110 protein-coding genes and 4 tRNA genes (1 of these 114 cut by a window edge) are annotated in these 114572 nt (G+C 62.8%); 36 read left to right on the forward strand and 78 right to left on the reverse strand.

The genetic code is table 11. The features are described from left to right. The 5 genes from H6955_20555 to H6955_20575 all read right to left on the reverse strand — a co-directional run. Positions 1–323: the 5' portion of a VOC family protein gene (locus H6955_20555; protein MCP5315961.1), read on the reverse strand. Its footprint begins 46 nt before the window's first position; the window shows 323 of its 369 coding nt (coding positions 1–323); it begins with the start codon at positions 321–323; the stop codon falls past the left edge of the window. 140 nt (positions 324–463) lie between these two features. Next, entirely contained in the window at positions 464–631 is a 168-nt protein-coding gene (locus H6955_20560) for a hypothetical protein (GenBank protein ID MCP5315962.1), read from the reverse strand. A 133-nt stretch (positions 632–764) separates the two neighbouring features. Continuing rightward, positions 765–1289 (reverse strand): GDYXXLXY domain-containing protein, encoded by a 525-nt coding sequence (locus H6955_20565; GenBank protein ID MCP5315963.1) that lies wholly within the window; start codon positions 1287–1289, stop codon positions 765–767. Further along, on the reverse strand, positions 1282–2373 hold the full coding sequence (locus H6955_20570) for a DUF4401 domain-containing protein (protein ID MCP5315964.1): 1092 nt from the start codon (positions 2371–2373) through the stop codon (positions 1282–1284). Before H6955_20570 ends, H6955_20565 begins: the two co-directional genes overlap by 8 nt. After that, complete coding sequence (locus tag H6955_20575) at positions 2370–3341, reverse strand: DUF2157 domain-containing protein (protein MCP5315965.1); 972 nt, start codon at positions 3339–3341, stop codon at positions 2370–2372. Before H6955_20575 ends, H6955_20570 begins: the two co-directional genes overlap by 4 nt. A 367-nt stretch (positions 3342–3708) precedes the next feature. Between H6955_20575 and H6955_20580 the strand changes: the two genes are divergently transcribed. Together H6955_20580 and H6955_20585 are read left to right on the forward strand one after the other, a co-directional pair. Beyond that, positions 3709–4350 (forward strand): CBS domain-containing protein, encoded by a 642-nt coding sequence (locus H6955_20580; protein ID MCP5315966.1) that lies wholly within the window; start codon positions 3709–3711, stop codon positions 4348–4350. Beyond that, positions 4347–4553, forward strand: coding sequence for a hypothetical protein (locus H6955_20585; protein MCP5315967.1), 207 nt, complete (start codon positions 4347–4349; stop codon positions 4551–4553). Before H6955_20580 ends, H6955_20585 begins: the two co-directional genes overlap by 4 nt. Before the next feature lie 7 nt (positions 4554–4560). On the opposite strand, the gene H6955_20590 is transcribed toward H6955_20585, so the two are convergent. Beyond that, the gene (locus H6955_20590; GenBank protein MCP5315968.1) at positions 4561–4839 is read right to left on the reverse strand and encodes a carbon storage regulator; all 279 of its coding nucleotides are present in this window, start codon (positions 4837–4839) and stop codon (positions 4561–4563) included. A gap of 444 nt (positions 4840–5283) precedes the next feature. Beyond that, positions 5284–6342 carry a hypothetical protein gene (locus H6955_20595; GenBank protein MCP5315969.1) on the reverse strand — a complete coding sequence of 353 codons (1059 nt, stop codon included), beginning with the start codon at positions 6340–6342 and terminating at the stop codon, positions 5284–5286. Between the two features lie 250 nt (positions 6343–6592). On the opposite strand from H6955_20595, the gene H6955_20600 reads away from it, so the two are divergent. Further along, a complete protein-coding gene (locus tag H6955_20600) occupies positions 6593–6880 on the forward strand; it encodes a hypothetical protein (GenBank protein ID MCP5315970.1) in 288 nt (95 codons plus the stop codon). A 257-nt stretch (positions 6881–7137) separates the two neighbouring features. Continuing rightward, positions 7138–7449, forward strand: coding sequence for an STAS domain-containing protein (locus tag H6955_20605; GenBank protein MCP5315971.1), 312 nt, complete (start codon positions 7138–7140; stop codon positions 7447–7449). A gap of 97 nt (positions 7450–7546) precedes the next feature. On the opposite strand, the gene H6955_20610 is transcribed toward H6955_20605, so the two are convergent. Continuing rightward, positions 7547–7894, reverse strand: coding sequence for a hypothetical protein (locus tag H6955_20610; protein MCP5315972.1), 348 nt, complete (start codon positions 7892–7894; stop codon positions 7547–7549). 352 nt (positions 7895–8246) lie between these two features. On the opposite strand from H6955_20610, the gene H6955_20615 reads away from it, so the two are divergent. The 5 genes from H6955_20615 (at position 8247) to H6955_20635 (ending at position 11840) form a co-directional block, all read left to right on the forward strand. Then, positions 8247–8753 (forward strand): hypothetical protein, encoded by a 507-nt coding sequence (locus tag H6955_20615; GenBank protein MCP5315973.1) that lies wholly within the window; start codon positions 8247–8249, stop codon positions 8751–8753. A 500-nt stretch (positions 8754–9253) separates the two neighbouring features. Then, a complete protein-coding gene (locus H6955_20620; GenBank protein MCP5315974.1) occupies positions 9254–9628 on the forward strand; it encodes a hypothetical protein in 375 nt (124 codons plus the stop codon). A gap of 57 nt (positions 9629–9685) precedes the next feature. After that, entirely contained in the window at positions 9686–9877 is a 192-nt protein-coding gene (locus H6955_20625; protein MCP5315975.1) for a carbon storage regulator, read from the forward strand. Positions 9878–10364: 487 nt separating this feature from the next. Beyond that, entirely contained in the window at positions 10365–10706 is a 342-nt protein-coding gene (locus H6955_20630; protein ID MCP5315976.1) for a hypothetical protein, read from the forward strand. Between the two features lie 60 nt (positions 10707–10766). Continuing rightward, positions 10767–11840, forward strand: a complete 1074-nt coding sequence (locus tag H6955_20635) for a hypothetical protein (protein ID MCP5315977.1) — start codon at positions 10767–10769, stop codon at positions 11838–11840. Between the two features lie 451 nt (positions 11841–12291). Here the strand turns inward: H6955_20635 and H6955_20640 are convergent, their stop codons facing one another. From H6955_20640 to H6955_20740, 21 genes are all read right to left on the reverse strand, one after another. Further along, on the reverse strand, positions 12292–12888 hold the full coding sequence (locus H6955_20640) for a hypothetical protein (protein MCP5315978.1): 597 nt from the start codon (positions 12886–12888) through the stop codon (positions 12292–12294). Then, positions 12889–13125, reverse strand: a complete 237-nt coding sequence (locus H6955_20645; protein MCP5315979.1) for a hypothetical protein — start codon at positions 13123–13125, stop codon at positions 12889–12891. Further along, positions 13122–15077: a phage tail length tape measure family protein gene (locus H6955_20650; GenBank protein MCP5315980.1), complete on the reverse strand. Its 1956-nt coding sequence runs from the start codon at positions 15075–15077 to the stop codon at positions 13122–13124. Before H6955_20650 ends, H6955_20645 begins: the two co-directional genes overlap by 4 nt. 122 nt (positions 15078–15199) lie before the next feature. Next, positions 15200–15397 carry a hypothetical protein gene (locus H6955_20655; GenBank protein ID MCP5315981.1) on the reverse strand — a complete coding sequence of 66 codons (198 nt, stop codon included), beginning with the start codon at positions 15395–15397 and terminating at the stop codon, positions 15200–15202. A 3-nt stretch (positions 15398–15400) separates the two neighbouring features. Further along, positions 15401–16057, reverse strand: a complete 657-nt coding sequence (locus H6955_20660; protein ID MCP5315982.1) for a hypothetical protein — start codon at positions 16055–16057, stop codon at positions 15401–15403. A 15-nt stretch (positions 16058–16072) separates the two neighbouring features. Continuing rightward, positions 16073–16432: a hypothetical protein gene (locus H6955_20665; GenBank protein ID MCP5315983.1), complete on the reverse strand. Its 360-nt coding sequence runs from the start codon at positions 16430–16432 to the stop codon at positions 16073–16075. Between the two features lie 127 nt (positions 16433–16559). Next, the gene (locus H6955_20670; GenBank protein ID MCP5315984.1) at positions 16560–16997 is read right to left on the reverse strand and encodes a hypothetical protein; all 438 of its coding nucleotides are present in this window, start codon (positions 16995–16997) and stop codon (positions 16560–16562) included. A 16-nt stretch (positions 16998–17013) separates the two neighbouring features. Continuing rightward, a complete protein-coding gene (locus H6955_20675; GenBank protein ID MCP5315985.1) occupies positions 17014–17658 on the reverse strand; it encodes a hypothetical protein in 645 nt (214 codons plus the stop codon). Further along, on the reverse strand, positions 17655–18305 hold the full coding sequence (locus H6955_20680) for a hypothetical protein (GenBank protein MCP5315986.1): 651 nt from the start codon (positions 18303–18305) through the stop codon (positions 17655–17657). The genes H6955_20675 and H6955_20680 overlap by 4 nt, the downstream gene beginning before the upstream one ends. 505 nt (positions 18306–18810) lie before the next feature. Beyond that, a complete protein-coding gene (locus tag H6955_20685; protein MCP5315987.1) occupies positions 18811–19068 on the reverse strand; it encodes a hypothetical protein in 258 nt (85 codons plus the stop codon). Between the two features lie 150 nt (positions 19069–19218). Beyond that, a complete protein-coding gene (locus H6955_20690) occupies positions 19219–19620 on the reverse strand; it encodes a hypothetical protein (protein ID MCP5315988.1) in 402 nt (133 codons plus the stop codon). 12 nt (positions 19621–19632) lie between these two features. Continuing rightward, positions 19633–20286, reverse strand: a complete 654-nt coding sequence (locus tag H6955_20695) for an AAA family ATPase (protein ID MCP5315989.1) — start codon at positions 20284–20286, stop codon at positions 19633–19635. Next, positions 20279–21106, reverse strand: a complete 828-nt coding sequence (locus tag H6955_20700; protein ID MCP5315990.1) for a hypothetical protein — start codon at positions 21104–21106, stop codon at positions 20279–20281. Before H6955_20700 ends, H6955_20695 begins: the two co-directional genes overlap by 8 nt. Next, on the reverse strand, positions 21103–21300 hold the full coding sequence (locus H6955_20705; protein MCP5315991.1) for a hypothetical protein: 198 nt from the start codon (positions 21298–21300) through the stop codon (positions 21103–21105). The genes H6955_20700 and H6955_20705 overlap by 4 nt, the downstream gene beginning before the upstream one ends. Next, a complete protein-coding gene (locus H6955_20710; protein MCP5315992.1) occupies positions 21293–21529 on the reverse strand; it encodes a hypothetical protein in 237 nt (78 codons plus the stop codon). Before H6955_20710 ends, H6955_20705 begins: the two co-directional genes overlap by 8 nt. Beyond that, entirely contained in the window at positions 21526–21813 is a 288-nt protein-coding gene (locus H6955_20715; GenBank protein MCP5315993.1) for a hypothetical protein, read from the reverse strand. The genes H6955_20710 and H6955_20715 overlap by 4 nt, the downstream gene beginning before the upstream one ends. Next, entirely contained in the window at positions 21810–22178 is a 369-nt protein-coding gene (locus H6955_20720; GenBank protein ID MCP5315994.1) for a hypothetical protein, read from the reverse strand. Before H6955_20720 ends, H6955_20715 begins: the two co-directional genes overlap by 4 nt. Then, the gene (locus tag H6955_20725; protein ID MCP5315995.1) at positions 22175–22381 is read right to left on the reverse strand and encodes a hypothetical protein; all 207 of its coding nucleotides are present in this window, start codon (positions 22379–22381) and stop codon (positions 22175–22177) included. The genes H6955_20720 and H6955_20725 overlap by 4 nt, the downstream gene beginning before the upstream one ends. A gap of 96 nt (positions 22382–22477) precedes the next feature. Next, entirely contained in the window at positions 22478–23065 is a 588-nt protein-coding gene (locus H6955_20730) for a hypothetical protein (protein ID MCP5315996.1), read from the reverse strand. Next, the gene (locus H6955_20735; protein MCP5315997.1) at positions 23058–24113 is read right to left on the reverse strand and encodes a site-specific integrase; all 1056 of its coding nucleotides are present in this window, start codon (positions 24111–24113) and stop codon (positions 23058–23060) included. Before H6955_20735 ends, H6955_20730 begins: the two co-directional genes overlap by 8 nt. 78 nt (positions 24114–24191) lie before the next feature. After that, positions 24192–24279, reverse strand: a tRNA-Leu gene (locus H6955_20740). Between the two features lie 197 nt (positions 24280–24476). Here H6955_20740 and H6955_20745 point away from each other — a divergent pair. Then, a complete protein-coding gene (locus H6955_20745) occupies positions 24477–25235 on the forward strand; it encodes a hypothetical protein (protein ID MCP5315998.1) in 759 nt (252 codons plus the stop codon). Between the two features lie 74 nt (positions 25236–25309). Continuing rightward, entirely contained in the window at positions 25310–25822 is a 513-nt protein-coding gene (locus tag H6955_20750; GenBank protein ID MCP5315999.1) for a cytochrome P460 family protein, read from the forward strand. Between the two features lie 30 nt (positions 25823–25852). Here the strand turns inward: H6955_20750 and H6955_20755 are convergent, their stop codons facing one another. After that, on the reverse strand, positions 25853–33649 hold the full coding sequence (locus H6955_20755) for a hypothetical protein (GenBank protein ID MCP5316000.1): 7797 nt from the start codon (positions 33647–33649) through the stop codon (positions 25853–25855). A gap of 4 nt (positions 33650–33653) precedes the next feature. Next, positions 33654–37169, reverse strand: coding sequence for a hypothetical protein (locus H6955_20760; protein MCP5316001.1), 3516 nt, complete (start codon positions 37167–37169; stop codon positions 33654–33656). 293 nt (positions 37170–37462) lie between these two features. Here H6955_20760 and H6955_20765 point away from each other — a divergent pair, with 293 nt between their 5' ends. The 4 genes from H6955_20765 to H6955_20780 all read left to right on the forward strand — a co-directional run bounded on the left by H6955_20765 (position 37463) and on the right by H6955_20780 (position 41571). Further along, positions 37463–38275: a hypothetical protein gene (locus H6955_20765; protein ID MCP5316002.1), complete on the forward strand. Its 813-nt coding sequence runs from the start codon at positions 37463–37465 to the stop codon at positions 38273–38275. Further along, the gene (locus H6955_20770; protein MCP5316003.1) at positions 38268–39335 is read left to right on the forward strand and encodes a hypothetical protein; all 1068 of its coding nucleotides are present in this window, start codon (positions 38268–38270) and stop codon (positions 39333–39335) included. The genes H6955_20765 and H6955_20770 overlap by 8 nt, the downstream gene beginning before the upstream one ends. A 254-nt stretch (positions 39336–39589) precedes the next feature. Then, positions 39590–40516: a DUF3011 domain-containing protein gene (locus H6955_20775; protein MCP5316004.1), complete on the forward strand. Its 927-nt coding sequence runs from the start codon at positions 39590–39592 to the stop codon at positions 40514–40516. Between the two features lie 383 nt (positions 40517–40899). After that, entirely contained in the window at positions 40900–41571 is a 672-nt protein-coding gene (locus tag H6955_20780) for a flavodoxin reductase (GenBank protein MCP5316005.1), read from the forward strand. Between the two features lie 65 nt (positions 41572–41636). Here H6955_20780 and H6955_20785 read toward each other — a convergent pair whose 3' ends face one another. From H6955_20785 to H6955_20800, 4 genes are all read right to left on the reverse strand, one after another. Continuing rightward, positions 41637–42686, reverse strand: coding sequence for a putative zinc-binding metallopeptidase (locus H6955_20785; GenBank protein ID MCP5316006.1), 1050 nt, complete (start codon positions 42684–42686; stop codon positions 41637–41639). Positions 42687–42924: 238 nt separating this feature from the next. After that, positions 42925–43473, reverse strand: coding sequence for a hypothetical protein (locus H6955_20790; GenBank protein ID MCP5316007.1), 549 nt, complete (start codon positions 43471–43473; stop codon positions 42925–42927). A gap of 74 nt (positions 43474–43547) precedes the next feature. Further along, complete coding sequence (locus H6955_20795; GenBank protein MCP5316008.1) at positions 43548–46589, reverse strand: efflux RND transporter permease subunit; 3042 nt, start codon at positions 46587–46589, stop codon at positions 43548–43550. Between the two features lie 37 nt (positions 46590–46626). Further along, positions 46627–47745: an efflux RND transporter periplasmic adaptor subunit gene (locus tag H6955_20800; GenBank protein MCP5316009.1), complete on the reverse strand. Its 1119-nt coding sequence runs from the start codon at positions 47743–47745 to the stop codon at positions 46627–46629. Between the two features lie 222 nt (positions 47746–47967). On the opposite strand from H6955_20800, the gene H6955_20805 reads away from it, so the two are divergent. Together H6955_20805 and H6955_20810 are read left to right on the forward strand one after the other, a co-directional pair. Beyond that, positions 47968–48156, forward strand: coding sequence for a hypothetical protein (locus H6955_20805; protein MCP5316010.1), 189 nt, complete (start codon positions 47968–47970; stop codon positions 48154–48156). Between the two features lie 5 nt (positions 48157–48161). Then, positions 48162–48563 carry a hemerythrin family protein gene (locus tag H6955_20810; protein MCP5316011.1) on the forward strand — a complete coding sequence of 134 codons (402 nt, stop codon included), beginning with the start codon at positions 48162–48164 and terminating at the stop codon, positions 48561–48563. A 360-nt stretch (positions 48564–48923) separates the two neighbouring features. On the opposite strand, the gene H6955_20815 is transcribed toward H6955_20810, so the two are convergent. After that, the gene (locus H6955_20815; GenBank protein ID MCP5316012.1) at positions 48924–50141 is read right to left on the reverse strand and encodes a radical SAM protein; all 1218 of its coding nucleotides are present in this window, start codon (positions 50139–50141) and stop codon (positions 48924–48926) included. 12 nt (positions 50142–50153) lie between these two features. Beyond that, positions 50154–51149 carry a Gfo/Idh/MocA family oxidoreductase gene (locus H6955_20820; protein MCP5316013.1) on the reverse strand — a complete coding sequence of 332 codons (996 nt, stop codon included), beginning with the start codon at positions 51147–51149 and terminating at the stop codon, positions 50154–50156. A gap of 702 nt (positions 51150–51851) precedes the next feature. Between H6955_20820 and H6955_20825 the strand changes: the two genes are divergently transcribed. Beyond that, entirely contained in the window at positions 51852–52499 is a 648-nt protein-coding gene (locus H6955_20825) for a sulfotransferase family 2 domain-containing protein (protein MCP5316014.1), read from the forward strand. A gap of 336 nt (positions 52500–52835) precedes the next feature. Here H6955_20825 and H6955_20830 read toward each other — a convergent pair whose 3' ends face one another. Beyond that, complete coding sequence (locus H6955_20830) at positions 52836–53708, reverse strand: FkbM family methyltransferase (protein MCP5316015.1); 873 nt, start codon at positions 53706–53708, stop codon at positions 52836–52838. A gap of 260 nt (positions 53709–53968) precedes the next feature. Here H6955_20830 and H6955_20835 point away from each other — a divergent pair, with 260 nt between their 5' ends. Further along, positions 53969–54691, forward strand: coding sequence for a hypothetical protein (locus H6955_20835; protein ID MCP5316016.1), 723 nt, complete (start codon positions 53969–53971; stop codon positions 54689–54691). Between the two features lie 10 nt (positions 54692–54701). On the opposite strand, the gene H6955_20840 is transcribed toward H6955_20835, so the two are convergent. The 9 genes from H6955_20840 to H6955_20880 form a co-directional block, all read right to left on the reverse strand. Then, a complete protein-coding gene (locus H6955_20840) occupies positions 54702–55988 on the reverse strand; it encodes a hypothetical protein (GenBank protein MCP5316017.1) in 1287 nt (428 codons plus the stop codon). Between the two features lie 803 nt (positions 55989–56791). Then, positions 56792–56865, reverse strand: a tRNA-Cys gene (locus H6955_20845). Positions 56866–56930: 65 nt separating this feature from the next. Next, a tRNA-Gly gene (locus tag H6955_20850) sits at positions 56931–57006 on the reverse strand. Between the two features lie 38 nt (positions 57007–57044). Beyond that, on the reverse strand, positions 57045–57641 hold the full coding sequence (pgsA, locus tag H6955_20855) for a CDP-diacylglycerol--glycerol-3-phosphate 3-phosphatidyltransferase (GenBank protein MCP5316018.1): 597 nt from the start codon (positions 57639–57641) through the stop codon (positions 57045–57047). A 5-nt stretch (positions 57642–57646) separates the two neighbouring features. Beyond that, complete coding sequence (gene uvrC / locus H6955_20860) at positions 57647–59470, reverse strand: excinuclease ABC subunit UvrC (protein ID MCP5316019.1); 1824 nt, start codon at positions 59468–59470, stop codon at positions 57647–57649. Positions 59471–59537: 67 nt separating this feature from the next. Further along, a complete protein-coding gene (locus H6955_20865; protein ID MCP5316020.1) occupies positions 59538–60179 on the reverse strand; it encodes a uracil-DNA glycosylase in 642 nt (213 codons plus the stop codon). Continuing rightward, positions 60176–60820 (reverse strand): UvrY/SirA/GacA family response regulator transcription factor, encoded by a 645-nt coding sequence (uvrY, locus tag H6955_20870; protein MCP5316021.1) that lies wholly within the window; start codon positions 60818–60820, stop codon positions 60176–60178. The genes H6955_20865 and uvrY overlap by 4 nt, the downstream gene beginning before the upstream one ends. A gap of 118 nt (positions 60821–60938) precedes the next feature. Beyond that, on the reverse strand, positions 60939–61121 hold the full coding sequence (locus tag H6955_20875) for a hypothetical protein (GenBank protein ID MCP5316022.1): 183 nt from the start codon (positions 61119–61121) through the stop codon (positions 60939–60941). A 73-nt stretch (positions 61122–61194) separates the two neighbouring features. Beyond that, entirely contained in the window at positions 61195–61863 is a 669-nt protein-coding gene (locus H6955_20880) for a Bax inhibitor-1/YccA family protein (GenBank protein ID MCP5316023.1), read from the reverse strand. 175 nt (positions 61864–62038) lie between these two features. On the opposite strand from H6955_20880, the gene H6955_20885 reads away from it, so the two are divergent. Together H6955_20885 and H6955_20890 are read left to right on the forward strand one after the other, a co-directional pair. Continuing rightward, positions 62039–62128: transfer RNA gene (locus H6955_20885), tRNA-Ser, on the forward strand. Positions 62129–62222: 94 nt separating this feature from the next. Next, the gene (locus H6955_20890; GenBank protein MCP5316024.1) at positions 62223–62666 is read left to right on the forward strand and encodes a hypothetical protein; all 444 of its coding nucleotides are present in this window, start codon (positions 62223–62225) and stop codon (positions 62664–62666) included. Here H6955_20890 and H6955_20895 read toward each other — a convergent pair. The 3 genes from H6955_20895 to H6955_20905 form a co-directional block, all read right to left on the reverse strand. Then, positions 62663–65767 carry a hypothetical protein gene (locus H6955_20895; GenBank protein ID MCP5316025.1) on the reverse strand — a complete coding sequence of 1035 codons (3105 nt, stop codon included), beginning with the start codon at positions 65765–65767 and terminating at the stop codon, positions 62663–62665. The genes H6955_20890 and H6955_20895 overlap by 4 nt on opposite strands. 5 nt (positions 65768–65772) lie before the next feature. After that, positions 65773–65910, reverse strand: coding sequence for a hypothetical protein (locus H6955_20900; GenBank protein ID MCP5316026.1), 138 nt, complete (start codon positions 65908–65910; stop codon positions 65773–65775). A 118-nt stretch (positions 65911–66028) separates the two neighbouring features. Then, positions 66029–67393 carry a phage major capsid protein gene (locus tag H6955_20905; GenBank protein MCP5316027.1) on the reverse strand — a complete coding sequence of 455 codons (1365 nt, stop codon included), beginning with the start codon at positions 67391–67393 and terminating at the stop codon, positions 66029–66031. Positions 67394–67494: 101 nt separating this feature from the next. Here H6955_20905 and H6955_20910 point away from each other — a divergent pair, with 101 nt between their 5' ends. Beyond that, entirely contained in the window at positions 67495–67869 is a 375-nt protein-coding gene (locus H6955_20910; GenBank protein MCP5316028.1) for a hypothetical protein, read from the forward strand. Between the two features lie 112 nt (positions 67870–67981). Here H6955_20910 and H6955_20915 read toward each other — a convergent pair whose 3' ends face one another. The 6 genes from H6955_20915 to H6955_20940 all read right to left on the reverse strand — a co-directional run bounded on the left by H6955_20915 (position 67982) and on the right by H6955_20940 (position 72228). After that, a complete protein-coding gene (locus tag H6955_20915) occupies positions 67982–68494 on the reverse strand; it encodes a hypothetical protein (protein ID MCP5316029.1) in 513 nt (170 codons plus the stop codon). Positions 68495–68619: 125 nt separating this feature from the next. Further along, positions 68620–69951, reverse strand: coding sequence for a hypothetical protein (locus tag H6955_20920; protein MCP5316030.1), 1332 nt, complete (start codon positions 69949–69951; stop codon positions 68620–68622). A gap of 52 nt (positions 69952–70003) precedes the next feature. After that, a complete protein-coding gene (locus H6955_20925) occupies positions 70004–70345 on the reverse strand; it encodes a hypothetical protein (GenBank protein ID MCP5316031.1) in 342 nt (113 codons plus the stop codon). A gap of 13 nt (positions 70346–70358) precedes the next feature. Continuing rightward, positions 70359–70517: a hypothetical protein gene (locus tag H6955_20930; GenBank protein MCP5316032.1), complete on the reverse strand. Its 159-nt coding sequence runs from the start codon at positions 70515–70517 to the stop codon at positions 70359–70361. Beyond that, positions 70514–70699: an AlpA family phage regulatory protein gene (locus tag H6955_20935; protein MCP5316033.1), complete on the reverse strand. Its 186-nt coding sequence runs from the start codon at positions 70697–70699 to the stop codon at positions 70514–70516. Before H6955_20935 ends, H6955_20930 begins: the two co-directional genes overlap by 4 nt. Before the next feature lie 332 nt (positions 70700–71031). Then, positions 71032–72228 carry an integrase arm-type DNA-binding domain-containing protein gene (locus H6955_20940; GenBank protein ID MCP5316034.1) on the reverse strand — a complete coding sequence of 399 codons (1197 nt, stop codon included), beginning with the start codon at positions 72226–72228 and terminating at the stop codon, positions 71032–71034. 626 nt (positions 72229–72854) lie between these two features. Here H6955_20940 and H6955_20945 point away from each other — a divergent pair. Further along, positions 72855–73424 carry a PEP-CTERM sorting domain-containing protein gene (locus H6955_20945; protein ID MCP5316035.1) on the forward strand — a complete coding sequence of 190 codons (570 nt, stop codon included), beginning with the start codon at positions 72855–72857 and terminating at the stop codon, positions 73422–73424. A gap of 852 nt (positions 73425–74276) precedes the next feature. Here the strand turns inward: H6955_20945 and H6955_20950 are convergent. Next, entirely contained in the window at positions 74277–74741 is a 465-nt protein-coding gene (locus H6955_20950; protein ID MCP5316036.1) for a hypothetical protein, read from the reverse strand. On the opposite strand from H6955_20950, the gene H6955_20955 reads away from it, so the two are divergent. Next, positions 74729–76327, forward strand: a complete 1599-nt coding sequence (locus tag H6955_20955; protein ID MCP5316037.1) for an acyltransferase — start codon at positions 74729–74731, stop codon at positions 76325–76327. The two genes, H6955_20950 and H6955_20955, sit on opposite strands and share 13 nt — an antisense overlap. Before the next feature lie 85 nt (positions 76328–76412). Continuing rightward, the gene (locus H6955_20960) at positions 76413–76787 is read left to right on the forward strand and encodes a hypothetical protein (protein MCP5316038.1); all 375 of its coding nucleotides are present in this window, start codon (positions 76413–76415) and stop codon (positions 76785–76787) included. A 179-nt stretch (positions 76788–76966) separates the two neighbouring features. Here the strand turns inward: H6955_20960 and H6955_20965 are convergent, their stop codons facing one another. The 5 genes from H6955_20965 to H6955_20985 all read right to left on the reverse strand — a co-directional run bounded on the left by H6955_20965 (position 76967) and on the right by H6955_20985 (position 83608). After that, positions 76967–78205, reverse strand: a complete 1239-nt coding sequence (locus tag H6955_20965; protein ID MCP5316039.1) for an MFS transporter — start codon at positions 78203–78205, stop codon at positions 76967–76969. Between the two features lie 72 nt (positions 78206–78277). Continuing rightward, on the reverse strand, positions 78278–79528 hold the full coding sequence (locus H6955_20970) for an NADH:flavin oxidoreductase (protein MCP5316040.1): 1251 nt from the start codon (positions 79526–79528) through the stop codon (positions 78278–78280). 610 nt (positions 79529–80138) lie between these two features. Beyond that, complete coding sequence (locus tag H6955_20975) at positions 80139–81401, reverse strand: hypothetical protein (protein MCP5316041.1); 1263 nt, start codon at positions 81399–81401, stop codon at positions 80139–80141. Between the two features lie 285 nt (positions 81402–81686). After that, a complete protein-coding gene (locus tag H6955_20980; GenBank protein ID MCP5316042.1) occupies positions 81687–82649 on the reverse strand; it encodes an alpha/beta hydrolase in 963 nt (320 codons plus the stop codon). 44 nt (positions 82650–82693) lie between these two features. After that, positions 82694–83608, reverse strand: coding sequence for an alpha/beta hydrolase (locus H6955_20985; protein ID MCP5316043.1), 915 nt, complete (start codon positions 83606–83608; stop codon positions 82694–82696). A 133-nt stretch (positions 83609–83741) separates the two neighbouring features. Here H6955_20985 and H6955_20990 point away from each other — a divergent pair, with 133 nt between their 5' ends. Beyond that, positions 83742–84632 (forward strand): LysR family transcriptional regulator, encoded by an 891-nt coding sequence (locus H6955_20990; GenBank protein ID MCP5316044.1) that lies wholly within the window; start codon positions 83742–83744, stop codon positions 84630–84632. A 270-nt stretch (positions 84633–84902) separates the two neighbouring features. Here the strand turns inward: H6955_20990 and H6955_20995 are convergent, their stop codons facing one another. The 9 genes from H6955_20995 to H6955_21035 form a co-directional block, all read right to left on the reverse strand. Then, positions 84903–85493: a hypothetical protein gene (locus H6955_20995; GenBank protein MCP5316045.1), complete on the reverse strand. Its 591-nt coding sequence runs from the start codon at positions 85491–85493 to the stop codon at positions 84903–84905. Positions 85494–85780: 287 nt separating this feature from the next. Continuing rightward, positions 85781–88693 (reverse strand): SUMF1/EgtB/PvdO family nonheme iron enzyme, encoded by a 2913-nt coding sequence (locus tag H6955_21000; GenBank protein ID MCP5316046.1) that lies wholly within the window; start codon positions 88691–88693, stop codon positions 85781–85783. A 493-nt stretch (positions 88694–89186) separates the two neighbouring features. Beyond that, entirely contained in the window at positions 89187–89420 is a 234-nt protein-coding gene (locus H6955_21005; protein ID MCP5316047.1) for a hypothetical protein, read from the reverse strand. Between the two features lie 134 nt (positions 89421–89554). Continuing rightward, positions 89555–90418 (reverse strand): formamidopyrimidine DNA glycosylase, encoded by an 864-nt coding sequence (locus tag H6955_21010; GenBank protein ID MCP5316048.1) that lies wholly within the window; start codon positions 90416–90418, stop codon positions 89555–89557. Continuing rightward, the gene (locus tag H6955_21015; GenBank protein MCP5316049.1) at positions 90418–94893 is read right to left on the reverse strand and encodes a DEAD/DEAH box helicase; all 4476 of its coding nucleotides are present in this window, start codon (positions 94891–94893) and stop codon (positions 90418–90420) included. The genes H6955_21010 and H6955_21015 overlap by 1 nt, the downstream gene beginning before the upstream one ends. A 172-nt stretch (positions 94894–95065) precedes the next feature. Then, positions 95066–96343, reverse strand: coding sequence for a serine--tRNA ligase (gene serS / locus H6955_21020; GenBank protein ID MCP5316050.1), 1278 nt, complete (start codon positions 96341–96343; stop codon positions 95066–95068). Positions 96344–96349: 6 nt separating this feature from the next. Continuing rightward, on the reverse strand, positions 96350–96658 hold the full coding sequence (locus tag H6955_21025; protein ID MCP5316051.1) for a DUF190 domain-containing protein: 309 nt from the start codon (positions 96656–96658) through the stop codon (positions 96350–96352). After that, on the reverse strand, positions 96655–97029 hold the full coding sequence (crcB, locus tag H6955_21030; GenBank protein ID MCP5316052.1) for a fluoride efflux transporter CrcB: 375 nt from the start codon (positions 97027–97029) through the stop codon (positions 96655–96657). The genes H6955_21025 and crcB overlap by 4 nt, the downstream gene beginning before the upstream one ends. 82 nt (positions 97030–97111) lie before the next feature. After that, positions 97112–98455, reverse strand: coding sequence for a replication-associated recombination protein A (locus H6955_21035; protein MCP5316053.1), 1344 nt, complete (start codon positions 98453–98455; stop codon positions 97112–97114). 287 nt (positions 98456–98742) lie between these two features. Here H6955_21035 and H6955_21040 point away from each other — a divergent pair, with 287 nt between their 5' ends. After that, a complete protein-coding gene (locus H6955_21040; GenBank protein ID MCP5316054.1) occupies positions 98743–99174 on the forward strand; it encodes a hemin receptor in 432 nt (143 codons plus the stop codon). A gap of 69 nt (positions 99175–99243) precedes the next feature. Here the strand turns inward: H6955_21040 and H6955_21045 are convergent, their stop codons facing one another. The 3 genes from H6955_21045 to ald form a co-directional block, all read right to left on the reverse strand. Further along, positions 99244–99861 carry an outer membrane lipoprotein carrier protein LolA gene (locus H6955_21045; protein MCP5316055.1) on the reverse strand — a complete coding sequence of 206 codons (618 nt, stop codon included), beginning with the start codon at positions 99859–99861 and terminating at the stop codon, positions 99244–99246. Positions 99862–99863: 2 nt separating this feature from the next. After that, complete coding sequence (locus tag H6955_21050) at positions 99864–102134, reverse strand: DNA translocase FtsK 4TM domain-containing protein (GenBank protein MCP5316056.1); 2271 nt, start codon at positions 102132–102134, stop codon at positions 99864–99866. Positions 102135–102230: 96 nt separating this feature from the next. Next, positions 102231–103292: an alanine dehydrogenase gene (ald, locus tag H6955_21055; protein MCP5316057.1), complete on the reverse strand. Its 1062-nt coding sequence runs from the start codon at positions 103290–103292 to the stop codon at positions 102231–102233. Positions 103293–103415: 123 nt separating this feature from the next. Here ald and trxB point away from each other — a divergent pair, with 123 nt between their 5' ends. Further along, positions 103416–104387 (forward strand): thioredoxin-disulfide reductase, encoded by a 972-nt coding sequence (trxB, locus tag H6955_21060; protein ID MCP5316058.1) that lies wholly within the window; start codon positions 103416–103418, stop codon positions 104385–104387. A gap of 26 nt (positions 104388–104413) precedes the next feature. On the opposite strand, the gene H6955_21065 is transcribed toward trxB, so the two are convergent. Continuing rightward, complete coding sequence (locus H6955_21065; protein ID MCP5316059.1) at positions 104414–105106, reverse strand: flagellar brake protein; 693 nt, start codon at positions 105104–105106, stop codon at positions 104414–104416. A gap of 88 nt (positions 105107–105194) precedes the next feature. On the opposite strand from H6955_21065, the gene H6955_21070 reads away from it, so the two are divergent. From H6955_21070 to infA, 4 genes are all read left to right on the forward strand, one after another. Next, positions 105195–106361, forward strand: coding sequence for an N-acetyltransferase (locus tag H6955_21070; GenBank protein ID MCP5316060.1), 1167 nt, complete (start codon positions 105195–105197; stop codon positions 106359–106361). Beyond that, a complete protein-coding gene (locus H6955_21075) occupies positions 106270–107073 on the forward strand; it encodes a leucyl/phenylalanyl-tRNA--protein transferase (protein ID MCP5316061.1) in 804 nt (267 codons plus the stop codon). The genes H6955_21070 and H6955_21075 overlap by 92 nt, the downstream gene beginning before the upstream one ends. Continuing rightward, complete coding sequence (locus H6955_21080; GenBank protein MCP5316062.1) at positions 107070–107801, forward strand: arginyltransferase; 732 nt, start codon at positions 107070–107072, stop codon at positions 107799–107801. The genes H6955_21075 and H6955_21080 overlap by 4 nt, the downstream gene beginning before the upstream one ends. A gap of 83 nt (positions 107802–107884) precedes the next feature. Further along, on the forward strand, positions 107885–108103 hold the full coding sequence (infA, locus tag H6955_21085; protein ID MCP5316063.1) for a translation initiation factor IF-1: 219 nt from the start codon (positions 107885–107887) through the stop codon (positions 108101–108103). A 48-nt stretch (positions 108104–108151) separates the two neighbouring features. On the opposite strand, the gene clpA is transcribed toward infA, so the two are convergent. Beyond that, on the reverse strand, positions 108152–110416 hold the full coding sequence (gene clpA / locus H6955_21090; protein MCP5316064.1) for an ATP-dependent Clp protease ATP-binding subunit ClpA: 2265 nt from the start codon (positions 110414–110416) through the stop codon (positions 108152–108154). Between the two features lie 74 nt (positions 110417–110490). Next, positions 110491–110814, reverse strand: coding sequence for an ATP-dependent Clp protease adapter ClpS (gene clpS, locus H6955_21095; GenBank protein ID MCP5316065.1), 324 nt, complete (start codon positions 110812–110814; stop codon positions 110491–110493). Positions 110815–111252: 438 nt separating this feature from the next. On the opposite strand from clpS, the gene H6955_21100 reads away from it, so the two are divergent. Next, on the forward strand, positions 111253–111468 hold the full coding sequence (locus H6955_21100; GenBank protein ID MCP5316066.1) for a cold-shock protein: 216 nt from the start codon (positions 111253–111255) through the stop codon (positions 111466–111468). Positions 111469–111565: 97 nt separating this feature from the next. On the opposite strand, the gene icd is transcribed toward H6955_21100, so the two are convergent. Beyond that, positions 111566–112822, reverse strand: coding sequence for an NADP-dependent isocitrate dehydrogenase (icd, locus tag H6955_21105; GenBank protein ID MCP5316067.1), 1257 nt, complete (start codon positions 112820–112822; stop codon positions 111566–111568). A 73-nt stretch (positions 112823–112895) separates the two neighbouring features. Between icd and H6955_21110 the strand changes: the two genes are divergently transcribed. From H6955_21110 to H6955_21120, 3 genes are read left to right on the forward strand one after another with little or no spacing between them, the layout of a single operon-like run. Then, the gene (locus H6955_21110; protein MCP5316068.1) at positions 112896–113495 is read left to right on the forward strand and encodes a pseudouridine synthase; all 600 of its coding nucleotides are present in this window, start codon (positions 112896–112898) and stop codon (positions 113493–113495) included. 17 nt (positions 113496–113512) lie between these two features. Next, the gene (locus tag H6955_21115; GenBank protein ID MCP5316069.1) at positions 113513–113959 is read left to right on the forward strand and encodes an NUDIX hydrolase; all 447 of its coding nucleotides are present in this window, start codon (positions 113513–113515) and stop codon (positions 113957–113959) included. Next, positions 113946–114572 carry a hypothetical protein gene (locus H6955_21120; protein MCP5316070.1) on the forward strand — a complete coding sequence of 209 codons (627 nt, stop codon included), beginning with the start codon at positions 113946–113948 and terminating at the stop codon, positions 114570–114572. The genes H6955_21115 and H6955_21120 overlap by 14 nt, the downstream gene beginning before the upstream one ends.

Consider the following 114572-nt stretch of genomic DNA (forward strand, 5'->3'; position numbering starts at 1 on the left):
ACCAGGGCGATGAAGCCGTATTGCCCGACCGACTTCTTCGGTGTTTCGATCTTGCCGCCGGCCTTCGCGGCCCGATCGGCCTCCACCGCGCAGTCCTCGCAGGAGAAATAGACGAGCGTGCTGTTGGCGCCCGCGGGATAACCGGGCAGCCGGATCAACGCACCGGCGGCGCCGTAGGCCTTGTCGGCCATCGGAAAGGCCCACATCTCGAACTCCGTGCCGTCGAGCCGCGTGAGACGGACGCCGAGCACCGCCTCGTAGAACCGCTTGGCCCGCTCCAGGTCATCGACGTAGATCTCGAACCAGGCCACAGGGTTTTTCATCTCTCCCTCCTTTTCATCGATGAGGTCGCGGATCCGGTGCCTGCCCGTGTAGCCGCCTCTGGAAGCACGCTGTACAAAGGCAGGTGCGGCATCCCTGCATAGTCGCTCTTTGTGGTCGTTCCCCTTGTTCAGGCGTTCCATTACTCGGCCGCCGGCCGGATCGCCACGCCACCGAGTGTCAGGCCCAAGAGATAGCGCTGCACGGACAGCCACAACGGCTTGCGGTCGCACCGACCCGCGATCGCCGCTGCCAACACAACGATGGCCAGGTTGTTGGCAAGGCTCACGATGATCTGCACCAGCTCCATCACCCTGCTCTGTACTAACAGGCCGCCGTGTTCCGGCGACACGAATTATGGAATAAAAGACAGATAAAACACTGCGATCTTGGGATTGAGCACGTTCGTCAGGAATCTCATCACAAAAAGCCTTCGCGCAGACTCATTCGGCAGCGCGCGGGGCGCCGGCCTCCTTCCCCAGCCGCACCCGATGTTCATCACGCAGATGGGTCAGGATCGCGTCGCCGTCGGCGGCGACACGGAACTCGCCGTAACGTGCCGGGACATACAGGTGTGCCGTACCTTCGGCGAAAAAGTAGGCATTGGTTGCGAGACGGACCCGCCCCGCCCGCAGACGATAGCGCAGCAGTCGCTCATCGGCCGCCAGCGGCCTGCCGTCGTCGAGCCGGCGGAAGCCGCCTATCCCCGATGGCTCCACGCCGACCACGGCACGACCGTCGGCGACATCCCGCTCGCCGAGCGCCTCGCGGATCGCCCGGGCGAGTTCGAAGTTCAGTGCCATGTAGTCGCCCTGCAGCATCGATCGGGGATCGACCGGCGCCAGGCGCAAGAGCACCGTGTCACCGTCGCTGAGAAGCCGTTCCCGGCTGTACACCCCATAGTGGACCACCGCCAGCGCCAACAGTCCCGAAACGACGATCAGCGCGCGGCGCACCGGTTCACGCATCACCCACCTCGGTGGCGTGTTCCGCCTGCTTTCCCGAGTGCCGGGAAAACTGCCGCGCGGCGAGCAACAACATGCCGGTCGCGCACAGCAAGGTGGCCTTGTACAGCAACGCGAGTCTCAACGCATAGTAGTAGTGCGACAGGTAGACGAGCCCGCCGGCGATGCCGACGGCGAGCAACAGGCGGTTGCCATGCGCAAAACCGATCAACAGGACCACGAACGCGACGCCGATCCCCGGTGCCCACAGGCTCGCGAACGCGACGATCGCGCCGGTGACCCAGAGTGACGCACCGCCGGACGGCCATCGCAGCCGCTGCTGCGCCGCAGTCCAGTGCACGGTGAGCATCACCACCACGGCGATCAGCGTGGCCCCCAGCAGGGGTCCGAGCGCGAGACCGCCCAACGGTGCGCCCCTGTCGTCGAATGTCGAACGCAGGCCACCCATGTCGATCGAGCCGCTGGCCAGCAACAACGCAATCACCAGCAACAGGCCGTAGCCGAGGCCGTCGATCAACTCGCGACGCCACGCCAGCCTGAACTCATGCACCCAGACGAATGCGAACAAGCCAAGCACCAACCCAAGCCAGAGGTTGGTGTGCCGTAACTCGTCGACTGCAAACAGCAACGCCAGACAGGCTGTGGCGGCACTCCACACACGATGCGCGCCCCCCGGCACCGCGAGGAACAGGCCGGCCTCGAGCAAGGCCGCTGCAAAACCGAATGCCCGCAGGTCCCATTGGAACAACTGCTGCAACCCCAACAAGACCAGGAGCTGGCCGGCGATACTCAGCGCGAGCGCGAACTGTCCGGCGAACACCCCGGCTTCACCGCGCCCCAGCAGCAGGTAAGCACCCCCCACCTGCAGCCCGCCGAGTACCAACAACAGGGTCCCGTCGCCGACGTGGAAATCCAGTAGCAGGCCGACCACGCCGAGCAACAGCACCGCCGCCACCCAGGCGCTGACGCCCAGCATCACCCGGATCGCCCAATGTGTGCCGAGCGCGTCGTCGGGCGGCATCGCCCCCTGCACGAGATCGACGTCCGCGAGGCGCTGCCAGAGCTTCGTTTCCGCACCCGGCGTCATCGGGCGGCCAGCCTTGCGACGCGTGTCAGCCACCAACCGGCGAGCGAAGACAGTCCGATCACGATCAACGCCAGCCACAACAGCGCCGCCGCACCGACGCCGCGCCCGATCACGAAATGATGCAGCACCCAGGCGACCACGACGACGATCGGTGACAGCACGAGGCCGACCAGCACGGGGAGATCCAGGCGTACGAAGCGGTAGAACCAGAACCCCAACAGCAGGCCTGCCGACCAACCCAGCCAGGCGCTGAAACCACCCCTGCCGGTCGCCGCGTGGACCGCTAACACCGTCGCCGCGGAGATCGTCGCGACGGCCAGCAGTCGCGGTACCGTACGTCCCTGCATCCACTCCCGCGCATGCGCCGCCAGCCGTTCCCACGCCAGCAACACCGCGCCGTTCAACAGGAGGAGCGCCCAGTAGGTCTCCAGCGCACCGAGGGGTATCTGCCAGAAACCGTGGAACGTCTCCAGGTACAGATAGAGCGACAGGTTCACCAGCGCGAACCACAGCAGCCACAGGTAGGCGAAACGTCCAAGCACGACCCAGGGCAGGATCAACGCCGCCCAGACGGCGAACAGCTCGAACACGTCGGCCCCCGTCTGATAGGCCTGACCGACCACTACCAACAGCACACCCAGCAACACCGCTGCACCAAACAACGCCCAGCGACCCACCAGGGCCGCGCTACCCTTCCACCAGACCACCGCGAGCGCCAACGCAATGGACGCGTCGACGAGCAGAATGCGGCCCAGCCGGTCGAGGCGTTCCCAGTTCGCAGCGAACAGGGTCACGACGCCGGACAGCAGCAACAAGACACCGGCGATCAGCAGAAGGCGGTCGAGAAACCGCCCCCAATCGGAGGCCGGCGGAAACACGCCGGCGCGCCGCAGCGCTTCGTGCCGTCGATCGACGGGGACGCAGCCCGCGTCGATCCACGCCAACAATCGCCCCCGCGCACCGCTCATCCTGGCCATCCGGTGCACGGGTTCGGGGTGGACCGGCACCGCCCGGCCGGTCGGCAGACTGACGAGCGTGGCGCGGCCACATTGAGGATGCCTCGGTCCATGCGCATGGCGATAGGGTAGCCCGTTCCAGGCGGACGTGCCGTACTGCCTGTCCCGGTGCGTGAAGACTGCCGGGACCGCCGCGCCAGCCAGGTGGGCAACCCGCCAAGCCGCCACAGTCCGGTGGCGGCTGTGGGATTGCGCTTCGCGCTACACTGCGAGTCGGGAAGCGGTAGCGGGCGCCGACGCGATGTATCCTTAGTGAAGATGCGTCGGGTGGCGGATCGGCGTGTGGAGAACGCAATCGAATAGCAGGCGGAACCTGGCAATGTCAGACGACAAGTGGCGATCATTGGCGCGCGAGGATTTCGAGCAGGCACTCGACGAGATGGGACATGTTGTCGATGTCAGCGTGAACGACCTGATCGAGGTCACCGAGCGTGCCCGCAAACATGCGCAGCTGCGTAGACGCGAAACCGTGTTGGTACGCGAAGTGATGAGCAGACCGGTCACGATGGTCACCGCCGAGACTCGCCTGAGCGACGCCGCCGACCACATGCTCGGCCAACGCATCAGCGGCCTGCCCGTGGTGGACACCGGGGGTCGACTGATCGGGCTGGTCACCGAGGCCGATCTGCTGAACGCGATCGGTCTGCCCTGTCACCATCCGACACAGAATCTCTGGCAGACCCTCGAGCGACTGTTCGGATCACGCCCTCCGGAACTGCATGAACCCGACGAGACCATTGCGTCGGTGATGGTGCACGACGTGATCTGTGTGCATCCCGAGCAGACGCTGCATGACGTCCTGGAACTGATGAAGTCGCATCGGATCAAACGCGTCGTCGTGGTCGATGACAACGATGCACCGATCGGCATGGTCACGCGATCGGATCTGGTTCGCGCGTTCTTCAACCAGCAACGCACCCGTCTGCGCGAGCGGGGCTCGCCGGGCGACGATGCCGCATGAAGACGCTGATGTTCACCGTCAGCCATGCGCACCTCGAACAATTGATGGGTCGCGGCTGCCTGGCACGCCTGTACCGACTCGAAGACCTCGGTCATCAACGCGATCACTACGTGATCACGGCTTTGGTACGTGATGAACACCTCGACACGGTGATCGAGATGTCCGCCGACCGGCCGCGCTGGGTGAAGTGGACCGAGAGTTGACCGTCGCCTAGTCGCCGTTCACGACCGAATACGACCCGGCCGAAGCCACCGCCAGCTCGTCCGGATGCAACCACCAGTCTTCCTCATCGGCGAGCGCGCGATCCAGCGCCAGATTGTCTGCATACCCGGAATGGCTGGCACCGCGGCGAATCACGCGCACCGCGGGTGGTGCATCGATACCGATACGCGTCTGCTCTCCAGACAGTCCGCTCAGCCGCAGCTCAATGGGACCGTCGCTGGTCTCCAAGATGATGGTCTCTCGTTCGTGATGCGCTAGCAGGAGCATTACTTCTGACTCCGTTTCGAAAGGTCGGCAGTCAAGGCAGTCGGAGACAGGATCCGCGCCACCCACTTTGCCGCCAATTCACATTAAATATGGCACTTAAGTAATTGTTTCGTCTGGTGCCGAGCACTGGGGGTCGACAGCGCGCAACCAACTCGGCCGACGCATCACGACTCCGCCACTATTTTCTTGTTAGACAATTGGTTATAGCGTTAACCTATTGTTTTCCAATAACTGTTGTCGGCGCCAATCGTCGTCGATTTTGCCAGCTTTTGAACGTCGGTTGGCAAGTTTGTGCCAAGAAAATGCCCGCACAGGGCGGGCTAAGAACAAGGCGCGCTCAGGCTATTCCCACGACGCCAACCGTTCATTGATCTCGATTAAGTTTTGTGCCGCACGCAGGTTTGAATATGCAGACGGCCAATGATGTCCTGTCTTGCCGGTCACTCATCCCAGGTAGCGCATCGCGGCGTCAAGATCGACTTGGTTTGTGGCCGGCGCAAACTCGCTGCGCGGAAACTTGGCAAGGATCCCCATCCGTGAGAACCGTTCACCGAAGTTCACCTGCGCCAGGGTGATGCGCTGTTCGTGGTTCGGTTCGCCGGCTTCCACCACACGGTTCATGTTGTCGAGGCAAAGGGTGAGCGGCCTGACCTCGACCAGTTGTTCCGGCTGGCTGAGCAGCTCCACGACATGCCGCAGCAGGTCGGACAAGGTTCCGAATCGTTCACGGATGCTGCTGCATTCCTGCTCGACCCGGGCAAGCTCCTGCCGGGTAGCGGCAATCTTTTCATGCAGCCCCGCATCGTCCTCGAGGAGTTGTGACAGCCCTGCCTGTCTGCGCTCCAGAGCCTTGAGCTGAACCTGTAGCGCGACTCGCCTTTTTCTGATCCCATCCCTTTCGTTCGATAACTCGCCAACTTTGAACAATGCCTGGGCGATCAACTCGTTCAGCGCGCGTTCTCTGATTCTCGCCCTCAACTCCTGTTCGTCAGGCGCAGGGTCCGAGATTCGATGATCACCGAAACTGACGCTGATCTGCGGAACGTCCCGTCTGATGATCTCGCCATACATCTCTGCACCGAATGTCGTCTTCTCTGTTTTCTGCATGCCGAGGACCGCATAGGCGTGCGTAGGTACCGGTGACTTGAAATACTCGGCGATGTCGGGGGTCCGGCTGAACGCCGCCTGCAGTTCCGTCGCGGTTGCGAACAGGGCGCGAACGCATGGATCGTTGCTCCAGGCATGTCTGCTGAACTCGATGGGCCCAGGCACCACGGAGCAGGCCTCTCCCGCATAATCGAGCATTCTCACCACCGCAGGGCGGATCTTCCAGGCATACCGCGCAATGCCTCTCATCCGTGGGTCGATGCTGTCGACCACCTGCTCCACGACGTGGATCACATAGGCCTCGCGTGCCGTTTTTTTGCTGCGCACAGAGCAGAACGCCACGAGTTTCTCGAGAATGCCGGTCGGCATACTGTTGCTCGATGAAATCAGGTTCACAGTTGCATCCTCACAACGGAATGTTACCGGCTCGACCACAATTCGCGGACGGCCCGCACACGGCTTGTTCTTGTCGGACCTGCCATGGCAGCGCTCATGGCCAAACCATCGGCATATATTGATTTACTTATCTGATGGACGCCGTGTTTGCAAAGTGATTACAGTTTATCGACAACTAAGACAAATGATCTTGATTGGGGATAAGTCCCGGGTTTCCGAGGCGCGTCCCCGGCCTTATGAGGAGAAGCAGATGGCTGGACCGGATACAGACGCAGGCGTCATCGCGGTACTGATGGAGCGCTTTCAGTCCTACCGCTTACCGCGGACGCTTTCCATCAAGGAAAAGGTCGATCGTGGCGAAGTCCTGCATAGCGGTGACATCGCCTTCCTTCAACGCGTGTTCGCGGACGCGGAACACGTCAAGCATCTGGCAGACAAGCACCCCGAGTACCAGACGCTGTGCGCACAGGTCGCGCACCTCTATCACCAGATCACGGAGCGTGCGCTCGAGAACGAGCAACGGTCCCAACCTCTGTAGGTCGGGCGGACGCGCTTTTCGTCGAATCAAGGGACCGTCTGCCCCGTCGGACAGGTATGAGTGCCGGCTCTTGTTCGCCGCCTGTCCGAAGGCCGTGTTGCCGCGCACCAAACCCCGGATCTCTTCGCCAGTCACGTATCCGGCCGCACCGACAGCGCCCAGTTCACCGATCCATCGGAGAATAACCCCAATTTCAAACCGTCATTGCCTTTTTCGTGGCACCTATGATTCCGCCCGAGCGGCAGGAGCGGCGAAAGATGACTACCGTCATGGTCAGAAATGGAGAAAACGACCTTCACCGGATCGTCGTGATTCAAGGCCGGTTCATGTTCGATACGCGCAACGAGTGCCTGAAAGTGTTGGAATTGATGCCGGAAGGAATAACGCGCGTCACGATCGACATGACCCGTACGGATTACCTCGACAGCGCCGCACTCGGTATGCTGATACAGGCCCGGCAGAAATTGGCTGGTGTCGAACTCGGCCTGAAGGTCAAAAGCGGCAGCCCGGTGAGCCAGATCGTGGAAGTCGCCAATTTCCATCAGATCTTTGCTTACGAAGCGGTTTGAACTGCCAAGGGTGAAGATGCCGCACATCGTGGGCGCAGCCCGCCGGTGCCCCTCCTTTGACCCTGCAGCCGAGGTATCAAGGCACGACCTTACCGGCTCAGCGTTCGGCGCGTGAACCCTCGTCTGGACGCTGCGAATGTCCCGGATAGCAAAGCGAGTTGCCCCGCGGCAGTCCTTGTTCGAGCCGGTCTCGCATTTCCGCACAGCGTGGCGTGTCTGACGTTCTCTTTAGTCTTTCCACCGGGATGAAATCATCGGAGAACCCGTGAAAACGGATCCCTGTGAGGGCGGGGGCGAGGCCCGAATAGAACGCGTTCCCGTCCGTACCGCGTTGGACCCGCAGGGGTGAAACCTTGGCAATCGCGGTGTAGTGCACGGGCATCGCGTACCCCACCACCGTGAACTCACCGTCGATCTCATAGCGTGCGTCTCCCAGGTCCGTCACTCGGCATTCTCCTGGAGCAACAATGTCGGGCATTCTGCCCAACTCCCCGACTTGCCGATGGACTGTTGAGCACAACAACGGCCTGGACCACCCCGCAATCTTCGAATTGGCGGCTACCGGGCCTGAACCCGATTCGGCCTGAAGGCCATGCTCGGAAGATGCGCATGCGTTCGCGACCAAAGGTAGAGACAGGGCCGCAAGCGCAGCCACCCCGATACGGCGCCACAGCAGATGCATTGTTACCATCCTCCTTCAGAATCAGAAAATCTCACGACTTCCGGGTAGACCACCAGCACCCGCAAAAGGCGGGCGTGGGCGTCGGGCGACGTGAGCCTTGCCACGAGGGATCCGCATGCGGTCTTTGAAACGCGTATCTGCCGCAACCGCCCTGTTCATTGCAGGGGGGTTGGGCACACTGCCTTCGGCCGGTGCGTCCGGGCTGGACCTGCACAGGATGTGGGACAGCGTCTGTGCTGAATGTCATGGTCACTCGGCCGATTTCGCCCGGACTTTCCTCAGTGTGGTCGATGGAAAGCTTAGGGGACCGCACCCTGTCCGGGATACACGACTGTTCCTGGAGCACCACTATGTACCGGACACCGAGGTCGATGCGGTCTACCGCATGCTGCTCGCGCAAACGACAACTCCCCCGAGGTTCAAGAATGAATGTGAACGTTGCCACGATACGGCTGCGAATTTCGTCCGCAGTTCGTTGCTCTACTGCAACGACGTGCTCTGTGGGAAAGAATCGGGGCAACCAGTCGTCGAGTTTCTCGCTGGCCATCGAAAACTGAGCCCGGACGCAGCCGGGTTTTTCGCCGACCTACTGACGCGGGTCGCGGGCGAGGTCTTCCGCTGATACCGGTGTTCGCCCGGTAATCTTCCGGCCGGCTTGTTCGCTTGCTTGCTTGCTTGCTTGCTTGCTTGCTTGCTTGCTTGCCAATCGAGTGTCGCACCCCTCCGGCGCTATCTTGGATGGGACGCCGTACCTCGCCGCATAAAACGACAGAGGCATGGCATACGATTCGAAGATGGACAGCGCCAGCCTGTCGAGTGGTGCCCGGAGCCGGGGTCGAACCGGCACAGCCGCAATGGCTGGCGGATTTTAAGTCCAAAGCAATGTGTTTAAAAACAGAAGGTTGCGTAGACAATTTATTGTTTTCGAACAACTACAGCTGACGCCAACCAACGCCAATTTTGCCGATTCTTGAATGACAGTGTGACAAATTTGTGCCAAGAAAACGCCCGCGCAAGGCGGGCGCAGAGCCGGATGACATCGATCCCGGCTGTGGACGCCAGTCCAGGGTATCGGGTACAAATCACCGTAAAGCCAAAGAATTAAGCAAAGGACGGTGACCCTTGAAACGCACACTCCGGAACTTCCTCGTCTGCGCGCTGCTTACGGCGGCCAGCGGTCCCGCGATGTCGGAACCCTTCGATGGTGTCTGGCAGTTGGGCGGCGGTCCGTTTGTGATCGTTGATCAGAACGGCGCGAACTTCCTCGCGATACATCTTCCAGCAAACATGGGTTACTGGGAGGCATTTTTCGGCAACATCAATGCCAACAACGTTGGGGTAGTCTCGCTACTGTTCTCCCCGTATCTGACGACGTACTCGGCGACAGTGCGATTCCAGTCCTCAAGCCAGGGCACATTGACAGTTACGAATTGCACGCCTGCGGCCAACTGCATACTCCAGACAGGACAGTCGGCTGTATTGCGCAAGGTTTACTAGAAAAGGTTTGTCGCTACACCAGTTCGTCCATTCAGCTTCAGCAAAGGGAATTGCACGATGCTGATACTCACTCGCCGCGAGGGCGAATCCCTCATCCTCGACACCGACAACGGCCAGATCGAGATCATGGTCACCGAGATCAACGGAAAGCAGGTTCGGCTCGGCGTCGATGCCCCGCAGCCGGTGAACATCGTTCGGTCGGAGCTGCTCGAGGCTGATCACGAAGGCCGGATCGCAAAATTGGAGTAGCTGGACGATCTTCGGGCCGTTGCCGAAAGTGATTCACCGGAAGCCGCGTTAGAGCAACGCCGGGCACGAACCACAAGACGTGACGCCAATGTTCGAGATGCCGGTGCTCACTCGGTTTTTGTAGTCTATTATTTTCTGCGCAAGGCGCCATCCATTCAGTTTGTGCAGCCCAGATGTTTTTCCGCGCGGCGGTATCGCTGGTTAAGGATGGCCAGATGAATGGTGATATTCGGCGGCTGTGGCTACTGGGCACGACTGCGATCCCAAAATTGGCGATGACTAGGGCACAACACGTTAATCGTGTTTTTGGCATCGACTTCGAGACATGCCCACGAACGGGTAATTGGGTTGGATTCGCACGTCAACACGCCGGCCTGACGCCGCAAGACTAACAGGCGGTTGGCCGAAGTTGGTGTTGATGTTTGCGATCTAACAGTTCGGTCGGCGGAAAAGGCCTAGTTGCTGCCTATGCTCTGTGGAGGCACTTATGGACAAGGCACTGATTGCTCATTTGCAGAAGCTCGACGGTGTCCTGGCTGAGGTTCAGGGCGATCTGAAAACGCGCTATCCGGGCAAGACACCTGACTTTGCACTCGCGCAGCCGAGATTTCCCCAGCCGGGCGGTGAAAGCGACTGGCAGTCCTGCATCGGTGCGGGAGTCAGCGCCGGCGCAGCGCATTACATCGGCTGCGTAATCGACGGCCAAAAGCCGGGCGAAAGCCCCGAAGGCATGTTGGATCGCTGCAAGGATGAGGCTGAGACCGCCGCGCTTCTGGGTCAAGTGCGCTGTTGGATTGGCAGGAAGGTCGGCGGCGGCGTCTTTCAATAACTGGTAGGAGCATCCAACCCGGCCAGACCCGCGCCTCTTCGGTTTGGGGAGAGAAAGATCATGCCGAGAGAAATCCGTACCCAGACTCGTAACCCTGCCCTGGTTGCCGCCTGTCTCGACATTCTCGATCACTATGCCTCGGGCGCCGAACCCAAGACCCCATTCCAGCGGGCGGTCTACGCGGCCCTAGCGCGATCGGATCCATATCGGCGCATCTCGGCCCGTCAGATGGCGCATTTCGACGCGATCCCGACGCGCATTACGGTTCCTGTCTTCGGGCGGCGGAAGCGGGGGCAGTTTGCCGGAGTTTCCGACGACCGGCTGCGCAACGTCTTCCGGGGAGCCGATCCGGGGTTTGCTTATTTCGATGACGTAGGCGACCCAATCATCCCCGACTTTCCCACCGACACGAGGTTTACCCTCCTTTACACCGGGCTTTACTGCCGCGACCGGACGGGGGACCGTCTCTGGCTTGGCCCTTCAGACGAACCTTATGTCATCACCGTCGTCGTCTCGGTTGAGAACGGCAACAACGTGGAGCGCAGCGAAACCCACCCCGTCGGGGATACGGATCGGCATTACGGCGATGTCGATGATGGCGAATGGCGCAACGGCCCGATCGCGGCCTGCTGGTCCGGTCCATTGCCGACGATTGACCTTAGTCTTGTGAGCGTGGCGATGGAGCATGACGAAGGCGATCCCGACGCCTATGAGGACGAGATCCGCAACATCGTCAATCTCGCCGCCGCCATCGCGGCTTATTTCAACATAGCCATCGGCGCCGTGGTTAAGGCCGTGGCCGAGGATCTGATAAAGTGGGTAATTGACAGCGAGGACGATGAGATTGGCACGGCGGTCGAGATCATCGCGCCCGACCGACTGAAACTTCTAGCCGCTAACTCAACCCTGATGCTGAAGCAGACCCGTGAGGTGCTGCGCCCCACCGGCCCCTTTACCTTTCTTAAAGAAGAAGTCGAGGATCAGACAACCCTCGAGTACCACTTCTTTACCCACCACGACGCGCGCGGTGAGTATTTCGCAACATTCAAGGTGGTGTCCGACAAAGACCCGGTCTTCGAACCCGACACTACCGTGGATTACATCGGCGACGGTCAAGTGGTGGCAAACTTTTAGGGTCTGCGCGGTAGCATCGGAGATTTGAGAAAATGGTATCGCCGCTTCGGGAAGGACGGCTGATACCTACGACGTTTCGCCCGATCGCTTCCGCCATGATCTCTTGCTGTCACTGAGCCTGCAAGAGTGGCTACCAGGAGATCCCGCACTTCATCAGCGAGGTGATAGGGGAATTGGAATTCGGGCGCTTAATGCTCACTAGAGCGTTCAGCAAATCACGCCTTTTTGGTCGCAGAAGAGACCTGCCACGTCTTTTGGGATGGGGCTGCCTGTTTCAGGCTCCGATTCTAAGCATATGCGACAACTCGCCTATTTCCGCTTGGGGGCGTTGTTGGCCGCCAGCCGACTCAAGCCAACTGCATGTCAAGGCGACCTCGGCTGTTCATGTCGGCTGCGGCTGTCCGGCGAACCCGAAGGAACAACGGGCAGGATGCGCCAACAGTGAACGGATTTACCGCTTGGCGTTCTGAACCAACCGCCGCAACTCGTACTCCGCATTGCGCTTGAGTAGCGGGATTGCCCGCCGCCGCATCTCGCCCTGAAAATCGAGTCTCGCCTGATAGCGCACCCGTTGCGGCTCGGGAAACACGACGACGGCGACCAGCTTGCGCCCTCTGCGCCGCCAGATCGCGTCTGTACCGTTGATCCTGGCTCGGAAGTGGTCTTTCTTCGCCAGCAGCGCCTTGAGCTTCCTGCCGCCTCTCAGGCCCGGAATGTTGCCGTAGCGGTTGAGGTTGATCGTCGCCGGTAAGGCCTTCTTGCGCCGAGCCGTGCCACCGGTGATCTGCGGCAGCAGGTAGCCTTCCTGGATCCGCGACAGGTGCACGACCGCAGTCAGATTCTGCGGTGTCGCCTTGCGGTACTGGACACCTTTCTTGGTAAACGGCGTCGGGTCATCGAGCTCACGCTCGGCGATCTTCGGCCATTCCTCGCGGGCCAGCTGGAAAGCGGTGCGGTTCAGCGTGCTGGATGCGACCTTGCGCATCCCGGCCTGCAGCCTGTCGAACATCCGGTGCACCTCGCGCAGGTCGGCGGTCACGCGGATCATTCAGTGCACGTCGGGCAGATCGTTGGGGTCCACCTCGGCAGCCTCGAGCGCCGACCGGGCAAAGGCGCCAATGGCGTTGACGCAACCCTCGGGCGTTGGGTGCAACCGCCGCGCCAGCTGTCCGATCGTCAAGGACATGGCGAGCAAGAACCGATGATCGTCCATCTGTTCTTCCCGGGCCAATGCGATGAACTTCTGCGCCAGGCGGGCGGCGTCGATCTGGTCCTGATAGGTCACACTGCCCCCTGCGACATCGACATGATCTGCGCGGCCTCGCGGGCGACTTGTTCAGCCGTGCGTCGGTAGTTCACATTGTCCGATGGCAGCACGAAACTGAAATGGTTATTGACTACCTGTCCATAGCCACGCTGCTGTGCCGGCGTCTCTACGGTAACGCGCTCATTCGGCGAGGCACGAAAGGCGACCAGCTGCGAATCTGTGCCGCCTGAGCCGCCGACAGTAAACGAGCCGCCAGCGGCGAAGCCAAACAGGCTTTTCAGGAAGCCTCCGCCCGCTCCACTTTCGCCGAAGAACGTGCTCGCGGCCCCGGCAAGTCGCTTGGTCACCAGCTCGCGCGTGGCGATGCCAATGACGTCCTGCTCGATCCCCTTCAGGAGCTCGCGCAGCCCTTTGCCTTGAACGATCGCTTCCTCGAAGGCACTGGTAAAAGTGAGTCCAAGGTCCTTCCAGGAGGCTTGCAGGGCGTCGGTGTTCGTCGCGAGCCCCCGGGTGGCCTGGTACATCGCGCCCAGCTGTTCCTGCAGGTTGAATTCCACGTCACCGAGGGGATCGGCCAGGTCCGGGAACGCGTCGCGCAGCTTCTGCACCTCGAGGATCTGGTCACGGATGCCAGCGCCCGGATCGAGCCCTTTGACCAGATCCAGGGCACGGCCGCGTTGCCCGGCTAGCTTTTCCTGCGCGGCCTCCAGGGCGTCGGTATCGGTGGCCAGGGTGTTGACCAGATCCTGCCAGCGGTCACCCGTCACCAGCCCCCGCGCCCAGGCCTCGTCGAGTAGTGCGAGGTTGGCGGTGTAGTCCCGGGTCGCGGCGATGGTTGGGTCGAGCCGTTCCTCGAGTGCACGGAACGACTGGGCGAAGTCATCGGCACCGCTAAGGCCTGTAACGCTCGGCACCAGTGAGCGCGCCGTGGGTCCCGGTACGGTCGGTGGGGTAACGGCACTCTCTTCGCGCAACGCCTTGGCGGATTCCCGGATGCTAGCCGTTTCCTTGATGCGCGCGATGTTGCGGTCCTGCAGCAAACGCAGCTCGGCCTCGACCTTCTTGAGCTCTTGATCCGCGAGGCCGAGCGAGCCAATGCGGCCGTACGTCGGATTATTGATCTGCCGAAGCAGCTCGCGGCGACGGTCGATCAGCTCGTAGAACCGGTCGCGTTCGCTCGGGAACAGTTGGCGGTTCAGTTCCTCGACGGCCCCGCCCAGGCTTTTCATGGCGGCTGTCGCGGCCTGGATCGGTCCGCTCTTGCCAATTTTCTCCAGCAGCTCGCCCCAGTTCTGTGCGAGCGTGTCGACCGCGCCCGAGAGCCCTTTGCCCTCTGCGCTACCCGTACCGCCGACCTGTTCACGGACCTTCTTGAGGATCAGGTCTTGCGCCTCGAGCTGCTTGCCAGATGCCGCCAGCGACTTAATCAACTCGCGCTCGGATTCAGTGAACGACACACCCGATTTGCGCAAGGCGGTGAGTCCGTTTGCCGGATCTTCCAGGGCCTTGGCCAACTGCAGGGTCGCGCCTTTGAGATCGGTGCCCATCGTCGCGGTGAGGTCCTGCGCCAGGGTCAGGGTCTCGCGGAAGGTCTCGTCACCGATCGACTTGAACGTCAGCAAGGCGCCCGCGGCATCGCGGACACCCTCTGTGCTGGCGAGCGTGCTGCGTGCCAGCGAGCGCGAGAAGTCGTCGATCTCGGTTGCGGTCAGTCCCGCGGCGCCGCCGGTCGCCTTGACCAGTTGGGTCAGCTTGAACATCTGCCGTTCGGCTTGCTCAGCCTCTCCGACGACCGCCGCCACTGAGGTCGTCAGCTTGGTCAGTCCGACCACCGCGACACCGCCGGCAAGGAACTTGTTCAGCCCGACGAAACTCTTGGTCGTCGAATCCACCTCACCGCGCAGCTTCTTCACGGTCTGTGAGGCCTTGTCATCGGCAGTCAGCAGGAATCGGGCGCGTGGGTCAGTCATGTCAGGTCACCTGCGGGAGTCACTAGATACTACCTATGGGTTTCGGAAAATAGCCGCTGATCGGGGTCGTCGAAACCCGCGTGAATCGCAAGGCCTGGAAGGACCCGCACCGCTTTGGCATGTCACATCGCCTTCAGCTTGATCAAGCCGGACTCGCCGAGGCGGTGCACCAGGCGCAGCATCTCGACACCGTCGATCTTGCGCAGCAGCGCTTCGAGATCGGGCAGCTCGTCAGGCTTCGGCACGGTCAGGAACGGGTTACCGGACAGCACCCGCAGGTACAGTCGCGCGGCCTTGAGGCTTTCGCGCGGGAGCGCCACCACTTACGCCCCTGCTGCCAATTGCGCCGCGTACTGCCGGCGTTCGGCATCGGTCATCGGCTCGACCTTCTGGTTGTAGCGCACCATGAAACCCGCGGTAAGCGCGTTCTGTTTGAGATCGCCCAACTGCGCAGTCAGCGTTGCGATCTTCTTGCTGTTGGCCTCCAGGCGCTTCGGCCGTTCAGACAACGCGATGGCGCCAGCATCGTCAAAGCCTTCGACCGCACGGCGGATGCCGGCCTTGATGGTGTCGCCGAAGAAATAGAGCAGAGCCTGTTCCTGGATCCCGTTCGACCAGCCGCCCTCGGCGGCCCGCAATACCGGCAGTACACCGTCGCGCCGTGCCAGGGTCTTCATGATCCGGTCGACCGTGAACATCTCTGGGGTGGCCTGGTGGGCGACCGCTGCAGGACTGCGCCGGAAAGGTTCGAGCGACGTTCGCAGTTCGTCGGCATACTCGGCCGCCTGCGCATCGACCAGACCGCACAGCCCGTCAGCCAGATCGCTGTTCAACACCGGAGTCTCGATCAGGTCTTCGCGCTCTCTGCGCAGTGCCTCCAGGCCCGCATTGATCCGCGCCAACTCGGCCTCGAGCTTGGTGCGCTGGTCTTCGAGTGCGGCGCTTGCCGATTTCAGCGCGCCAAAGTCAAAAATACCCATGTGATCGACTCCTGATCAGCGGTTGACGGCGGACAAATACCGCCCGTGCAGGTTGGGGTCATCGACAGCGACCTTGCGAATGGCCTGTGCCCGCGACAGGCCGCGCGCTTCTGCCTTGGTCACGCTCTCCCAGAACGCGCGGACATCAGGGTGCGCACTCAACACCCGGGCGTCGTTCTGGGTCGCGATACGGCGCGAATTCAGTGCCAGGGAGCGGAAATAGCTGGTCGCGGCCGCCTTGTCGGGAAACTCGGCGCGCAACGCCTTGTCTTTCTGCCAGAGGGCCGCCGTGCGGGTTTCGATGTCGATCCCCTGCGCACCCTTCAGGCATTGCAGTTCGAAGACCTGGGTTTCGGGGTTCACTGTCGTGTTCATCCTGTCTATCCGATCCGATGATTGAAGATTGCCCGGCTTGGAGGCGGACCGCCGGGCGGGTCTGACTCAACCATGAGGAGCTGCCTCGTGACCAAGCATGGACGTGGGCCAACACGATGAATACGGGTCATTCGCAAGAGAGCGCGCACAGGTCGTGCACATGCGAATCGGAGCTGGGCACCAACCCGCATTGAAAGGCGCGGTGCAGGTGCTGCCGCAGGTGCGAGGCGTCGCTGGGTGGGTCAGCCAACACCTGCCAGTGTGGCCACACCAAAGCCTCGAAGCGGCGGATCTGCCGGGCCAGTTCCTTGGATCGATCCCAGTCCGTCTCGCCGTCGCACAGCGTCCAGGCGGCCCGCAGCGCACGGTTACGCTCGCGCTCGAGGAAACGGCGGCGTGCCGTGCGCCGACCCTGGCCACCCGCAAGCCCCAAGGCCTTGTCGAGCCTGACACCGCGATACAGATGCTGATCGAGCCCTTCCGCCAACCACTCGACCAGCGCAGGCTCGGCGTAGCGTTCAGCCAGGCGCGCCAGTGACAGCAGGTGGTCGACCGGGTGCGTCATCGATCTTGCGCGCCTCTCAGCTGGCCATATCGTCGGCTAAACGAACGAACTCCGCGGCATAGTCCCGCAGGTGGCCGAGGTAACGCAGCGAGGACCATTCACGGTGTCCGATAATCCACGCATCTTCGAGATGGACGCCGACAGCGGCGAGGCGTAATCCGGCATCGTGGGTCCACTTGATGTCGGCTGGGCTGGGTGCTGGGATGCCGCCCGGGTGGTTGTGCACGACGATGACCTGCGATGCCTGCAGTGCCACGGCACGTTCAACGATCATCTGCGGAAGCAGGTGCACCTGCTCGGCGGTGCCGCGGGCCAGCTCCGACACCTCGATAACCCGAGTGCGGGTCTGGAACACGGCGAGCGCGGCCTCGATGCTAAGCGGCTCGTAGTACATCTGGAGCCACTTTACGAGCAGTGGCGTGCTCGGTTCGGTGCACACCACAGGCCGGTTCAACGATGATGGCGGTACACCTACGGCTGGCTTGGGGTTGGACACTGGAAGTGTGTCCATGCGGCTCAATTGCCCACCAATGGCCGCTATGGCCGCCTCGAGCAGTTGCGTCCGGGTGATTGGTTTCGCCGTGGTCAAGCAACCGTCGACTTGCGTGAAGTGGGGCACGAATGCCAGGCATTGTGCATCGTGGCTGATCAGTGTTTTCATCGTTTCCGTTCGCTGTTTGGTTGGGATTGGTCGGTCCAGTACGTGCGCGCAAACTCAGCGGACTTCATCAGCAGCCAGTCCGGGATCTGCATCTGGATCTGCTCAGGGTCGGACGGTGGCTTGATCGATACGGCGTCCTTGCTGAACTGCCTCCATAGTGCGTCGAGGTCTGGGCCGTCGCGCCGGAACGCCTCGTTGAACGCATCCGACGACACCCAATCGGCATAGGCGCCAAAGAGCCCGACGACCATCATCAGCAGGTCATCGGCTGCTTTGCGCTTGTCGCCACCGTGTGCGTCGCGCAGCAGGACCGCGAGCAGATCGAAGCCTTCGCAGTGGTGGAACCAGTGCCAGAGAAAGGCGTTTGCACCTTGCTCGGCGAAATAGCGGAAGCCATTCAGGTGATGCGGCCGCCCCCAGGCCTCGGGTGGCAGGTCCTCGAGCGGGACGCCGCCGAGTGCGACGTGGCGTTGTTTCTGGGATCGCCGCCAGTCGACGACCTCGGCCAGGTCGAATCCCCAGCCTTCACCGATCTTGTCACCCGGAGCGGTCCGGTGTGGCATACCGTGGCGCTGCCAGTTGGCGACCGTCACCTCGGAGACCTGGAACCGGCGGACCAGGTCGCGTTTGGTTAGAAGGTCCTGCATCGTTCTTCCCTCGTCGTGCTAAGAATCGCCCTGGAGAGTCTTTGGCTAGCCAAACATCGCGGTGCTCGAAACCTGCTGTGCCCAACCCTCTGGAAGGACCCGTGGCACTCTGGGTCCTTCTGGCGCATCGCCGTACGCGAGTTCCGCGCAGCCCGATCTTCGACAGTTTTTCGGGTTCGCAGTGCTTTGTTTTGTTCTCCAACTCGCCACCCCCGTTGGACGTGTAACACCGCCGTCACATAACTACCTGCATTCACGAATTTCTGAACCTTTTCCCCGACCCGCCGACAAAGTGGGTAAGGCAATGGGACGTACCGAACAGCTTCGTTAAATGCCATTCCGAGCCAACTCGGCGAGGCCGCGAGAGTCGACCGATTGCCACCAGATTCCGCCACTCTGACGAAGAGTGGCTTTGTTAGCCTCGGCAGCTGAAATCCGCGTTCAGCACTGTGTTGGCAACACTTGACGGTGGCTGCCGGGGCTAACCAAGTCACGTCAGCCGTGTTCATTCCGCCTCCAAAGGCATCACCGGCTCGACTTGTCGATATCCGGCCAACTCGTTCCGGTTGCGCTGCCAGTCCGCCTCTGTTTCTTTCCGCCAACTGCTGAACAGGTTTGAACCTGCGTACCAGTAGGTTCTATGCGCGTCGCAGACAAAGTAGTGATCGCGACCAATGCTCAGGTAGCCGTCTGTTTTTCCACATCGGGGACAGCCTCCGAAGTATTCTGTAGTCGCTGGTTTGAGTTGGATCACGTTGCTCATCGTGCTGGCTCGTTTGTCCGGTTTACTGTCCGCTTTGCTGTCCGATTCATTCCGCTTCCGTCCGGTCTTGTCACGTCAGGTTGTCCGGTCCGGTCCGGTTTTCTATAGAAACCGGACACCGGACGGACAAACGGACACCGGAACGGACATTCAGTAGCCATTCCCCGGAAACCGGTAGTTGTCGCCGTCTTGCAACACGAGTCCGCGAGACACGAGGGTGTCGCGTTGTTCGGGTACGCGGTTGCGTGGAATGCCAGCATCCTGCATGGCGTCTTTCCACAGATGCCAGGGTATGCGTGCAATGCTGTGGCCCTGGGTGTTGGTCTCTGCGTCCGCGATCAGGCCGCGTAGGACGTCGAGTGCCTTGGTCTGGTGCTTGCCAAGCCCGGCAGTAGCCCGGGATGTTTCCGGTACATCTTCCTGCGCCATCAGCACCGGTGCCGATACCGGATTCCCGAAGTTGTCCTTGCTGTCGAGGTCGACGCCCTGGATAGACCACGCGAGCGCCGTTTCGTCGCTAGCCAGATTGCGCATCTCGGTGGTACTCAGCACTACGATCCCTTCTCACTGCTCGACCATCAGCGTGCCGTCTACGGCGCCAGGAAGGCTGGAGTGCCCGCGGCCTCGATCCTTGGCGCCGTGCCCAGGGTGATGGACGATGACGGCTGTCGCATTGTGAGGGCGTGTGACCAGGTCGATCACGTTGTTGACGAACGCGCCCATGTCGGCGTCGCTGGATTCAGACTTACCGGACCCGAAGTTGCGCGCCAGCGTGTCGACGAACACAGCGACCGGCATGTTTGGCCAATCCTTTTGAAGCTCGGCTATCTCGTCGGCCAACCCCTGCGCGTAGGCTTCGCCGGTCAGGTAGACCGGTTTGGTCCGAAGGTAGAACGGCGCGTCCTCCTCGAGTCCGCGCGCCTTGGCGAATGCCTGGATCCGGGCCTCGATGTCCTCGACGGCCTCGCCAGCGACGTACACCACCATCGCGTGCATGCTGCGGCGTCCGCACCAGTCTTTCCCCTGTGCCAGGTGCAGCGCCATATCGAGCGCGACAAGCGACTTGCCGGCCTTCGACTGCCCATGTAGCTGATAGACGTTGCCACGCTTCAGCAACTTTTCGACCAGCCAATCCCATACCAGCTTGCGCTGCATGATCTCGGTCAGTGATAGGTAGAGCGACGGTGGCAGTTCCGTTTCGATGTTCCGATCAGCCAACACGTACCGCCTCCCGCTGCAACAGATGCAGGTCGCAGAAGTCGGTCGGTCTTCCGCCCACGTCCAGGCCGTTGAACTTGGGATAGATCACCTTCGCGCCGACCGCCGCAGCGGCCTGCCGCGCGTGCGTCAACCCTGGGTTTCCCGCTGTCCACTGATCGTTATCGGCCGCGATCGCCAGCGGCGTGCCTGGATACTTCTCACGCAGTGCCTTGGCGACGTGAATCAGATTGCCGCAATTGAACGCGACGGCGACCTGTGCGTGTTTCTCGAAATACAGGTGCAGCGCCGCGCCCGTTGCGAAGCCTTCGCAGACGTATATCGCGTGCGAGTCGCCGCGGATCGGGTAGTACAACCCCTGAGTGCGACCACCGCGTAGAAACCGCTTGTCGCCTGCCTGATCGATGGTTTGGCAATTCCACAGCCGGCCGTCGCTGTCGAACATCGGGATCACCAGCAGCCTGTCGCGCTGACGAATACCCAGGGGCAGCACGGCTTTGCGCTTCAGGTATTCGTGCCACATCGCTCGGCCGGCACTGTGCCAGAGTGCACTGGCATTGCTTGCGGCCGTGTCTCGCGCCTTGTCGCGCTCCCTGTCGGCTTTTTGTATGCGCTCCAACTGGTCACCCAGCCAATCCGAGGCGCTGCCGACGCGGCCGCTCCAGCCGCACCGGTGGCACACGAAAACGCCCTTGTCTGGATTCGCGGACAGCGAGGGCGCACGCTTGTCTGCGCAAGCCGGCGATGGACACCGGACATGCTGTTCGCCATGCGGTCGGCGCAGCGTGATGCCGAGATCTGACCAGGTTGACGTGTTCATGCGTCGCTCTCTTGGTCAGACAGAAAGCCGTCGACGATGCGGTGACCGGTCAAGATCTCCTGACGGCATGCCTCTGCGCTCGCATCAAGTGCGTCGGCGACGATCCGCAGCAGTGCAGCCACACGGTGCGTCTGGTGATAGGGTTGTTCGCCGGGATGTTGCGTCAGAATCTCGCGAACGCTGCTATCATCCATGTTGGTCACCCACTCGAAACGGGCGGCCGTCAGCTTCATCTTCCGCGCCGCCCTCGGTCCCCACCTCGGCGGCGTTTCCTTCCTCGTCTTCCTCAAGGTTCCGCGCGATCGTGTCGGCGATTTCGTCGACCAACACGGCGAATTCCATACCCCGGAGTTGGTTTTGCATCTCTTCAAATGCAAGGTGACGCAGTGTCAGTGCAAGTTGTTGAGCTGCGTAGGTGTTCATTTCTTACCCCCAGCCGCTTCTTCCTGTGCTTTCAGTCGCCCCCAGAGTTCTTGGTGGATTGCATCGAGTTCGTTCGTGAGATCATTGGCGAACGAGTGCAGCCAATACAGGTATCGATCCTCGGAAACCACGATGCCCTCTTCCTCGGCCATTGCTCGATCAGCCAACAGGAATGCAATCGCCCGTTGCAGGTGCACAATCTCGCTGTGACGGTCGGATAGCGTTGTGTCCGCCGCGTCCTTCACATGGAAGCGATCCAGGTCTTTCTCGGGTGCCTTGCTCATTTTTCAGCCCTCCGACGCTTCGGCTGGCTCAGCTTTTCGTCTTGGCTGAGCATGTATTCGGCGTCCTGTCTTGCATACGAGCAGCGTGCGATCAGGTACAGGTACTCACGTAGCGTCCATAGCGCTCCCTTGACCCGTTCACTCGTTGGCGGCCACTGCTCGTTGCCGTGGGCCTCCCAAAGAATGTGCAGCGCATCCGCGGCGTTGAGGGCCATCGACTCGGGATCGAGGTAGCGTGAAAGCGTCTCAAGCGTTTCCCGATGTTCATCCTGAATCGCGTTGCCGGAATCGATGGCGGCGCGAACTTCGCCTGCGATTTCGTGGAACGCCAGCATGGCGTCGACGGAACTTTCGATTTTGTTCATGCTGCACCGACCTTGCCGCCGGAGCGCAGCCACTCGAAATAGCGGTCCTCATCGATGTAGACGGCGCGACCGTTGCGCACGATTGCGCCGGACTCAGCCAGGCCGTTGTTGTTCTCGTTGAAAATCTGCCAGCGCAGACCGCCGGCCTTGATGCCGGAATCGGCATGCTTGATGGCAAACGCATTGACGCGAATGAGTGCCATAGAAACCTCCACAGTATTGGTTAACGGTGCCCAATCCTTGGGCTTGCTGTGGAGGTTAGGATGAGATTAGAGAGACGTCTCCGACAGAATTCGGCCTTATTTTTTGGCGGAACGTTTCGACCTTAACCAGCGCTCGGCCCACTCCAAGACAAGATCGTGATCATCATTCTGCGGATCGCTTCGGTACACAGTGACGCCTTTCGTTTGGCTGAGTCGTGCGCGAAACAGTAAATCCTGCTCGGCTCTCGGTCTAAGTGCCTTTATCCATCGTTCAATAGTGCGGTCGCTGGCGTGGTATCCGAGCTGTCGGAGCCGGTCTTTGGCGTCAGCAGTCGTGATTTTCTCCAGCACGAGATCGAACATTACTCCGTACATCGGGCTGTCCAGGGTTTCCCATTCAGCTTTGAATTTCTGCTTTTCTCCGAATATCTGACGGACGCCGATTCGTTTCTTGTAGGAATTCCAAGAATCGCCGTACTTCCCGGCTTGGATCAGCTCGAGCAGGAAAGCCGCAGCTGCCTTGGTGCTTTCTTCACTTGGAACGACGTAGCTCGAACCAAGATTCTGAGTGATTGTGTTGACGAATTCTTCAATCTTCTCCGTCGTGACATTGATGTCGAATTGCTCTTCAAAACTTTTCCGAAACACTTCCGGCCTCTGATTCGGGATTTTCTGCTTAGTCATCGCCAAACACCCCCGCCGCCATCCGGTCGACCAGGCCGCGCTTGTGTTGTTCGGTCAGGTGGCTGTAGCGCTTAACCATCTGCAGTGTCTTGTGCCCCAGGACTTCGGCCAACTCGGCCAATGTCGCGCCGTGCATGGCGAGATAAGACGCCGCGGTATGGCGTAGATCATGAAATCGGAAATCGGCAATCTCAGCGGCTCTCAGGGCCTCGCGCCAACACCGATCGAAGTCCTGTTGCACAGTGAACAGGCGATCATCGGTCAGGCTGCGCACCCTGCCCCGCTCAGTCAGCAGGTCGGCGGCGATCTTCGGGATGGGGACCGTGCGGGCTTCGCCGTTCTTGGTGTCGATCAGCTGGATCAGGGACCGCTTGAGGTCGACCTGTGGCCAGCGTAGCGACAGGATTTCACCCTTGCGCATACCGGTGGTGATCGCGAGCAGGACGGCCGGGTAAAGGTCGGGATTTTCATTGGCCTTTGCAGCCGATAGCAGTCGCTTGCGTTCGTCGTCATCGAGAAACCGAGTGCGGCCTGCAGACTCGGCCCTGCGCGCCACATTGCGGACTGGCGACGACTCCACCCAATGCCATTCCTTCACCGCATGCTTGTACGCCGCGCCGACGGCGGCCAGGTAACGGTTGATTGTTGCCCCGGTCAGGTGATTGCCGAGTCGGTTGGTCTGCTGTTCGAGGCGGTCACGGCACTCGGCGATATCGCTGGGCCGGATCTCAGACAGGTAGCGGTGTCCTAGCTGCTCTTTCCACCAACCCAATCGGGTTTCGAGGTTTCGCCGATCCTTGTTGTGGACCTTCTTGGGGATCGCCTCGCGAATGTACTTGTCGACCAGATCGCCAAACGTGCGCTTGCGCTCCTTGGTCGTGGGGACGTACTCGCCGTGGGATACCTTTGATTCGATGTCCCGCGCCCATGCCTTCGCATCGGTCAGTCGCTTGAACGTCCGCGTTCTTGGCGCCTCACCACGTAGGCGGACTTGGACTTGATAGCTGGTCTTGCCGTCGCGCCCTTCCCGTTTGCGGATCGTTGCCATCGGCTGCCACCTCTTGCCACTTGCTGTGACAAAAGTGTGGCATACGATTCCAATGTGAGTAAGCGCTAACCCCGTGAGTGGTGCCCGGAGCCGGGGTCGAACCGGCACAGCCGCAATGGCTGGCGGATTTTAAGTCCGCTGCGTCTACCTGTTCCGCCATCCGGGCCGGTTCGGCGCTTTGGCCACGAATTCTAACATCCCGGGCCATCCTGTCGGCCGATGCGCGCGGACGAATCGACGGTCCCGCGGAATAAAACCGGCGCGCCGGTTGTTCACCCCTGCAAGGCACAACGGCCTAAGACCGCTGCGCCGCTCGCGGTTTTGGTGTCACCACCGACACCCCATCTACTCAGGAGAATCTCAATGAACAACAGGTGGCTGCCGGCGGCGTTCGCCGGCCTGATTGGGCTTTCCAGCGGAATGATCGTGCCCGCAGCAGCGGCACCGCGCAGCGACGACGGCGTTGGTCGCAGCGATCGATTCGACGGGCATACGCGCGGTCGCGCCGGCGACCGCCGCCACGGGTTGCCGGCGAAGGTCGAGGTGTTCGCGCCGCAACGCAATCACCGCGTCGGAATCGGTGGCCGCGGCTGGATCGTCGACCTCGCCGTCGCGTTCGATGTCCCGCTGGCTCAGACCGGATTCACCATCAACCCGAATGGAACCCCGGGCTTCCAGATCACCGGCCCCGCGGCGCACAACGACGTGCCGCCGTTTCCCGGCACTTTCAGCGCCGGCGCGGATGACCGCCTGCCGGGCCTGATCGTATTGCTGACCACGACGACGGTTGGCGCCGGGCCCTGTCTCAACGTCGCCAACCTGTTCAACCTGACTGGGATCACCGACGTCGACGACGACGAGGCGGAGATCTGGGACAGCTGGATCATCGGTGCACCCAACTTTGGTGTCGATACATCGAGTACCTTGTTCGTGGCGCTCGCCGACGACCTGGACGGCGACGGCATCTACAACGACGCACCCGACGTGGTACCCGACTCGGATGGCGATGGCGTGTGCACGCAGCAGGACCTCATGGACCTCGGCGTGGCCTCGAACATCGAGCAGGTCAAGTTCTTCATCAACGGCCCTGTGGATCTCGGAGATCTGCCGGTCGTTCCGTGAACCGTGGTGACCTCGAACGGGGCGCGATCCACTGGAGCGGCCCCGGTCACCCCGCCAACCCACCAGGAGGAAATATGCCAATCCATCGATTTCATTACGCCCTGCTCGCCGCGTCGCTCTGCATACCGGTCGCCGGCGGCGCCCGCGCCGCCGATGTCGCCCCGGCGCCAAACGGCATCGAGATACCGGCTGGCTACAAGGACTGGCGGGCAATTGGTGTATCGCACCGTACCGACAACCAGACCCTGCGACTGATCCTCGGCAACGATACCGCGATCGCCGCGGCCCGTGCCGGTCAGACCCGTCCCTGGCCCGATGGCGCCATCCTCGCCAAGATCGTGCTCAAAGATGCCGCTCATTCGCATTGGCCCGCGGCCACGGTGCCCGGCAGGTTCGTGCACGCCGAATTCATGCTGAAGGACTCGGCGAAGTATGCCTCGACCGGCGGTTGGGGCTATGCGCGCTGGATCGGTGAACAGCAGACACCCTATGGCAGCGACGCCAATTTCGCTCAGGAATGCCACGGCTGCCACACGCCAATGCAGGACAACGATTTCGTGTTCACGGAACCCGTGCCGTTGCCGTGATGCCGTTCGGAGCCGAGAGGTCCCGCGGCGTCAGTCGTCGCCCGGCGGTCCCAGCTGCGACAGGGTGTCGAATGCGAGGAACTGTTTCGTCTGTTTGATCCAGATCCCCAGCTTGCCGTCACGCCAGCGCAGCTGCAGACCGAGCACCAGATCGCTGAGTTCGATACTGCCGCTGAGCGACACGTCGTCGAGTGTGATCTGCGGCAGTTCTATCAGTGGAGACTGGCCCGGGTTCGACGGCGGTGGGGAGTCCGACAGGTGTGGGAACGTCAACTCGAAGCCCTCTGGATTCAGCGTGGGCTGCTCCCAGTAGGTGAATGGCAGAGGCCCCGGATCGTTCGGGGCGCTGGACGGCCCCGGATTGGTCGTGAGGATCGAGACCGGGAAGGTCACCGACGGTGGCTGCACCTGCACACCGGACCGCAGGTAGAGGGCGGTGTGCGGTGTTGCGGACAATGTCGGCAGCGGCACCACGACACCCTCCAGATCGAACAGCGTGATGCCTTTGATATCCACCAGGTCGGCGAGCACCTGGTTGCTCGAGTTACCCGACAGGTTCGGCAGGTCGATCGCGATTCGTTGCGCAATGATCGGTAACGATTGATCGGCGCGTGCACCTGGCAGACGCAGCGCCAGGGTCCAATCGAGATCGAACCGACACGCCGCGAGACGACCGGACGATCGCACCGAGAACCGGCCGCCCAGGGTCGCACCGAGGGCCAGGCCGGCGACCTGGATGTTGCCGGGCAGTGCCGATCCGGTCAGATCGAGCGCGAACCGCGCCTGACCCTGGACATGCAGCCGGTCTTCACACAACGCCACCTCGCCCTGCAACCAGTGATGGCCCTGCCAGAACACCCGACCGGAGGCGCGCGCGCACCAGCCATCGTCGTCGGCCTCGATACCGACGCGACCGGCGACCTCGACACCGCCGAGGGCAAGCCGGCCCTCTCCTCCCAATTTCAACCGCGGTGCCGCGCCCGTGAATCCCAGCTGGCCGCGCAGCGTCGCGTCGACCTCGCCCAGGGCGAAGCCCTTGATCGTCGACGGTTTGTCACCGAGTGCAAGACGTGCGGCGAGCGCCAGTCCATCGGGTGTCAGTTCGGCGGACACCGCCGTGCAGGCGACGCCGAGCAGCTGCAGGTCGCCATCTGCAGTCAGGTGGAAATCGCGACCCGGGCCGAGGCGCCCCTGTGCAGCGAGTTCGATTCGGTAGAGTGGCGTCTGTGCCGCGATCCGCAACGGTGAGGTATGTTCCAGTGCACCGCTCAGCATGATGTGCGCGTCACTGATATCGACCGCCCCCGCGATACGCAGCGCGTCGTCGAACAGCTGGAGTTCGCCGTCGCCCTGGAGGCGAAAGTGGCCGCGGCTGTCGGCAACGATCCCGGCAGGCCGCTCAACACCGACGACCAGACGCGCCAACGCGCCTGGCAATGTCCATTCGCCACTCAAGGCGGCACTGAACTGCGCCCAGGAATCGGCGCCGGCCGCCCGTCCACGCAGCGCGATGCGCCCGTGTACGCTCAAAGGCAATGCCACGTCGATGCCCGCCACCGACAGCTGCAACGGCTCGACCGCCGCCGTCGTCGCGAGCGCAAAACGTCCGTCCGCATACTGGGTCCCGACGAAGCGATATTGCTGCGCGGCAAGCAGGGTTACCCGTGCCGCGACGACCACCGCCGGCACACCGCGGTCCTCGATCGCGGCGAGCAGGTCCTCATCGCCGAATCCCGCCAGATCATCGACCGTCCATGCGACCGTCGCAGTCGTGGCCGGCATCGCCGACGGCGTCCGCCGCACGACTGGCAGCACACCCTGCGCCGGGCCACGCACATCGATGTGCAACGGATCATCACTGCGACGCTCGGCGCGCTCGATCCGAAGATCCGTGTAACGCGCGGCGCTGTTCCACCAGCTGTCGAGACCGACCTGCCCCTCTGTCAGCGGGCGGTCTGCATCCACGACGTCGCACCACAGGGCATCGTCGACCCAGATCTGGATATGCGTCGTGTAGCGCGGTTTCGACGAGGTCCGCGCGGTGCGCGCAAGTTCCTGTGCCGCGACGCGCATGCCTTGTCGCCGGCGTTCGAGCGCGATGCCCTGCTGTGGCACGCTGCGGGCCTCGATGCGAACCCTGTAGGTCCGATTGGGCACATACGCCGCCTCGGTGTGTTGCAGTACCCGGGTCACACCGGCCTTGAGGCGCGTCAGGCGCCATGTTCGTTGCGCCGAGGTGATGCGAAAGCGGTAGTAGCTGGTATCACCCTGTACGTGGAACAGCACGCCGATCCCGTCGTCATCGCCCGAGGCGAGACCGACCGTGATCCGCAGGTCCTGCAAGGGCTCGGTCTCGCGCACCAGCGCGGCTCCATAGCGTGCGGTCGAGTTGTCGCCGACGTTGTGGTCCTGCAGCAAGGCGCCGCCGCTGACCCGCCAATGGCCCGTCTGTCCCCGCTTCAGCCCGTGATCGATCGCACGCCATCCACGCAGCGGATTGCGCGAGAAACGGTCATGCACCACTTCGACCCAACGCACCTGACCGTCGGGTAACGGTGTCGTGTCCGTTGGATCAGCCTGAATTGCCGCGCGCATCTCCCCGGGTGAGATCAAAAGGAACACCGCGCTCGCCGCGAAGCCGGCAAAGCTGCCGTTGAGTTCGACGCGACGCAGCTCACGTGGCAGCGACGCCAGCAACTCGTCGACTGCGACCGGCGGCGGATCGCGCGTGAGATCGTCCACCAGGTCGCCGATCTCGTCACCCGCCTGCGCGATACGCTCGCGCAGTGCATCGATGACGGCGGCCAGGTGCCGGGCCAGGGCGATCACGGTACCGACATTGATCCGCACATCGAGCGTGCGGGTGATCACCCGCCCCTGTTCCGGGAACATCGCGAGCACCGGCGGTGGCAGGCTGATCCGTGCATCCTGCAGCTGCGCCCACATGATGTCCGCGAGATGCCCGGTGGGATCGACCGGCAGGCCGGGATCGGCCACCAGTCCCAGCAACTCGAAGACCATCAGCGGGTCCCGCCGCGGGAAGGGTCGGCGCAGCTCGAAATGCACGCCGAATCCCGCGAACCGCAGATCGGTGCAGTAGCGTTCGAAAAACGGCGTGGCGTCGGCGAGGAACGGGATCGGTACCGCGCCCAGGATGACCTGGTAGTCGTCACACACCTGGGTGAAGCCAAGCGCCTCGTCACCCAGATCCATGTCGAACGCGTACAGCGTGTTTGGTGCCGGCAAGGGGCCGAAAAACGGCGAGACCTTGGCGCGCTTAACGTCGACACGCAGGATTCCCGGCGCGTGGAACTGCAGACCGTCCCAGGCCGGCGTGCAGGGACCGCCGGAGGGCGCGGGCATCTCGGTACTGCGCAGATCGATGTCGAACGCGAGCAACGGCAGCAGAAAGTCCACCTCGCCGAGCACGATCGGGATCAGGTCGACCTTGAACTTCAGCCGGCTGTTGCGCGGCAGACGCAGCCCGGCACCGATCCTTGCCGAGCTGTCGACGTCTTCGATCAGCTGCGGCGACAGCTGCAGCTCGCCCGCAAAATCCACCAGCAGCGAGTTCTTGCTGTACCCATAGCCGATCAGCAGCCGGTCGAACACGATCCCGTTGCCGGGGTAGCGGCCGAAGTCGGGCAACCGGATTGGATCGCTGCCGCCCTCGACCGAAAAGAACACCGCGTCGGCCGACAGCCCGAGCTTGAACGCCAGCTGTTCCAGCGGTTTGAGCGGATCGTCGGGGGCGAAGCCCTGCAACGAGGCTCCGCCTTCGACACGGATATCGGTCGGGTTGTCGAACGGCAGCACGAACTGCGCATCGACGATCACGAACTGCAGCCGCGTATCGAAGTGCAGCGAGCCCACCGAGCTGTCGACTGCATCCTGGTAGACCTCGACCATACCCTGATAGGCGGCCTGGGCGCTGCTGTCGCTGTACTCGCCGAGCATCCGGTGCACGGCCATGATCGCCCCGGTCAGGAACTTGTTGCCCGTATCGTGGAAGATCCGCTTGCGGATCTCCGGCAGGCTGCGATAGCGCAGTTGGAACAGCTGCGCCGCGTACCCGGGATCGTCGGAGGGGCTGGCCTCGAGCTGTTCCAAGGTGTCGATTTTCAGCGCCAGCTCGTCGCTGTCGTCGGCCAGACGTTCGTCGATGGTCGCCTCGATTGCCTGCCAGGTCGCTGCATCCCAGTGTCCGTCCGAGCCCCGCAAGGCATCCAGATCACCGCGCGCTATCGGCAACTCGGGCAATGCAACCGGGATCTCCAGGCGATCGAATCCGAACGCGAGCCGTTGTTCCGACAACGCCAACCGAATCGTCGTCGAGAAGCCGGCGGCCTCCAGGCCGATCGCGAACTCGAACGCGAAATCCCCGACGTCGTCCTGCGCCAGTGCGCCCAGCCTGATCGCAATGTGCCGCGGCCGGAAAGCGATCTCCAGATCGAGATCGATCTCGTCGGCCGCGCTGGCGGCATCGCCACCGACGGCGCCGCGCAGCAGATCGAACAGATCGATATCGAGTGCTGCCTCGCCGAAGGTGCACAGCAGATCGGTCTGCAGGCGGTCGCCGACGAACTGCAGCGTCAGTGTGGCATCGCCGGACAGGGTCGAGAGCTGTGGCCCACCGAACAACCCCTTGAGTCGGTCGACGATCGGCGGGAGGTGAGGCAGGCCGATCTCGGCGGGCGTGACCGGGCGCAACGCGAACCGGCCCGCAAAGCCGATCTGTCCCGACAGCTGCGCGTCGTCGCGCAGGGCCAGGGTCGCCGCCTCGACGACGATGTGCACCACCGGTTCGCTCTGCGGCAGGCCGGGCAGATCGACATCGATTTCCACCAGGTCCAGCAGCGACAGCGACAGTTGTGATCCATCCCCGCCGACCGCGGCACTCAGTTGTGCGCGAATCCATCCGCCCTGCCCCGGGCTGCGCAACGTGATCAACCCGCTCGGTCCCAGCCCGCTGATCGCGCGAGGGCGCAGCTCCAGCGACACCGCCGCGTCACCGGAGAAGTGCCCATCGGCACCCTGCTGGACCGCGTTCAGTACGAACGCAATGTTGCGTAGGTCCGGACGCAATGCGCCCGGCAGCGACGCCAGCAGTGCATCCGCGTCGGCAAGCGCCGCGCGGAAACCGAGTTGCCAGGCGCCGGATGTCCACAGCAACTCGGCACTGAGTTCGGCATCGAGCGATGGTTGCGGCAACCCAGCAGGCAGATCGAAGCTGCCGAGGCTCTCCCAGTCGGCCGTGCCACGCAGTACCACGCCGGTGATCACACCATCCGCCAGTGTGACCTGAAGTGCACCGCCGAACGACAGACCCGCAAGTCCGTCGAACACGACCTGCGCGTCGTTCAACGCGATCTCCAGGCGTGTCTCGACGCCGGCATACTCGAGGCGCATCTGTGAGCTGCCCAACAGGATAGGCTCGGCAATGCCCTGCAGGTGAAGCGTCACGCCGCCGATCTCGCCGAACAGCGCAAAACGGGACGGGCTCAGCGCACCATCGAGATGCAGCACATCGATCGACAGGCTGCCCGCACCGTTGAGATCGACCTCGACCGCGCTGCCGTGCAACGCCAGCCGCACCTGGTCGGCCGTTGGCCCCTGCTGCAGGGTGAGGCGCGCCAGCAGCGGACCGGAGAACATCGCAGACTGCAGTTGCCCGCCGATTTCAAGCCGGCTGCCGGGGCGCCCATCGAGCAGCAGCAGGCCGTCGACCGAGGTCAGACCCAGCGACATCTGATCGAACAGTTCCAGCATTACGGGTGCCGTCACCCACGACTGGCGAAACGCCGCGCCGGTCGACCCGATCGCAATCAGTCCCAACTCCACCTGCAGCGCCTCCGCGCTGCCCGGCGGCCGCCAGTTCAGCGTGCCCCGTCGCGCCATCAGGCCGACGAATGCCGCGTCGAACCCGAGATCGAGAATCGGCTGTGGGCTTGCGTCGGGATTGAGATCGATCACGCAGTCTTCGATGCGCAGCGCGAGCGCGTCGCCCAGTTGCAGCTCGGCATTGAACCCGGACAGCTCCAGGCTCAATTGCTCGATGCCAGACGCGGTCGCGACCGCCTCCAACCGGCTGTGGAGGTTTTCGACCGAGACGTGCCAGGGCGTACCTGCGAACAACGCCAGGTTCCAGACGGCGTCCATCTGCAGACGGCCCTGTGTCGCGTAGGACAAGGTCAGCGCCGGGGCATCGAAACTGCCCTGCAGCAACACCACTCCTTCAAACGTCACGTCGAGCATTCCACGCGCACTGCCAAGAAGATCGGTGCTGCCGTCGCCCGCCAGCACGCCGCCCGCGTCCAGCGTATCGAACTGCAGGCGAGCACCGTCTCCCAACTCGACCATCAGCGGCGTCGATGACAACTCGAGGTTCACGCGGGTGCGCGTGCTGCCGCCGTCAAGTTCCAGCGCGAAGCGTGCTCCGATCAGTGCCCGTCCGAATGGCAACTGCAGCAGACCGGCGATTGCCACGCCCAGTTGCCAGCGTTCGGGGACGCCGGCCGCCTGGTCATCGGGCAGATAGACCAGTGTGCCGCTGGCCTCGCGCAGCGCCACGCGGAAACCGCCGGCGACTCGTGCAACCGACTGCGAGGCGGGACCGGTCGGATCCGCCGGATCGATGGCCCATGCCTGCTCGACGACCGCCAACAATCCCTGGTTGCCGATCGCGAGATCGCTCAGCCGCAGCGCGATGTCGGCGCCCGGCACACCGTCGATGTCAAACGGCAGACGCCACGTCAGGGTTGCATCACGTGCATGTGCACCGACAAAGCCGGCGGAGAAGCCGGCATCGCGAAGCCGACGCGACGTCTGACCGGGTGAGAGATCCAGCGTCAACGCAGGGACCGTCAGACGCAGTCCCGTCGCGCCGATCTGTGCCGAGTCGAGTGAACATTCGACACCGCCGCCGCTCTGCAGACCGCGCGCGGTGCTGAAGCCGAGCGTACCGATGCTTGCACGCAGTTCGCATTGATACGGCTCCGGAAGCGGTTCACCCTCAAGGACCTGTGGCGCGACGCCCGACGCACTGTGCGCCGCCGTCTTGATCGGCACCAGCAGCCAACGCGGCAGGCCGAGCGATAGCGTCAGGCGCTGTACCGCCGCTTCGATCGTCGGCGTGACCAGGCGCGTCAGATCATCCGGGGCGAAATCGATCGAGGGGCTGAACAGCATCGACAGGCGGGCCTGTGCATGCGCAGGCGTCGCCGTATCGATGTGGTGCTCGAACACATAGTCGACGGGGTCGACGCCGGCTGCATGCATCGCCACTGCAATGTCACTCGCGTCGGCGGCCGCATCGCCGGTCGGCGTTACCGCGAGTGCACCATGTCGGTCCGCAAAGTCGTCGAGAAACTGCTGCACCGGATCTTGTGCGTCGATCAGCGTGACGATTGTGGCCGCAATCAGACCTGGGTCATCCGCGGCAGTGATCCCGCGCAGGAAGTCGTAACCAGCGCGCGCTTCCTGGGCTATCGCCGCCGCATCGAACTCGGCCGCATAACGCAGCATCGGCAGACGGTAAGACAGCGTCCCTTCCAGTACGCTCGGCGAGCCCGGTACAGCTGCCGGGTTCAATGCGAGGCGCATCCCTCCGACGGGCAGATCGAGCGCTATCGCCTGCGGCAATACCAGCTTGAAGGTGCACGACTGGCCATCGCCGGCCGGGTTTGGCGACACCTTCAGGTCGCGCACGAATACGCGGGCCAGCAATGTCTGAAGCACCGCATCGCCGAACCAGACGGCCACCTCACCGAGATGGCGACGCAATGCATTGACGTCGAACAGGGTCTGCAGACTCGCCAACTGGGTCATGGTGTCAGCGCCCCAGGAAATCGATCCCGCCGCGGCGGTGATACCAGCCAACGAACTGCGTCGTGAGCGCCAACGGCTTGATGTCGCCATCGCCGTCGTAGGCATTGATCCGCTGTTCGAACGGGACCAGGTCGGTCTGCAGATCGGCAATCGTCGCCGCGACCTCGTCACCCAGGCCGACCAGGCGCTCGATCCACTCGACCAACTGTTCAGCGGTATCACCTGCGCCGGCGTCGGTCTCGGCCGCCTGCTCCAGCACCTGCATCACGGCGCTGCGCATCGTGAAGATCTGCGCAAAGTTCACGATCATCGCGCCCATCCACGCGACCAGGTCATCGGTCGGTGCCTTGCGCCGCAGGTCGTCCTCGAAAAAGCGGAAATAGGCATCGTCACCACGCACTGCAAGATCCTCCTGCAGGCGCCGCAGGGACGCGACCAGCGCATCGCGTGGCGCCATGGCGCCACCGCGCACGCGGCGGCCCAGGTCGTGTCGCAACAGATACGCTATGACATCCGGAAACAGGTCCTTGTCGGGCGCCGAGGCATTGAAATAGTGGCGGGCAATCGCCTCGCCTCGCCGCTCCGTCGATGCCCCGGGATGATCGGTGTCCCAATCTTTCTCGAACGCCGAATGGGAACGATCCAGTTGCAGGGTAAACGCGGCCGCGATGTCCCCCACCCACAGCGCGGCGGCAACGGCGTCGAGCACGGTATGCGAGAAGTCGTTTGGCATCAGCAGCGATGCATCGACGCCGGGCAAAGAGATCGCATAGGTCAGCTCGGCATTGGTGATGGTACGCGGGACTGCCGCCTGCTGTCCGCGCACCACGTCCAGGCCGACGAAGATATGGTGGAGATCGATGACGTCGCCACCGTCGATGTAGAAGGCGGTGTAATCGCGGAACAGCAGCAACGCGGTATCGATCGCCTCGCCCATCAACATCGTCGGTTGCGGCAAACGGTCGAGAATCGCATCCTCAAGACCGGGATCCGGCGTCACGGCCGACACGATCTTGCCGTCGGCGTCGTGCGTCACCGTGCCGATCAGCACATCGAACATGCGTGACAGCACACCGTTGTTCCGGTCTTCCCGATTGGTGGCTCCCACCAGGCTGTGCCGCTCCTTGGTCAGCATGCGCAGGCGCGTCATCAGCGTGTCCAGCGAATCGTCGGGATGCTGGCCTGTCAGCGTGTCGAGCAGGTCGCGCAGGTCACGCTCGAAACGCTGATAACTGGCGACAACGATGATCGCGTCGGACTTGGCACGCGCCCATGCGGCGGTGCCGGCGGGTATGCTCCGGGTATGCCCCGCGATCGCGATCGCATCGATACCGAGCCGCTCCTTCAGCGGGTCCTCGTAGTTACTCGGCACGAATGCCGGATCGATCAGTTCGGTCGCCTCGTTGAACGTGATGAGAAACCAGGTCTCGTCGTCGACCAGCCGCTTGCCGTGAACCGTGATCGGCACAGGCCGCTGACCGGTCGTCTGCCCAACCAGATTGTGCTGGGAGTCGGTGACCTGTTCGCCCGCCGCGTCCCATGCCTCGGCCGAGACCTTCACGACCTGCGGTGAACGTCGGATCGAAACCCGGTTGTCCGGCATGATGAACGAATGCGCCATCGGGTGTTCGGCCACGTCGGCGGGCAGACCCGCCAGATAGGCATCGGAGAACAGAAACGCGGGATCGGCCGAGTGGGAATAGAACAGCGGCGCTTCCGGCGTCAGCATGGGCGCCATTGGGTGCAAGTGGCCGTCGGCCGCAACTCCGGCTGACGACGGCACCAACGCGAAGACATGGACGCCATTCGCCAGGTGCTCTACGTGAATCAGGTGCAGGCGGGCCAGCGCCGGACTGTGAGGGAACCCACCTACCGTGGCCATGAGCGTAAGGTACTGGTCCCGGGTCAGTGCGATACCGACCAGTTCATCGGCGGCGATGCCGGGCAGATCGGCAAGATGCAGGCTTGCACCGTTCCAATCGAGAATTTCGATGCGCAGGTCGGCGAACGGCAACTCGCCCGCGACCCGCTGGTCGTCACTGATCAGGCCCTGTTGGCTGAGCATCTCCCCCGCGTCGCGGTCAACCAGTGCACGCCGGGCGCGACTCGCGTAGAGGTAGACACCGGCCTCGTCGATCGCACTCGTCAACCATGCGGGTACGAATCCTTCGGTGGCCGGGCCGACATCGACGAACACCTTGCGCCAGCGTGCGCTGCGCCACGCCCGATAGGGTGCATCCAGCGAATCGTGCACCGCGAGCCGTGTCAGATCCAGGATATCGTCGAGACGGTGCGCGACGACCGGCCGGTAGTCCACGGACGCCACCGCCGGCACGCCCAGGGGACGCAGATAGCGGATCCTGAACACCGTCGGCAGCCAGACCGGATCCTGACGCGGCAGCTGCAGCGCGATCGCAGTCGTGTAGCCGGCATCGCCACTGGCGCTCAGCGCGACCATGTACTCGCCCATGGGTGAGCTGACGTGGGCCCTGGTCGGTCCGTTGTCACCGATCGGCAGCTGCACCCGCAACGGATCGAAATCCCCGATCGTCAGGTCTCCGCGCAGCAACGGCCAACCGTCGGTCGGGTAATCGACCGTGTGCGGGATGTCGGCGGCGCGTTGCACGCGCACGCTCGCAGGGGCACCGGCGACGGCCGCGTAATTGCGGTAGAAATCGAGTGAGTGGCCGTGCTCGTTGCGTATGTCGATGTACGCATACTTCGCCGTCCACCAGGTCGCTATCCAGGTGGCCAGGTCGGGTGGCGGTGTCCCCGGAAATTCCAGTGCACCCTGCGCCCACAATGCAGTGAAGAAGTGACAGGGATCGAGATAGGCCAGAAGTTGCTCGCGCTGCATGGCCTCGAGGAAATCACGCGCCGCATCGTCCTGTGCGCCGCTGCTGTCGACCATCAGGACATTCTCGGCGGCACGCAGCCGCGCGAGTGTGAAATCCGGACGCGGGTCGGACAGCACGACCTCGATCGAGACGCTGTCGGTTGCGAATCGCCCGAGGTAGTCGCCCGTTCGCACGCGCGGTCGCGCATAAGGGGCAAGGGCCGCGTCGTCGCCCGCGAGCAGGGTCGCAACCTCACTGGCCCCGTCGGCAGCGGTGTCGACCCCAAGCAGGTCGATGGTCGGATTCAGCGACGGACCGAAGATCGCGTTGTAATCCAGTTGTGCGGCCCACAGCCGCTGTAGCAGGCCGTCCCCCTGACGCAAGGTCTGGCCATCGGCTTCGACCAGTGAGTCGAGCTCGATGCCACGATAGACAATGAACTGCACCGGGGAATCGGGAAAACCTGGCGAGCGATCCGGCGACAGCACACAGTTGAGCCGGTTGGCGACCTCGCTGTACTGGAAAAACAGCGTGCCCTCGGTGACCGCGTGGGCCGGGCGCGCCGATATCGCGGTGAGTGTCGCGGTGACCCGCCAGCGGTCCGGATCGAGCGCCGCAAAGGCGCCGTCTTCGGCCTGCGGGACCAGGTCCGGCAAGGCGCAATAGAAACAGTAACGCTTCAAATGCCAGTGTCTCCCGAGGCACCCTGGGGTACCAGAGAGATTCGGCACGATCTGTTGAACGCCCGTGGCGACCGAGCCAAATCGGTTGTCCTTGAACCCTAGTCCAGACGCCCGTTACCGGCAAGACCCGGTGACACGACCTCAGGGACAGTTCGGGGACCGCCTCTCGAACCCGGTGCCCCGACGCTGCGCATCGCGACGGTACCGAGGACACCGCGCCGTTCGCGGTGGCCGCGGCATGGCGCCTATACTGCGGGCTCCGATGACGTCGAATACGGGCGATTCATTCCGACATGAGGACAGACTGGGGACCGATGCTGTTGCTGGTCGTCGCGATCGCCGCGGGCCCCGCGGTACTGCTGTTGTGGGCAGTGGTCTACCGGTTGGGTTGCTGGTCGCTGTGTGTGCCCATCGGTGTTGCCGGCGTGCTGACGCTTTTTATCCGCGAACGTCTGCTGTGGCGTCGCCGTTGCCGCGCCGATTGCCTGTTCGAGCAGGATTCGACGTGGCACCGCCTGCTCCGGGGCCGGCTGTTCGCCACCGTCTACGCCGTCGCGTTGGCCGGCGTGTTGAGCGGCGCGCTGGCGAGCGCAGTTCCCACATGGGACTTCACAACGCTTGTCGTGGTCGCGTTCGACGCCCTGTTGCTTGTCGTTCTCTTTCTCGGTGCGCTCCACCTGGGCGGCACGGTGCTCAAGGTGCGTGAACGCCATCGCCGCCTGTTCGCACGCCACTGGGCGGTCGCCGTGAATGTGTTCCTGTTGCTGGGCATACTGCTGTGGATGCAGCTCGACCGGCCGCCACCGGACTATCTCGACGACGGACTCGCGTTGGGCCCGACGCTGCAGACCGCCAGCGCCGGGGTTGCGGCGGTATGTCCAATCGTGGACACCCTGGTGCGCATGCGCGTCGAGGCGGAGGCCGCATCGTGGTGGGTGGCGATTAAGGCCTCACCGCTGGTCGAAGATCACGGCCTCCGCTGGATTGCGTGGCTCGCCTTCCTGGTCGGCGATGCGCTGAGCCTGTGGGGGTACGGCACGCTTTGCGCGGGCCTGATCGACGCGGCTCATCGCCGCCTGACACGTGACGATACCGAGCATGCCTGACAGGCGTGACGTATCGGATGCCGTGCGATGGTTCTGGGTGGCGTTCTGGTCGACCCTCTTGATCCTGCTGCTGCTGTACCTGTATGTGCAGGCGAAGGTGCAGCTGGTGTCCGAAGTGCCCCCGTCGCCGGAGGCGAGCCCCCCCGCGCTATCGCAGACCTATCTGGAAAAACTGCAACAGGTGGTACCGGAGGTGTTTCGAGAGGTGCGAGGCGACCTCGACGTTGCCGTCGCCGAGATCGATGCGTTGGTATCCGAACGGGTCGATGCCGCCTTTGCACCGGTGTACCGGGCAATACCCGACTTTCTGGACTTTCATTATTCACTGCTGGGTGAGTACGCCGAACTGGCTGCCGCGGCATCCGATGACATAGGCCGCGACCTGCAGCGCATCCTGTTTGAAGATACGGACTTCGAAACCGGATTTCAGCATCGCCTGGTTGAGATCACGCACGGCGCCGATGCGATCGAGTCGGAATTTTTTCGACTGTTACGGCGCAGGCTGCACGAGCGCATGGCCGACCATCCCGCGCCTCAGCCGGAGAAGCTCACCGAGCTTGCAGACATCGTGATGCAAGACACGCGGCAACGCTTTGGCACCGGGGACCTGGTGCTCAAAGGCACCGGCGCCCTGGTCGGCGGCGGCGCGGTGGCCACGGCGCTGGCGAAGACGGTCGGGGCCAAGGCCGCCACCAAGCTCGCGGCGAAGGCCGCCGGTAAGACGGCGATCAAGGCGACCGGGGTCGGTGGCAGCGCGACCGCAGGCGCCGCCGCAGGTCTGCTGTGCGGCCCCGCGGCCTGGATCTGCGCACCCGTCGGTGGCGCGGCCGCAGCGGTCGCCGCATGGTTTGCGACCGACAAGGTCGTGCTCGAGGTCGACGAGTACTTCAATCGCGACGCGTTCGAGGCCGAGGTCCGCGGTGCCATCGACACCGAACGCCTGCGCGTCCGCGATACCCTGCGTTCCTCTTACCACGCGCGCCTTCACGCAATGGTCTCGTTCAACGAGTCTCGCCTCAGAGACATGACAACCCGCGAGCTCATCGAGCAGAGTCCCTGAGCCTGGACCGTGGTCCACACGCGCAGCGGATCCCTGCGCTTCGATCTGCGCAGGTATGCGCGGAGACAACTACGTTGCGCAGCCGTGCTCGAACATCGTGGCCCGGGGCGACGCACCCGCCAAGCCCGGGCGCACCGCTGCGCCCCTTCGGGCAGCCGGTTTTGCGCCAGTCGGCCATGCGGGCTAATCTTTTGTTTCGAGCTCGAATATTGGTCGGACAGGCGGTTGCGGAGGCCCCGGTGTTGGAAAAGACGATGATCAGAGGGATTGTTTTGTTGGTGTTTGGTGCCTTGTTGTTCACCGCGCCGGCGATAGCAGAGCAGACGATCCGCTGTAAGAGCGACAACTTCAAATACCGTTATTGCCGCGCACAGACCGACAATCGCGTAACCCTGGTCGAACGGTATTCGGAGACGGACTGCCGCGAAGGTCACAGTTGGGGCTACGACCGCGGCGGCGTGTGGGTGAACCGCGGATGTGAAGCGGCATTCCGCGTCGGCCGATCCCGTCAGGACGACTACGGCAGGCCGTCCGGCAAGACCCTGCGTTGCTCGAGCAACGATTTCCAATACCGGTACTGCAAGGCGCGCACCAACGGTCAGGTTGAACTGCTCAGACAGTACTCGGATACGCGCTGCCAGCAGGGCCGGAACTGGGGCTACGACCGAGGCGGCATCTGGGTCGACCGTGGATGTGATGCCGAATTCAAAGTCGGTCGTTCGGGCTACGACGGCTACCCGGGTTCCTCCGCCAAGACCATCCGTTGTACCAGCGAAAACTACCGTTACCGGCACTGCCGTGTCCCCATCCGTGGCGATGTCGAGCTGGTTCGGCAGTATTCGGATACCCGCTGCCGCGAGGGGCGCAACTGGGGCTACGACCGTCACGGCATATGGGTCAACGACGGTTGCGATGCGGAATTCCGGGTGGGTGGACGCGACGACGGCGGCTATGCCGGCCCCGGCGACAAGAGGATCCGCTGCACCAGCGACGACTACCGGTACCGCTACTGCTCTGCCAGGACCGGCGAACGCGTCACGCTGGTGAAGCAGCATTCCGACACCCGCTGTATCCAGGGACGCAATTGGGGATACGACCGCGGCGGCGTCTGGGTCGATCGCGGATGCGATGCCGAGTTCGAACTCGGTGGAGGTCGTGGGCATCGCGAAGCCGCCTGGTGATACAGGCGGTCGCCCGGGTGGACGCGCCGCCCGGGTGGCCGCCGTGCTTCCAACCTCGATCCCTGTAGCGCGCCGCGCGCATCCACGTCGACGGCCGGACCCGGCCTTGAAGACCGGCCACCTTGGCCCGCGACGTGCCGTAGTGGCTTCCACCTGGCGACGGTCATCACGGCAACGCGCCGTACAGCTCCCGCAACCTCCGATCCAGTGTTGCAAATCGACCGCGACCGGTTGATTTGCACGTGCGCGAGCTCGTCCGGCACCAACCTTCGGTTGACCGCACGGTGTCTGCTGCACGGGGCAGCGCTTCCAAGTCGTCCATCGGACATGGCATGGCTCCTGCTCGGTTCGTGGGCAACACCCGTCACGATGGGAGAATGCCGATGACGATCCACAGATGCCGCTTGCTGATGCGCGAGACCGACACGCACGACGTACAACGGTTCGTGTTCACCCGGCCGGACGGATTCAGCTACGCGCCCGGCCAGGGCGTCGAACTCGCGATCGACCGTGACGACTGGCGCGATGAATGGCGCCCATTCACACCGACCTCGCTGACCGAAGATGCCATCCTCCAATTCATCATCAAGGCCTACCCGTCGCACGACGGCGTAACGACACGGCTGCATGATCTGGCGGTCGGCGACACCGTGTTGCTGCGGGACGTGTTCGGCACCATCCGTTACCGTGGGCCCGGCATGTTCATCGCGGCCGGCACGGGAATCACGCCTTTCGTGTCGATCGCACGTACGCTCGCCGACTCCGGGGCAATGGCCGACAACGCACTGCTGTTCGCCAACAAGACCCACCGCGATGTGGTCGATCAGAATGAATTGATGACGCTGTTCGGGGAGCGTTGTCATTTCGTACTATCGGACGAGGATCACCCGGGTTACATCCACGGGACCGTCGACCGCGAACTACTGCAGCGTCATATCCGCGACATCGCACAGTATTTCTATGTCTGCGGCCCCGACGGCTTCATCGACTCGGTGGTCGACAGCCTCCAATCCCTGGGCGTCGTCAGAGACAAGATCGTTGTCGAAGACGCCTGACAGCGGTTGATCGAACCGGGATTGACCGCACGCCTCTGATACGGCCGCACCCGTTGTCGGACGCGTCACTCACCGGCGCGGTTCGCCTGCACCACTTCGTGGACGAATCGCAGCTTGTCGACGACCCGGGGTGGCACGACGAACGGATAGCTGTCGTCCTGGCCCATACTGCGATTCAGTTCGTTCAGCACCACGCTGAGGTGCATCCATTCGCCCACGCCGTCCTCGAACGAATGCGGCGAGCCATCGCCGACGGCTTCGCCCACGATCCCATAGGCCTTCGCGGTCTCGAGCGTATCGAGCATATGCAGGTAGTGCGCCCAGGTCTCGGCCCAATCCTCCCAGGGGTGGGCACTGGCATACGCCGAGATGAACGCTTCATTCCAGTCGGGTGTGGTGCCTTTCTGATAGTACGCATCCATCGCTGCCGCGTAGTCCCCCCGTTCGTCGCCGAACAATCCACGAAAGCCGCGCAGAAACCCGCTGTCTCGCACCAGGCGGTCCCAAAAATAGTGACCGGACTCGTGCCGCATGTGGCCCAACAGCGTACGATACTGTTCGTTCAATCGCTCGCGCGCGATGACCTGCTGGGCCGGGTCGGCCTCCATCACGTTGACCGTGATCACCCCGTCGGCGTGGCCGGTCGCGACGAAGGCCTGCGGGACATCCGGGTTGCTGCGCTGATCTTCCATGAAGTCGAACGCGAGGCCGGACTGCGGTTCGTCGCCCTTTCCGGCAACCGGCAACCCGAGCACGGACAGGCTGTATAGCAGGCGCCTTTTGGCGGCTTCGAGGCGCGACCAACGCTCGAGGTTGGCCGGCCGGCCGACGTCAGGCACCACACGATTCAGTCTGCAGGCGACACACAGGTCCGTTGTATCGTCGGTGACCGCCAGCCAGTTGCAGATCCCGTGCAGCTCGCCGTTATTGCAGTAGCGGTAGCGCAGCCCGGGCGGCGCGTCGGTATCGAGCGTGGCATATCGACCGTCCCCCTCATCGTGTAGTGCAACCATGCGACCGAGGTCCGGCGCGAACCCGACCGGGCGATTGCAACGCTCACAGACGACACTGTCGAAAAACAGCGCCTGTCCGCAGCTACAGTGGAAGCGTCGCATCGATTCCTGCCTCTTCAACCATCGTATGCAGCAACCAGCAATAGATGTGCCACGCTTCACTGCGCGGCGACGGCAGCCCTATGGATCTGGCAGACGAGCGGTACACACCGACGACCGGTGAGGGAATAGACGGAGCGATTGGGCCGGTCCAACAGCGCGGGCCTTGGGCCCATCCCCGCAGACGATGAACGGCGCCGGCTCGGCACTCGGTCGACCGATCTTCCGCGTTCGACGCCCCTCAGTCGACTTGCCCGGCATCTGCCGGGTCGGGATCGGGCGGCGATTCCGGTTCTATCGAGCAGGCCGACCCGGAACACCCTTCGATCTTGACGTCGTCCGCCGCCAGTACCGCCGCGATCAACCCAACCCCGACCACGACGCCCGCAACCTGGTACCAATCGATCTTTTCGCGCTGATCGGCACCGCTGCCCGATGCGTCGCCATCAGCGGAAAGGCGGGCCAGCAGGGGGTCCACGGCGACACCGTTGATCGACAGGCCCGACCGCTTCAGACCGGCAAATCGCAGATCGACCAACGCCTCGCGCACTTCTCCGTCTCCGGCGAAATGGGGTTCGAACAACCGCCCATCGGAACTCGCCCTCAGCCCCCAGTGAGCCTCCTCCATACCAAAAGGCAACTGCAGATACGCCTGGTAGGCGAAGCCGTCTGCCTGCGCCGGCGCGGCGATCGGCAGCGAACAAAGGAAGGCCAGCATCACTGGGTGTTTGGCGAGCATGGAGATCTCCCGCGTTCCCGTGGTCAGGTTATAGCACGCCGCGTCTTGCATACAACGATTCCGCTGCACGGCAACGACCGTGGCAGTGCGAACCCTTTTTCGACGTCCGCGCGCCGATACGATGTTCAGTCGGGTTCGATCCGGAAGAGAATCGCGTACAGGGTCGGCACGAACACCAGCGTCAACAACGTGGCAAACCCCAGCCCCGCCATGATGGTGATCGACATGTTCACGAAGAACGCATCGGACAACAGGGGTATCAGGCCGAGAATGGTCGTCGCCGCAGCCAACACCACCGGGCGCAGTCGGCTCACGGTCGCATCCAGGGTCGCATCCAGTGGTTGCTTCCCTCCCTCGATCTGCTGATCGATCTCTTCGATCAGGACTATGGCGTTCTTGATCAACAGACCGATCAGTGACAGAGCCCCGAGCAGCGACATGAAGTCGAAGGCACCGTTGGCGCCGAGCAGGCCGGCGGTGATGCCGATGATCGCCAGCGGCACCGTAAGCCAGATGATCAACGGCTGGCGCAGTCTTCCGAACAACAGGATCGTGGTCAGGATCATCAGCAGGAAACCGACCGGCAGGGAGCGCCCCAGGCCTGCCTGCGCCTTCAACGAGTCTTCATACTCGCCGCCCCAGGACAGAGAGTATCCGGGCGGCAGCGCAATCGCCTCGATCTGCGGCCTCAGGCGCTCGAACAGGGGGGTGGCCAATTCGCCGGTTGGATTGCACGAGGCGATGATGGTGCGCATCCGGTTGCGCGAGCGCAGCACGGCATTCTCGAACACGGTCTCGACACCACTGATGACCTGCGCCGCCGGTACCGAAGCCTTGAGCACCGGGCTCCACACGCTGATGTCCTGCAGGTTGCCGACGTCGGCCCGGTCCTCTTCAGGGGCACGCATCAGGATCGGCAGCACCCGGATACCGTCACGATAGCGGCCTACCGGCGTGCCCTCGAACGCATAGCTGAGCGCATCCGCCAGGTCTTCACGCGTGATTCCGAGCTGCCGCCCGACCTGCTCGTTGAACACCGGTCGCACCAACTTGACCGGCTGGCGCCAGTCGTCGCGGATATCCTTCGATTCGGGATCCGCGCGCATGATCGCCTGCGCCTGCTCGGACAGATGACGCAGTACCGCCGGGTCCGGCCCATGGAACCGCGCCTCGATCTTCGAATCGCGCCCGGGCCCGATGCGCATGGACTTGATGATCGGATCGGTCCGTGGCATCTCGGTGCGCAGGTACGCCTCGACCTTTTCCCAGATCTCGGCGATCCGCTCCCGGGTGTCGGTCTGCACGATGATCTGGGCATAGGCGGATGAGATCTCGCGCGGATCGTAGACCAGCGTGAACCGCTCATGCGGGCCGCCGATGACCGTCGTGGTCTGCTCGACGCCCTCCAGGCCGCGCAGGAACTCGCTGACCTTCAACGCATCCTCGCGCGAAGTGCGAATGTCGCTGCCCTCGATCTCCCAGATGTCGACGAAGAACATCGGCGTGTTGGATTCCGGGAAAAAGGCCTGCTTGACGTTCCCGAATCCGATCAGTGCCAGCAGAAACAACCCGACCACGAACGCGACTGTCAGCCAGCGCCTGCGGATCGCCAGCGCGACGAGCCCGCGGAAAGCCGTAAACAACCTGCCGCGGTAAGGATCCCCGCCGTCGCTCGCGTCGGCCTGGCGTGGCTTCAACAGCAGCGAACACAACAACGGCGTGGTGCTGATCGCGGTTACCCAGGACAACAGCAGCGAATAGAGAATCACATAGAACAGCGAGCCGACGAATTCGCCGGTGCTGTCCGGCGAAAGGCCGATCGCCGAGAACGCGAGTATGCCCACCAGGGTGCCGCCGAGCAGTGCCCAGATCGTCTTCCCCACAGTCTCGCGCGCCGCCTCGCGCGCCTTCATCCCGGACTGCATGCGCACCAGCATGCCTTCTGCGACCACGATCGCATTGTCGACCAGCATCCCCAATGCGATCACCAGCGCCCCGAGCGAGATGCGCTGCAGCTCGATCCCGTTGAGATGCATGATCAGCAGCGTACCCGCAACCGTGATCAGCAGCACCGAGCCGATGATCACCCCGGTCCGTATCCCCATGAACAGCAGCAGCACCACGATCACGATCGCCACCGCCTGTCCGACGCTGACCATGAAACCACGCACCGATTTGTCGACCTCGACCGGCTGGTTGTAGATCTCGGTCAACTGCATCCCGACCGGGATGATGGTCTGCAGGTCACGGAACCGGTCATCCAGCTGCCCGCCGACTGCGACCACGTTGACGCCGGCCTGCATCGAGATCCCCAGGGTCAGCGCGGGCTGGCCATCGACGTAATACATCTTGCTGGGGACGTCCTCGTAGGCCCGTCGAATCTCTGCGATGTCCTTGAGATAGACCAGTCGTTTCTCATCGGAGCCGATCAGCACGTCGCCGATCTCGGCCACCGACGCGAATTCACCGGTCGGATTGATGCGCAGGTACTCGGGCCCGACGCGCACCTGCCCCGCATCGGTGACGACGTTCTGGGACTGCAGTACAGCCGCAATCTCGGCGGGCGAGATCCCCAGCTCGCCCAGGCGGGCACGCGAGATGTCGACGTACACAACCTCTTTCTGGGCGCCACCGATGATGACCTTGCGGACGCCGGGCACCAGTACGATCTCGCGCTTGAGTCGGTCGGCGACGTCCCACAGGTCGCGCCAGGTGTAGCCGTGGCCGGTCAGCGCCAGATAGACGCCATAGACGTCGCCAAACTCGTCGATGATCATCGGCGCGTGTGCGCCCGGCGGCAGCTTGGACTGCATGTCCGCCATCTTGCGCCGCAACTCGTCGTAGATATCGGGGAAGTCCTCGGAGCGATACTTGTCCTTGAACTCGATCTGGATGTCCGACAGGCCGGGTCGCGATATGGACATCTTGATGTTCTTGACCTGCTCCATCCGCTGGACGGCGTCTTCGATATGGTAGGTGACTTCGTCCTGGACCTGCTGCGCCGACGCACCCGGATACAGCGTGATGATCTTGGCGAGCTTGATCGTGAAGGCCGGATCCTCCAGCTTGCCCATGTTGTCGAAGGCCCAGATACCGCCCGCGACCAGGATCACGATGACCAGCCAGGAAATGACCGGTCGCCTTACCGAGTATTCGCCGGCATTCATGTCAGCGGCCCGGTCGACTGTTGCGTCGTCGCGTGGCTCATCGCTGATACTTCAGATCGTCGGGGCGGACTTCGGCCTGTTCCTGTTCGGGCAACAGCGAGACCTGCATGCCCTCCACGAGGAACGGCGTCCCGGCGGTGACCACCCGCATGCCGGGTTCGATCCCCTCGAGCACCTCGATACCGTCGCCCACTAGGCGTCCGACCTTCACCGGCCGGGGTGACACGGTGCCGCTGGACGCGTCGACCACCCAGACCTGGGGATCGAGCTTGTAATCGCCCACCACCGCGCTTACCGGGACCGTGAAGACCGCATTGTCGTCGACGACACCGGCCAGGTTCACGGTCACGGTGGCGGTCATCCCGGGCAACACGGTACCGCGCTCCCACTGTTCCATCAGGAAGGTCGCCTCGAACGTCTGGGTGTTCGCATCGGCCTTGGTCGAGATCTCTTTGTACGTCAGCGGAAATTGCCGCCCCGGCTGACCCTCGAACGTGGCGTAGACCGGGATCTCGCCACGTGCCGCCCTCCCGCCTCCACGCACGCTGCGGATGATGGACTCGGGAACGTCGAACTTGACCTCCAGCTGCTCGATGTTCTGCACCAGGACCACCGGCTGCTTGGCCTGCACCTCCTCGAAACGCTCGACGAGGCGGCGCGCCACCATGCCATCGAAGGGCGCCGTCAACTCGGTGTATGCCAGGTCCTGACGGGCCGCCTCCAGCGCGGCACGCGCGTTCTTGAACTCGGCCTCCAGGCGATCAAAATCGCTTCGGGAAATGGCACCGGAATCGACCAGTTCCTTGCCACGCGCGAAGTTCTTTTGCGCTTTGTCGAATGTCGCCTGGCGGTCGTTGACGACAATCTGAAAATCGGTGGGATCGAGGCGTGCCACCAACGCGCCTTCCTGCAGTCGGTCGCCCTCCTTGATCGGCAGTTCCTGCACCGTCCCGGGGATACGGAACGCCAGTTCGGCGCGCCTCGCGGCATCGATGCGTGCGGGAAAGGAACGGCTGCCGCCCGGCCCGGCTTCGCCGATCACGGTCGACTTGACCGGTCTCGGTCCGACTTCGGTTTCCGCGGCCTGCTGCTCGCCGCAGCCGGACAGTGCCCATGCGAGCGGCAGAACCCAAGCGATCGCCCATTTTCTCCGCATGGCGCTGACTCCCTGGTGCTTGGTCGGAAAGATGGCACGGCGATTGTCAACAATGACGGTTGCAGAGTCCAGCTTGGGTGCGCCCTGCCAACCGCGGTCGGCAGCGGGCGGACAGGTGCGGGGAACGGCGCATGCGGCCGACTCTGGCAAGCAGTCGCTGCGGCAGGCCGGCGACGACCCTGCCGCGTCGTTGACGAGCGTTCGGATCCAGGACATTCACAAATGAAACTCGCCCTTGCAGAAGGCGACCTTGGGGCGGACCTGAAACCATCGCAATGGAAAGGCGAAGGCGCGCTGTGGGCTAAAGGTGTGACCTCGGCAGCCCAACTCAACATGACCTGCGTCATAGCCAGCGACAACGGATTGCGTCATGGTACTCAGAATGCCAATCGGCGACGATCCAAGAGGTGAATGCCGTGAAAGATATCGTTTGGGGCGATGTACTGAGCGTCGGAGTCACGGAGATCGACAATGATCACCGAATGCTGATCAATACTTTCAATGTCCTCAATCATGCCGTTGCCGAGGGCAAATCGCGCGACTACCTGGCGGCGGTACTGGAGGAACTGATCAACTGTACCGTTTGGCACTTCAGCCACGAAGAACGCCTGATGCTGCAGTATGCCTACGACGATCTAACGGCACACAAGGCGGAGCACCGCGAACTGATCGAGAGTGCCAGGGAGTTGCAGCAGGAAATCCTGCGAGGCGGAGAAGGCGTGACCGAGGCGAATATCGAGTACCTTGAGCGCTGGCTGACGGAGCATATCTTCACGACCGACATGCGCATGGGCACCTTCCTCTACGAAGCCATGTAAGCGCTCTCCGTCTCGCCTGTCTGCGGATTCCAGATGCAGGGAACAGCCACGTCAAGACGTAGCGCGCCCGGGATTCATGCGTTCCAGTTTCTGTTGTTCACGATTTCAACCATCCGCTGTGCGATGGGTGTCCGCGCGACCAACGCCTGGAAGCTGGCGAAGAGGGCCGGCCGTTCAGCATTTCCACGGGGTGCGCGAATCGCTGGCTGATGCCCAGGGTCCAGCTTGCCCTAGCAGGCCATTGAAATTGGTTTGAGCTCCACGGTCATCTGATCGAGCAAGCCGAATTGGACACCGTCCTGACAGGCGAGCTGACTTCTGCGGGCCGTCGCAATTCCTACCGTAGAACCGACGGGACCATCAAAGAAAAAAGTCTTCCCAGCTGGGTTCGAGTCCGTCTGGCAGCACTGCACGGCCTTCGATTAGATCTTCGAGCCACCAATTGGTGCTGTTGTAGATGCAGGTGACCTCAGCACAGCGGCATTGAGCATCGAACGTGTCCAGCATATCTGCCGTTGCCTCCGTGATGGCAGCCGTTCGCTGAAAATCCGCGTAACCGTTCTTGTCGCCAATCCTGGCCCACTCCACACCGCGGTGTGCCGGGCAGTTGAAAATACCCAGGGGCGTTAGGACCTGTCGTAGGATCTGCATGTGGCAGGTATGCGGCTGCTGCTTGAGATCTGCCCACGACCGGTCGTTGAGGGCGCGAATGTTAGTGGATTCCTTTACCGAGAATGTTTCGTCCTCTAACGCATGGGCCTTGGCGAGTTCGGCGCGGATTTCGTACAAAACGTCGTCAACCGCACGAGTGCAGGTTTTAGGGGCCATCACTTCTGATCCGTCCTGCCAGCGCTCCAGTACGGCCTTATACGTGATGTAGTGGAAGCCTGAGCGCTTGGCCCGGCGTGCCGCATCGACAATCTCTCGGATGTTTTCATGGATTGACGAGTCACCGCGCGTTGTTCCATCCCACACTACGATGAATGAATATCCTATCGATATATCAGGGTTGGCTGCGCGAATTGCCGGCACCTGGCCGCAAATGCTGTCGAGGTTTATCGAATCGTTCACTGGCTTGTGCATTGCACGGAACAGGCTGTTGCTACCCGCATCGAGAGACAATCGAATCCAGTCGCCTTTAGCCAGATCGGGCGCGACCTGCACCAGGCGGTCGCAGCGAGAGCCATTGCTGACAATGGCTACCTGAAGCCCCAAGCTCTTTATGAAGCTGATCATTTCTTCAAAATGCGGATAGAGTGTTGGTTCGCCGCCGCCAATAAGGATTACGGACTCCAATCCTCGCCGCCTCAGTTCGACCAAGGATTGCCGGATTTCATTCTCACGGTGCCGGGCTTTGACGTTTAGCAGGTCCCAGTCGATGCAATGATCACACCGAAAATTGCACGCCGTGGTCAGATCGAGGTTGATCGAAATTGGCCCTATCTCCGGCACTTTGGGACGAGGTGCTCCGCTCCGCCGAGCTTCGGCAACCAACCTTCGCCACGACACATAGCGCGTGAGAAGGTTCGCTACCTTTGGATGTTGGAGCTTTCCGATGAAATTGTGGATATCGTCCAAACTAGCTCTCTATTACTGACTATCAAATGCGTCAGTCATAACGTGCATGCCCATGACTGCGGCGACGACAGAATCAAACGCGGCGGCCCGCCGAACCAGCGACAGGTCACCGATTACGCAATTGCGCTGCGATACCTGCTCGACCCGATCGATTATCTTTGCCAGATGGGTTTTCAATGGATCGTCGAGGGGCACACTGCGAATCCCATCACTCAAATGCATGTGGTAGTTTGCAGGATCCACCAAACGCTGCGCGACATGCCCGTCAAAACTGAGATGGGCCGGCCGGGGGCGCAGATTGGATAGAACAAACTGGCCTGTTACAGACAGCGTCTGCGCGCGCGTTCCAAAATCGAATTTCACGTGGGTGGCCTTTGCGGGCCAGACTATGACTTCGGGCTCGCCTTGGATTGTCGCATCGGCAGGCATCACCGCCTGTGCAACACTGATCACATGGGAAAGACAATCGCGCACGGCAGATGCGCCGACTGTATCCGGCGTAAGCCTCATATCCAGTGCCGTGGCTGTGGCAAGGATCCCAGGATAGAGCGCGTCATAGGCGATGAGCGTGTCGGGCCACTGGCAGTTCTCGGCCAAGATCAAGCCACGCTCGGCAAAACGTTCAACGAGTGCCGCGACACGGTCAGCTGTTCGGCCACCCCATAGGAGGGGTTTCTCGCATACCGTATGACAGCCTGCTCGCCAGGCTGATTCGAGATATTCGGCGTGGTATTCCGGAGGCGTGAGGATGAACACGAGATCTGGCGAGGCCTCCGCCAGCATCCGGTCGACCTGGTTGTAGCAGGCTGGTCGTATCCCGGCGTATTTCAGAACGTCCCTCGCCGCTGTTGCAAGCGTCGCCTCGCAGGTTGTGGTTATGGCAACAACGTCGCAACCTAGCCTTACCAGATCGCGGGCGATGAAAGGACCAAGGCCTTGCCTTGAGCGACGGGCCCCGATCAGGGCCGCGCGCAGGGGCAAATTGTCAGGCCGTGGAGGCAGCGGCATCTCGCTCGGGTACACGGCCGATCGGTTCTTTGCTGCTTTGTCCGGGCGCGAGAGATATAAGCATCACCATCACCCAATGGCTACCCCAAAACGCCGGCGTTCGGACAGCTGCGCCATGGTATGTCGAGAAATCTAGCTCTGTGGGATCGACGACTGCAGGTTTGCCTGCTTTTGGGCAGTGTCGATCAGGGTCCGTGCTGTCTCACTGGCGATCACGCCTTGACCATGGTCTGATATTAGCAGCACATTGCTACTGCGGATTCCTTCCGTGATTAATGTGGAGTAAGTGGCGGCATCCTCAGTCGGCGCCTCGGCCGCTGTTTCGGGAACGACGTGCAGTAGATGCTTTCCATGGATGGAAAAGCATGTCATTTCCGACGTGGGCCGGCCCGAGATTTCGAGGAACAGGTCTTTTTTCCGCGATATCCTGCTGAACGTCTGCTCTGCGATGTGGACGTTTCAGGCGCATCGGCTTAGCCGACCATCGTATTCAAAGGTTGGCATTGGACTTGAGTGTTGCGTGCGCGAAGCGCGTTCTGGCCTATCCTTTTCCTGGGACGTTGCGAAGCGTCGGTCGTCTGCCGGTGTCCAAATGGGTGCTCTGTACTGCGCAGCCGTCGTCGATCGCCGGTGGAGAGACAATTGAAGATTCATGCCATAAACGCCGTGTTTGTCCACATTCCAAGGTGTGGTGGAACGACCGTGAACAATACGATCGTGGCACATGGATTGATTCCAGGACACAACCAACCGTTGAGGTATCCTGACCAGAACCACCATATCCTCTATGGGCATCTGAATATCAATGGCCAGGTGTTAGAACTGGACCATTGTTTTGCGGAACACATACGGCGCTATTTCTGTTCCCCCTACGAAAACGAAACCTTCACGTTTTTTGCCTTCCTGAGAAACCCGGTCGATAGAATCGTCAGCGTTTATCGAGCAGCCAGGCAAATGAACAATTTCAGGATATTGCGCGATTCCAGCGTTAGGAGTTTCACAGAGTTTGTTGACGGCCTGGAGACACTGAAGTTGAAAGGTTATTTCGATGCCGATATGAAAATGAAGATTCCGCACAACGAACTTTCGCATTATGTGCCGCAATCGCATTACGTGCTCGATCGTGACGGAAAGTCGCTGGTCGACGTCTTGAAGAATGTTTCAGACCTGGAATCGACCCTTGGGGAACTCCTGTCCTCGAGAGGAGTGAATGTCAGCAGAATCATGCGGGCGAACGCATCAAGTCCTTCGACAACGGTTGCGGAAGAAGAGATCGAGAAGAATCGTTTGCGGATCCGTGAACTCTACGCCAGCGATTATGATCTGGGCATCAGGTATCCTGAGTCGTGAAGAAATGCCGAGGGAAGTTCAAGTGCCGGGAATCAGTTCCAAACGACCGCGTCGAATTCTTTCGCGGTGACGGCAACTTGATTCTGTGCCGCGAAGTTGCTGGTTTGGCATGGCCACGTTCAACGACTTCGATCGCTCGATCCCGTCACTTCGGACGGAAACTGGTGTCTGCACTGTACTGCAGCATGCATGACCGCTTGACGCATCGGGAACGACAACCCTGCGTGCCTCGGATGAAGTGGACGTTTTCGCGTCTTTCCTTGCAATTTTGAACTGCCCCTTTCAACTTGGCAGCCAACCATTCCAAGTGCTCGCGAATTGGTCAGGGGCGACGAGCTAGCCGCGGTCTTTCTGCGAATCCAGTGGATGGCATGTCGGATCGACGATTTCCGGCAGCGTCTCTACGGTGACCTTTTCATCGTGATGGATGCACACCATGTTGACCGAGATGACGCCGGGGAAGATGTTGTCGTCGTCGCCGGTATAGTTGTCGGGATTGAATAGCGGCGGCGCGTGCCAGTAAAGGCGATAGCCCATCGACATAATCAGCTCTATCAGATCCCTGGAGTCTTCCCGCCGGTCGTTCTCGACATAGAGTATCGGACGATGTCGTGCGATCAGATCTGCAGCACCGCTGATCGCGCTGTGCTCCATACCCTCGACATCGAGTTTCATCAAACGCAGTCGCGGGACATCGATCAGGTCGTCGAGCCGTCGCATTGAGATCGGCCGGCCCTTGTCGAAACCGCGCATGCTGATGCCGCCGAAATTCGCCTCTGCGTCGTAGCGAATGTCCGGCATCAGTATCCGGCCGTTCTCGGCCGATGCCGCGACTTGTAGACACTCAACGTTGACGACACTTTTGAGCGCCATGTTCGCGCACAGCGTTTGAAACACGATCCGCTGCGGTTCCAGCGCGAACACGCGACCGGTGTTCCCGACCAACGCGGACATCGCCAGCGTATGCGTTCCGATATACGCACCTACGTCGACAATGATGTCGCCGGTGCCGCAGACCTGCCGAAACAGTGCCACCTCGAACTCGGCGTATTCGCCGTACCTTTCCATCGATCGGCCGACGTACGAATCGTAGGTGTTGTACAGCACGTAGCCGTGACGGCCGCGGACCAGATTGTTGAATCCCTCCGTGTCGAGCAGCCGTTGCGGTCCTGCGCGCGCAGTCGAAGTGCTTGTTTTGCTGTCAGCCATGAGTTTGTGACATTCCGCGTCGCCTGCTGATCTTCGAATCTACCGCCTCGCGGAATTATTCCCACGGAATGGCAATCGGACATTTTTTGTCACGATGCCGCGCTTGTCTTCGCTGATCAATGCCCGCCGCCTGCAGGAACTCATGTTCCCGGTTTGTTCTATCGGCATGCATCGTACCCGCCCCGACAAGGGATCCTGGCGTCAGGTTTTTTTACAATCCCGGGACCCGCGTTTACGAGAAAGCAACCAATAACAAGCAGTTGCCACGCGGGATTGAATTTTGCTTGGATTATGGGTCAAGGCTCGTCAGCGATCGTGACTCGCGAGAGGGAACAGGGATGGCAAACAAACCAGGCAAAACAATGACAGGGGCAGTGGTCGCCGGCGCGGCATTGGCGGGGGGCGACGCGATATTGTCCGATGCGCACGCGACGATCATCACGACCGTCCAGGAGATTCCGTTCGTCGTGTCGCTGGCTGATTTCGAACCGACCGCCACCACGTCGCCCGGCATCAATATCTTTGAAGAACTGCTGTTCGAAGCCGTCAACCCCAACCCTGCGCTTGGACCACTCCAGGACGTCACCATCGATGTCACGTCCGTCTATGATGTCGAACAGGGCCCGATCCAGGATTGGAGCGCGCACGTCGTGCTGTTTGGGACGACCCTCGCTGACGCAACGCAGCCCGTGACAGTCATGCTCAGCGAAAGCCTTTTGTCGACCGGTCGCTTCACTGCCTCACAGTTTTCGGACGCGAGATTTCCTCTGACGCTCGAAACCACGGTCGCCTTCGATGCCCTCGGACCACGCGACGTATTCGAATGGAGCGGCACGGCCAGGTTGTCGTATGTCTTCGATGACGCCTTTGCGGTTGCGTCTCCCGGCACAGCGACCTTGTTGACCGCTGGGGTAGTGTCGCTGACATTCGGCACCGGGGCCTTTGCGCATCGCCGCAGACGATGGGTCAAGGCATCGGGATGATGCCGGGGCCTCAGGTGCCCGCCCCATGAAGTAACCTGGAAAGCGCATCCGTAACGCGGCGCATCACGTCCTGCCAGTCGCCGGGAAAGCGTTGCCGAAACAATGTAAAAGACGGATACCACGGCGCTCGCTCACTGAATTGCCCGTACATCCAGAAGCTCTCGTACGAAAGCAGAAGCCACACCGGCGTGTTGAGGGTCGCGGCGAGGTGCGGAATGACCGTGTCCGTCGTGATGACAAGGTCCATGACCTCAATGGCGGCAGCGGTGTCTGCGAGGTCGTCGAACTGCGACCCCAGGTCCACGACATGCTCGAGCATCCCGGTTTGCGTCAGCGCTTTCTGGTCGTCGCCTTTGTAAAGGCTGAAAAGCTGTACGCCATCGAGCTCCGATAGCGGCCGGAACGCGTCGGGCGATACGCGTCGTCGGTAGTTCGCGGGCCATGTCAGATTGCCGGTCCAGCAGAAACCTATCCGCAACTTCTCCGCGTATCGCTCGGCGATGGAATCGAATGCCGCCCTGGCTTCCGGCGGGACGGTCAGTTTCACGGGCGGCGGCGGTCCGGCCTTGGCAACACCGGTGCAATACGGCAGGCTGCCAGCCGCAACAGAGAAGTCGAAGCACCTTGCGTCCTCGACAGATGCGGTCACCGCCAACCGCGGATCCAGTGACGCGAAAAGCCGGCTGAGCGGTGGCCGCGCGAGGAGCGTCACCGACGCATCGGCTCGGAACAGGTCTGGCAGAAAGCGCGCCATCGAAAGATCGTCGCCAAGGCCCTGGTCCGGGTATATCAGGAGACGTTTTCCCGCCAGCGGTTCCCCGGCCCAGCGCTGCACCGGCATTGCCTTCGGCAACGCGCCGTGACCCGCTTCCAGTCGAAACTCGAAATCGGCGAATCCGTTCGCATAGTCGCCTGTCATCAGGTAGGCGAATGCGCGCTGGAGTTTGCAGCGGGCGTCGGCGACGCCATGTGCCTCCGCGTCATCGATGAGATCGATCACATCGCCATGCAAGCCGACCGCACTGAGGTCGCCACAGAGTGCACACAGTGTTCGGGTGTTCCGTGCATCTTCGGCGACCAGTGAGCGCCAGACCTCAATGGCCTCGGCGTACCTGCCCGCTCGCGAGAGCACGGCCGCGAATCGCTCGCGAACACCCGGATCATCGGGCGCCAACCGTCTGGCTCGCTGAATCGCATCGAATGCATCGTCCAACCCGCCGGCCTGGGCGAGAAACAAGGCGAAGTTGGCCCAGATATCAGCCCTGTGCGGATGCACTTCGAGCGCTCGTCGATACAAGTCGCCGGCGCGATCCAGATCACCGCGCAATTGCGACCGAACCGCCTTACGAAAAAATGTGTCGCCTGTTGCCACGTCCTCTGCACCTTGCCACGGGTATCAGGCCGACCCGGTCGCACAGTTCCACACTAATCATTGCGCATGGTCGCCATTACATGGATCGTGGCCGACGAGTCGGCCGCATCTGGTGGTTGAAACGCCCTATCTCCGGTCATAGCAGTCGATCTTCCAGCATTACCCCCCGAACCAATGATAATTGCGCGAAGCGTCAGTGTTTGGTGCGATTATTCCAGCGTTCGAAGGCGCAACACTGCCCTCGCCCATTCCACGGCGCGAGTCAGAAGACCGAGACCATGCCCAACCGTCTGTACGGCTCGCCCCTGCGCCCGTCGTTTGTCGCGGAATCGTTTCAGCATCGGCACCGAGAGGTTCGAAACGTAGACGGAGCCAAACCTTTTGACGAGCGACCGAGATCGTCGCCTCTCCCTGGGGAGCGCAGACCGCCGGTATTGCGCCAGCAATTCGGCGACTGTGATGTCTTCGGGTTCTTTGAATGTACCGGGTTGGATACTCGCTTCAACGCCTTTGGCCCACTTGCACGCATGCGCTGGGGGAATCGAAGGTCTTGCGGAGTGCCTTGTGTCCGGTCCTTCGGACTTGAGCCTGAAAACGCATGCCGCGTTTGCAGATTGTCGCCACGAAATCTGTCGACGAGTGCCGCAGGAATGCAGCGGAAGGCGTAAGCCCAAGTGGCAAAGCACCGCCGCGATCCGTGCGCTTCAGGAGAAATCAGCGGATTAGAATGGAGGCCGAGACCGGAATCGAACCGATGTCCACGGATTTGCAATCCGCTGCATGACCACTCTGCCACTCGGCCTTTGTGTCTCACCGTCGGTCGGTGAAAAAAGAAACCCCGCTCGTGCGCGGGGTTCCTGGGTCATCTGGAGCGGGAAACGAGACTCGAACTCGCGACCCCAACCTTGGCAAGGTTGTGCTCTACCAACTGAGCTATTCCCGCCGAACGAGCGCCGTATTCTAGGCATTTGGCGATCTCTGTCAAGCACGTTTCGGCGCTTCCTTGGCCGCACCGCCGGATTGCGCCTCGCCTTTCAGGCTGGGCCACGCCGCGCGCAGGTAGATCGTCATGGACCAGAGCGTGAGCACCACCGCGACGAACAACAGGACTTTTCCGATCCAATAGATCGGCAGACCCCACAGGTCGTCGCGGAAGATCAGCAGGGTGATCGCGGTCATCTGGGCCGCGGTCTTGAATTTGCCGATCTGCGAGACCGCGACCTTGGCCCGTCCACCAATCTCGGCCATCCACTCGCGTAGCGCCGAGATCGCGATCTCGCGCCCGATGATCACGGCCGCGGCGACCGCGATGGAGACCCGCGGATCGGCCTGCACCAGCATCACCAGCGCGGTGGCGACCATCAGCTTGTCGGCGACCGGGTCGAGAAAGGCACCGAGCGCGCTGACCAGCCCCATGCGCCGCGCGAGGTAGCCGTCCAGCCAGTCGGTGAGCGCCGCAAGCACGAACACCGTGGTGGCCGCCTCCCGACCCCAGGTCGACGGCAGGTAGAACACCACGATGAACACCGGGATCAGGAAGATCCGCAGCACGGTCAGCAGGTTGGGCAGATTGTAGATCGGGTTCATTCGTTGCCGTGAAAGGCCGCGTAGATCTCGCGCGCCAGCTTTTCACTGATTCCTTCGACGGTCGTCAGGTCTTCAACCCCGGCCCGCGACAGGCCCTGCAGGCCACCGAACTGCTTGAGCAGCCGCGCCCGCCGCTTGGGGCCGATTCCCTCGATGTCCTCGAGTACCGACCGGGTCGTGGCCTTGCCGCGTCGTTGACGGTGTCCGGTGATCGCGAAGCGGTGCGCCTCGTCGCGGATCTGCTGCACCAGATGCAGGGCTTGTGAGTCTGCAGGCAGTATAAGAGCCTCCTTGCGGCCCAACAAGAACAGCTGCTCCATACCGGGACGCCGGTCCGCCCCCTTCGCGACGCCGGCCAGCCGTACATCCGTCACCTCGAGTTCGGCCAGGACCTCGGCCGCGGCCGCCAACTGCCCCTGGCCGCCATCGATCAGCAGCAGATCGGGAAGCTTGCCCTCGCCGTCGACGAGCCGGCGATAGCGTCGTTGCAGCGCCTGGTGCATCGCCGCGTAATCGTCGCCGGGGGTGATATTGCGGATGTTGAAGCGCCGGTAATCGCTCTTGCTCGGCGCGCCGTCGACGAACACCACGCACGACGCGACGGTCTGCCCGCCCTGGGTGTGGCTGATGTCGAAGCACTCCATGCGCGACGGGGCCCTTTCCAGGCCAAGCGCCCGCTGCAGCGCATCCACCCGTCGCCTCGCCCCGCCGGCGCTGGCGAGCCTCGCGCCCAGCGCGAGCTTGGCGTTTTCGACCGCCATCTTAAGCCAGCGCGCGCGCTCGCCGCGCGGCCGCGACTGGATGGTCACCCGGCGACCGGCCTGCAGGCTCAACGACTCCTCGAGCAACGCACGGTCGTCGGGCTCCGCACTCACCAGGATCTGCGACGGTACGGCCTTCCCGAGGTAGTGCTGCGCAACGAACGCCGAGACGACCTCGCTGGGTTCTGCGCCGTCGCCGCTGCGTGGAAACAGGCTCTTGTTGCCGAGGTTGCGCCCGTGCCTGACGTAGAACAGCTGGATGCACGCGGCACCTGCCTCGACCGCCACCGCAACGATGTCCATGTCACCGCGCTCGCCGCTGACGTATTGGCGCTCCTGAACGGCGCGCAGCGTCGCGATCTGATCGCGCAGACGTCCGGCCTCCTCGAACTCGAGGCGCTGCGCCGCCCGCTCCATCTTGTCCACCCAGCGCTCGATCACATCGGATGCCTTGCCGTCGAGAAACAGTTCGGTGTCGCGCACGTCCTGCGAATAGCGTTCGGGGCTCACAAATGCCACGCACGGCGCCGTGCAGCGTCCTATCTGGTACTGCAGGCAGGGTCGCGAACGGTTGCGGTAGTAGCTGTCTTCGCACTGGCGCACCGGGAACAGCTTCTGCAGCAGCTGCAGCGTCTCGCGCACCGCGCTCGCGCTGGGATAGGGCCCGAAATATCGGCCCTTGGCCTGGCGTGCCCCACGATGGAAGGCGAGCCGGGGGAAGGTCTCGTCGGACAGGAACAGGTAGGGGTAACTCTTGTCGTCGCGCAGCAGCACGTTGTAGCGCGGCTTGTGCTGCTTGATCAGGTTGTTCTCCAGCAGCAGCGCCTCGGACTCGGTATGGGTCGCGGTGATCTCGATCTGCCGGATCTGCGACACCATGCTGGCGATGCGCGCGTTGCTGGCGCGGGTGAAGTAGCTGCCGACGCGGCGCCGCAGGTTCTTCGCCTTGCCGACGTACATCACGTCACCATCGGCATTCAGCATCCGATAGACGCCAGGCCCCTGGGTCAGGGTGCGCAGGAAAGCCTTGTGGTCGAATTGTGCGCCAGCTTCGGTCATATCACGGGTCGGTGCCGGAAAGGATCGCTGCAAGGATGCCAGAACGCGGCCACCGATGGCCGTCCGTTCAGCGTCTGGCGTCGAGCAGCGCGCGTGCCCGCGCGAACACGGCGGCGAACATCTCTTCGGTCAGGCGTCGTGTCTGGGTGTTGTAACGACTGCAGTGGTAGGAATCGAGCAGCGTCACGCCGCGCGGCATTGCATGCTCGGCGGCATGCCCGAAGGGCGCGTGCTTCTGCGCCACACCGAATCCGGCGACGACCGACTTGTGCGCAATCGAGCCAAGCGCGACGACGACACCGCCATCGTCGAATCCGGCGAGTTCCCCGGCGAGAAAATCACGGCAGGTGTTGATCTCCCCGCCGACCGGTTTGTTCTGGGGTGGCAGGCACTTCACCGCATTGGTGATCCGGCAGTCGTGCAGTTGCAGATCGTCGCCGGCACGCGATTCCGGCGCGCTGGCGAAACCGAACCGGTGCAGCGTGCGGTACAGCAGGATACCGGCATAGTCGCCGGTGAACGGACGTCCGGTCGCGTTCGCACCGTGCATGCCGGGCGCCAGACCGACGACCAGCAGACCCGGTTCAGCCGCCCCGAAGGCAGGGACCGGTCGGCAGAAGTAGTCGGGATGCTGCGCCTTCACTTGGTCGAGAAAATCGGCCAGCCGGGTGCAACGCCGGCACCCGGGATCGAATGCCTCCCGCGTCATTGCGAGTTCTCGAGCAGGCCGTGGCGGATCGCGAGATGGGTCAGTTCGACATCGTTCGAGACATCCAGCTTCTCATACAGCCGGTGTCGATAGGTGCTGACCGTCTTTGGACTCAGGAACAGCGCATCGGAGATCTGCTGGGTACCCTGACCGCGCGTGATCATCATCATTACCTGCATCTCGCGCGCCGAGAGTGTGCTCAACGGCGACGACTCGCCACGATTGCGGAAGTTGGCCAGCGTCAGCTTCTGCGCGACATCGCTCGAGATGTAGTGCTGCCCGCGCATCACCATGCGGATCGCCTCGAGCATCTCGTCGGACCCGCTGCCCTTGGAGATGTAACCACGCGCGCCGGCATCGAGCAGCTGATTCGGGAATGGATCGTCGCTGAGCACGGTGACGGCGATGATCTTCACCGATGGAGCCATATGCAGAATCTTGCGCGTCGCCTCGATACCGCCGATTCCGGGCATGTTCACATCCATCAGGATCAGGTCCGGTGGATCGGCACGCACGGCCTTGACCACGTCCTCCCCGTTCGAGTACTCACCGACCACGACCATACCCTCCTGGGTCTGCAGGATGCTGCGTACCCCGGCTCGGAATAGGTCATGGTCATCAACCAGGACGATACGGATCATGGAGTCCAATCAGGCAGTGGGTTCTTATCGCAAATGCCTCTGCGGGCAATAAAATACTAGCACGCCGGCCGGCCCGCGCATCGTGGCCGGGAAGGCGCTCAGCGTCGAGGCCGCGGTCTCACCTGACCGCGACGATCAACAGGATCACCAGGCCGATCACCGCCGCCAGCGGCAAGAGCGCGGCCTGCCAGTCGCCCTTCTCGGCCTTCGGGCTGTTGACCGACCAGTGTTTATACGCCGGCCACAGCACGAACAGCATCATGATGCCGGCGACAACGCCGAGAATCTTCATCCAGTCCATCGTGCCTCACCTCCATTCCGCGCAGAAAAAACCCCGGCGCCGGGCCGGGGTCGCTGCGGACACGCCGTAGCGTTTATTCGTCACCCATGATCCCGAGGATCTGCAACAGGCTGATGAAGATATTGAAGATGCTCAGGTACAGGCCGTAGGTGGCCATGATGTAGTTGGTCTCACCACCGCGCAGGATCCGGCTGGTGTCGAACAGGATGAAACCGCTCATCAGCAGGATGATGCCGCCCGAGACCGCCAGCGACAACGCCGGCATCTGCAGGAACAGGTTGGCGATCATTGCCAGTACCACGACCATCATGCCGGCGAACAGGAAGCCTCCCATGAAGCTGAAATCCCGTTTCGACGTCAGTGCATAGCCGGACAGGCCGAGGAAGATGATCCCCGTGCCGCCGAATGCGGTCGCGATCACCTGCGGGCCGTTTGGCAACGCCAGGTACATGCTCAGCACCGACCCCAGCCCGAACCCGAGCAGGCCGGTGATCAGGAAGATCACCCCGATGCCGCTGGCGGAATCCGCGGTACGCGGCAGCACGAAGATACCGAGCACCATGGCCGCGATCACGGCCACCAGATAGGCGATAGGCGGCACACCGATGGCCATCGAAAGCACCGCCATCAGGGCGCTGAAGCCGAGCGTGGCAGACAGCAACATGTAGGTGTTTTTCAGCACCTTGTTGCTCGACGCCGCCTGGCTGCCACTGTGGGCGATTACGTTCTCGTAACGGTTCATTGCACATGCCTCCTGGGCAATTTTCTCGTAGAAATCAACACTTCAGACCCCTCCGGGCACTGAAAGTTTCGTCGAAGGATAGCGCATTTCTGGGGTCACCCCAACGCCGATTCAAGGCGCAAAGACGGTTGTATTGCAGGGGATTTGCGGTATGCTTCGGCGCCTTGCCGACACCGGAGGGGTGGCAGAGCGGTTGAATGCAACGGTCTTGAAAACCGTCGTAGGTGAAAGCCTACCGTGGGTTCGAATCCCACCCCCTCCGCCAATAGCCTCTTTTAACATTCTGTTTTTTCGGCTTTTTTAGTCGATCAATCCGAATTTGCCCCTGTTTATGCCCCTGTTCTATTCAGGAGTCAGCAATGGATCTATCCACAATACTGACGACCGCCAGCGCTGCTTATGCTCAGATCGAAACGGGTCTGCGACTGATCGGCGAAATGAGGAAGATCACCGATTCGATTGACGATGCGAATCTCAAGTTGACCATCGCCGAGCTGATGAACAGCTTGGTTGAGTCAAAATCCCAAAACGTCGCCCTGAAAGCGGAACTGCTCGAGTTGCAGCAGCAGGTTGCTGTCGAGAAAGAGCTACTTTTCAAAAAAGGTGTCTACTGGCGTCAAGAAGAGCCGGTACCATTTTGCCCGGTATGCTGGGACGAAAGAAAACGATTGATCCACCTCGTCACCGATCACGAATCGTCTTTTGATCCGCGTCATCACTGCAACGTCTGCAAGAACGTTTTTAGAGTGAACCCGGACGCGCCTACTCCCAAGCTGCCCGCGCCGGACCACTGGGACTATTAACCATTGACTTCTCCAAGCCCGGGCAACACGACCTGAATGGTCCTCGGGATCGAATTGGCTGCCGACTGCATGGTCGACGCCGCCGACTGCATGGTCGATGCCGCCTGCGAGATCTGGCCGGCGAACTTCGAGAATGCTGATTCGATGACGTCGCGCAGCGCGGCCGACTCGGTCACGACATCCTGGCGCGCCTGGTCGAGTTTCGCCTGGGCCAGCGCTTCGACGTCCTGCAGGAACCCGATGAACTCCTGGCCCATATCCGCGCGCTGCGAGTCGTCGAGCAATCCATAGGCCGCATTGGTAAGCCGGTCAATTTCGGCGACCGTTTCTTCGATCCTGGTCGGGTCCATCATGCTATCGAGCGAAGCGGCGAGCGCTTCGGCCTGGCCGCGAATCCGATCGTACTTGCCCTCTTGGTCGAGCAGGTCGAGCGTGATGCTCTCGATGGTGCCCCCAAGCGTCTGCTCAATCGACGCCGCCGCCGCGTCCAGCTGGCCGAGCAGCTGCAGTTCGATCTGCATGCGGTTCGCGTTGGCGTCGGCGAGCGCCTGGACCGAGCTGACCGAGGCATCCAAGCCGGCCGCCAGGTCGCGAACCGCCATGCCCTGCTCGAAGTACGTGTCGGTCAGCGAGCGGCTGCTCATCTCAACCTGGCGCTGATACTCGCTCAGCACGTCGACGTCGAGCTGCGCTGAGATCTGCGCGAGCGTGGACGTCATCGCGATGAGATCTTCGGTCGATCCGGAGAACTGCGCTGTGACCGCCCGGAAGGCGTCACCGATTACGCCAGACATCTCGGCAACGACGACTTGCATCCGATCAGCGATCAGGCGCGCGAGATCTTCGTCACCCAGCCCGTCCAGGTCACGCAGCTCGCCCATGAACCCGTGCAGGCGCGAGGTCGTCGACGAAACCTCGCTCTCGGACATCAGCGACGCGATCGTGTTGTCGAGCGCGACGATCGTGGACAGCAACGCCTGCCAGGATTCGTCACCCGCATCCATGCCGTGCGATGCCGCCCGGAACCCTACCCGGCCGAACGCCGACGTCTGATAGACGTTGTCCTCGAAATACTCACCGCCCGTCTTCAGGCCGACGCGAGGATCGGTCTTGTCCTTGAACAACCCGGACAGCAGCGGCACCGCCAGGGCCAGCGGTGCCAGGTAAGGCGCAGCGGCGCCCAAGGCCGCCCCGAGATTCCCGGCACCGAGCGCCGAGGTCGCGAAGTTGGCTGTCGCACCGATGCCGCCGAAGTACCCAGCCCCCTGGATGATCGACGATCCGGCGCTCAGCCCGCCGAGCAGATTGGCTCCACTGAACAGGCTGGAGAGTCCGCCGACCCCCGCCGCGGTACCCGCCGACGCTGCCCCGGGCAGAGCCAGGCCAAGCCCACCGGCCGCAGCCCCGACCAGCGGCCTTGTCAGATGCGCGTGCAAGACCTCCGCTCCCAGGTCGCGCAGGGTATCCCGGATTGCTTCGAACGTCGTCTCAGCACCGCCCAAAACACTGCGCCACATGGCGGTAAACGATGTGTCGATCCGCCTGATCGCCTCGTCGAACGCTGCAGCGAGATAACCGACCCCCTGGGCGGCTTCCTCGACCGCCTCGTCCATGCCGGCCAGCTCGTTCTGCTGGTTGTTGAGCGCGTCGGTCCATTCATCCAGCGAGATCCGCCCGTTGTCATAGAGCAGCTTCAAGTCGGCCTGCGCGCCCTGGTACTTCACGATGTTCGCGAACCCGTCGTCGTACCTCGCCTGCAGCTTGTCGAGCTTCTCGGCGAGTTCCTGGGCGGCCTTGGCGCCCGCCTGGTTCGCAGTGTTGGCCTTCTCTTGTTCTTTGCGGTACGGGATCACGATCTGAAGCACGTCTTCCGTGCCCTGGGTCAGCTCGTAGATCCGATCGTCGACGTCCACCATCGCGAGCGCCGCGTCATCGTAGGTAGCGGCAAGCGTCTGCATCTCCGTGTGCCACTGGCGGAGGTAGCGGAGCTGTTCGTCTTTTGGCAGCGCGCTGGCGAGATTGAGTTCTCTGTTCAGGTCGAACGGGTTCGAGAAACCCGCTCGCCGGTTGGCGCTGGCAACGCCCAATTCGACCCGCTGGCCGAGTTCGTCAGCGGCGTCGGTCGATGCCAATGCGCCAGCGACCAGACCGGCCGCCCGCAGGTGGGGGCTTGCCGTGGCCAGACCGACCAGGAATCTCCCAGTGAGCGCGCCGCCGATCGTTTCCAGCGTGTCGATGATCGACTCTCGGTTCTCGATGACCCATTTGAACGCTGACCCCATCCCCTCGCCGATGTCCTGCAGCGACTGCGCCATCTCGGGCGAGATCGCGTTCGAGAATTCGTCGATGTCGGTCCCGAGCCCGGTGAGCAGACCCTCTTGCAGATTGACCCGAATGACCTTGTTCAGCTTGTCGAGTTCGTCGCTGATCGCCTCGGCCTTGGCCAGATTGTCAGACGACAGCACGATCCCCAGACGTTGCGCCTCGTCGCCGTATTCGCGGAGCCCTTGCCGCCCATCGCGCAGCACGCGCGTCAGCACTCGCCCTTCGGAGTCGAACGCCTTGAACGCGATCCGGGTGGCCTCCTGTTCGTCCTTGGCGTTCTTGATCGCGTCGGCGATCTCCAGGAAGGTTTCTTCGGTCGAACCGAGCGACAGCCCGAGCTCGTCGGAGATCTTCACCAGCTCGCCTTGTCCGTGCCGGGCCTCGCCGATTCGTCGCGTCAGGCGCTCCAAACTGGTTTCCAGCACGCCGACCGGGATGCTGGCCTGGCTGGCAGCAAACTGCCATTCCTGCAGCGACGTCGAGTTCACGCCGATCTGGTTGGACAATTTCGCGACCTTGTCCGCCGCGGCTACGGTATCCGTCGCGAAACGCGTCATCGCGCCAATAGACAGCGCCCCGCCGAGCAGCCCAAGGCCAGCGACCGCACTGCGCGCCATTCGATCGAGCCGGTCGAAACTCTTGTCCACCTTGGTCAGATGCCGGTCGACATTGCGCTGGAAACTGCTGACGGTTTCCTCGCCGCGCTTCATCTCGCGGCGCAGCTGCTCCGTGGTAGCATCGATTCGGACCAGCAGGTCTTCGTAAGAACCGGGCATCGCGGTTACCTCGTGATTAGATCGGTCAGGTCGAGCCCGCGCTGTTCAGCCCAGCGCCGGCATTTCTTGAGGGCGCTCGCCTCTATCTGGCGGACGCGTTCAGCGGACAGCCCGAGCACGTCGCCGACCTCAGCCAGCGTCATTGCCCAGACCACAGGGGGTGGTTTGCGTGTTGCGGGTGGGCGGTAGAACCCGAGTTTCCAGGCTGCGTCGATCCCCTCGGCGATCTCGGCCGCCGAGGGGATACGCGTCAGGTCTGGATTACGCGGGGACAATCCCCGTCACCATCGCGAACGCTGCCGGATGAACCAGCGCCACGTCGGCGCGCAGATGCGCGACAAACGTAATCGTCAAATCATCGGCCAAGGTGTGCCTCAACACTTCGATTCGGAGCCCCTGACGGACGCCGATCAACAATTGCTTGAAGTCGCCAGTGATGATCCGGCTCGCGTTGGTTGCGGTGCCGTGGGATTCGTCGACCGGGAGGTTGGTGCTGTCCATGAACGGCACGTCGTTGATCACCTTTGGAGCCATCAACGGTTGACCGTCGGTGGCGGTCAGTCCGGCAAACGCGAACTTGGTACGCGGTGCCATGAGACACGCCGTCGGCTCCGGTGCATTGGCATCGGCAATAGCCTGGAACGCCTGCAGCAGTTCCCCGTAGCCACTCAGGGCCGCGCCGTCCGTGCCCATGCTGACTTCATTGACACCCGTCACGTTGGCCACGCCTTCGGGCTCGGGCGCGGTGCCGGATCCGAACAACGCGACGCGGTCCATCTCGACAGCGAAGGCACCGGCCAACGCGGTGCGGAGTGCGTCTTCGATGTTCAAGCTGTCCTGCAGCAGCTCCAGCGAGACGGGCAGCTTGACGGCCAGACTGCGCGCAACGAACTCGACCTTGTCGAACGTCGGCTCAGACTGGGCAACCGCGCCCAGCTCGGCGCGCCATGCGGCGGTCGGGTCAGACGTGATCCGGGCAATGCTGGTTTTCTCCGTCGATAGAGGAACGGTTCTCGCACCAGCCTGAATAACGCGGGTCCGGGCGCGCATCAGGTCGATGAACTGCCGGACCAGGTGTTCCGGCACGGTCACGCCGCCTGCCGAATCCAAACCCTCTTGAAGCGCGCGGATCGCCAGATCGTTGCGCGTACCGGCACCGGCCATCGCGCGCATCAACGAACCGATGTGCAGATCACGAAAGTCGCCGCCGTCAGCACTCGATAGCCGGTCTTCAGGCGCGAGCACTGCAACCGGTCGGCCGTTCGCGTCGACCCAGCCCGTAACCGAACCGCGGCCATCGACGGGCCGACCAAACGCGGCAGCGGCTTCGTCGTTCAGCTCGCGCTGCCGGGCGGCTTTGTCTGCGGCATTGCCCAAGGAGTCGGTGACTTCGACTAGCGCGTCGAAGGCGACCTTTTCAGTGTCACTCAAGGCGGGCTTGTCAGCGAACGGCCTTGCCGCATCGACTACAGCGCGACGCGTCCTGTTGAAATCGTTGGGGTGCGGCGGATCGGCGACGCTCCGCCCTTCCATCTTCCGCTCAAGCTTCACCAGCAGATCGTTGATACCGGGCGCATGCTCCATCAGCGCCGAGCGTTGGTGATTGGTTAGATCCAGATACCACATGGTTTGAATGCTCCGTTCAGTGGGGCATCCGATGGGCGCACGCCATCGGCCCCCGAGATAAACAAGGGTTCCGATAGCTGAGGCCCGCGCGATGGCGCTGTGTGGGCGGCGGCTACCTGCGATGGGTCAGAACAGCGGCTCTAATCAATCGCGCCAGGTGCAGTGAATCATGGCTTTTCGAGCTGTGCATCTGGTATTTTTCAGCCGAACAGTTCGCGCTCCAGGTGGTCACGTTCGGCACGCAGATCGATCAGGACTTCGTCGGTGGTGCGACCGTCCGCGAATTTCAGCGATGCGAGAAAATCATCCTCGGCTTCGAACTTCGCGATCTCGGCGTTCAGGAAATCCAGCCGACGAAACAGCGGCTTCTTTCGGCGAGCAGCAATCTCGCGACATTTCGGCCCGCAATAATCTGGTCGCCGGCCAGTCGCGCCGTCGCGTGCCGTTGGGCTTCCACAAATCAAACAATTTCGTGATGCCATGATTGTTTCTCAGTCAGTACCGGGATCGTGGAAACCTGCGGTCGTAAGAAGCGTGACACCCGACCGTTCTACGGCTGGCGGCTCCAGAGTTTGCTCGCCCCCCCGGTCACGCAGCTGGCGGCTCGTCATCGCCCGACGGCTGTGGGTCTGAATGTTCAGTGAAGACATCACGCACCGGTTCCAGCCGTTCGTCGAGCCGCGGGAAAGTCATCAGGAATGCCATGGCGTTGACGGTGCTGTAACCGAACGGTGGCTTGTATTCCTTCACGTCGCCGGCCGCTGCCCAAGGGTCAGCGTTGACCACTTCACGGAACTGCCAGTTGCCGTTGCGCAGTTTGATCGGTTCCAGGTTGCGCGACCGCGCCATGCTGATGATCTTGGCATCATCGATCACGGTCAGATCCTCGAAGTCGAGTAGATCGCGCAGATCCTTGGCGAACCGCGACAGGTTTTCCTGCCCGTGGATTGAGACGAACCAGGTTATCGCGCACGCCTGCAGCGCCGACCCGATGGCGATCGGATCGTATCCCATGTCCCCGAGCTTCAGCGTGAAACGGTTCAGCGCTTCGGTGACCTTCAGCGTTTGTTCTTCCAGGGCTTGGTGTTGATCGGCAGTCATGGTGCAGTCCTCGGTTGGTCAGTGGATGCTTTGCACGGTTTTCAAGGGGATGCTGGGGTATCTATGCGCGCGCGCACGCGTAAGGGGGTGGAGTCCCCTTGTTAAAAGCGTGCAAAACGTACACATCACTTGATGAACCTCACGCCCTTGATATGGATCGGGGCGGACGCATGCGGACGCTGAAACTCAACGCCCGCACCTTCGAGCAGTGCCAGCGCCTTGTTGCGCCCCGGTGCCTTGTGGCCGGTTTCAGCGCACCAGTTCTTGAACGCCGGATAGAACTCTGATTTCAGCGGACACAAGCCGAGCGATAGGCTGTCGTCGAGATTCACCCACTCGTCATCGTGTAGGAACTGCTCGACCGGATTCGCCTCGCGACGCCAGCGCGCCATAAGGCCGCGGTGTGCGTTGGTCTCCATGAACCGCCCGGCGCGCGCAAGTTTCACAGCGCCTTGGCAAGCCCAGTACAGGACCGCGGGTAACTCGTCTGCGATGATCCGCTCGGCAAGGTCGGGGATGCGCTTCTCGCGCGGGATCGGGTTGCGAAAGTCCAGACAGATCCATCGGGCAAAGAATGCGTCTGTACGATCCCGGGTGACCGGCAGGCTGTTGCCCGCAAAGACGTGCGTGGCTGTGTTTCGAAAGAACACCGGCCGGTGCGTTGGGTGCCGACCGGCGACCAGGTCGCGGCCGACGATGTTCTTGAAGTCCGCGGCGGGCAGCGGCCTGTCGGGATCGACCTCGCCGACGATGTTGAGCAGCCGGCCTGCCAACTGCACGGTGTAATACTCGGAGTCCCATCGGTAAGGCGACAGCGCCGAGACCGATGCCGGATCGAATATCGCTTCGAGAATCCTCAACACGGTCGACTTGCCGGTACGCCCGGGCCCGAGAAACAAGAACACCAGATGCCACAGCGCGACGATGCCGAACAGCGCACCGCCGAACATCTGCTGCAGCAAGGCGATTTGCTCCGGGTCGAGTGCGTTGTCCAGTAACCCCTGGAACAATGGCATCTTGGCTTGCTTGTCCGGCGAGGCCGGAAGCATGTACTGCTGGTGGTGTGCCGGCGTCAGCGCCGCCTTGGATATTCCCGCGGCCTTCACGTCCAGCTGTATGAACCCGGTCGGCGTGCACACCCCTGTGGCCGCGTGCTCGAAAAATTCATCGTCCCGCTGCAGATCCCGAACATGATCAGCGATCGCCCGGTAATGGCCCCGGGTGCGACACAGTTTCTGACCGTTGACGTTCTCGCCGATGAATTTTTCGAGCTGGTCAAACGGACGCCATAGACCAGCGCTGTCGACCCGATACAGCACGCCATGCACAAACACAGGCGGCTGGCCGTCGAGCGCGGTCTGTCGGCGAATGACAGTCACAGCGATTTCGTGATGCGAGCTGTCGATGGTCGCCATAGTCGGCGCGAGCCCCGACGGCTTGGGCATCTTTGCGGCCATCAACGCGCCCTCCGAACAGAAACCGGATGCAACTCCGGTGGGGATGCGTTATTCATTGCGGGTCACGGCTAGTTGGTGGTTGTGATGCGAGGGGGAAGCGCCCGGTCTTTGGACCGGGCGTTTCTTTATTCTCGGGCTCATCTTCGAACGCAGCCTCAAGCGGCTTCCGTGCCGCGTCGCGTCGCTTCAGGTCTTCGGTCCGCATCTGCTCCGCACGGCGCTGTTGCTCGGCAACCCGGTGGGCGCGCTTGGCATCAGCGAATCGCTTGAAGTCGCCCGACAGCCAGTACCGCCTGCCCCGTTCGTACCGCGGCCGCGGGATCCGCCCCTCGTGGTACGCGCGCCAAACCTCGGTCAGTGATGAGTAGTTCCCGTGCTGCATGACGTCGGTCATGCTCAACCGCTTCTCACGAGGCATCGGACTGGTCACCAGTCAGCACGTCGGCGACCAGGCGCAGCGCATCGAACAGGCCCGCGCGAGTCTCGTTGTCTTCAGCCTGTTCCAGTTGGTCGAGCAAGACGGGCAGCGCCGCCCTGGCGGCTTCGAGTTTGGTTTCCCGAGTCATGCCGCACCTCGCTCATCGCGCTTGGCGATCTGCTCATCGATCCATTGCTCGACTTCGGCTTCGAGCCAAAGGCCCGGACGAACCGGCAACGGGAACCGGCCCGCATCGACCTCGCCGTAAATCCAGGACTTGCGCCGGCCCACACGGTCTTCGACGCTCTTGGTTGGTAGTAGTCGTTTCATCTGCTTCGCTCCTACATGATTGATTTGGAAATCAGCTCGCGAAATAAACGCTACAACAAAATCTAGATTTGGAAATCCGGAATATCGAAAAGCGACATATCCGCTGGTAACTATCCGTTTCAAAATAAACAGATCAGCACAGGCACAGTAAATAGTCTTGGGAATATAATCGCGATTTACAAAATAGAACCCAGAATGCACAAGCCCTGCGAGCCGAAATCTAGTCAACTGCTCGCTATGGAAAATCGCTCGAATTGGTAACCCCTGGTTACATATCGCGACAAAAGGCTTATCAAGGGTGAGCGGCCCAGAACGAGCCGCTTCGGAGAGTGTCAGGCGATCTTCGCCACGATCAGCGCCTTCCCGCTGATGCAGAAGCTCGACCAGAGATCCATCAGCATGCGGCGTTTCTCGAACAGGTCGCCGCGCTGGTAAGCAGCAACGGTCTTATCGCCAATTGTGTGCGCGAGTGCCGCCTCGCAGACGCGAGCGGGGAACCCCGTCGTTTCCTCTGCCCAATCGCGGAAAGTCGATCGAAATCCATGCACCGTGAGATCGCCGCGGCCCATGTGACGCTGCAGCAGTTTCAGCATGGTCATGTTCGAGATCGGCCGATCATGAAACCGACCGGCGAAGACGTAGTCCCCTACCCGATCGACCGACTCCAGGATACCCAGCGCCGCACTGCTGAGCGGCACGCGATGAGCCAGTCCGGCTTTCATCCGCTCGGCGGGAATGGTCCACACGTCGCCGTCGATCTCATCCCATCGGGCTCCCAGAACCTCGCCAGTGCGGCATGCAGTCAAGATGGTGAACCGCAGCGCATCGGCAGCTGTACCATCATGCGCGGCCAGCTGAGACCAGAACGCCGGCAGCTCGGCATAAGGTAAGGCCGGATGGTGCCGCACCTTGCGGACCTTGGACGGCGACGGCAGCAGCTTATCCAGGTGCCCGCGCCACCGGGCCGGATTGTCTCCGGTCCGCCAGCCCATTGCAGCGGCGAAATCGATGATGTTCTCCAGGCGACCTTGCACGCGCTTGGCGGTCTCGGTTTTGGATGTCCAGAGCGGTTGCAGGATGCGCAGCACGTCAGCGACCTGGATGGCCGCGACCTCGGTCTCACCGATCACGGGCCGCGCGTAAGTCTTCATGGTGCTGACCCACTGGTGAGCATGCTTGCGGTTGGCCCACCCACGACGATGCGCACGAATGTACGCGGCAGCCGCCGACGCGAACGTCCGCTGTGACTTCTTCCGGGTTCGCTGTTGTGTCTTCGCCTCGATCGGGTCGCGACCGGCGGCAAGATGCTTGCGGTTGCGCTCTGCCTCCGCGCGGGCCTTGGCCAGCGTCACTCCAGGGTAGCCGCCGAGCCCCATCTCCCGGGTGCGGCCGTCACGCGTGTACTGGAACACCCAGCGGCTCGAGCCGCTCCCCAGTGTCCGCAGGAATAGCCCGCCACCGTCGGCCAGCTTGCCGGGCTTGGCGTGCTTGCATCGCTTGTCGTTGAGTCTGTGAATCGGTCTCGGCATGGCGGCTGCCCCTGTTCCTGCCCCTGTTTAGGTTCAGGTCTAGTATGGACCCATGCAGACCGTTTTGAACAGTATTGCTTTGTTTTCCGTGGCTTATGATACCCGTTTGGAAGGGTTTGGACCCCGGGTAAGCGGACACCCCCTCCGCCAACGCCCCCCGCGTCGGAACTGACCTGGCAGACTCCGGTGTCCGCTCCGGCGCCAATCTGCCTCCGACGGGACCTTCCCGGCAACCTCGCCGGGGTGCAGTCTGAGGCCTTGTGAACCCCCTATCCGAACGCTGGTCAGGGGTATCCCATTGCGCGGCCGAGTCCCGACAGCCAGGGAGCGTCCAGGGCACTGAGCAAGACAGCCGTTGTGAGCAACCCTCCCAGGGGCCACCGGTCACGGGGGTGCCTTGCGGTGAGCCATTGGGACGCAACCGGCGCATCTCCAGGGCGCCCACCAACTGTCGGAACTCTTTACACGGACGCGGCCTTCAGGCAGTTGAGAACCCGACGGTTTGCCGCAACGCATTGAGCGGCCAAGGCAAAACCACGCGCGGCCCGATTCGTGCATGATCCCCGAGACGCAAGCAAACCTGCGGCGCCTGCTTTCGAACGGCGCCCAATGAGGGGGACCCGAACATGAACCGACTTTCGACCACGATCCGCCTGATCGCGAGCCTCGTTCTGGCCGCCGCAGCGACCACTGCAAACGCCATCCCGGTCGTGTGGGACCTCTCGGCTGCATTCAATGACGGCGGCACGGTGACAGGGACCTACACCTACGATGCCAGCACTAACGTATTCTCGAATGCGACATTCACGACCACGGCCGGCACCGCTTTGCCTGGCACGAGCTATGACACCGCCGACCTCGGAGCGGTCGGTTTCGGCCTGGATGCAAGCACAATCACGGCGATCACCAACTTCGGGCTCGCCGACCTCTCGGGGCAGAACATCCTCTCGTTTGCACTGGTAGCCGCGATGACGGACGCCGGTGGCACCATCGCCATTGCCGCCCTGTTCCCCAGCTTTGAGGGCATCTGTAGCACCGCCGATTGTGGCAGCGGATCGATCGATCGCGAAGTCGCCGCGGGCGGGCAGATTGTGTCGAGGGCGGCGGTGCCAGAGCCTGCGACGCTGACCCTGATGGCACTTGCGCTGCTCGGAGCGCGCGGTGCGCGGCGGCGGCAGATAGGCTCAGCGCGCTGAGCTCATCCAACGCCACTACGGCCGGTTTGTTGGTCGGGGCTTCGTTGCTCGACTTGCGCTGAATCTTCTCAATCAGTAGTCGTTGCTCACCGGCCTGCCGTTCACTGCGCTCGGCGAGGAAACGCGAAGGTGCCTCGCTGGCTCCAGTCGTCCTAGCCGGCCAGGACCTCCACGAGGGTTGGCACGGTGTCGGGCCCATGTCTCCAGCTGATCCGGACGGGAACCGATCATGTCACCGGCCTCTGCGCGGATGCAGCAGCGACGGACATCAGCTCTCGCCGGGGAGTGTGCGCAATGCCCTGGAAGCCGTCCTGAGCGGCGTCTTTTTTTGACACCGGGTCGGATTCAAATCGCCGGGTATGAAGCTGGAACATCCGGCGCAGCATCCGTTGTGATCGGCCACTCCCCATGAGCGACTACATCATCAGCAAAAAGCGGGAGATTTCCGGACACCGGTGAATCTTCCGCTCCCACCGGGAAAGCGCAAATGCGCCCGCTGGGCGGCGAACCTCGGCAGCCAACATCGAGCGGTCGAGGCGGGCTGATTTCGGTGGCGTCCGCTGCTGACGCAACATGGCCGCAAGCGCGCGGACGGAGGGAATCGATCCCGAGCCAGTGACTGGTTTAGGTACGAGTACCAAAGCGAACGCCTGATCGTTTTTTTCTGTCAGTGGTCCCGTCTGACGCACGTTTCAACGGCCGCCACTGCGCGGTTCAGCCTGAGGCGAGGCGGATCATGCTGCCTATGCTCCACTAATGGCCGGCACACCGCTTGCGGCGCTCCTACTAAGTGGATAAAAACGAATTACCTGCCCCTCAAGCTGGCCCAGTCCCCGGGTCGTGAGAGAGGCGTCAACCGAGTCCCAGGTTCGATTTGCGCAGACGCAAAACACAAGTTTCAGTCGAGAACGTTTCGTGAAATACAGACCTGACGTCGATGGTTTGCGGGCAGTCGCCGTAATACCTGTGGTTTTTTTCCACGCACATGTACCTTACCTCTATGGAGGCTTTCTCGGTGTTGACGTCTTCTTCGTGATCAGTGGCTACCTCATCACTGGCGTTATCGTGGAAGAGATTGCCGAGCGCCGCTTCTCGATCGTCAATTTCTACGAAAGGCGGGCCAGACGCATCCTGCCCGCGCTGTTTTTGGTCGTTGCATCCACAATTCTGGCCGCCCCGTTCTTTCTCAACCCTTCGCAACTGGACGACTTCAGCAAGAGTGTCATCGCGGTCTTGCTCTTCGTCTCGAATATTTTTTTTGGCAACAGTCCGGTTACTTCGGCACAGCCTCGGAAACCAGCCCGATGCTTCACACATGGAGCTTGGCGGTCGAAGAGCAGTACTACATCTTCTTTCCCCTGCTCCTGCTGCTCGTTTGGCGCTACGCCAGAAATCGTCTCTGGCTTGCGCTGTCGGTCGTTATTGTCGGAAGTATTGGGCTCTCAGAATGGGGATGGCGTAACGCATCCGTGGCGAGTTTCTATCTGCTTCCGACACGCGCTTGGGAGTTGTTGATCGGCAGTTTGGTAGCGCTCGCGCTCCGGAAAAATCTACTCGCCAGCATTCCAGATTCGCTGAAGAACGGCGCAGCTTTTCTCGGACTCATAGTGTTGCTTGTTTCATTCGTCCTGTTTGACGATAACACTCCGCACCCAAGTCTCATCACGTTAATTCCGGTATTGGCGACCGCGGCGATAATTGCCGGAGCTTCGCCATCCGGCGCTACCGGTCGCCTGCTGGCGGCCAAACCACTCGTGGCTGTCGGCCTCATGAGCTACAGCCTATATCTCTGGCATCAGCCGATGTTCGCGTTTGCGAAACTCAACATCGCGAAACCTCACATTCTTCCAGTTCTTCTTGCACTGAGCGCAGTTTCCATGGTCATCGCATACTTCAGCTGGAGGTACTGGGAAAAACCTTTTCGGAAGAAGGCCATCACTAGCCGTCCCCAGATTCTCCACTTCTCCGCCATCAGCATCGTGGTGCTTGGCGTCGCCGGCCTCGCTTCGTCAATCTACCGCGACTCCATTTTCTCGATGGTCTACCCGGATCGATATTCCAATTACAAGGCGATCGAAGAAGCCACTGCGGTTAGCAACAATCCCATGATCAACCGTGGCTGCCACATTCATTCTGAAGAGTTCACGCAGGCATTCAGGGCGGTGTTCCGCAAATGCGTCGAAAAGTACGGAAAGGGAGTCTTTGTGACGGGTGGTAGTCATGGCATGGATTTGTACAACAGCTTGGCCGTGAACTCCGAGTATCCATTCATCGCGAGTGTGTCGCGTGGGTACTGCCGGGCGCACACGTTTTTGGGAGGGCGCCCGCCTCATCGCTGCCACTACGATGACCTGCTGAGTTTCGCAACGGAGAATGCGAACAATCTCTCGGTCATTATCTACACCCAAACAGCCGACCGACTCTTTCACGTACCCTTCTCTCAGGCCACCGCGCGTGATTTGTCCAAAGATTCGATGGCGCAGGTGGTCGCCTATCTGAAGCGCCTCCAGGACGAGTCAGGCGTGAGGACATACATGATCGGCATGCTGCCGATTCTAAGCCGCGCTCCAGCGTCCTTGAGCCTCACTGAGCCTGTCCGTGAACAGCTTTCCGCATCAATCACGGAAAAAAGCCAGCGGATGATCGCGCATATAGATCGTGAATTCGCCCGAATGGCCGGCGAGATGGGCATCCTCTACGTCGCAAAGATCGAAGCGATGAGCCTGAAACTGCCTGAAGACCTGCTGATTGATGGCAAGATCACGTATTCTGACGAGAGACATCTAAGCTCCCAGGGCGAGAAAGTTTTTGGTAGACGACTAGTGGACTATTTGACCCGAAGTGGCCTACTGCCCAACGAACAAAACGGTCTAAGCCTAAGCTTTTTGCCAGCCGCTCGTTGAGTGACTCGGTGTAGCCTCGACGTTCGGGTTTTCGTTCACATCGCCGTTTGCACCAGCGGAACCGGCCGGCGCGACCTTGACCTCGATGGCCACGCTGACCGGCGTCCTGACCGACCCGCTGACGGGTGGCCCTGTCTCGCTTGCCCCGGCGCTCGCGTCGTCCACGATCATGCAGGCCATCGTTCAGGGCACACCCGTCGCGGCGGTCGGACCGGGTGTCGCGAGCGGTACCAGCCCGTTGAACTACGGCCCCTTCAGCACCACCGTTTCGACCACCTGCCCTGCCAGCGGTTGTGACAATTTCGGCATCCTGCTCGGCTTTACCGGTGAGGGGGGTGGCGATCAATATGCGTTCGCCGCCACGCATCTGTTGACACCGGTCCAGGACGTCGCAATCCCGGCACCCGTGCTGTTGATCGGCATCGGGATCATGGGGGTGCTCCGGAAAAAGGGCCGATAGCCGCGTTCGGCTACAGGGTTGCTGCTTGGTTTTACGGCCCGTGCCGCCTCCACGGTCTATCGGGCCGAGTCGATGTGTCCAACGCGTATCCGCCGCGGCGCATATTGCGCCGCTGGCTGGCGTGTGCTCACCGCTTCGTCTCCCGCCCCGGTCGTTGGCGAGGTTCGTCCCGCTGAACGCTAGCCAGCGCCTTCGGCCGCCACGACCGCCCTGCCTCGCAGGTCCGGCAAAAACACCGCCAACAACCCGATCAACGGCAGAAAGGCACACAGGCGGTAGACGGTCTCGATGCCCCATCGATCGGCCAGCGTGCCCATCAGTGCCGCGCCGATGCCGGCCAGCCCAAAGGCCAGTCCGAAGAACAGCCCGGAGATCGTTCCGGTCCTGCCCGGCACCAGTTCCTGGCCATACACCACCATCGCCGGGAATGCGGATGCGAGCATGAAGCCGATCAGCAGGGTCAAGATCGCCGACGTCTGCAGGTCGACATACGGCAGCGCCAACGTGAACGGGGCGACGCCGAGAATCGACAGCCAGATCACTTTTCGGCGACCGATGCGATCACCGATCGGCCCCCCCAGCAGCGTGCCGGCTGCGACCGCGAACAGAAAGTAGAACAGGTGGTACTGCGCGGTGCGGGTGTCGACGCCGTAATGTTCGATCAGGTAGAAGATCAGGTAGCTGCTGATGCTGGCCATGTAGAAGAACTTGGAAAACATCAACGCCAGCAGCACGCCAAGCGCCGATCTGACGCGGCCACGCGGCAGCACGATGTCAGCATCGGAAGACGGCGCCGGTTTCGGCCGGCGATGCTGATTGCGGTACCACACGCCGACCCCGGCGAGCAGGATCATCGCCAGCAGCGCAACCAGTGCAAACAATGCCAGGCTGCGTTGACCGTTGGGTAACACGATCCACGCGGCGAGTAGTGGGCCGACCGCCGAGCCGGCGTTGCCGCCAACCTGGAAGATCGACTGCGCCAGACCGTGCCGTCCGCCCGACGCCATGCGCGCGATGCGCGAGGCCTCCGGATGAAATACCGACGAACCGGTGCCGACCAACGCCGCTGCCAGCAACAGCATCGGGAAGCTTCCAGCCAGTGAAAGCATGAGCAGACCGAGCAGCGTGCAAGCCATACCGAAGGCCAGCGAGAACGGCTGCGGATGGCGATCGGTATACAGGCCGACCATGGGCTGCAACAGCGACGCCGTAAACTGGAAAGCCAGCGTGATCAGGCCTATCTGCGCGAAGCTCAGCCCGAACCCACTCTTGAACAGCGGGTAACTGGCGAGCATCACCGATTGCATGGTGTCGTTCAGAAAGTGCGACAGGCTGATCGCGGCGAGCACGGAAAATACGGTGCCTTGGTTCATGTGACGCTGCTGCTTGTTGCGGCCGGGGAGCGCGGATGGTGCCATGGTGTTGCGCGGAGCGGAGAATGTCGAGGGCGCTGCACAGCGGTCGCGGGCCAGGCCCGGTCCGCTGGACGTCTACCCGCGCGACAACATCGCGTCCTTTTCCGCCCGCACCCGCGGATGGTAGCAGTCCACCGGCTGCGCACCGAGATGCCCTACGCAGGCGTTGCAGTCGACACAGCGTGGCCCGGTTTCGTGAACGCGCAGATGGCGGTAGAAGTAGGGATCGGCAATGAACGGACGCCCGGCCGACACGGCATCACACAAGCAGTTCGCCAGCGCCGCTTCCATCCTGTCGCGGGTGCGAAAGCCGCCGACGCAGATCACCGGGATGTTCAGCGCGGCCTTGAACGCCGGCGTGTAGTCGAGGTTGAAGCCCTCGCGTCCCTTCCACAGGAGGTTCGAGGCCAGCGCGATCAGTGGCCGAAATACACGCACCACGGTGCGCCTCAACCACGGCAGATGGGCCATGCTGCCATCGACCATGTTTCGCAGGCAGCGGCCAAAGGTGCCGCACACCATCGGAAAGCCAGACTCGTAGTGACCGACCGAGATCTCCACCGCGTCCACGCCCGCCGCTTGCAGTATCTTCGCCGCTTCGACCAGTTCCGCGGTCTTCAAACCGTCGCGCAACGGCAGCCTGTCCGCCCCGTTCATCTTGATGATCACCGGGTAGTTCGGCCCGACCCGCGCCCGGATGGCGGCCAGGATCTCGCACGCGAAACGTGTCCGGGCCTTCAGGCTGCCGCCGTAGGCATCGCGACGTCGGTTGGTGTACGGCGTCAGGAACTGGCTGAGCAGGTAGCCGTTCGCCGAGTGCAGCTGCACACCGTCGAAACCGGCACGCCGGCAGCGCGCCGCGGCGTCGGCAAACTGTCCGACGAGGCCCTGAATCTCGTCGACGCCCAGCTGTCGTGGCCGGGTGCCGGTCAACAGGTCCTTGGTCGTCGAGGCCGAAACCACGTCAGTGGCACCCGCGAAACCCGGCACGACCTGGCGACCGCAATGATTGAGCTGGGCGAACAACTTCGCACCCTGTGCGTGCACCGCCTCGACCAGCCTAGCCAGCCCCGGAATCTTGTCATCGTCATCGACGCCCAACTGGTTCGGTGCCGACTTGCCCTGCTGGCTGATGTAGATGTTGCCGGTGATGATCAGCGGTGTTCCGCCGCGGGCGATCGGGCGGTAAAAATCCACGACGGCATCCGTGACGAAACCGTCCGGGCTCGCCCGTGTCTCCGCCGTCGCCGTCTTGAACAAGCGCCCCGGCAACTCGAGCGGGCCGATGCGGATCGGCGAAAACAACAATCCCTGGTCGCTGCCCATGGGCGTGTCTCCCGCGCAGGCATGCGCATCCCCGAATTACTCACTCCTGGTTATAGCTGACCGCGGCTTATCCGGCCGGGTCGGCAGGCGGGCTCGGCGTTCGACGCAATTCATTGCACCGCGCGGTGATACGGACAGAAGCGCGGCAATCCCTATGCACCAGCACTGGCGCCCAGCGGGGTCTTCCCGGACGACCGCGGCCGTGTCGACGGATCACCCGCCCCCCAGTCGGGCAGCCTCGGCGGACACATGTACAGGGAATTCGGACACCCGCTGTCGATGGCGCTGTCGCGCGACTTCTCCATCATGTCATCGACGTGTGCACAAGAATGGCACCGAGGTACGGGCATAAAAAAAGCCGCCCTTGGTTGCGATGCTTCTTCTGAAGATCTGCTTCCAGATCGAAGGGGAGTTTTGGCCCAGACGCAACCGCGGTCTGCTGTTCGGCCGAAGCGGCCAGTGGCGCCCAGCGGCTGCGAGGTCAGCTATTAAACGCACACCAGCCATTGGCCAGAGATGCCGCTGAATGGCCGGATAAACTTCGGCGATTGAGTGCTCACGACCCCGAACAGTCCGTCACAGCTGAATACAGCGTACATGCCGCACACAGTCAGTCGGCCAGCACGCTGTCGATCCATGCGCCGATGTGCGCCGCCAGAGTGGTTTCGATGCCGACGTAGCCATGATAGTGGCGTGACTGGCAGACCACGTCGCTGAATAGGAACCCGCCCTCGAAGCCGATCAGCGTGGCATCTTTGCCCAAGGAAATATAGGCGTCGTACAAGTCCATGGAGCCCGCCGGTGCGGTGCTGCCGCAGGCGTCCCGCGAGTGGTAGGTGATGAGCGCGGGCCTATTCAAAGCGGCGGCCTGCACCCTACCTGACGAGTACGGCTGGCCGACCGGATTGCCCGCTTTGCCCAGAGTGACCGGAGAGATCAACCCCACGCCGCGCGCCAAGTCGTTCAGGGCCGCAGCCGATACCCCGCCGCGGCTGTGCCCGATGATGAAGACAGGGAGTTCGTCCTGATTCTCCGCTGCGAGCACCGCCTGCACGTCCTGACGGTGTTGATCGGAAACTCGATAGTAGTCCATCCGCTGCTGAGCCTCATTACCTAGGGAGGCCCCCGCAGCCAGAAAATTGGCGTAGTCCGAGGGTCTCTGCAACGTGACCGCCTTGAAGCCGAGGCGGGCGAATAGGTGTGCGCAACGGGTCAAAGTCGAACCGCCGCTACGCCTGACCTTTCCGGTCACCGGGTCGCCCTCCAATCCGGTGGCGTAGTCGCCGCCCGAGATCAGAATCAAAATGGCCTTGGCACCGCCCGCCGTTTCCGCCTCGTTGACGATATAGGGCTGCACCACTTCCTGCGCCGTTGCCGATCGGCGGCTCACCAGTTCCTTGTACACCGCGTCCCCGTCGTAGTGAGGAAATACAGGCCGGGGCTCGCCGTTCAGAAAAAAGTAGCTGTCACTGCCATAGCTGACCGCTTGGACGAACATGCTGCCACCTCGGTCGACCCGGTACGGCGCCGGGGTGACGCTGACCAGCTCGAAACGGATATCGGGCGACGATCCGTCAAGTTGGAGTAGGACGTCATAATACCCTCCTTCATACAAGGCTTTACTCAGCCGTATCTGCTGGGCCGCAGCGTCATAGACCGTGACGGGTTCTGTCTGTGAGTTCAGATTGTGATGCCCGGTCAGCGAGAAATGTAGTGGCTGCGCATTGGAGAGTTGCAGTTCCGCACCGAATGCAGCGCCTCCAACACTGATGGCCGGGACGCGCAAGCGCCCCTGCGGGTTCAAATAGGCATCGTAGGACGCGGCTGGCTGGGACAACAGGACCAGCAGGCCAAAGAGGAGAGCATTCCGCATCTTTCTTAATTGGTCCCCTGTAATTGGTTGGGGAGTATAGCGAGGATAACTACCTTTCGCTGGGCGCCAATTTTTCCAGCGACCGCTCTTGGCGAGCGCTGCGGACCGCGGCTACCGGCCAATAGAAGAAGTTCGATAAGACTGGTTTTCCGAGAACGTTTGATGTCTTAGCGGACACTCGGTCGGACCCCGCGAGGCGGGGTGCGCTGGTAGTCTTTGCCGCTGAGCAATCCGGTTTCGCCGCAATGCATCTGAAAGACCGGCGCGTTCGGTAATCGCAAGGCACTAGGCCGCGGCGTTCACCTTGCCACCTTCGCCGCCCATGTGCTTTTTCAGGAACGGCACTATCTGTCCAAGCGCGAGACGCACCGGTTCGTCCTGATCATAGATGTCGTAATGCGACCAGCCCGTCATTTCAACCAGCTGCCTGTCTTTCGAGGCAGTGGATCGACCATAGGCCTCCATGCCATCGCGGTAAGCGCCAAAAGCCCCTACTTTCTGCCCGATGACCACCATCATCGGTTGCGTCATCAGCAGTTCCGTAAAGCCGAAGGCGTCCCAGCAGAGGGTGTTCTGTGCGTGAGAGAACACCATCCTGGTTGCGCCGCCGGGTTTTTGGCCGCGCTTCGTTTTGTAGTAGTCGGTCGCTTCCCAGATATCGCGTTCGGTCAGGCCATTTGCCTTCGCCGCCTGGGGGCTCGCAGGGAGCAACTCGTTGACCTGCAGTTCGCCACCGCGAGCCTCGGCGGTGCGCTGCGTGGCCATCGCTTCCAGCGCACCAAGCGGATCGAAGTTGCTGAACCCCTCGCGGAATAGGCGACCGATGTTTACCGGTGTAATGCCAATCACGGCCTTGATGCGCTTTTCGGTCAAAGCGGCATTCAGCGCATAACCGCCACCGCCGCAAACGCCAATGCAGCCGATTCTCTCCGCATCGACATAGGGCAGCGTGACGGCGTAATCGATCACGTGACTGATATCCTCCACACGCTGCGTCGGGTCTTCCACAAAACGCGGCAATCCGCCCGACTCACCCTGGAAACTTGCGTCATACGCGATAACGATGAATCCTTCCTTCGCAAGTCCTGCGCCGTAGACGTCACTAGACGTCTGCTCTTTGCAGCTGCCGAATGGGTGAACACTGACGATGGTCGGGTAAGTCTCGGATTCGTCAAACCCCGGCGGGTACAACACCAGTGCAGCAATCTCCCAGGCCATGTCCGCATTCTGAAACTTGATCGATTTCATTACCGTGTCTCCTCAATTTTGATCGCGACCGCTACGAAGCGCGTTTACATCTTCGATTGGAAAAACGGCGCAAGTACGCTCACGGCCTCGCCGATCTCCGCTTCGCCATCGTAAAGGCTCATATGATTCGCACCTTCAACGATGTGCATGTGCTTGTCGCTACTTGCGGCTCGTTCCATCAGGTTGTCACTCATCCATTTGCTGCCCGCTTCGCTGCCGACGATCGTCTGCAACGGTTGCGTCAGGAATGCCTCGGCCTTGTGGAATGCGTCGTAGGCGATGATCTGGTTCAGGCTGCGTGCCGTGGCAAAACCCGGTGCGGTGCAGTATTCGGCGCGGTCCGTATGGTAGTACTCCCAAGCCTGGCGCAACTCTTCGTTCGGGGCATCGGCCTCATTCAGAGGTGCCATGGGAATCGTCACGATCTCGGCGCCACTGGCATCTGACGTTCGCGCATCCGACCCCGCCTGCAGATACGGGATGGCATCGCTGTCTTTGACGTTGTTGTCCCAGCCATTGCGGAACATCTGGCCGATGTTCACCAAGCTCACGGTGCCAACAGCCTTGATTCGACGGTCATTGATCGCCGCGTTCGCGGTATACCCTGCACCCGCACAGATGCCCATCGCGCCAATTCTCGCTTTGTCCACATAAGGCAGGGTGGTCAGGTAGTCGATGACTGCGCTTACGTCCTCTGTCCGGATGTGTGGGTTTTCCAGCTGCCGGGGTTCCCCGGTGCTCTCACCCTGGTAAGAGGCATCGTAGGCAATCGTGACAAAACCTTCTGTTGCGAGTTTTGCGGCGTAGGTGCCCGCCGTTTGCTCTTTTACCCCGCCACCGGGGTGTGAAACGACGATCGCCGGATACCGCTGGCTGTCGTCAAACCCCTCGGGAAAGTTGATTACCGCCGCCATCGTGATGGTGGTGTTGTTCGAATTGGGGAACGTGACCTTGTTCATGCGTGATCTCCTGGCACTGGGCCGGCTGTAAGTCTCTCTGGTGCGTTGTTTGCACCGCGTGAACAAAGCCTAGGTCCAGCACGATTAATCTACAATGCGTATAAATTGATTGTGGTTATCACTGAGGTGATTAATGAAAAGGGACAAGATTGCCGACCTGGCCGCCTTCGTCGCTGTCGCCGAGGAAAAGAGTTTCACGCGAGCCGCGGCGAGACTCGCCATGTCTCAGTCTGCGTTGAGTCAGATTGTCCGTCGGCTTGAAGAGGATGTTGGCCTGCGACTGTTGTCGCGAACGACGCGCAGTGTCGCGCCGACCGAGGTCGGCAAACAGCTGCTCGATTCGCTTGCGCCACTGTTCAAGGACATCGATGCAAGCGTCGCCGGCCTCGCCCAGTATCGCGACAAGCCCGTTGGCACCTTCCGCATCACCACCGTCGAGCACGCTGCAAAAGTCTTCCTGCTACCAAGACTGGCAAGCCTGCTTTCAGAGTATCCAGATATAAAGGTCGAGATCGTCACCGAATATGGCTTGGCAGACGTCGTTTCGGACCAATACGATGCAGGGGTCCGCCTAGGTGAAGAAGTGCACAAGGACATGATCGCCGTACCTATCTCACCAGAGGTCCCAATGGCCGTGGTTGGCGCTCTTGAGTATTTTTCCCGCTATCCGAAGCCGAAGAATCCCAAGCAGCTTGTTGATCATCGTTGTTTGGTTCTGTCGCTGCCTTCCCACGGCGCCGTTAATGAATGGCGGTTCACGAGACGCGGAAAGAACAGCTCTATCCGGGTCAACGGGCCACTCACATTCAACACGATCGACCTGATAAAAGATGCCGCAGTCAGTGGGATGGGGCTGGCCTATCTGCCGCTGGATCAGGTGCAGGAGAATTTGGATGCTGGGCTTCTCTCCAGAGTCCTTGATACTTGGATGCAGCCGTTGCCAGCTTACCACCTCTACTATCCCAACCGGCGACACTCGTCCCCGGCATTCAGGCTGATCGTTGATGCTTTGAAGCATCGCTAAAGGCCAGGGATTTAGGAGGTTTTCCGAAGCTCGGCTTATGTCCGCTTGCGGCTGCAGACTTTTGAGCCGCCGGGCGTCTCCATTGGTCGCACAACGGTCGGATGGGAGATCAGGAAGCTACCGTTCGATCGAATCTCCCGGCCGGCGACCGGTGATCAAGCCATTGCGGTCATCGTTGGGCCTGAACGCCAACGACCGCTCCGGCCGAGCAAGAGATGTTTGACGACGCTTCGCAAAGCTACCGAAGTTGGCTATTCGCGGGATACGCGGTCACATGATGCGGTACTGGGGCTGTACCTGCTCGTCGAGCCAGATGTCATCAGGGCTCACGTACTCGTCACGCAGGTTGAAGGGGACGCCGATCTGGTCGAAGCAGTCGTACACCAGTTCGGAACAGATGTACTTGCGGTCTTGCGTGCGTCGGCTGACGCTAAAGAGAATGCGAAACCCGATACGCATGATCTCGAAATTGTCATACGGCTTGGTAAGCTCATCCATGCCGTAACTGATCGCACGGTTGAGCTTGTCCTCCTCGATCTGCGGATGCACCCGTGCGACGACGATGTTGCCCTTGTACGGGCGATTCTTGCCGTGATAGTCCTTCAGATACTTCGACAGCGGCGCCAGTCGCACACCGATCAGGGTTTCGCTTTCCAAAATGAAGACGCGCTGCAGCGTCGGGTCCTTATAGATCATGCCGACGTGGCTCCATACCGAGCGCGTAAACCGCTGGATGGCATGTGAAAAGAAGTAGGAGCCGGAACAGAACACCAGGTCGCCGGTCTGCAGGTCTTCGCGCATGGCATCGTAGGAATGCATAGGGAGTTGCTGGATTTCCTGTTTGCTGAGAGGTGTGGCCATTACAGTCTCCGGCGCGGATCGGATAGTTGCCCGGGCAAGATAGTCCAATCGCCGATCAGGTGCATCTGGGCAACCGGTGGAGCTTGTCCACGTCGGCACAGGCTCGCCGTCTGACCTCGGCCCTCGCTTCGCGAACCCGGCGTCCGTCTCCGCGGCTGTGTACAGCTCAATATTCGCGGGTGTTTGCTCGCTCTTGCGGCGCACGCAATGCCATGCCGGGATCGACCGGGTACAGCATTTCCGTGGTCAGTATTCCGATCCCCTCGACCGGCAACAAAGACGCACCGTCACAAGTCCCGGGCGAGACGGAATCCGATATCGGGGAAGCGAAAGGCGGCCTCGCGCCCGGTACGGGAACCGGAACGGAGATTTCCCGGCCCGTAGTTCCACGACCCGCCGCGCATCACGCGCAGGCCGCATTGGCCTTTGCCCGTTTCCAACCAAGCGGTACCGTCATCCGGTGCGCCGGTATAGTTTCCATGCCAACAATCTTCCGTCCATTCGAACACGTTCCCCGCGGTGTCGTGGAGGCCAAAGCGGTTTGCCTCGAATGAACCGACCGGCGCCGTCTGACCGCGGTCGTCCCATGCGCCACCACAACCGTGGCAGTTGGCCCGGTTCTCGCCGGGGTCATCACCCCACCAGTATTCGGTCTGCGTGCCCGCACGTGCCGCGTACTCCCACTCGGCCTCCGTCGGCAGCCGATAGGATTTTCCGGTCGCCAGTGAAAGCCATCGGGCATAGGCCGTGGCCTCTTCCCAGGAGATGTTCATCACCGGGCGCTTACCACGCCCCCATTCTCCGTCGTCCGGTCTGCGAGCACCTGTCTGCTGTACAAAGTAGTCGTACTGGTCGAACGTGATCTCGTACCTCCCTACCGCGAAGGGTTTGGCGAACCTGACCTCGTGACGCGGAAATTCATCGCCGAAACGCTCTTTGTCTTTGTCGTCGTCGCCAGATCCCATCCAGAACGACGTTGGAAACCCGTTTTCTCCCGGATGCATCGCCACCATCTCCGGTTCCCCGGGACTGAGCGCGGAGAGCCCGAAGGTATAGAGGGTGCGCTCTTTGACGATGCTGGTCGCCAACTTGATGTTGCCGTTGGCCACCGTGTTGGTGAAGCCCATGAACAGCCCGCCCAAGGCGACGACGACCAGGCCCAGGAGCAAGGTCCCCACATGAAACCTTGTACGGCCGCGGCACGCCGCAAGGAAGGACTTCGCCGGTTCCTCCGCGCCCTTGCCCAGGCGGCCGAGGGCGGCCTCGGCCTGTTTCCACCGCCGCCGGGGCCAGAGGCGGTCGGTCCTCGGTGGCGGCCCCTTCCACTCGTCCGCTGCCCGGTCCAGCTGGCGTCTCACGGCCAGGTCCGCGCCCGTCTCTTCGATCCAGACGGCAAGCCGTTGCCAGTTGCGCAACAGGGCCTCATGCGCGACCTCCACCGTGCGCGTGCCATTCTCACCTTCGCCCGGGTGCAGCAGGCGCGCCCTTTCGAATGCGTCGACCAGATCCTTCGCGCCCGGCGCTTTGGTCGCCTCACTGAACGCCGCACGCCGTCGTGTCGCGACCCAGCCGCCACCGGTAGGATCGACCTCGACGAGTTCTCGAAACACAGCGCCAAGTGCCGCCTGCGCCCGGGCATCCAGGCGCTCGAAGGTGCCTTCGGCACGCCGCCCGATCGCCCCCTGCACCCCGCCAAATCCGTCGTAGGCATCCGCGGTCAGTCTGCGATCATCGGTATGCCGCTCGTAAAGTTCCGACAGCGCGAAGGCCATCAGCGGGAGCGCCCCCGGATCATCGCCGGTGTCGTCCAGGATCCGCGATGGCAGCTCTTGCGGTTCGAACGACAGGCCGGCCCGTTCCGCCGGACGGGCGATCATTTCGTAGAGCGCGCCGACGCCCGGGGAAGCCAGCGGATAGGTGCCGGTGCGCAGCAGCTCGTCCAGGGGGCGCTGACCGACACAATGGTGATAGAAGTCCGCACGCAGGGTTGCCAGCACCCGCACGCGCGACGAAGCGGCCGCGTGCACCAGCAGTTCGGCGAAGGGCGCCCGATGGTCCGGCCTGACGACCGTGAACAACTCCTCCAGCTGGTCGATGAACAGAACGAGTTCCGACCAGCCAGGCCGGTCTTCGAGCATCTGCTCGATCCACCCATCCAGCACGCCGTGATCGGCTTGCAGCCCTTCCGCCTCATCACGGAGCACCCGGTGGTGCGTTTCGAAGGTCGATACGAACGCGGACGCCAGGGCGATGAAAGGGTTATCGCCCAGCTCACCCGGCGTCAGACGCACACTCAGCCAATCGCGACTTCCGGGGATGGCATTGTCGTTCAGACGCGGCAGCAACCCGGCCGCAACCAGTGAAGACTTGCCCGAACCTGAAACACCCACGACGGCAATGAAACGTGCCCCTTCGGCCAGCCGTGCGACCAATCCGTCGGTCTCCCGACCACGACCGAAAAAGATCGGGGCGTCATTTGCCGTGAAGGCCCTTAGACCGGGAAACGGCGAGCCCTTCCATAAGGGCAAGGCGGTGATTGTCGACGTCGCCGTTGCAGCGCCAGCGGTCGCGTCCCTGCCCAACTGAGCCTCGTGATCGGCAAGCAGCGACTGGATGATCTCGCGCAGGTGCCCAGTGAACTTTTTCCGGAAGCTGTCCGGGGAATCGTACTCGTTGTAGCCCGCCCGAATGGAACCGTCGGGGTTGCGGCACTCGGCGAAGAAACGCTTCACGCGCTTCCATTGATCCACCTTGGCGGTGAAATCCGGATCCTCGGGATCCAGGCCCAACCGCTCCGTACGGCGATAGAGCAGGACTTTGGGCCGGCCCGTTTGCTGCGATGCGGCGCAGGCGTCCAGGTATTCCCATTCGGTGCCCGAACGATAGCGTTCACCGTTCGGCCTGATGTAGGTCTCCGGCAACGGCGTCCCCAGCCGCGACCAGAAGATCACCACGACAATGTCGCACTCGGACGGCTTGGGACGCTGCAGGGAGATGGCCTCCTGCGGCGTCATGGTGGCCAGCATCGGCGTGTCACCGCCAGGCTTGTCCCAGGCGATGGTCTCGATCGCAACCCGACCGCGCAGACGAGCGTCGTAACCAAGACTCTCCAGCGCTTTCAGCGCCAAGGCCCTCTCGTCGCCGACATCGCCGGGCGATGCCAGAAAGACCTTGAGTCCGAGTGGTGGTGATTCGACCATACCGGTACCTCATGTATCGGTGAATGGCAGGGCCCTGTGCGGCGCGGTGCGCGTCAGATTGAGCGCTTTTTCGCGCCTCTGCGCAATGCCAATCAAACGCCGTGAGGAAGGCCGGAAGGGGCGCCTGTGCCGCGCCGGTCGATGGACCATTCAACGACCGCGACGTGCCCTGCGAAAGGCCGGATATGAACGGCGCACGCCGTCAGCAACGCGCCTTGGATCACCGCGGCGGACAGTCCCGGTGGCCATCGTTGTGGCGGTGGCCGGGTCCGTGCATGAGAGGGTTCGCCATGCGCCCGTGTCGGGGCATCCCTCCGCGCTCCGGGCGACCTGCCGCCGCCCGCCCGATTCCTCGAGCAGCCGTTCACCCGGACCACGGAACCGGCGAGACCCGCAGGTCCCGATCGCGCAACGTCGCTGTGCCCGAACGGGGCAAATCTTTGGGGAAGTCCGAAAAGCCGAAACCGGGGAAGGCGTCAGCCGCCGTGCCGGGTCACCGGCAACGGCCACGCAGCTGCTGCTGGCGCTCGACGCCCTTACGCTGCTGCAATCGATTGACGGTGAGCTTCAGCTGCAGGTGCCGACGACGCGCCGGCTTAGGCTCCGCCGCGAGGTGGGATTCGAGTTCCCGTTGACGATGCCGCAGCTGCCCGATCAGCGCCGCGAGACGATCGCACGGCGACGCATCGTGGGCGAAGATCCTTCGTACCAGTGTTGCGAGTGCCATACGGGGTCTACCGGGATCGCGAAACCTGTCGGCAATGTACCCATCGCGTTCGTGCCTCGTGATGACAGGTCGATGAAATTTTGGTGACACCTCGCCGGGGACACCTCTGAGCCGCACGGCGACAGCCAAACCGCTCAGCCGTTGTGGCCCCTCGCAGAGATACGCCGTGACGGCTGGCACGCCGGGCACCAGTAGGTGGATCGCCGATCCCTGCCCAGAAGTGCCTGCTCGATCGGCGTGTCACACACCAGGCACGGCTGCGCGCGCCGACGGTAGACCCAGTACCGCCCGGCCCCGTCGCCATTCGGCCGGGTCACGCGCGGACCACCGCCGATGTTACGGCCGAGCAACGTCGCGGCGCAGTGATACAACGCCAGGATCTGCGGTGCATCGAGGTCACCGCGGCCAATCGAGGGATTCAAGCGTTCGATGAACAGCACCTCCGATTTGTAGACATTGCCGATGCCGCTGGCGATGCGCTGGTCGAGCAGCAGGTCGACCAACGGCGTGCCGCGGTCGCTGAACCGGTCGACACGCCGCAGGATCTGCGCCTCATCGTACGGCCCGACCAGATCGGGGCCGATCCGGTCCGCGATCTCGTGCAGTCGGGTACCGTGTGCGGCGAGCCGTTCGACGGCCGAGGCGTTGAAGCAGACGTAGACGCGCTCGCCGGTGTGCAGCACGATCGAGGCCTGTTGCGCCGGACGTCGCCAGGCCTCGCCGGGCGCATAGGCGTGCCATGAGCCGTGCATACCGAGATGGCTGCGCACCAGCGTCACGTCGTCGAACGCGACGAACAGGTGTTTGCCGTGCGAATACACGTCGCGCACCGTACGACCGGACAGATCGTCGACCTGCCCGGGTGGCCGAACGGGTTCACCGGCGCGGCGTGGGCGTGTACCGGCTGTCGATCGGACATGCCCGGAGACCAGGGTTCGGTCCTTCAACTCGCCTCGCAGAAAGGCGGCGATCGTGAACACCGTATCGCCCTCGGGCATCAGCGAAACGCCTGGGCCGCGAGCCCGCGGTAGTCGCTGACGAACCCGTTGGCCAGCATCAGGTCGCGATACGGTGATTCGCGCACCGGGGTGCCATCGACCTGTTCGATCACCAGGGTGCGCCGCCGGCCCCTTTCCGGCAGTCGCGCCAGGGCGCCGAACGCGGCCTCCGCGACACCCGGTTCGCGCAACGCCTGCGGAAAGCACAACAGCTGTCGGCCGCCGGGGCCCAGATACAGCACCGGTCGGCCGGCGTGCGACAGCAGCCAGGCACCCGCGACCCGGCGTGGCCGCCCCTGCGCGGGGTCGTCGCCGCGCGCCGGCCAGGGCAGCAGGCTGCCCCAGGGGTTCGCCGGATCGACGACCGGGATCGAAGCGATGTCATCCGGTGTCGGCGGTATACCCGGATCGGCATCGCCGCGCAGCTCGCGCAGGCGATCGTCGGCGCCGGGCCGGGCGAACTGGGCACCGGAGAGTCCATCGACGAAATAGCCGCGCCGCACCCGTCCGGCATCCTCCATTGCGGTCAGCACCTTGTAGACCGGGCCGAACCCGCCGGGAAGGTTCTCCGCCAGTGCCACCTCGCGGCTGACGACGCCGTAGCGTTCCAGCAACATACTGGCGCGGGCCAGCGCGCGTTCGGTGTCGCTGACCGACGCATCGGCCAGCGGGCCGACCAGCGACCAACGCCCACCGGCCAGCGCGGAGGTGCCACGCGCGCGTCCCCGCACGCCCCTGGGCGTACGTCCCCCAAGGCCGCGCAGCGGCGCGAAGGTGTCGTTCGTGACCTGGCCGGCCCAAACCAGGTCCCACAGCGCATCGTGCAACTCGTGGGCGGTGGTCTCGGGCAGCGCGCTGCGCACGGCGTCTTCGAGCTCGAACAGAAACGAGGCGCCGCGCGCGCGCAGCCGGTCGAGCATCAGCCGACCGATCGTCTGGTCGTCCGCCGCCCCGGCGGCCGGCGCCGCATCGTCGGCATCGGCCACTGGTGCAACCTCGAGCAGCTCGCGCAGGTGGTCGCGCCGATACAGCACGATCCGCCCGTCCCTACCGCCGAGCGCGGCCCGGCCGATCCAGACCAGCTGCCCCGTCGCGGCCAGCATATCCAGCATGTCGAGCGAGAAGTCGGCGACCCGTGCCGGCAGAACCTGGGTATGCAGCGCCGACCAGGGCAGCTCCAAACCCTCGAGCTGGCCGACCACCTCGAGCAGTCGCTGCACACCGCGCTGTGCAGTGCCTATGCCGTGCCAATGCGGCAGAAAGCGGCACAGCGTCGCCGCATCGACCGGCGCGACCTGGCGGCGCAGACGCGACAGGGTGCGGCGCTTGAGCCGCCGCAGCACCTCGGCGTCGCACCACTCCGGCTCGCTACCGCCGGGACGGATCTCACCGCGCACCAGGACACCGGTCGCGTACAGCGCGCGCAGTGTCGGTTCCAGCTGCGCCGGGCGAAGATCCAGGCGTTGTGCGAGCTGCGGGGTGACGAAGGGGCCGTGGGTGCGCGCATAGCGCTGCGCGAGGGCTTCGAGCGGGGCGTCGTGCGTCGCCAGGTACGCGGCGGGCAGACCGCCCGGCGGCATCACGCCGAGTGCGTCGCGGTACAGCCCGGCGTCTTCGGCCGCAATCCAGCGGCGCTCGCCGGCGACATGCACCTCGATCGCGCGTCGCTCGGCGGCCAGTTGTCGAAGCCCGGCGTCGACATCGCAATCCGCGCGCTCATCGAGCTCGTCGCGCGTGAGATCACCGAGACGTCGCAGCAGGTCGTGCAACTCGTCGGGGTCGCGCGCGCGGCGGTCGTCGACCCGACGCTGCAATTCGGCCTCGAGCTCCTCGAGCACCTCCGGGTCGATCAGGTCGCGCAGCTCGTCCTGGCCGAGCAACTCGGCGAGCAGGTTGCGGTCCAGTGTCAGCGCCTGCGCCTTGCGCTCGGCCAGCGGCGCGTCCTGCTCGTAGATGTACGCCGCGACATAGGCGAATACCAGCGAACGCGCAAACGGCGATGCCGACCCGGTCTCGACTTCGTGCACCTTGACCTTGCGCGTAGCGACGTCGCGCAGCAGGCCGCGCAAAGCGTCCAGATCGAACACGTCGCGCAGTGCCTGACGGTAGGTCTCCAGCACGATCGGGAAATTCGGATAACGGCGCACCGCGGCCAGCAGATTCTGTGACTTGAGCCGCTGCGCCCACAGCGGCGTGCGCTGGTCAGGGCGCCTCCGCGGCAGCAGCAATGCGCGCGCGGCGTTCTCGCGAAACAGCCCGGCGAACATCGCGGTATGCGCGAGCTGCGCGGTGACCAGTTCCTCGACCTCGTCTTCCTGCGGCAGCAGGGCCTGCAGGTCCGGCAGGTCGTCGGTATCGGCCAGGCGCAACACGATGCCGTCGTCGCTGTACATCAGCTGCACGTCGAAGCCGCTGGCTATCGACAGGCGCTGCTGCAGCGCCATCGACCACGGGGCATGCACGCGCGCGCCGAACGGCGACAGGATGCAAACCCGCCAGTCACCGAGTTCGTCGCGGAAGCGTTCGATCGTGATCGCGCGATCGGTCGGCAGCGTACCGGTGTGCGTCTTCTGTTCGTGGACATAGGCGACCAGGTTGCCGGCCGCATGGGCGTCCAGATGCGCCTCGTCTTGCAACCACGTCAGCGCTGCGGACCGACTCATCCGCCCGAGCCGTCGCACCAGGGCGCCCAGCGCGCGGCCCAGTTCGATCGGTCGACCCGGCCCGTCGCCACGCCAGAACGGCAGTCGACCCGGTTCGCCGGCGGCCGGTGAGACGATCACGCGGTCGCGGGTGATCTCCTCGACACGCCAGGTCGAGGCGCCGAGCAGGATGTTCTCGCCGGGTCGGGTCTCGAACACCATCTCTTCATCGAGTTCACCCAGGCGACCGCCGTCGTGGCCCAACGTCACCACGTAGTTGCCGCGATCGGGGATGGTCCCGGCATTCATGCGCACCACCATCGTCGCGTGGCGCCGCGCGCGCAGTTCGTCGGTCGCGCGGTCCCAGGCCAGCAGCGGCCGCAGATCGGCAAAGTCCTGCGACGGATAGTGGCCGCTGAGCATCTCGACCAGCGCGGTCAACAACTCGACCGACAGCTGCCGGTACGGATAGGCACGCACCACCAGCTGCCGCAACTCATCCAGCGACCGCGGCCGGTCGACGCACGCGGCGACGATCTGCTGGGCCAGCACGTCGAGCGCGTTCTGCGGCACCCGCAGCGACTCGATCTCGCCGCCGAGCATGCGCTGTGCGATCACCGCGCATTCGAGCAGGTCGCCGCGAAACTTGGGGTAGATGCGCCCGACACTGACCGCGCCGACCTGGTGCCCCGCCCGGCCGACGCGCTGCAGGCCGCGCGCGACCGAGCCGGGCGACTCGACCAGCAGCACCTGGTCGATCGCACCCATGTCGATCCCCAGCTCCAGCGAGCTGGTCGCGACGATCCCCCTGATCCGGCCCTGCTTGAGGCGTTCCTCGATCTCGGCGCGCTTGTCGTGCGAGACGCTGCCATGATGCGACTGGACGATCTCCTCCCCGGCCAGCTCGTTCAACCGTTGCGTCAACCGTTCGCACAGGCCACGGCTGTTGACGAAGATGATCGTCGTGCGGTGGTCGCGTATCTGTTCGAGCAGGCGCGGGTAGATGTCCGGCCAGATGCCGCGCTCGCTGCCCGCATCGCCCGCCGCCTCGCGCATCAACTGGCCAAGGATGGGCCCACCGGGCGCGGCGGACGGCCGTGCGCTCGCCTGCATGTCGGGAACGGGAACTGAGACCGTCAGGTCCAACCGCGGTCTGGCCGACAGATCGACGATCTCGACCGGCCGCGTGCCGCCGAGGAACCGCGCCACCTCGTCAGGCGGGCGCACCGTCGCCGACAGCCCGATCCGTTGCGGATCCTCGTCGCACACCTCGGACAGGCGCTCCAACGACAGTGCCAGGTGCACGCCGCGCTTGGTCGGCGCCAGTGCGTGGATTTCGTCGACGATTACGGTGTGCACGCTGCGCAGGTTGGCGCGCGCCTTCGAACCGAGTAGCAGAAACAGCGACTCGGGGGTCGTGACCAGGATGTCGCCGGGCTGCCTGAGCTGGCGCTGGCGCTCCTTCTGCGCGGTATCGCCGGTACGGATGTCGACCTGCACATCGCGCACCGGCAGGCCCTCGGCCAGGGCGCGGTGCCTGATGCCCGCCAGGGGGCCACGCAGGTTGCGCTCGACGTCGTACACCAGGGCCTTCAGTGGCGAAACGTACAGCACCCGCACACCCGGTGGGGCGGCGACCGGTCGGTTCAGGCAATAGTCGATACCGGCGAGAAACGCCGCGAGTGTCTTGCCGCTGCCGGTCGGCGCGACCAGCAGCGCATGCCGGCCGCTGGTGATCGCCTGCCAGCCCTGGCGTTGGACTGGCGTCGGCTGGCCGAAGGTCTCGATGAACCAGCGCCGGGTGGCCGGGCTGAATGGCAGCTCATCGGTCATCGGGCGACCGCCGAGCCGCGCGACAATGCGGCGTCGAGTCGAGGATCCATAGCCTCATCGGACAGACCGTCCGGTACCGGGTTCCACGCCACGGTGGTCGCGTCGGATGCGCGCGAAACGACCGACCGGCGTCCTCGCCCAGCGGCGCCCCGGCCGGCGCGCCACGTCCGGATCAGCCGCGCTGCAATACCTCGACCCCGCCCATGTAAGGGCGCAGTGCCTCGGGTACGCGGATGCTGCCATCGGCCTGCTGGTAATTCTCCATTACCGCGACCAGGGTACGACCCACTGCGAGACCGGAACCGTTCAGGGTGTGCACCAGCTCGGGTTTGCCGGTCGCCGGGTTGCGCCAACGCGCCTGCATCCGCCGCGCCTGAAAGTCGCCCATGTTCGAGCACGACGAGATCTCGCGGTACTTGCCCTGCCCCGGCAGCCAGACCTCGATGTCGTAGGTCTTGGTCGCGGAGAAACCCATGTCGCCGGTGCACAGCGTGACGACGCGGTACGCCAGGTCGAGTCGCTGCAGGATCGCCTCCGCGTGCCCGGTCAGCACCTCCAGCGCATCGAACGACTCCCCGGGGCGCACCACGTGCACCAGCTCGACCTTGTCGAACTGATGCTGGCGGATCATGCCACGCGTGTCCTTGCCGTAGGCCCCGGCCTCGGAGCGGAAGCACGGCGTGTGCGCGACATAGCGGCGCGGCATGTAGTCGTCTTCGACGATCACGTCGCGGACCAGGTTGGTCAGCGGCACCTCGGCGGTCGGGATCAGGTAATAGTCGCTGCCTTCGAGGCGGAACAGGTCCTCCGCGAACTTCGGCAGCTGCCCGGTGCCGTACAGGCTGTCCGGATTGACCATGTAGGGGACATAGGCTTCGGTGTAGCCATGCTCGCCGGTGTGCACGTCGAGCATGAACTGGGTCAGTGCACGGTGCATCCGGGCCAGCGCGCCGCTCATCACCGCAAACCGTGATCCGGTCAGCTTGGCTGCCGCATCGAAGTCCAGCATGTCGAGACCGGCGCCCAGATCGACGTGATCCTTCGCCTCGAAGTCGAACGCCGGCGGTTCGCCCCAGCGGCGCTCCTCGCGGTTGTCGTCCTCGTCCTTGCCGTCCGGCACGCTGTCGTGCGGCAGATTGGGCGTGCTCAACGCGACCTCGCGCAACGCCTCCTGCACGTCCGCCAGGGCCTCTTCGGCCGCCTTCAGACGGTCACCGAGGGTCGCCACCTCGTCCAGCAGCGGCTGGATGTCCTGGCCGGCCGCCTTGGCCTTGCCGATCGACTTCGATTTGGTATTGCGCTCGTTCTGCAGCTCCTGGGCCTCGACCTGGAGTGTCTTGCGCCGCGCCTCGAGCTCGGCGATACGTTGGGTGTCCAGCTCGAAACCGCGGCGGGCCAGGGTCTTGGCGACACCCTCGAGGTCGCTGCGCAGAAGTTTGGGATCTAGCATGTTGGTTCAGTCCAGGTTGGCTTGGGCCGGCCAGGTCAGAATCTTCGCCTTTCCGGCCATTTCTTTCAGAATCGTAAGCACCTCGGCGATCTTCTCCGTACGATCGAAGAACTCGATGATCACCGGCAGATCCAGCGACACGTCGAGCAGTCCCGCTTCGTGCAGATGACCCGAGTGGCCGAAACCGGCGATGCCGCGAAACGCGGTCAGGCCGGCGACACGGTGTTGTTCGTGCAACAGATCGATGATCTTCTGATGCTGATGACCTTTCTCGCTGCAGTAGATCCGCACCACGGTCACGTCCGTCTCGCTCATAGCTGCCTCGCTACCATCACGCCGAGAAACGCCGCACCGACGCACGCCAGTACGCTGATCATCACGTTGGCGACCGCCTTCACGTAGTCGGCCTGTTCGAGCAGATTCAGGGTCTCGATCGAAAAGGTCGAAAAGGTCGTGAAGGCGCCGAGCAGGCCGATCAGCGCGAAGGCCCGCCATTCCGCGCCCAATGCAGTACGCTCGGTCATCACGATAAACAGATAACCCATCGCCAGCGAACCGAGCACGTTCACCGCGAGGGTACCGTACGGAAATCCACGCCCGAGCACTGCGTAGACGCCGTGCGACACCCAGTAACGCAGCAGCGCGCCCAGGGCGCCGCCGGCAGCGATCGCGATCGTCTGGTTCAACGCATGGCCCGGCCGGTGAAAACGGGCATTCTACAAAAAATCGGTCGCGGTCTCCCGGTTCCGTCGCTCGATCAACCCGCATTCATGCATCGTCGTCGGACGGCGTGCGTTCCGCCTGCTCGTCCAACGCACGCAACTGCGCGAGCTTCTCCGCGATCTTGATCTCGAGACCGCGCTCCACCGGTCGATAGAAGCGCCGTCCCTGCAGCGCGTCCGGCAGATAGGTCTCGCCGGCGGCATAGCCACCGGGTTCGTCATGCGCGTAGCGGTAGGCCCTGCCGTAACCCAGTTCCTTCATCAGCCGTGTCGGTGCGTTGCGCAGGTGCACCGGCACCTCCAGCGATCCGGATCGCTGTGCGGCCTGCATCGCGTCGTTGAACGCGGTGTATACCGCATTGCTCTTCGCCGCGCAGGCCAGATAGACGACCGCCTGGGCAATTGCCAGTTCGCCTTCGGGACTGCCGAGTCGCTCCTGCGCCTGCCATGCGTTGAGTGCTATCTCGAGACCGCGTGGATCGGCGTTGCCGATGTCTTCAGAGGCCATGCGCACCACGCGCCGCGCGATATACAGGGGGTCGCAGCCGCCATCGAGCATCCGGCACAGCCAGTACAGTGCACCATCCGGTGACGAACCGCGCACCGATTTGTGCAAGGCCGACATCTGGTCATAGAACGCCTCGCCGCCCTTGTCGAAGCGCCGCAACTGACCAGTCGCGACCTCGGCGATGACCACGTCGTCGACCCGGCCCTGTTCCGCGAGGTCGGCGGCTATCTCGAGCAGGTTCAGTGCGCGTCGGGCGTCACCATCGGCGACCTCGGCCAACTGGTCGAGCGCGGCGTCACTGATCGACAACCCGAGGCCTCCCAGCCCCTTGTCCGCGTCGAGCAGCGCGCGCTGCAGCAGTTCGCGGATCGCGTCCGCCTCGAGCGACTTCAATACATACACCCGCGCCCGCGACAGCAAGGCGTTGTTGAGTTCGAAAGACGGGTTCTCGGTGGTCGCGCCGACGAACAGGAAGGTCCCGTCTTCGACGTGCGGCAGGAAGGCATCCTGCTGGCCCTTGTTGAAGCGGTGCACCTCGTCGATGAACAACAGGGTGCCCCGACCGCTTTGCGCGCGTGTAGCATGCGCCTCGCCCACGGCCGCGCGGATGTCCTTGACCCCGGCGAGCACGGCGGACAGGGTGCGGAATTCGCAACCGGAACTGCCGGCCAGCAGGCGGGCCAGCGTGGTCTTGCCGGTACCCGGCGGCCCCCAGAAGATCATGGAATGCAATCGGCCACTCTCGATCGCACGCCGCAAGGGTTTGCCATCCCCGAGCAGGTGCCGCTGACCGGCGAACTCGTCGAGTGTCACCGGGCGCATGCGATCCGCCAGCGGGCGGTCTGCCGTGTCGTCGACGCCGAACATGTCATCGTTTTGCATGGGTCGCATTGTATCCAGTAACACCCGGTCCACGCGGCGGGGGCCACGGTACCCGCCGCCCGCTTCGGTGCCTTCGCTCGGCCCGGCATGCAACACCGCTGCCGGCGATCCCACCGGTCGCGCATTCGACAGTGCCCCGTCGGCGCATCAGCGCACCATACGACCTGCCAGCTGCCAGGACATGTCATGCAACGGCAAGTCGGATCGAGCGACGACGAGGTTCTCCCCGCCGTGGACTGCATGACCGCGCTGGCCCATGCTTGGGTCCAGCAGACGGAGAACGAACAATGACGCCCGAACAAAAGCAACTTGTCCAGGACTCGTGGGCCAAGGTCGCAGCGATCCGGGAAACCGCCGCCGGCCTGTTCTACGGCCGGCTCTTCGAGACCCATCCCGAGGTCAGACCCTATTTCAAGGGCGACATGCAGGAGCAGGGCAGGAAACTGATGGCCATGGTCGACGCTGCCGTCGACGGGCTGGACGATCCCGCGGCACTGATCGAACCGCTCAAGGCCTCCGGCAGGGCACACGCAGGGTATGGCGTACAGGCGGGGGACTACGACAAGGTCGGGGATGCCTTCCTCTGGACCTTGGAAAAGGGCCTCGGTGATACCTTCACGCCCGACGTCAGGGAGGCCTGGCGCGTCACTTACGGCATGATCGCCAAGGTGATGATCGAAGGCGCCGGGTACGACCGGGATGCGGCCGCCAAGGCGTGACCGAAACGCTGACAATCACGCCTTCAGCAGGATACGCCGGGCATGTCGGTCGCCGTCGCCGCGCGTTGCTCAGTTGCCGTGCAGGATGTCCCAGTCGCTCGGCCCCTGGAACACGAACAGTTCAGGGTCGATTGAAACATTGCGCTCGATGTCATAGAAACGGAAACGCGAGATCTGGCCGAACTTGTCGTTCAGTTCCATGTGCCGCAACTCGCCGTCGGCAAACGCCAGGAGTACGCGATTGAAGTCGCTGTCGGGATCACGCGGGATGAGTTCGAGCCACTGCATGTCGAGACGCTCGCCGATCTCGATCACCTCGAAATCCTTTTCGATCGACTCGTCGGTGGTCAGGAAAGCGGCCGGGGTACCTTTCAACGCCCAGCTCTGCAGATGGCGCGTGGCCTGCTTCAGATCGTCCTCGATCACCCAGACATCGCGCCCGTCGGCGAGGATGATCTGCTTGTGCGGAGCCACGTAGTCCCAACGGAACTTTCCGGGACGTTGCAACAGGAACACCCCATGCATCAGGCCGGCGGTCGCGTTCTCGGTATCCAGCACCGATTGCTCGAATTTCGCCTGCAGCGTCGTCAGACCGTCGATGAACCGGTCGAATGCCTCGCGCCCCGCACCGGCATGTGCACTCAGCTGCACCGCCATCAGCAGTGCCGCCATCAAGATTCTGTTCAAACTCAATCCTTCACCGGCGGTGGCGCCAGCACCTCACGATTGCCGCGCTCATCGGCGCCGCTGACGATGCCGATGCGCTCCATCTCCTCGACCAGGCGCGCGGCGCGGTTGTAACCGATCTTGAGTCGCCGCTGCACGCCGGACACCGAGGCGCGCCGGGACTCGGTGACGATCTTGACCGCCTCGTCGAACAACGGGTCCTGGTCCTCGACCTCGACACCCGACGCCTCAGCCGATAGACCGGGGATCGCCTCGGTAGGTTCCTGCAGGATCTCCTCGATGTAGTTCGGTGCGCCGGTCTGCTTGAGATGACTGACCACGCGATGCACCTCCTGGTCGTCGACGAAGGCGCCGTGGATACGCTGCGGGATACTGGTGCCGGCCGGCAGGTACAGCATGTCGCCGTGACCGAGCAGCGCCTCGGCGCCCATCTGGTCGAGAATGGTGCGTGAATCGACCCGCGACGACACCTGGAACGCGATACGGGTCGGGATATTCGCCTTGATCAGGCCGGTGATCACGTCCACCGACGGCCGCTGGGTCGCCAGCAGCAGGTGCACGCCCGCGGCCCGCGCCTTCTGCGCAAGGCGCGCGATCAACTCCTCGACCTTCTTGCCGACCACCATCATCATGTCGGCGAACTCGTCGATCACGACCACGATGTACGGCATCGTCTTCAACTCCGGGACCTCCGGCAGATCGCCGGTCAGCGGGTCCGGCTCGGCGCGGAACAGCGGGTCCTTGATCGGTTCGCCGTTCTTGTCCGCTTCGCGGATCTTCTTGTTGTAACCGGCGATGTTGCGCACCCCGAGCGAGGCCATCAGGCGGTAGCGCCGCTCCATCTCGGCGACACACCAGCGCAATGCATTGGCCGCCTCCTTCATGTCCGTCACGACCGGTGTCAGCAGGTGCGGTATGCCCTCGTAGACCGAGAGTTCGAGCATCTTCGGGTCGATCATGATCAGGCGAATCTGCTCCGCGGTCGCCTTGTACAGCAGGCTCAGGATCATCGCGTTGACCGCGACCGATTTGCCCGAACCGGTGGTTCCCGCGATCAGCGCGTGCGGCATGCGCGCCAGGTCCGCGACCACCGGCTCGCCGACGATGTCCTTGCCGAGCGCCAGGGTCAGCGGCGACTTGGCATGGTCGTAGGGCTCCGAGCGCAGGGTCTCGCTCAGGTAGACCATCTCGCGGTGCTCGTTGGGGATCTCCAGGCCGATCACCGTCTTGCCGGGGATCACCTCGACCACGCGCACCGAGACGGTCGACAGCGCGCGCGCGAGATCCTTCGAGAGGTTCGTGACCTTGCTGACCTTGGTGCCGGCGGCCAGCTGCAGTTCGAACAGCGTGACCACGGGACCGGGATGCACCGCGGTGACCTCGGCGGTCACGCCGAAGTCGGCGAGCTTGCGTTCGACCTGCACCGAGAGGGCCTGCAGTGCCTCGTTCGACAGGCCCTTGCCGCTGCTGCGCGGCGGATCCAGCAGACCGAGCGGCGGCAGCTCGGTATTCGGTTCGGCGTCGAGCAGGGTCATCTGTTTTTCCTTCTCGACGCGTTCGCTGGGCCGTATGAAGGGTTCCTTCTTCTCGATCACCGGCGCCGGCTTGTCGCGTTTGCGTTCTTTCTCCTTCTTGACGACCTCCTGGCGCTCCTGCTTCATGCGGTTGGCCTCACGCCGCTCGGCGACATTGCCCACCAGCATCAGTGCCTGGCGCCAGGCGTTGAGCACGAAGCCGCCAATGCTGTCCATGACCGCCAGCCACGAGACCCCGGTGAACAGCGTGAAGCCGACCAGCAGCAGGGTGAGCAGCAACAGCGTGGCGCCGGCCGGATTCAGCACCGCCTCGCCGGAACTGCTGATGTAGCTGCCGGCGATGCCGCCCGGCCCTTCCGGCAACTGCTCGGCACTGCCCAGGTGCAACGACGCGAGCGCGGTCGCACTGAGCACGGTCAGCACGAAACCCACCCAGCGGGCGACCCGGAGATAGACGCTGTGCTGCTCGTCGCCGCGCTCGCGGAACATCAACCAGCCGCCCCAGGCGATCATCAGCGGAAACACGTAGGCCACCTTGCCGAACAGCATGAACAGCACGCTCGCAGCCCAGGCGCCCGCGAGGCCGCCGGCGTTGTCCGCGTGCCGTTTGGCACTCTCGAACAGGTAGCTGGGGTCGTCCGGCGAATACGAGAACAAAGCCATCAGGAAATAGACCCCGATCGCCAGCAACAGCAGGAATCCCCCCTCCTTGAGTCGCTTGCTCAGCGATGCATGCATTCAGGAAACATCCAATAAAACCAGTTAAAACAGATTTTTATGCAATCTATTGCAGGTAACTTGCGAATTATTGCACAGCTCGAGCGGCGGCAACAGTCAGGTGCGCAGCGCGGGATGCACGACCGCGCCGTCCGCGACGTTGACGGCACCGGCCAGCCGCGGGTCGTCACGCCAGTTCGGGCGCAACAGCAGGTTAAGATAGGGCAGCATGGCCGCTGTCAGCGCCTGGGTCGCGCTGCGCGGCACCGCGCCCGGCATATTCGCCACGCAGAAATGCTGTACGCCCTCCTCGACATAGGTGGGTGCATCGTAGGTGGTCGGCCGGGTGGTCTCGATACAGCCGCCCTGGTCGACCGCTATATCCGCGATCACGCTGCCCGGTTGCATGCTGGCGACCTGCGCCCGGCTCACCAGGTGCGGCGCCGCGGCGCCGGGGAGCAGCACCGCGCCGACCAGCAGATCGGCCGCGCGGACGGCGTCATCGATCGCCGCCTCGGTCGGCAGCAGCGCGTTGATGTTCGGTGCGGTCGCATACATGCGCTCGAGCGCCAGCGGGTCTTTGTCGAACACGGTCACCGCGGCGCCCATTGCGGCCGCCTCGCGCACCGCTGCACCGCCCGCGGTGCCCGCACCGAGCACGACGACGTGACCGCGACCCACGCCCGGCAGACCGCCGAGCAGCAGTCCCTTGCCACCCTGTGGCGCATGCAGCAGGTGGGCCCCGACCTGCACCGCGATACGTCCGGCGATCTCGCTCATCGGCACCAGGATGGGCAGGCGTCCACGATCCACCACGGTCTCGAACGCGACCGCGGTCAGACCGATATCGCACAGCCGCCCCAACAGATGCGGATTGGCCGCGAGGTGCAGATAGCAGAACAACAGGTGGTCGGACTTCAGGCGATCGATCTCCTCGCCGATCGGCTCTTTGACCTTGACCACGAGTTGCGCCCAGTCGTACAGCGCGTCGGCATCCGGCAACAGGCGCACGCCGGCGTCGGCGTACAGCGCATCGGGATAGCCGCTGGCCGAGCCGGCCCCGGCCTGCAACCCGACCTCGACCCCGCTGCGCACCAGGTCGCCGGCCGCGGCCGGTGTCAGTCCGACACGCCCCTCGAGCGGCTTGATTTCGCGCGGCACGCCAACCCTTAACGTCATGGTTTTACCTCCCTACCCGGTTCCCTATAGTATTGCCCGCCCAGGCCGGTCGCCATCCCGCACCCTCGAGGTCCGGTGCCCCCGCACCGGGCGAACCGGCGGCCAACGACAGGAGACATCCGCATGAGCGACACCAAGCACTGCCGACTGCTGATCCTCGGATCGGGTCCGGCCGGTTATTCCGCGGCCGTCTACGCGGCACGTGCCAACCTCGACCCCGTGTTGATCACCGGCATGGAGCAGGGCGGCCAGCTCATGACCACGACCGATGTCGACAACTGGCCAGGCGACAACGAAGGCGTACAGGGCCCCGACCTGATGGCGCGCATGCAGGCGCACGCGGAACGGTTCCATACCGAGATCGTGTTCGACTACATCTCCGAGGTGGATTTCAGCCAGCGCCCGTTCCTGCTGAAAGGCGACAGCCAGCAGTACAGCTGCGACGCGATGATCATCGCCACCGGCGCCTCGGCACAGTACATCGGCCTGCCGTCCGAGGAAGCCTACAAGGGCAAGGGCGTCTCCGCATGCGCGACCTGCGACGGCTTTTTCTACCGCAATCGCAAGGTCGCGGTGATCGGCGGCGGCAACACCGCGGTCGAAGAGGCGCTGTACCTGTCGAACATCGCCTCCGAGGTGATCCTGGTCCATCGACGCGACGCCCTGCGTGCGGAGAAGATCCTGCAGGACAAGCTGTTTGAGAAGGCCAAGAACGGCAACGTGACGATCGAGTGGAACCACGTGCTCGAAGAGGTGCTCGGCGACGCGAGTGGCGTGACCGGTATGCGCATCAAGAGCACCGAAGATGGCAGCACGCGCGACATCGACGTGCACGGGCTGTTCATCGCGATCGGTCACAAGCCGAACACCGCGATCTTCGATGGCAAGCTGGATATGGTGAACGGCTACATCAAGGTGCAGAGCGGCACCGAAGGCAATGCGACCGCGACCTCGGTACCCGGGGTGTTTGCGGCCGGCGACGTGATGGACCACGTCTATCGCCAGGCGATCACCTCGGCGGGGACCGGCTGCATGGCGGCGCTGGACGCGGAGAAATACCTCGACACCCTCGCCCACCACGCGACCCGCATCTGACGGAATCCAGGCCCCGGGCTGCGCCGCTAACCGCGGCGTACACGCCGGGTCTGCTGCAGTACGTGATCGGTCACCCAGGCGTGTAGCAGGACCTGTTGGAACCGGTTCATCGTGCGGAACTGCACCCCCGTGTAGTGCACCTTCAGGCGCCCACTTTCGTCATCGATGCGCTCGCTGACATTGCGCACGTCGCTGAGCAGGCCGAGTTCCTCCGAGTCGCCGCTGATCTCGATCTCGAACTTGAGGTGCAGGATCTCGTTGGGGGACGCCAGCGGCGCGGCGCTCGCGATCTTTGCGCCCGTCTCGCTGAGATCGACGATGGTCGCCGCGTGAAAGTTGTCGGCGTCGGCCGAACTGCGGGTGTTGCGCACCAGAACCGGCAGATCGGCGGAAACCCGCGAGGCATTGCGCACGACGATCTGCTCATAGTCGTCGGGATACGCCAGGTGCAGGTGGGGATATGGCTTTAGCGAGGTCTGGAGTACCTGGGAGACGAAACCCAGCACGCGTTCGCCCTTGAGCAGCCGTACGGTGAAACGCTGCGCCTCGCGCACGATCTGCAGCTTGCCGTCGATCGTCGGCGTCGTGACCACCAGGCTGGCGCCCGGGAGGTAACCGATCAGGCGCACCGAGTAACGCGGCGCGTTTTCCGGGACGGTCGCCTGGATCTGCAGGATCGAGCCGATGGTCAGGTTCAGCGGATTGGAATCGTCTGTCACGGCATCTATGGCGTTCAAATTCGCAGAATCTTTATCCCAACGCATCCCAGCGTTGACCATCGTCAGGCGACACCCTACCGTCGCCGGTATGGTGCTACCGAATCCATCCGCCGGGCACCCGCCCGGGATCAAGGTCATCGAGCGCATCGCCGACGTCGATGCCGCCGCGTGGAACGCATTGGGCGCGCTCCACATCCCGTTCCTGCGCCACGAATTCCTCGCCGCACTCGAGGCCGAGGACTGTCTCGGCGAGCGCTTCGGCTGGTTGCCCCGTCACCTGACACTGTGGGACCACAGCGGCCGGCTGATCGGTGCCGTACCGCTGTACCTGAAGTTCAATTCGTACGGCGAGTTCGTGTTCGACTGGTCCTGGGCGGACGCCCATGCGCGCAATGGCCTGCGCTACTACCCCAAGTTGGTCAGCGCATCGCCCTACACCCCGGCGACCGGACCCAAGTTGCTGTGTGCCCCGGACGCGCCGGCGGAGACCCGCCCGGTGTTGATCGAGGCGGCGCTGGAACTGGCCAGGCAACTCGAGGTCTCGTCGCTGCACTGGCTGTTCACCGGCGAGCAGGAGACCGCGCTGCTCGAGCGGCATGGGCTGCTGCGCCGCACCGGCTGCCAGTTTCACTGGGAGAACCGCGGCTACGCGGATTTCGAGGCGTTCCTCGGCGGCCTGAGCGCGGCAAAACGCAAGAACATCCGCAAGGAACGCCGACGCGTCACCGAGGCCGGCATCCGTTTTCGACGGCTGGACGGACACGCCGCGACAACCGCCGACTGGAAGACGTTCCACGCCTTCTACGAATCGACTTTTCACCGGCTCGGCGGCATACCCACCCTGTCGCTCGGCTTCTTCCGCGCGCTCGCACGCAGCATGCCCGACGGGGTCCTGCTGATCCTCGCGGAGCATGCCGGCGAGCCGGTGGCGGCCGCCTTCTGCCTGGTCGGCGGGGGCACCCTGTACGGCCGTCACTGGGGATGCAGCGAGTTTTTCGACAAGCTGCATTTCGAGACCTGCTACTACCAGGGCCTGGACTACTGTATCGAGCAAGGTCTCGCCCGCTTCGAGCCCGGCGCCCAGGGCGAGCACAAGATTGCACGTGGCTTTCTGCCGACCGAGACGCTTTCGGCGCACTGGCTGGCCGAGCCGCGGTTTCACGATGCGATCGCCAGGCACCTGGACCACGAACGCGCCGGTATGCGCGACTATATTGCCGAGATGCATACCCATAGTCCCTATCGTGATCTTTGACCTGGACGGCACACCCCCGGACATCGGTTTCCCCGATATCGCCCTGGCCGAGACGGACCCGAACGGGCTGCTCGCGATCGGCGGCGATCTGGCGCCGGAACGACTGCTGGCCGCCTACCGCCAGGGAATATTTCCCTGGTACGGTATCGGGCAACCGATTCTCTGGTGGAGCCCGGCCCCGCGCATGGTGTTGTTTCCGGAGGAACTGCATATCTCGCGAAGCCTGCGGAGAACGCTGCGTCGCGAGCCCTTCGAGGTCAGCGTCGACCAGGCGTTCGACGCTGTGATCCGTGCATGCGCGGCGCCGCGCGAGCAAAACCCGGGCACCTGGCTGGTTACCGAGATGATCGCCGCCTACAACGCGCTTCACCGGGCGGGTCACGCGCATTCGATCGAGGTGTGGCGCGGCGCCGAACTCGCCGGCGGCCTGTACGGGATAGCCATCGGCCAGGTGTTTTTCGGCGAATCCATGTTCAGCCGTTACACCGATGCGTCGAAGGTCGCGCTGAGCCTGCTCGCCCACGTCGCACGCGACCTGCCGTTTCGCCTGATCGACTGCCAGGTCTATACCGATCACCTGGCCAGCCTGGGGGCGCGCGAGATCAGTCGGGAGCGGTTCCGTGAACAGCTGACACAGGCCACGCACACCGAGACACCGCCGTTCGGTGCCCGACCGCGCAACACCCTGTCGGCCTGGGGACTGGTGGCATGAATACCGCCAATCGCAGTCTTCCGCTGTACCTGTCTGCACCACTTCCGTGCAGCTATCTACCCAACCGGTTGAGCAGCATGCTGTTCAGCGACCCTGAACAACCGATGGACATGGCCACCTACGGAGAACTGGTCCGCCATGGCTTCCGGCGCAGCGGCAGCATGGTGTATGCACCACGTTGCGAGACCTGCACGCAGTGCATCTCGGTACGCATCCCGGTAGCGCGGTTCGCCCCGCGGCGCGGGCAACGGCGTGTCCTGCGGGCAAACACCGGGGTCGAACTGCGCCCCTGCCCAGCCGGTTTCGACGCCGAACACTATGCCCTGTACCAACGCTATACCGCGGTACGCCATAACGACGGCGAGATGGCAAAGGCCTCACCGGCCAACTACATGGGGTTTCTGACCGCCCCGTGGAGCGACACCGAGTTTCTCGAGCTGCGCCTCGCCGGCCGCCTCGCGGGTGTCGCGGTCACCGACCGGCTGGCTGACGGCCTGTCGGCGGTGTACACGTTCTTCGACCCCGAATTGTCCGCGCGCTCGCTCGGGACCCTGGCGATCCTGCAACAGATCGAACGATGCCGGGAACTCGGATTGCCCCACCTCTACCTGGGATATTGGATCCGCGACAGCCAGAAAATGGCCTACAAAGCGAACTTCAGGCCGATAGAATTGTGGGTCGAAGGTGCCTGGCGGTCGCTCGAGGAAGTGGCCTTGACGTCCGATTGACTTTCGCCGTGGGTGGGCTTTGCTATAATGCCGCGCCTTGCAGGTGGCGCGTTGGTGCGCGACCGAGATCGGACTGGACCCAGATGGCGAAAGAAGACGTAATCGAGATGGAGGGCACGGTAGTCGATACCCTGCCCAACACAATGTTCCGCGTGGAACTGGAGAATGGTCACGTCGTGACCGCGCATATCTCCGGCAAAATGCGCAAGCACTACATCCGCATCCTCACCGGCGACAAGGTCAAGGTGGAACTCACACCGTACGACCTGAGCAAAGGTCGCATCGTCTACCGCGAACGCTGACGTCTTTCCGGCTACGCCGCCGCAGGCCCGCGCGGCTGTGCGTACCGGTCAATGCACGGCCGGCTCTTCGATCTCGAACGCGAGCTCATCGTTGTCGTCGACCGAGACACGGACCCTGCCGCCGTGTGCGAGTTTGCCGAACAGCAGTTCTTCGGCCAAGGCCTTCTTGATGTAATCCTGGATGATCCGCGCCATTGGGCGCGCGCCCATCTGCGGGTCGTAACCCCGCTCGGCGAGCCATTCACGTACGTCGGCCGATGCACTCATCGCGACCTGCTTCTCTTCCAGCTGCTGTTCGAGTTCGAACAGGAACTTGTCGACGACGTTGAGGATCGTCGACCGGTCGAGTGCGTTGAACTGGATGATCGCATCGAGGCGGTTGCGGAACTCCGGCGTGAACAGACGATTGATCGCGGTCATGGCATCGCTGCTGTGATCCTGCGCGGTGAAACCGATCGACGCGCGGGTCGCGTCGCTGGCACCGGCGTTGGTGGTCATCACGATGATCACGTTCCGGAAATCCGCCTTGCGCCCGTTATTGTCGGTCAAGGTACCGTGATCCATCACCTGCAGCAGCAGGTTGAACACATCCGGGTGCGCCTTCTCGATCTCGTCGAGCAACAACACCGAGTGCGGATGCTTGTTGATCTCTTCGGTCAACAGCCCGCCCTGATCGAAGCCCACGTAACCGGGCGGCGCCCCGATCAGACGCGAGACCGTATGCCGCTCCATGTACTCCGACATGTCGAACCGGATCAGTTCGAGTCCGAGCACCCGGGCCAGCTGACGGGTCACCTCGGTCTTGCCGACACCGGTCGGACCGGCGAACAGGAAGCTGCCGACCGGGCGCCGGTCGCTGCCGAGGCCCGACCGGTTCATGCGGATCGCTGCCGATAGCGCATCGATCGCCTCGTCCTGGCCGAACACGACCATCTGCAGGTCGCGGGTCAGATTGCGCAACGCCTCGGTGTCGCTGGCCGAGACCTTACGCGGCGGTATCCGCGCGATCTTGGCGACCACGCCCTCGATGTCGGCGACGGTGACGCTCTTCTTGCGCTTCGACGCAACCAAAAGTTGATTGGCCGCGCCGGCCTCGTCGATCACGTCGATCGCCTTGTCCGGCATGTGCCGGTCGTTGATGTACTTTTCGGCCAACTCGGCCGCGGCGCGCAGCGCCTTGTTCGAGTACTTGACCTGGTGGTGCTCCTCGAACCGGGTCTTCAGACCCTTGAGGATCTGCACCGTCTCTTCGACGGTCGGCTCGTTGATGTCGATCTTCTGAAAACGGCGCGCCAGCGCGCGGTCTTTCTCGAAGATGCCGCGATACTCCTGGTAGGTGGTCGAGCCGATGCAGCGCAGATCGCCGGATGCGAGCACCGGTTTGATCAGATTGGAGGCATCCATGACGCCGCCGGAGGCAGCACCGGCGCCGATGATCGTATGAATCTCGTCGATGAAAAGGATCGCGTTCGGCTGTCGCTTGAGATCGGCGAGCACCGCCTTGAGGCGCTTTTCGAAGTCCCCCCGGTATTTGGTGCCGGCGACCAGACCGCCCATGTCCAGTGCGTAAAGGGTGCAATCGGCGAGTACCTCCGGGACTTCACCGTCGACGATCTTCTTCGCCAGCCCCTCGGCGATCGCGGTCTTGCCCACGCCCGCCTCGCCAACGAATAACGGGTTGTTCTTGCGTCGCCGGCAGAGGATCTGAACGGTGCGTTCGACCTCGCTATGGCGTCCGATCAATGGGTCGATCTTGCCGCGTCTTGCCTGATCGTTGAGATTGGCCGCATAGGTTTCGAGCGCACTCTCCTGTCGACCCTCGCCGGCATCCGTGTCTGCGCTGCCCGGCTCCGCGCTCGGCCGCCCGGCTTCGTCGCTCGGCACTTTCGAGATGCCGTGGGAGATGTAATTCACCACATCCAGCCGCGTGATGTTCTGGCGATCGAGGAAGTACACGGCCTGCGACTCCTGCTCGCTGAAGATCGCGACCAGCACATTGGCTCCGGTGACCTCTTTCTTCTCCGACGACTGGACGTGAAACACCGCGCGCTGCAACACCCGTTGGAAACCGAGGGTCGGCTGCGTCTCGCGGCTGTCATCGTCCATGATCAGCGGCGTCGTCTCCTCGAGGAAGCTGTCGATATCCTGCCGCAGGCTATCGATATCCGCGCCGCAGGCGCGTAGCACCTGTGCCGCCGTCGGATTGTCCAGCAGTGCCAGCAGCAGATGTTCGATGGTCATGAACTCGTGCTGCTTCTCCCGGGCATTCTTGAAAGCCTGGTTGAGGGTAAATTCCAGCTCTTTGCTCAACATGTTCTCGTTTCCGGTAACAGCCAATCTTCAGTTCAGGTTCAGATCATCCCTATCGTCCTGGGTTCCCTCCCCGATCATGCCTCTTCGAGGGTGCACAGCAGCGGATGCTGGTTGGCGCGCGAATGATCGTTCACCTGTGCCACCTTGGTTTCGGCGATGTCCTTCGAATAGATACCGCAGACACCCATACCGCGGGTGTGAACATGCAACATCACCTGTGTTGCCCTTTCACGATTCATGCCGAAAAACTGCTCCAACACATGGACGACAAACTCCATGGGGGTGTAGTCGTCATTCAGCAGCAATACTTTGTAGAGCGGCGGGCGCTTCAGTCGCGGTCGTGCACGCGCGACCGCTAATTCGTCGTCGCCGTCGTTATATTCATGACCGTCGCTCATTTTCTGCCTAAGTCTAGTTCAACGGGAATGGGGTATTTAAGGCGCAATTTTAGCAGCGCGCGGTTCACGCTCCAGCACCCGAGGCATCGCCCAGGGCGCGTTGCCGGAATCGCCGTGCCCCCCCGGATCCCAGGCACCGCATGGGTGCGCACGCGGCCGAGCAGATAAAAAAAGGCCCCAAACTGATGCGTTTTGCCTCGCCCGACGATCTAGAATATAGATGATTAAAATATTGCAAGTTCATGTTTAAACTGCTATTTAAGTATATGTTTATTGCCTGCATTAATAAACTGCATCAATGATTGTTGAACATTCGATTGCCCCGGATATACTCCAAATTGGTGCGCATTTAAAAAATCACGCCAGCCGGACAATCGCCACGGCGTGGTTAAAAACAAGAGTGCACCATCGTTGCATGACAATTTCGGAGGAGTGCTTATGGCCACCGGTATCGTAAAGTGGTTCAACAATGCCAAGGGCTACGGCTTCGTGACCCCTGACGACGGCGAGCAGGACGTGTTTGTCCATTTCTCGGCGATCGAAATGGAAGGATACAGAACACTGAAGGAAGGTCAGCGGGTGGAGTTCGAAGTCGAACAAGGCCCCAAGGGTTTGCACGCGCAAAACCTGCATGCCGCTGCGTCGGCCGTGTAGGCCACGCATCATTCGCACCGACTTCGGTGATGAAGAAAAGCCTGCCACTACGGCAGGCTTTTTTGTGTCCCCAACGGCACGGCCTTCACTGATCTCGTCACATATGTGCGATCATCGCGTCGCCGAATGCCGAGCAGCTGAGTAGCGTGGCACCGTCCATCAGCCGTTCGAAATCGTAGGTCACCGTCTTCGCACCGATCGCCTTCTGCATCGCATCGATGATGAGGTCGGCCGCTTCGACCCAACCCATGTGGCGCAGCATCATCTCGGCAGAGAGTATCAGGGACCCTGGATTGACCTTGTCCTGCCCTGCGTACTTTGGTGCGGTACCGTGGGTCGCCTCGAACATCGCGACCGAGTCGGACAGGTTGGCGCCCGGTGCGATACCGATACCACCGACCTGAGCAGCCAGCGCATCCGAGACGTAATCACCGTTCAGGTTCAACGTTGCGATCACGTCGTATTCTTTCGGCCGCAGCAGGATCTGCTGCAGAAACGCATCGGCGATCACGTCCTTGATGACAATCTCACGCCCGCTCTTGGGATTCTTGAAGGTGCACCAGGGACCACCGTCGAGTTCGACCGCACCGAACTCCTCCTTGGCCAGTTCGTAGCCCCATTCCTTGAACGCACCTTCGGTGAACTTCATGATATTGCCCTTGTGCACCAGGGTTACCGAGGCGCGGTCATTGTCGACCGCATACTGGATGGCCTTGCGCACCAGGCGTTTGGTGCCTTCACTGGATACCGGCTTCACGCCGATCCCGGAGGTTTCCGGGAAACGGATTTTGGTAACGCCCATCTCGTTGATCAGGAAATCGATCACCTTTTTGGCCTCGGCGCTGCCCGACTGCCATTCGACACCCGCATAGATGTCCTCCGAGTTCTCCCGGAAGATCACCATATTGGTGTACTCGGGATGCAACAGCGGGCTCGGTGTGCCATTGAAATAGCGCACAGGCCGCAGGCAGACGTACAGGTCGAGTTCCTGACGCAGGGTCACGTTGAGCGAACGGATGCCGCCGCCGACCGGCGTGGTCAGGGGTCCCTTGATCGACACCACGTAATCTTTGACCGCCGCCAGTGTTTCCTCGGGCAGCCAGACCCCCTCGCCGTAAAGGCGGGTTGATTTTTCCCCGGCGTAGACCTCCATCCATGCAATCTTGCGTTTGCCGCCGTAGGCCTTCTCGACAGCGCCATCGACGACCTTGATCATCACCGGGCTGATGTCGACACCGATGCCGTCGCCTTCGATGAAGGGGATAATCGGATTATCGGGAACGTTCAGGGAAAAATCGGCGTTGACGGTGATCTTTTCGCCGTTCGCCGGCACTTGGATTTTGTCGAATGCCATGGGAGTAAAACCATCCACTGTGGGTATTAGATGAGAGCGGATTCTATCACCCGCTCGGCAGCGCTTCACTTGAATGGCTAAATTGATACTCTTCAACAAACCCTACGACGTGCTGTCGCAGTTCACTGACCGCAGCGGTCGTCCGACGTTGGCCGATTACATCGACCGATCGGGCGTGTATCCCGCCGGCCGCCTGGACCGCGACAGCGAAGGCCTGTTGCTGCTCACCGACAATGGCGAGCTGGCTCACCGCCTGACCGCGCCTCACAAGCAGACCTGGAAGACCTACTGGGTGCAGGTCGAGAAGATCCCCGGTGAAGACGACCTGGCACGGCTGCGGCACGGGTTGCAGCTCAACGACGGTCCCACCTTGCCCGCCCGGGCACGCCTGATGCCCGAACCCCGCCTGTGGCCGCGCGATCCCCCGGTCCGGTATCGCGCACGCATCCCGACACAGTGGGTCGAAATCGGTATCCGCGAGGGCCGCAACCGCCAAGTCCGCAGAATGACCGCGGCGATCGGTTTCCCGACCCTGCGTCTGGTCCGCTACGCGGTCGGGGAATGGACGCTGGACGGATTGGCACCGGGCGAATGGCGTACGCTCGAGCTCGCGGCACCGAAACCATCGCGCAGGCCACCGGCGGCCCGACGGCGACCGGACCGGCGCCAGTGAAATGTTAAACTTGCCCGATGCGATGGTCCCCTTTTGTTACCGTGGCCGCGGTGATTCGCCGCGGCGACCGCTATCTGATGGTCGAGGAGCGCCCGGATGGCCGCGCGGTCGTCAATCAGCCCGCCGGACACCTCGAATTCAACGAGACCCTGCAGCAGGCGATCCGACGCGAGGTGCTGGAGGAGACCGGGCACCCCTTCACCCCGGACGGTCTGGTCGGTGTCTACCAATGGACATTGCCGGAGACGAGCCGCAGCTACCTACGATTCTGTTTCAGCGGTAGCGTGGGCGACCCCTCTCCCGGCTACCGTATCGACAGCGACATCAGCGCCGTGCATTGGCTGACGCGCGAGCAGATCGCCGCAGGTGCCCTGCCGGTGCGCAGCCCGATGGTGTTGCGCTGTATCGACGATGCGGCGGTCTCTCGACCTGTTCCGCTGGAGCTGCTGCATGCGATCGGTTGACGGCGTACTGGCCGGCTGGCTGTTGTTGATGCACCCGGTATTCGCCGATCAGGCATACGAGGAGCTGTATCGGCAATACGATTTCCCGGAGGCGCCGAGTCCCAAGGATGTACCGGTCTGCTACGGGCACGGTTGCGCGACGGTGGCCCGGGTCGCGCTCAGCGATCCGCAGTGGCAGCAGGTGAGCACGCATCTGAGCGCTCCGGCCGCCGACCCGGCGGCAGAACGCGAGCAGGTACGCAACGCGATCGCCGAAATGGAACGCGTGGTCGGCGAACTCGCGGGCACCTCCGGAGACCGCGCCGGTGACCTGTCCGGTTTCGGCACGCTGCAACCGCAGATGGATTGCGTCGACGAATCCTCCAACACCACGACCTATCTGACGATCCTCGAACAGGCGGGTCTGTTGCGCTGGCACACGGTGGAACCGCGCGCACATCGTGGTTTCCTGATCGTCGGCGGATGGCCCCATTTCACCGCGGTGTTGCGCGAGACAGGAAACGGGACCCGCTGGACCGTGGATTCGTGGTTCCGAGACAACGGCGCACCGCCGGACGTCGTCGACCTCGAGACCTGGAAGGGCGGCTGGAGGCCCGCGGGATTCGTATTTTGA

The sequence above is a fragment of the Chromatiaceae bacterium genome (assembly GCA_024235395.1).
Classification (GTDB): domain Bacteria; phylum Pseudomonadota; class Gammaproteobacteria; order Chromatiales; family Chromatiaceae; genus Thiosocius.

What these genes read in the sequence shown, in the direction of transcription:
- H6955_20560 (MCP5315962.1), bottom strand. Translation starts at nt 631, where the DNA reads ATGGAGCTGGTGCAGATCATCGTGAGCCTTGCCAACAACCTGGCCATC.
- H6955_20565 (MCP5315963.1), bottom strand. Translation starts at nt 1,289, where the DNA reads ATGCGTGAACCGGTGCGCCGCGCGCTGATCGTCGTTTCGGGACTGTTG.
- H6955_20570 (MCP5315964.1), bottom strand. Translation starts at nt 2,373, where the DNA reads ATGACGCCGGGTGCGGAAACGAAGCTCTGGCAGCGCCTCGCGGACGTC.
- H6955_20575 (MCP5315965.1), bottom strand. Translation starts at nt 3,341, where the DNA reads ATGAGCGGTGCGCGGGGGCGATTGTTGGCGTGGATCGACGCGGGCTGC.
- H6955_20580 (MCP5315966.1), top strand. Translation starts at nt 3,709, where the DNA reads ATGTCAGACGACAAGTGGCGATCATTGGCGCGCGAGGATTTCGAGCAG.
- H6955_20585 (MCP5315967.1), top strand. Translation starts at nt 4,347, where the DNA reads ATGAAGACGCTGATGTTCACCGTCAGCCATGCGCACCTCGAACAATTG.
- H6955_20590 (MCP5315968.1), bottom strand. Translation starts at nt 4,839, where the DNA reads ATGCTCCTGCTAGCGCATCACGAACGAGAGACCATCATCTTGGAGACC.
- H6955_20600 (MCP5315970.1), top strand. Translation starts at nt 6,593, where the DNA reads ATGGCTGGACCGGATACAGACGCAGGCGTCATCGCGGTACTGATGGAG.
- H6955_20605 (MCP5315971.1), top strand. Translation starts at nt 7,138, where the DNA reads ATGACTACCGTCATGGTCAGAAATGGAGAAAACGACCTTCACCGGATC.
- H6955_20615 (MCP5315973.1), top strand. Translation starts at nt 8,247, where the DNA reads ATGCGGTCTTTGAAACGCGTATCTGCCGCAACCGCCCTGTTCATTGCA.
- H6955_20625 (MCP5315975.1), top strand. Translation starts at nt 9,686, where the DNA reads ATGCTGATACTCACTCGCCGCGAGGGCGAATCCCTCATCCTCGACACC.
- H6955_20630 (MCP5315976.1), top strand. Translation starts at nt 10,365, where the DNA reads ATGGACAAGGCACTGATTGCTCATTTGCAGAAGCTCGACGGTGTCCTG.
- H6955_20635 (MCP5315977.1), top strand. Translation starts at nt 10,767, where the DNA reads ATGCCGAGAGAAATCCGTACCCAGACTCGTAACCCTGCCCTGGTTGCC.
- H6955_20640 (MCP5315978.1), bottom strand. Translation starts at nt 12,888, where the DNA reads ATGATCCGCGTGACCGCCGACCTGCGCGAGGTGCACCGGATGTTCGAC.
- H6955_20650 (MCP5315980.1), bottom strand. Translation starts at nt 15,077, where the DNA reads ATGACTGACCCACGCGCCCGATTCCTGCTGACTGCCGATGACAAGGCC.
- H6955_20660 (MCP5315982.1), bottom strand. Translation starts at nt 16,057, where the DNA reads ATGGGTATTTTTGACTTTGGCGCGCTGAAATCGGCAAGCGCCGCACTC.
- H6955_20665 (MCP5315983.1), bottom strand. Translation starts at nt 16,432, where the DNA reads ATGAACACGACAGTGAACCCCGAAACCCAGGTCTTCGAACTGCAATGC.
- H6955_20670 (MCP5315984.1), bottom strand. Translation starts at nt 16,997, where the DNA reads ATGACGCACCCGGTCGACCACCTGCTGTCACTGGCGCGCCTGGCTGAA.
- H6955_20675 (MCP5315985.1), bottom strand. Translation starts at nt 17,658, where the DNA reads ATGAAAACACTGATCAGCCACGATGCACAATGCCTGGCATTCGTGCCC.
- H6955_20680 (MCP5315986.1), bottom strand. Translation starts at nt 18,305, where the DNA reads ATGCAGGACCTTCTAACCAAACGCGACCTGGTCCGCCGGTTCCAGGTC.
- H6955_20685 (MCP5315987.1), bottom strand. Translation starts at nt 19,068, where the DNA reads ATGAGCAACGTGATCCAACTCAAACCAGCGACTACAGAATACTTCGGA.
- H6955_20700 (MCP5315990.1), bottom strand. Translation starts at nt 21,106, where the DNA reads ATGAACACGTCAACCTGGTCAGATCTCGGCATCACGCTGCGCCGACCG.
- H6955_20705 (MCP5315991.1), bottom strand. Translation starts at nt 21,300, where the DNA reads ATGGATGATAGCAGCGTTCGCGAGATTCTGACGCAACATCCCGGCGAA.
- H6955_20710 (MCP5315992.1), bottom strand. Translation starts at nt 21,529, where the DNA reads ATGAACACCTACGCAGCTCAACAACTTGCACTGACACTGCGTCACCTT.
- H6955_20715 (MCP5315993.1), bottom strand. Translation starts at nt 21,813, where the DNA reads ATGAGCAAGGCACCCGAGAAAGACCTGGATCGCTTCCATGTGAAGGAC.
- H6955_20720 (MCP5315994.1), bottom strand. Translation starts at nt 22,178, where the DNA reads ATGAACAAAATCGAAAGTTCCGTCGACGCCATGCTGGCGTTCCACGAA.
- H6955_20725 (MCP5315995.1), bottom strand. Translation starts at nt 22,381, where the DNA reads ATGGCACTCATTCGCGTCAATGCGTTTGCCATCAAGCATGCCGATTCC.
- H6955_20730 (MCP5315996.1), bottom strand. Translation starts at nt 23,065, where the DNA reads ATGACTAAGCAGAAAATCCCGAATCAGAGGCCGGAAGTGTTTCGGAAA.
- H6955_20735 (MCP5315997.1), bottom strand. Translation starts at nt 24,113, where the DNA reads ATGGCAACGATCCGCAAACGGGAAGGGCGCGACGGCAAGACCAGCTAT.
- H6955_20745 (MCP5315998.1), top strand. Translation starts at nt 24,477, where the DNA reads ATGAACAACAGGTGGCTGCCGGCGGCGTTCGCCGGCCTGATTGGGCTT.
- H6955_20750 (MCP5315999.1), top strand. Translation starts at nt 25,310, where the DNA reads ATGCCAATCCATCGATTTCATTACGCCCTGCTCGCCGCGTCGCTCTGC.
- H6955_20755 (MCP5316000.1), bottom strand. Translation starts at nt 33,649, where the DNA reads ATGACCCAGTTGGCGAGTCTGCAGACCCTGTTCGACGTCAATGCATTG.
- H6955_20765 (MCP5316002.1), top strand. Translation starts at nt 37,463, where the DNA reads ATGAGGACAGACTGGGGACCGATGCTGTTGCTGGTCGTCGCGATCGCC.
- H6955_20770 (MCP5316003.1), top strand. Translation starts at nt 38,268, where the DNA reads ATGCCTGACAGGCGTGACGTATCGGATGCCGTGCGATGGTTCTGGGTG.
- H6955_20775 (MCP5316004.1), top strand. Translation starts at nt 39,590, where the DNA reads ATGATCAGAGGGATTGTTTTGTTGGTGTTTGGTGCCTTGTTGTTCACC.
- H6955_20780 (MCP5316005.1), top strand. Translation starts at nt 40,900, where the DNA reads ATGACGATCCACAGATGCCGCTTGCTGATGCGCGAGACCGACACGCAC.
- H6955_20785 (MCP5316006.1), bottom strand. Translation starts at nt 42,686, where the DNA reads ATGCGACGCTTCCACTGTAGCTGCGGACAGGCGCTGTTTTTCGACAGT.
- H6955_20790 (MCP5316007.1), bottom strand. Translation starts at nt 43,473, where the DNA reads ATGCAAGACGCGGCGTGCTATAACCTGACCACGGGAACGCGGGAGATC.
- H6955_20795 (MCP5316008.1), bottom strand. Translation starts at nt 46,589, where the DNA reads ATGAATGCCGGCGAATACTCGGTAAGGCGACCGGTCATTTCCTGGCTG.
- H6955_20800 (MCP5316009.1), bottom strand. Translation starts at nt 47,745, where the DNA reads ATGCGGAGAAAATGGGCGATCGCTTGGGTTCTGCCGCTCGCATGGGCA.
- H6955_20805 (MCP5316010.1), top strand. Translation starts at nt 47,968, where the DNA reads ATGAAACTCGCCCTTGCAGAAGGCGACCTTGGGGCGGACCTGAAACCA.
- H6955_20820 (MCP5316013.1), bottom strand. Translation starts at nt 51,149, where the DNA reads ATGCCGCTGCCTCCACGGCCTGACAATTTGCCCCTGCGCGCGGCCCTG.
- H6955_20830 (MCP5316015.1), bottom strand. Translation starts at nt 53,708, where the DNA reads ATGGCTGACAGCAAAACAAGCACTTCGACTGCGCGCGCAGGACCGCAA.
- uvrC (MCP5316019.1), bottom strand. Translation starts at nt 59,470, where the DNA reads ATGACCGAAGCTGGCGCACAATTCGACCACAAGGCTTTCCTGCGCACC.
- H6955_20865 (MCP5316020.1), bottom strand. Translation starts at nt 60,179, where the DNA reads ATGACGCGGGAGGCATTCGATCCCGGGTGCCGGCGTTGCACCCGGCTG.
- uvrY (MCP5316021.1), bottom strand. Translation starts at nt 60,820, where the DNA reads ATGATCCGTATCGTCCTGGTTGATGACCATGACCTATTCCGAGCCGGG.
- H6955_20875 (MCP5316022.1), bottom strand. Translation starts at nt 61,121, where the DNA reads ATGGACTGGATGAAGATTCTCGGCGTTGTCGCCGGCATCATGATGCTG.
- H6955_20880 (MCP5316023.1), bottom strand. Translation starts at nt 61,863, where the DNA reads ATGAACCGTTACGAGAACGTAATCGCCCACAGTGGCAGCCAGGCGGCG.
- H6955_20890 (MCP5316024.1), top strand. Translation starts at nt 62,223, where the DNA reads ATGGATCTATCCACAATACTGACGACCGCCAGCGCTGCTTATGCTCAG.
- H6955_20895 (MCP5316025.1), bottom strand. Translation starts at nt 65,767, where the DNA reads ATGCCCGGTTCTTACGAAGACCTGCTGGTCCGAATCGATGCTACCACG.
- H6955_20900 (MCP5316026.1), bottom strand. Translation starts at nt 65,910, where the DNA reads ATGACGCTGGCTGAGGTCGGCGACGTGCTCGGGCTGTCCGCTGAACGC.
- H6955_20905 (MCP5316027.1), bottom strand. Translation starts at nt 67,393, where the DNA reads ATGTGGTATCTGGATCTAACCAATCACCAACGCTCGGCGCTGATGGAG.
- H6955_20915 (MCP5316029.1), bottom strand. Translation starts at nt 68,494, where the DNA reads ATGACTGCCGATCAACACCAAGCCCTGGAAGAACAAACGCTGAAGGTC.
- H6955_20920 (MCP5316030.1), bottom strand. Translation starts at nt 69,951, where the DNA reads ATGGCCGCAAAGATGCCCAAGCCGTCGGGGCTCGCGCCGACTATGGCG.
- H6955_20925 (MCP5316031.1), bottom strand. Translation starts at nt 70,345, where the DNA reads ATGACCGACGTCATGCAGCACGGGAACTACTCATCACTGACCGAGGTT.
- H6955_20930 (MCP5316032.1), bottom strand. Translation starts at nt 70,517, where the DNA reads ATGACTCGGGAAACCAAACTCGAAGCCGCCAGGGCGGCGCTGCCCGTC.
- H6955_20935 (MCP5316033.1), bottom strand. Translation starts at nt 70,699, where the DNA reads ATGAAACGACTACTACCAACCAAGAGCGTCGAAGACCGTGTGGGCCGG.
- H6955_20940 (MCP5316034.1), bottom strand. Translation starts at nt 72,228, where the DNA reads ATGCCGAGACCGATTCACAGACTCAACGACAAGCGATGCAAGCACGCC.
- H6955_20945 (MCP5316035.1), top strand. Translation starts at nt 72,855, where the DNA reads ATGAACCGACTTTCGACCACGATCCGCCTGATCGCGAGCCTCGTTCTG.
- H6955_20955 (MCP5316037.1), top strand. Translation starts at nt 74,729, where the DNA reads ATGCTTCACACATGGAGCTTGGCGGTCGAAGAGCAGTACTACATCTTC.
- H6955_20950 (MCP5316036.1), bottom strand. Translation starts at nt 74,741, where the DNA reads ATGTGTGAAGCATCGGGCTGGTTTCCGAGGCTGTGCCGAAGTAACCGG.
- H6955_20960 (MCP5316038.1), top strand. Translation starts at nt 76,413, where the DNA reads ATGGCCACGCTGACCGGCGTCCTGACCGACCCGCTGACGGGTGGCCCT.
- H6955_20965 (MCP5316039.1), bottom strand. Translation starts at nt 78,205, where the DNA reads ATGGCACCATCCGCGCTCCCCGGCCGCAACAAGCAGCAGCGTCACATG.
- H6955_20970 (MCP5316040.1), bottom strand. Translation starts at nt 79,528, where the DNA reads ATGGGCAGCGACCAGGGATTGTTGTTTTCGCCGATCCGCATCGGCCCG.
- H6955_20975 (MCP5316041.1), bottom strand. Translation starts at nt 81,401, where the DNA reads ATGCGGAATGCTCTCCTCTTTGGCCTGCTGGTCCTGTTGTCCCAGCCA.
- H6955_20980 (MCP5316042.1), bottom strand. Translation starts at nt 82,649, where the DNA reads ATGAAATCGATCAAGTTTCAGAATGCGGACATGGCCTGGGAGATTGCT.
- H6955_20985 (MCP5316043.1), bottom strand. Translation starts at nt 83,608, where the DNA reads ATGAACAAGGTCACGTTCCCCAATTCGAACAACACCACCATCACGATG.
- H6955_20990 (MCP5316044.1), top strand. Translation starts at nt 83,742, where the DNA reads ATGAAAAGGGACAAGATTGCCGACCTGGCCGCCTTCGTCGCTGTCGCC.
- H6955_20995 (MCP5316045.1), bottom strand. Translation starts at nt 85,493, where the DNA reads ATGGCCACACCTCTCAGCAAACAGGAAATCCAGCAACTCCCTATGCAT.
- H6955_21000 (MCP5316046.1), bottom strand. Translation starts at nt 88,693, where the DNA reads ATGGTCGAATCACCACCACTCGGACTCAAGGTCTTTCTGGCATCGCCC.
- H6955_21005 (MCP5316047.1), bottom strand. Translation starts at nt 89,420, where the DNA reads ATGGCACTCGCAACACTGGTACGAAGGATCTTCGCCCACGATGCGTCG.
- H6955_21010 (MCP5316048.1), bottom strand. Translation starts at nt 90,418, where the DNA reads ATGCCCGAGGGCGATACGGTGTTCACGATCGCCGCCTTTCTGCGAGGC.
- H6955_21015 (MCP5316049.1), bottom strand. Translation starts at nt 94,893, where the DNA reads ATGACCGATGAGCTGCCATTCAGCCCGGCCACCCGGCGCTGGTTCATC.
- serS (MCP5316050.1), bottom strand. Translation starts at nt 96,343, where the DNA reads ATGCTAGATCCCAAACTTCTGCGCAGCGACCTCGAGGGTGTCGCCAAG.
- H6955_21025 (MCP5316051.1), bottom strand. Translation starts at nt 96,658, where the DNA reads ATGAGCGAGACGGACGTGACCGTGGTGCGGATCTACTGCAGCGAGAAA.
- H6955_21035 (MCP5316053.1), bottom strand. Translation starts at nt 98,455, where the DNA reads ATGCAAAACGATGACATGTTCGGCGTCGACGACACGGCAGACCGCCCG.
- H6955_21040 (MCP5316054.1), top strand. Translation starts at nt 98,743, where the DNA reads ATGACGCCCGAACAAAAGCAACTTGTCCAGGACTCGTGGGCCAAGGTC.
- H6955_21050 (MCP5316056.1), bottom strand. Translation starts at nt 102,134, where the DNA reads ATGCATGCATCGCTGAGCAAGCGACTCAAGGAGGGGGGATTCCTGCTG.
- ald (MCP5316057.1), bottom strand. Translation starts at nt 103,292, where the DNA reads ATGACGTTAAGGGTTGGCGTGCCGCGCGAAATCAAGCCGCTCGAGGGG.
- trxB (MCP5316058.1), top strand. Translation starts at nt 103,416, where the DNA reads ATGAGCGACACCAAGCACTGCCGACTGCTGATCCTCGGATCGGGTCCG.
- H6955_21070 (MCP5316060.1), top strand. Translation starts at nt 105,195, where the DNA reads ATGGTGCTACCGAATCCATCCGCCGGGCACCCGCCCGGGATCAAGGTC.
- H6955_21075 (MCP5316061.1), top strand. Translation starts at nt 106,270, where the DNA reads ATGCGATCGCCAGGCACCTGGACCACGAACGCGCCGGTATGCGCGACT.
- H6955_21080 (MCP5316062.1), top strand. Translation starts at nt 107,070, where the DNA reads ATGAATACCGCCAATCGCAGTCTTCCGCTGTACCTGTCTGCACCACTT.
- infA (MCP5316063.1), top strand. Translation starts at nt 107,885, where the DNA reads ATGGCGAAAGAAGACGTAATCGAGATGGAGGGCACGGTAGTCGATACC.
- clpA (MCP5316064.1), bottom strand. Translation starts at nt 110,416, where the DNA reads ATGTTGAGCAAAGAGCTGGAATTTACCCTCAACCAGGCTTTCAAGAAT.
- clpS (MCP5316065.1), bottom strand. Translation starts at nt 110,814, where the DNA reads ATGAGCGACGGTCATGAATATAACGACGGCGACGACGAATTAGCGGTC.
- H6955_21100 (MCP5316066.1), top strand. Translation starts at nt 111,253, where the DNA reads ATGGCCACCGGTATCGTAAAGTGGTTCAACAATGCCAAGGGCTACGGC.
- icd (MCP5316067.1), bottom strand. Translation starts at nt 112,822, where the DNA reads ATGGCATTCGACAAAATCCAAGTGCCGGCGAACGGCGAAAAGATCACC.
- H6955_21110 (MCP5316068.1), top strand. Translation starts at nt 112,896, where the DNA reads ATGGCTAAATTGATACTCTTCAACAAACCCTACGACGTGCTGTCGCAG.
- H6955_21115 (MCP5316069.1), top strand. Translation starts at nt 113,513, where the DNA reads ATGCGATGGTCCCCTTTTGTTACCGTGGCCGCGGTGATTCGCCGCGGC.
- H6955_21120 (MCP5316070.1), top strand. Translation starts at nt 113,946, where the DNA reads ATGCGATCGGTTGACGGCGTACTGGCCGGCTGGCTGTTGTTGATGCAC.